The 115,343-nt window shown below is 59.8% G+C and carries 100 protein-coding genes, 1 tRNA gene and 3 pseudogenes (1 of these 104 running past the window's edge); 54 read left to right on the forward strand and 50 right to left on the reverse strand.

From position 1 onward, the window contains the following. Positions 1-183 precede the first annotated feature (183 nt). A complete protein-coding gene (gltX, locus tag ACA054_RS22760; RefSeq protein ID WP_497686264.1) occupies positions 184-1,665 on the reverse strand; it encodes a glutamate--tRNA ligase in 1,482 nt (493 codons plus the stop codon). 221 nt (positions 1,666-1,886) lie between these two features. On the opposite strand from gltX, the gene ACA054_RS22765 reads away from it, so the two are divergent. Together ACA054_RS22765 and ACA054_RS22770 are read left to right on the forward strand one after the other, a co-directional pair. Beyond that, the gene (locus tag ACA054_RS22765) at positions 1,887-2,975 is read left to right on the forward strand and encodes an HlyD family secretion protein (protein WP_497686265.1); all 1,089 of its coding nucleotides are present in this window, start codon (positions 1,887-1,889) and stop codon (positions 2,973-2,975) included. After that, on the forward strand, positions 2,965-4,515 hold the full coding sequence (locus ACA054_RS22770; RefSeq protein WP_497686266.1) for an MDR family MFS transporter: 1,551 nt from the start codon (positions 2,965-2,967) through the stop codon (positions 4,513-4,515). Before ACA054_RS22765 ends, ACA054_RS22770 begins: the two co-directional genes overlap by 11 nt. Positions 4,516-4,620: 105 nt before the next feature. Here the strand turns inward: ACA054_RS22770 and uvrB are convergent, their stop codons facing one another. Beyond that, positions 4,621-6,636 (reverse strand): excinuclease ABC subunit UvrB, encoded by a 2,016-nt coding sequence (uvrB, locus tag ACA054_RS22775; protein ID WP_497686267.1) that lies wholly within the window; start codon positions 6,634-6,636, stop codon positions 4,621-4,623. Between the two features lie 353 nt (positions 6,637-6,989). On the opposite strand from uvrB, the gene ACA054_RS22780 reads away from it, so the two are divergent. Beyond that, positions 6,990-8,186 carry an amino acid aminotransferase gene (locus tag ACA054_RS22780; protein ID WP_497686268.1) on the forward strand — a complete coding sequence of 399 codons (1,197 nt, stop codon included), beginning with the start codon at positions 6,990-6,992 and terminating at the stop codon, positions 8,184-8,186. Between the two features lie 253 nt (positions 8,187-8,439). Further along, positions 8,440-8,643 (forward strand): hypothetical protein, encoded by a 204-nt coding sequence (locus ACA054_RS22785; protein WP_111282164.1) that lies wholly within the window; start codon positions 8,440-8,442, stop codon positions 8,641-8,643. Here ACA054_RS22785 and ACA054_RS22790 read toward each other — a convergent pair. Next, positions 8,640-8,870: a hypothetical protein gene (locus ACA054_RS22790; RefSeq protein WP_497686269.1), complete on the reverse strand. Its 231-nt coding sequence runs from the start codon at positions 8,868-8,870 to the stop codon at positions 8,640-8,642. The genes ACA054_RS22785 and ACA054_RS22790 overlap by 4 nt on opposite strands. Before the next feature lie 230 nt (positions 8,871-9,100). Here ACA054_RS22790 and ACA054_RS22795 point away from each other — a divergent pair. The 4 genes and pseudogenes from ACA054_RS22795 to ACA054_RS22810 all read left to right on the forward strand — a co-directional run bounded on the left by ACA054_RS22795 (position 9,101) and on the right by ACA054_RS22810 (position 11,412). Next, a tRNA-Asn gene (locus ACA054_RS22795) sits at positions 9,101-9,176 on the forward strand. A gap of 131 nt (positions 9,177-9,307) precedes the next feature. Then, a pseudogene (locus ACA054_RS22800) lies at positions 9,308-9,567 on the forward strand (integrase arm-type DNA-binding domain-containing protein); the annotation flags it as partial. Between the two features lie 361 nt (positions 9,568-9,928). Further along, positions 9,929-10,261: a carboxymuconolactone decarboxylase family protein gene (locus ACA054_RS22805; RefSeq protein WP_497686270.1), complete on the forward strand. Its 333-nt coding sequence runs from the start codon at positions 9,929-9,931 to the stop codon at positions 10,259-10,261. A 44-nt stretch (positions 10,262-10,305) separates the two neighbouring features. Further along, complete coding sequence (locus ACA054_RS22810) at positions 10,306-11,412, forward strand: alkene reductase (RefSeq protein ID WP_497686271.1); 1,107 nt, start codon at positions 10,306-10,308, stop codon at positions 11,410-11,412. A gap of 46 nt (positions 11,413-11,458) precedes the next feature. Here ACA054_RS22810 and ACA054_RS22815 read toward each other — a convergent pair whose 3' ends face one another. The 8 genes from ACA054_RS22815 to ACA054_RS22850 all read right to left on the reverse strand — a co-directional run bounded on the left by ACA054_RS22815 (position 11,459) and on the right by ACA054_RS22850 (position 21,701). After that, positions 11,459-11,788: a thioredoxin family protein gene (locus tag ACA054_RS22815; protein ID WP_497686272.1), complete on the reverse strand. Its 330-nt coding sequence runs from the start codon at positions 11,786-11,788 to the stop codon at positions 11,459-11,461. 64 nt (positions 11,789-11,852) lie between these two features. Beyond that, positions 11,853-12,551 carry a DsbA family oxidoreductase gene (locus tag ACA054_RS22820; protein ID WP_497690359.1) on the reverse strand — a complete coding sequence of 233 codons (699 nt, stop codon included), beginning with the start codon at positions 12,549-12,551 and terminating at the stop codon, positions 11,853-11,855. A gap of 836 nt (positions 12,552-13,387) precedes the next feature. Next, the gene (locus ACA054_RS22825) at positions 13,388-13,942 is read right to left on the reverse strand and encodes an OsmC family protein (protein WP_104910643.1); all 555 of its coding nucleotides are present in this window, start codon (positions 13,940-13,942) and stop codon (positions 13,388-13,390) included. A gap of 232 nt (positions 13,943-14,174) precedes the next feature. Next, positions 14,175-14,750, reverse strand: coding sequence for a TetR/AcrR family transcriptional regulator (locus tag ACA054_RS22830; RefSeq protein WP_497686273.1), 576 nt, complete (start codon positions 14,748-14,750; stop codon positions 14,175-14,177). A gap of 92 nt (positions 14,751-14,842) precedes the next feature. After that, the gene (locus tag ACA054_RS22835; protein WP_497686274.1) at positions 14,843-17,929 is read right to left on the reverse strand and encodes an efflux RND transporter permease subunit; all 3,087 of its coding nucleotides are present in this window, start codon (positions 17,927-17,929) and stop codon (positions 14,843-14,845) included. After that, on the reverse strand, positions 17,926-19,047 hold the full coding sequence (locus ACA054_RS22840) for an efflux RND transporter periplasmic adaptor subunit (RefSeq protein WP_497686275.1): 1,122 nt from the start codon (positions 19,045-19,047) through the stop codon (positions 17,926-17,928). Before ACA054_RS22840 ends, ACA054_RS22835 begins: the two co-directional genes overlap by 4 nt. A 177-nt stretch (positions 19,048-19,224) precedes the next feature. Beyond that, on the reverse strand, positions 19,225-19,845 hold the full coding sequence (locus ACA054_RS22845; protein WP_497686276.1) for a TetR/AcrR family transcriptional regulator: 621 nt from the start codon (positions 19,843-19,845) through the stop codon (positions 19,225-19,227). Between the two features lie 338 nt (positions 19,846-20,183). Continuing rightward, on the reverse strand, positions 20,184-21,701 hold the full coding sequence (locus tag ACA054_RS22850) for a nucleobase:cation symporter-2 family protein (RefSeq protein WP_497686277.1): 1,518 nt from the start codon (positions 21,699-21,701) through the stop codon (positions 20,184-20,186). 255 nt (positions 21,702-21,956) lie between these two features. Here ACA054_RS22850 and ACA054_RS22855 point away from each other — a divergent pair, with 255 nt between their 5' ends. Both ACA054_RS22855 and ACA054_RS22860 read left to right on the forward strand, forming a co-directional pair. Continuing rightward, positions 21,957-22,238 (forward strand): BrnT family toxin, encoded by a 282-nt coding sequence (locus ACA054_RS22855; protein WP_497635793.1) that lies wholly within the window; start codon positions 21,957-21,959, stop codon positions 22,236-22,238. A 3-nt stretch (positions 22,239-22,241) separates the two neighbouring features. After that, positions 22,242-22,565: a BrnA antitoxin family protein gene (locus ACA054_RS22860; protein ID WP_497686278.1), complete on the forward strand. Its 324-nt coding sequence runs from the start codon at positions 22,242-22,244 to the stop codon at positions 22,563-22,565. A 63-nt stretch (positions 22,566-22,628) separates the two neighbouring features. Here ACA054_RS22860 and ACA054_RS22865 read toward each other — a convergent pair whose 3' ends face one another. Both ACA054_RS22865 and ACA054_RS22870 read right to left on the reverse strand, forming a co-directional pair. Further along, on the reverse strand, positions 22,629-23,456 hold the full coding sequence (locus tag ACA054_RS22865) for an arylamine N-acetyltransferase family protein (RefSeq protein ID WP_497686279.1): 828 nt from the start codon (positions 23,454-23,456) through the stop codon (positions 22,629-22,631). Between the two features lie 96 nt (positions 23,457-23,552). Further along, positions 23,553-24,347: an exodeoxyribonuclease III gene (locus ACA054_RS22870; protein ID WP_497686280.1), complete on the reverse strand. Its 795-nt coding sequence runs from the start codon at positions 24,345-24,347 to the stop codon at positions 23,553-23,555. Positions 24,348-24,502: 155 nt separating this feature from the next. On the opposite strand from ACA054_RS22870, the gene ACA054_RS22875 reads away from it, so the two are divergent. Beyond that, complete coding sequence (locus ACA054_RS22875; RefSeq protein ID WP_497686281.1) at positions 24,503-24,802, forward strand: hypothetical protein; 300 nt, start codon at positions 24,503-24,505, stop codon at positions 24,800-24,802. Between the two features lie 93 nt (positions 24,803-24,895). On the opposite strand, the gene ACA054_RS22880 is transcribed toward ACA054_RS22875, so the two are convergent. The 5 genes from ACA054_RS22880 to ACA054_RS22900 all read right to left on the reverse strand — a co-directional run bounded on the left by ACA054_RS22880 (position 24,896) and on the right by ACA054_RS22900 (position 30,065). Beyond that, complete coding sequence (locus ACA054_RS22880; protein WP_497686282.1) at positions 24,896-25,186, reverse strand: hypothetical protein; 291 nt, start codon at positions 25,184-25,186, stop codon at positions 24,896-24,898. A gap of 141 nt (positions 25,187-25,327) precedes the next feature. Further along, complete coding sequence (locus tag ACA054_RS22885) at positions 25,328-26,734, reverse strand: DUF1254 domain-containing protein (RefSeq protein ID WP_497686283.1); 1,407 nt, start codon at positions 26,732-26,734, stop codon at positions 25,328-25,330. A 120-nt stretch (positions 26,735-26,854) separates the two neighbouring features. Next, positions 26,855-28,426 carry a sensor domain-containing diguanylate cyclase gene (locus tag ACA054_RS22890; RefSeq protein ID WP_497686284.1) on the reverse strand — a complete coding sequence of 524 codons (1,572 nt, stop codon included), beginning with the start codon at positions 28,424-28,426 and terminating at the stop codon, positions 26,855-26,857. A 143-nt stretch (positions 28,427-28,569) separates the two neighbouring features. Continuing rightward, positions 28,570-29,343, reverse strand: coding sequence for an aldolase (locus ACA054_RS22895; RefSeq protein WP_497686285.1), 774 nt, complete (start codon positions 29,341-29,343; stop codon positions 28,570-28,572). A 17-nt stretch (positions 29,344-29,360) separates the two neighbouring features. Next, a complete protein-coding gene (locus tag ACA054_RS22900; protein WP_497686286.1) occupies positions 29,361-30,065 on the reverse strand; it encodes a haloacid dehalogenase type II in 705 nt (234 codons plus the stop codon). A gap of 109 nt (positions 30,066-30,174) precedes the next feature. Here ACA054_RS22900 and ACA054_RS22905 point away from each other — a divergent pair, with 109 nt between their 5' ends. Together ACA054_RS22905 and ACA054_RS22910 are read left to right on the forward strand one after the other, a co-directional pair. Continuing rightward, a complete protein-coding gene (locus tag ACA054_RS22905) occupies positions 30,175-31,023 on the forward strand; it encodes a LysR substrate-binding domain-containing protein (RefSeq protein WP_497686287.1) in 849 nt (282 codons plus the stop codon). A gap of 112 nt (positions 31,024-31,135) precedes the next feature. Beyond that, positions 31,136-31,606 carry a hypothetical protein gene (locus ACA054_RS22910; protein WP_497686288.1) on the forward strand — a complete coding sequence of 157 codons (471 nt, stop codon included), beginning with the start codon at positions 31,136-31,138 and terminating at the stop codon, positions 31,604-31,606. Between the two features lie 7 nt (positions 31,607-31,613). On the opposite strand, the gene ACA054_RS22915 is transcribed toward ACA054_RS22910, so the two are convergent. From ACA054_RS22915 to ACA054_RS22925, 3 genes and pseudogenes are all read right to left on the reverse strand, one after another. Beyond that, a complete protein-coding gene (locus ACA054_RS22915; protein WP_497686289.1) occupies positions 31,614-32,273 on the reverse strand; it encodes a ribonuclease T2 family protein in 660 nt (219 codons plus the stop codon). Positions 32,274-32,419: 146 nt separating this feature from the next. Further along, positions 32,420-33,207: pseudogene (locus ACA054_RS22920) on the reverse strand (WaaZ-like lipopolysaccharide core biosynthesis protein). A gap of 78 nt (positions 33,208-33,285) precedes the next feature. Then, the gene (locus ACA054_RS22925; RefSeq protein ID WP_497686290.1) at positions 33,286-35,040 is read right to left on the reverse strand and encodes a L,D-transpeptidase family protein; all 1,755 of its coding nucleotides are present in this window, start codon (positions 35,038-35,040) and stop codon (positions 33,286-33,288) included. Positions 35,041-35,122: 82 nt separating this feature from the next. Between ACA054_RS22925 and ACA054_RS22930 the strand changes: the two genes are divergently transcribed. From ACA054_RS22930 to codA, 5 genes are all read left to right on the forward strand, one after another. Then, entirely contained in the window at positions 35,123-35,824 is a 702-nt protein-coding gene (locus ACA054_RS22930) for a murein L,D-transpeptidase catalytic domain family protein (protein ID WP_497686291.1), read from the forward strand. Positions 35,825-35,928: 104 nt separating this feature from the next. Continuing rightward, positions 35,929-37,008: a patatin-like phospholipase family protein gene (locus ACA054_RS22935; protein ID WP_497686292.1), complete on the forward strand. Its 1,080-nt coding sequence runs from the start codon at positions 35,929-35,931 to the stop codon at positions 37,006-37,008. 75 nt (positions 37,009-37,083) lie between these two features. Beyond that, complete coding sequence (gene queD / locus ACA054_RS22940; protein WP_008056290.1) at positions 37,084-37,440, forward strand: 6-carboxytetrahydropterin synthase QueD; 357 nt, start codon at positions 37,084-37,086, stop codon at positions 37,438-37,440. Positions 37,441-37,524: 84 nt separating this feature from the next. Next, a complete protein-coding gene (locus ACA054_RS22945) occupies positions 37,525-38,355 on the forward strand; it encodes an alpha/beta fold hydrolase (protein WP_497686293.1) in 831 nt (276 codons plus the stop codon). A gap of 1,300 nt (positions 38,356-39,655) precedes the next feature. Next, positions 39,656-40,903, forward strand: a complete 1,248-nt coding sequence (gene codA, locus ACA054_RS22950; protein WP_497686294.1) for a cytosine deaminase — start codon at positions 39,656-39,658, stop codon at positions 40,901-40,903. Positions 40,904-41,014: 111 nt separating this feature from the next. Here codA and ACA054_RS22955 read toward each other — a convergent pair whose 3' ends face one another. Next, positions 41,015-42,007, reverse strand: coding sequence for a diaminopimelate epimerase (locus tag ACA054_RS22955; protein WP_497686295.1), 993 nt, complete (start codon positions 42,005-42,007; stop codon positions 41,015-41,017). A 167-nt stretch (positions 42,008-42,174) separates the two neighbouring features. Between ACA054_RS22955 and ACA054_RS22960 the strand changes: the two genes are divergently transcribed. Next, positions 42,175-43,332 carry an MFS transporter gene (locus ACA054_RS22960; protein WP_497686296.1) on the forward strand — a complete coding sequence of 386 codons (1,158 nt, stop codon included), beginning with the start codon at positions 42,175-42,177 and terminating at the stop codon, positions 43,330-43,332. Positions 43,333-43,382: 50 nt separating this feature from the next. Here the strand turns inward: ACA054_RS22960 and ACA054_RS22965 are convergent, their stop codons facing one another. The 5 genes from ACA054_RS22965 to ACA054_RS22985 all read right to left on the reverse strand — a co-directional run bounded on the left by ACA054_RS22965 (position 43,383) and on the right by ACA054_RS22985 (position 49,699). Then, entirely contained in the window at positions 43,383-45,806 is a 2,424-nt protein-coding gene (locus ACA054_RS22965; protein ID WP_497686297.1) for a TonB-dependent siderophore receptor, read from the reverse strand. A 98-nt stretch (positions 45,807-45,904) separates the two neighbouring features. Next, the gene (locus ACA054_RS22970) at positions 45,905-46,888 is read right to left on the reverse strand and encodes a FecR family protein (protein ID WP_497686298.1); all 984 of its coding nucleotides are present in this window, start codon (positions 46,886-46,888) and stop codon (positions 45,905-45,907) included. A 154-nt stretch (positions 46,889-47,042) separates the two neighbouring features. Further along, the gene (locus ACA054_RS22975) at positions 47,043-47,543 is read right to left on the reverse strand and encodes a sigma-70 family RNA polymerase sigma factor (RefSeq protein ID WP_497686299.1); all 501 of its coding nucleotides are present in this window, start codon (positions 47,541-47,543) and stop codon (positions 47,043-47,045) included. An 84-nt stretch (positions 47,544-47,627) separates the two neighbouring features. Further along, positions 47,628-48,983, reverse strand: coding sequence for an ATP-binding protein (locus ACA054_RS22980; RefSeq protein WP_497686300.1), 1,356 nt, complete (start codon positions 48,981-48,983; stop codon positions 47,628-47,630). Between the two features lie 8 nt (positions 48,984-48,991). Continuing rightward, positions 48,992-49,699, reverse strand: coding sequence for a response regulator (locus ACA054_RS22985; protein WP_497686301.1), 708 nt, complete (start codon positions 49,697-49,699; stop codon positions 48,992-48,994). Between the two features lie 163 nt (positions 49,700-49,862). Here ACA054_RS22985 and ACA054_RS22990 point away from each other — a divergent pair, with 163 nt between their 5' ends. From ACA054_RS22990 to tynA, 3 genes are all read left to right on the forward strand, one after another. Further along, complete coding sequence (locus ACA054_RS22990; RefSeq protein WP_497686302.1) at positions 49,863-50,183, forward strand: hypothetical protein; 321 nt, start codon at positions 49,863-49,865, stop codon at positions 50,181-50,183. Next, positions 50,183-50,854 carry a DUF3313 domain-containing protein gene (locus ACA054_RS22995; protein ID WP_497686303.1) on the forward strand — a complete coding sequence of 224 codons (672 nt, stop codon included), beginning with the start codon at positions 50,183-50,185 and terminating at the stop codon, positions 50,852-50,854. The genes ACA054_RS22990 and ACA054_RS22995 overlap by 1 nt, the downstream gene beginning before the upstream one ends. A 234-nt stretch (positions 50,855-51,088) precedes the next feature. Beyond that, the gene (tynA, locus tag ACA054_RS23000; RefSeq protein WP_497686304.1) at positions 51,089-53,377 is read left to right on the forward strand and encodes a primary-amine oxidase; all 2,289 of its coding nucleotides are present in this window, start codon (positions 51,089-51,091) and stop codon (positions 53,375-53,377) included. A 149-nt stretch (positions 53,378-53,526) separates the two neighbouring features. On the opposite strand, the gene feaR is transcribed toward tynA, so the two are convergent. The 3 genes from feaR to paaY all read right to left on the reverse strand — a co-directional run bounded on the left by feaR (position 53,527) and on the right by paaY (position 56,201). Beyond that, positions 53,527-54,441 (reverse strand): transcriptional regulator FeaR, encoded by a 915-nt coding sequence (gene feaR, locus ACA054_RS23005; protein WP_497686305.1) that lies wholly within the window; start codon positions 54,439-54,441, stop codon positions 53,527-53,529. Between the two features lie 85 nt (positions 54,442-54,526). After that, on the reverse strand, positions 54,527-55,450 hold the full coding sequence (gene paaX, locus ACA054_RS23010; protein ID WP_077186280.1) for a phenylacetic acid degradation operon negative regulatory protein PaaX: 924 nt from the start codon (positions 55,448-55,450) through the stop codon (positions 54,527-54,529). A 154-nt stretch (positions 55,451-55,604) separates the two neighbouring features. Further along, complete coding sequence (gene paaY, locus ACA054_RS23015; protein WP_497686306.1) at positions 55,605-56,201, reverse strand: phenylacetic acid degradation protein PaaY; 597 nt, start codon at positions 56,199-56,201, stop codon at positions 55,605-55,607. Positions 56,202-56,551: 350 nt separating this feature from the next. Between paaY and paaF the strand changes: the two genes are divergently transcribed. The 14 genes from paaF to paaZ all read left to right on the forward strand — a co-directional run bounded on the left by paaF (position 56,552) and on the right by paaZ (position 71,508). Next, positions 56,552-57,325, forward strand: a complete 774-nt coding sequence (gene paaF, locus ACA054_RS23020) for a 2,3-dehydroadipyl-CoA hydratase PaaF (protein ID WP_497686307.1) — start codon at positions 56,552-56,554, stop codon at positions 57,323-57,325. Positions 57,326-57,364: 39 nt separating this feature from the next. Then, positions 57,365-58,156, forward strand: a complete 792-nt coding sequence (gene paaG, locus ACA054_RS23025) for a 2-(1,2-epoxy-1,2-dihydrophenyl)acetyl-CoA isomerase PaaG (RefSeq protein ID WP_497686308.1) — start codon at positions 57,365-57,367, stop codon at positions 58,154-58,156. Positions 58,157-58,159: 3 nt separating this feature from the next. Next, positions 58,160-59,677, forward strand: coding sequence for a 3-hydroxyacyl-CoA dehydrogenase PaaH (gene paaH, locus ACA054_RS23030; protein WP_497686309.1), 1,518 nt, complete (start codon positions 58,160-58,162; stop codon positions 59,675-59,677). Further along, entirely contained in the window at positions 59,670-60,119 is a 450-nt protein-coding gene (gene paaI, locus ACA054_RS23035; protein WP_497686310.1) for a hydroxyphenylacetyl-CoA thioesterase PaaI, read from the forward strand. The genes paaH and paaI overlap by 8 nt, the downstream gene beginning before the upstream one ends. Continuing rightward, a complete protein-coding gene (gene pcaF, locus ACA054_RS23040; RefSeq protein ID WP_497686311.1) occupies positions 60,112-61,323 on the forward strand; it encodes a 3-oxoadipyl-CoA thiolase in 1,212 nt (403 codons plus the stop codon). The genes paaI and pcaF overlap by 8 nt, the downstream gene beginning before the upstream one ends. A gap of 99 nt (positions 61,324-61,422) precedes the next feature. Then, on the forward strand, positions 61,423-62,748 hold the full coding sequence (gene paaK, locus ACA054_RS23045) for a phenylacetate--CoA ligase PaaK (RefSeq protein ID WP_497686312.1): 1,326 nt from the start codon (positions 61,423-61,425) through the stop codon (positions 62,746-62,748). Between the two features lie 705 nt (positions 62,749-63,453). Beyond that, positions 63,454-64,443, forward strand: coding sequence for a 1,2-phenylacetyl-CoA epoxidase subunit PaaA (gene paaA, locus ACA054_RS23050; protein WP_497686313.1), 990 nt, complete (start codon positions 63,454-63,456; stop codon positions 64,441-64,443). A 129-nt stretch (positions 64,444-64,572) separates the two neighbouring features. After that, the gene (gene paaB / locus ACA054_RS23055) at positions 64,573-64,854 is read left to right on the forward strand and encodes a 1,2-phenylacetyl-CoA epoxidase subunit PaaB (protein ID WP_007943393.1); all 282 of its coding nucleotides are present in this window, start codon (positions 64,573-64,575) and stop codon (positions 64,852-64,854) included. Positions 64,855-64,862: 8 nt separating this feature from the next. Next, positions 64,863-65,624: a 1,2-phenylacetyl-CoA epoxidase subunit PaaC gene (gene paaC, locus ACA054_RS23060; RefSeq protein ID WP_497686314.1), complete on the forward strand. Its 762-nt coding sequence runs from the start codon at positions 64,863-64,865 to the stop codon at positions 65,622-65,624. Beyond that, entirely contained in the window at positions 65,611-66,144 is a 534-nt protein-coding gene (paaD, locus tag ACA054_RS23065) for a 1,2-phenylacetyl-CoA epoxidase subunit PaaD (protein WP_497686315.1), read from the forward strand. The genes paaC and paaD overlap by 14 nt, the downstream gene beginning before the upstream one ends. 33 nt (positions 66,145-66,177) lie before the next feature. Next, on the forward strand, positions 66,178-67,254 hold the full coding sequence (gene paaE, locus ACA054_RS23070; protein ID WP_497686316.1) for a 1,2-phenylacetyl-CoA epoxidase subunit PaaE: 1,077 nt from the start codon (positions 66,178-66,180) through the stop codon (positions 67,252-67,254). A gap of 185 nt (positions 67,255-67,439) precedes the next feature. Then, positions 67,440-67,748, forward strand: a complete 309-nt coding sequence (locus ACA054_RS23075; protein WP_497686317.1) for a DUF485 domain-containing protein — start codon at positions 67,440-67,442, stop codon at positions 67,746-67,748. Continuing rightward, positions 67,745-69,391 (forward strand): cation acetate symporter, encoded by a 1,647-nt coding sequence (locus ACA054_RS23080; protein WP_497686318.1) that lies wholly within the window; start codon positions 67,745-67,747, stop codon positions 69,389-69,391. Before ACA054_RS23075 ends, ACA054_RS23080 begins: the two co-directional genes overlap by 4 nt. Positions 69,392-69,453: 62 nt before the next feature. Beyond that, complete coding sequence (gene paaZ, locus ACA054_RS23085) at positions 69,454-71,508, forward strand: phenylacetic acid degradation bifunctional protein PaaZ (protein ID WP_497686319.1); 2,055 nt, start codon at positions 69,454-69,456, stop codon at positions 71,506-71,508. Positions 71,509-71,644: 136 nt separating this feature from the next. Here paaZ and ACA054_RS23090 read toward each other — a convergent pair whose 3' ends face one another. The 3 genes from ACA054_RS23090 to ACA054_RS23100 are packed head-to-tail and all read right to left on the reverse strand — an operon-like array spanning position 71,645 to position 75,114. After that, positions 71,645-72,553 (reverse strand): LuxR C-terminal-related transcriptional regulator, encoded by a 909-nt coding sequence (locus tag ACA054_RS23090; protein WP_497686320.1) that lies wholly within the window; start codon positions 72,551-72,553, stop codon positions 71,645-71,647. Next, positions 72,550-73,968 (reverse strand): aminotransferase, encoded by a 1,419-nt coding sequence (locus ACA054_RS23095; RefSeq protein ID WP_497686321.1) that lies wholly within the window; start codon positions 73,966-73,968, stop codon positions 72,550-72,552. The genes ACA054_RS23090 and ACA054_RS23095 overlap by 4 nt, the downstream gene beginning before the upstream one ends. Before the next feature lie 39 nt (positions 73,969-74,007). Further along, the gene (locus ACA054_RS23100) at positions 74,008-75,114 is read right to left on the reverse strand and encodes a polyamine ABC transporter substrate-binding protein (protein WP_497686322.1); all 1,107 of its coding nucleotides are present in this window, start codon (positions 75,112-75,114) and stop codon (positions 74,008-74,010) included. A gap of 218 nt (positions 75,115-75,332) precedes the next feature. Between ACA054_RS23100 and ACA054_RS23105 the strand changes: the two genes are divergently transcribed. Both ACA054_RS23105 and ACA054_RS23110 read left to right on the forward strand, forming a co-directional pair. Further along, on the forward strand, positions 75,333-76,115 hold the full coding sequence (locus tag ACA054_RS23105) for an enoyl-CoA hydratase-related protein (protein ID WP_497686323.1): 783 nt from the start codon (positions 75,333-75,335) through the stop codon (positions 76,113-76,115). Beyond that, complete coding sequence (locus ACA054_RS23110) at positions 76,112-77,293, forward strand: acetyl-CoA C-acyltransferase family protein (protein WP_497686324.1); 1,182 nt, start codon at positions 76,112-76,114, stop codon at positions 77,291-77,293. The genes ACA054_RS23105 and ACA054_RS23110 overlap by 4 nt, the downstream gene beginning before the upstream one ends. Positions 77,294-78,457: 1,164 nt before the next feature. Here the strand turns inward: ACA054_RS23110 and ACA054_RS23115 are convergent. Beyond that, entirely contained in the window at positions 78,458-79,333 is an 876-nt protein-coding gene (locus tag ACA054_RS23115; protein ID WP_497686325.1) for a LysR substrate-binding domain-containing protein, read from the reverse strand. Between the two features lie 110 nt (positions 79,334-79,443). Here ACA054_RS23115 and ACA054_RS23120 point away from each other — a divergent pair, with 110 nt between their 5' ends. Together ACA054_RS23120 and queC are read left to right on the forward strand one after the other, a co-directional pair. Next, complete coding sequence (locus tag ACA054_RS23120) at positions 79,444-79,857, forward strand: ester cyclase (protein WP_497686326.1); 414 nt, start codon at positions 79,444-79,446, stop codon at positions 79,855-79,857. 250 nt (positions 79,858-80,107) lie between these two features. Further along, positions 80,108-80,803 (forward strand): 7-cyano-7-deazaguanine synthase QueC, encoded by a 696-nt coding sequence (gene queC / locus ACA054_RS23125; protein WP_497686327.1) that lies wholly within the window; start codon positions 80,108-80,110, stop codon positions 80,801-80,803. A 47-nt stretch (positions 80,804-80,850) separates the two neighbouring features. On the opposite strand, the gene ACA054_RS23130 is transcribed toward queC, so the two are convergent. Next, the gene (locus tag ACA054_RS23130) at positions 80,851-81,723 is read right to left on the reverse strand and encodes a queuosine precursor transporter (RefSeq protein ID WP_497686328.1); all 873 of its coding nucleotides are present in this window, start codon (positions 81,721-81,723) and stop codon (positions 80,851-80,853) included. After that, positions 81,716-82,312, reverse strand: coding sequence for a helix-turn-helix transcriptional regulator (locus ACA054_RS23135; RefSeq protein ID WP_497686329.1), 597 nt, complete (start codon positions 82,310-82,312; stop codon positions 81,716-81,718). The genes ACA054_RS23130 and ACA054_RS23135 overlap by 8 nt, the downstream gene beginning before the upstream one ends. A 422-nt stretch (positions 82,313-82,734) precedes the next feature. On the opposite strand from ACA054_RS23135, the gene ACA054_RS23140 reads away from it, so the two are divergent. Both ACA054_RS23140 and ACA054_RS23145 read left to right on the forward strand, forming a co-directional pair. Next, positions 82,735-83,112 (forward strand): DUF6124 family protein, encoded by a 378-nt coding sequence (locus tag ACA054_RS23140; protein WP_497686330.1) that lies wholly within the window; start codon positions 82,735-82,737, stop codon positions 83,110-83,112. Positions 83,113-83,153: 41 nt separating this feature from the next. After that, a complete protein-coding gene (locus ACA054_RS23145; RefSeq protein WP_497686331.1) occupies positions 83,154-83,408 on the forward strand; it encodes a hypothetical protein in 255 nt (84 codons plus the stop codon). Positions 83,409-83,483: 75 nt separating this feature from the next. Here ACA054_RS23145 and ACA054_RS23150 read toward each other — a convergent pair whose 3' ends face one another. Further along, positions 83,484-84,662: an MFS transporter gene (locus tag ACA054_RS23150; RefSeq protein ID WP_497686332.1), complete on the reverse strand. Its 1,179-nt coding sequence runs from the start codon at positions 84,660-84,662 to the stop codon at positions 83,484-83,486. A gap of 99 nt (positions 84,663-84,761) precedes the next feature. Here ACA054_RS23150 and ACA054_RS23155 point away from each other — a divergent pair, with 99 nt between their 5' ends. From ACA054_RS23155 to ACA054_RS23170, 4 genes are all read left to right on the forward strand, one after another. Continuing rightward, entirely contained in the window at positions 84,762-85,526 is a 765-nt protein-coding gene (locus tag ACA054_RS23155; protein WP_497686333.1) for an AraC family transcriptional regulator, read from the forward strand. A gap of 96 nt (positions 85,527-85,622) precedes the next feature. Further along, on the forward strand, positions 85,623-86,741 hold the full coding sequence (locus ACA054_RS23160) for an HlyD family secretion protein (protein WP_497686334.1): 1,119 nt from the start codon (positions 85,623-85,625) through the stop codon (positions 86,739-86,741). Continuing rightward, positions 86,738-88,330, forward strand: coding sequence for a DHA2 family efflux MFS transporter permease subunit (locus ACA054_RS23165; RefSeq protein WP_497686335.1), 1,593 nt, complete (start codon positions 86,738-86,740; stop codon positions 88,328-88,330). Before ACA054_RS23160 ends, ACA054_RS23165 begins: the two co-directional genes overlap by 4 nt. Before the next feature lie 971 nt (positions 88,331-89,301). Then, positions 89,302-89,742: a hypothetical protein gene (locus ACA054_RS23170; protein WP_497686336.1), complete on the forward strand. Its 441-nt coding sequence runs from the start codon at positions 89,302-89,304 to the stop codon at positions 89,740-89,742. 181 nt (positions 89,743-89,923) lie between these two features. Here ACA054_RS23170 and ACA054_RS23175 read toward each other — a convergent pair whose 3' ends face one another. The 6 genes and pseudogenes from ACA054_RS23175 to ACA054_RS23200 form a co-directional block, all read right to left on the reverse strand. Beyond that, positions 89,924-90,364 carry a carboxymuconolactone decarboxylase family protein gene (locus ACA054_RS23175; RefSeq protein ID WP_497686337.1) on the reverse strand — a complete coding sequence of 147 codons (441 nt, stop codon included), beginning with the start codon at positions 90,362-90,364 and terminating at the stop codon, positions 89,924-89,926. A gap of 118 nt (positions 90,365-90,482) precedes the next feature. After that, positions 90,483-91,925 carry a mechanosensitive ion channel domain-containing protein gene (locus ACA054_RS23180; RefSeq protein WP_497686338.1) on the reverse strand — a complete coding sequence of 481 codons (1,443 nt, stop codon included), beginning with the start codon at positions 91,923-91,925 and terminating at the stop codon, positions 90,483-90,485. Between the two features lie 76 nt (positions 91,926-92,001). Next, positions 92,002-92,094, reverse strand: a pseudogene (locus tag ACA054_RS23185) (outer membrane lipoprotein carrier protein LolA); the annotation flags it as partial. 31 nt (positions 92,095-92,125) lie between these two features. Next, complete coding sequence (gene ycaC / locus ACA054_RS23190; protein ID WP_497686339.1) at positions 92,126-92,746, reverse strand: isochorismate family cysteine hydrolase YcaC; 621 nt, start codon at positions 92,744-92,746, stop codon at positions 92,126-92,128. Between the two features lie 55 nt (positions 92,747-92,801). Further along, positions 92,802-93,485 carry an isochorismatase family protein gene (locus ACA054_RS23195; RefSeq protein ID WP_180203652.1) on the reverse strand — a complete coding sequence of 228 codons (684 nt, stop codon included), beginning with the start codon at positions 93,483-93,485 and terminating at the stop codon, positions 92,802-92,804. A 93-nt stretch (positions 93,486-93,578) separates the two neighbouring features. After that, entirely contained in the window at positions 93,579-94,445 is an 867-nt protein-coding gene (locus tag ACA054_RS23200; protein ID WP_497686340.1) for a pirin family protein, read from the reverse strand. Positions 94,446-94,549: 104 nt separating this feature from the next. Here ACA054_RS23200 and ACA054_RS23205 point away from each other — a divergent pair, with 104 nt between their 5' ends. The 3 genes from ACA054_RS23205 (at position 94,550) to dkgB (ending at position 97,166) form a co-directional block, all read left to right on the forward strand. Beyond that, the gene (locus ACA054_RS23205) at positions 94,550-95,458 is read left to right on the forward strand and encodes a LysR substrate-binding domain-containing protein (protein ID WP_497686341.1); all 909 of its coding nucleotides are present in this window, start codon (positions 94,550-94,552) and stop codon (positions 95,456-95,458) included. 121 nt (positions 95,459-95,579) lie between these two features. Beyond that, a complete protein-coding gene (locus ACA054_RS23210) occupies positions 95,580-96,119 on the forward strand; it encodes a PaaI family thioesterase (RefSeq protein WP_497686342.1) in 540 nt (179 codons plus the stop codon). Positions 96,120-96,362: 243 nt separating this feature from the next. Then, positions 96,363-97,166 (forward strand): 2,5-didehydrogluconate reductase DkgB, encoded by an 804-nt coding sequence (gene dkgB / locus ACA054_RS23215; protein WP_497686343.1) that lies wholly within the window; start codon positions 96,363-96,365, stop codon positions 97,164-97,166. Here the strand turns inward: dkgB and ACA054_RS23220 are convergent, their stop codons facing one another. From ACA054_RS23220 to ACA054_RS23245, 6 genes are all read right to left on the reverse strand, one after another. Beyond that, positions 97,167-100,388 (reverse strand): transporter substrate-binding domain-containing protein, encoded by a 3,222-nt coding sequence (locus tag ACA054_RS23220; RefSeq protein WP_497686344.1) that lies wholly within the window; start codon positions 100,386-100,388, stop codon positions 97,167-97,169. After that, positions 100,389-101,015: a response regulator gene (locus ACA054_RS23225; RefSeq protein ID WP_497686345.1), complete on the reverse strand. Its 627-nt coding sequence runs from the start codon at positions 101,013-101,015 to the stop codon at positions 100,389-100,391. A gap of 111 nt (positions 101,016-101,126) precedes the next feature. Further along, positions 101,127-101,540 carry an ANTAR domain-containing protein gene (locus ACA054_RS23230; RefSeq protein ID WP_497686346.1) on the reverse strand — a complete coding sequence of 138 codons (414 nt, stop codon included), beginning with the start codon at positions 101,538-101,540 and terminating at the stop codon, positions 101,127-101,129. A gap of 141 nt (positions 101,541-101,681) precedes the next feature. Next, complete coding sequence (gene mgtA, locus ACA054_RS23235; protein ID WP_497686347.1) at positions 101,682-104,399, reverse strand: magnesium-translocating P-type ATPase; 2,718 nt, start codon at positions 104,397-104,399, stop codon at positions 101,682-101,684. Positions 104,400-104,651: 252 nt separating this feature from the next. Then, positions 104,652-105,986, reverse strand: a complete 1,335-nt coding sequence (locus tag ACA054_RS23240; RefSeq protein ID WP_497686348.1) for a lysine N(6)-hydroxylase/L-ornithine N(5)-oxygenase family protein — start codon at positions 105,984-105,986, stop codon at positions 104,652-104,654. A 145-nt stretch (positions 105,987-106,131) separates the two neighbouring features. Next, positions 106,132-106,656, reverse strand: a complete 525-nt coding sequence (locus ACA054_RS23245; RefSeq protein WP_497690360.1) for a sigma-70 family RNA polymerase sigma factor — start codon at positions 106,654-106,656, stop codon at positions 106,132-106,134. Positions 106,657-107,003: 347 nt separating this feature from the next. On the opposite strand from ACA054_RS23245, the gene ACA054_RS23250 reads away from it, so the two are divergent. Genes ACA054_RS23250 through ACA054_RS23260 form a run of 3 tightly spaced genes read left to right on the forward strand, consistent with a single transcriptional unit; the run spans position 107,004 to position 111,570 of the window. Then, positions 107,004-108,176: an efflux RND transporter periplasmic adaptor subunit gene (locus ACA054_RS23250; RefSeq protein ID WP_497686349.1), complete on the forward strand. Its 1,173-nt coding sequence runs from the start codon at positions 107,004-107,006 to the stop codon at positions 108,174-108,176. Next, on the forward strand, positions 108,177-110,150 hold the full coding sequence (locus ACA054_RS23255; protein ID WP_497686350.1) for a MacB family efflux pump subunit: 1,974 nt from the start codon (positions 108,177-108,179) through the stop codon (positions 110,148-110,150). Positions 110,151-110,157: 7 nt separating this feature from the next. Continuing rightward, positions 110,158-111,570, forward strand: coding sequence for an efflux transporter outer membrane subunit (locus tag ACA054_RS23260; protein ID WP_497686351.1), 1,413 nt, complete (start codon positions 110,158-110,160; stop codon positions 111,568-111,570). A 129-nt stretch (positions 111,571-111,699) separates the two neighbouring features. Here ACA054_RS23260 and pvdP read toward each other — a convergent pair whose 3' ends face one another. Continuing rightward, positions 111,700-113,319, reverse strand: coding sequence for a pyoverdine maturation tyrosinase PvdP (gene pvdP, locus ACA054_RS23265; protein WP_497686352.1), 1,620 nt, complete (start codon positions 113,317-113,319; stop codon positions 111,700-111,702). Positions 113,320-113,547: 228 nt separating this feature from the next. On the opposite strand from pvdP, the gene pvdM reads away from it, so the two are divergent. Then, positions 113,548-114,897 (forward strand): pyoverdine-tailoring dipeptidase-like protein PvdM, encoded by a 1,350-nt coding sequence (gene pvdM, locus ACA054_RS23270; RefSeq protein ID WP_497686353.1) that lies wholly within the window; start codon positions 113,548-113,550, stop codon positions 114,895-114,897. A 28-nt stretch (positions 114,898-114,925) separates the two neighbouring features. Continuing rightward, positions 114,926-115,343: the start of a pyoverdine-tailoring periplasmic protein PvdN gene (pvdN, locus tag ACA054_RS23275; protein ID WP_497686354.1), read on the forward strand. It continues 875 nt past the right edge of the window; 418 of the gene's 1,293 nt are visible here — the first part of the coding sequence; it begins with the start codon at positions 114,926-114,928; its stop codon lies beyond the right edge, outside the window.

Below are 115,343 nucleotides of genomic sequence, written 5' to 3' on the forward strand. Positions count from 1 at the left end.
GAGGACGGGGCGAATCTTAAGGGCGTATCGAAAGCCTGTCAAACTTATTTTCAAAAATTTTTAAAATTTTTTGCCGACATAACAATCACTTACCGCCCTCCCCCCGAAAAATCGGGGGTCTGAGGACCACCGCGCGCCCAACGACGGGCGTACACAATGGCCATCAGTCCTTCATCAAGCGTGTCAGGCGATAGCGCCCAACAGCTTTTCCCACTCCTTGTTTTCTTTCTTCGACACACCGCCCAGCAGGTCAAGCGCCTGGCGCAAACGGAATCGGGTCAGGTCCGGCCCGAGGATTTCCATCGCATCGAGCACCGACACCGAGCTGGCCTGGCCGGTGATCGCGGCGAACATCAGCGGCATGGCGTCACGCAGCTTCAGCTCCAGGGATTCGACCACCGCCTGGATGGTCGCGGTGATGCTGTCCTTCTCCCACTGGCGCAGGCTTTCGAGCTTCCACAGGATCAACTGCATCAACTGGCGAACCTGATCGCCCGACAGCTTCTTCGATTCGAACAACTTGGCGTCCGGATTCACGCCACCAGCAAAGAAAAACCCGGCCAGGGGTGCAACCTGACTGAAGGTTTCGACACGGCCCTGGACGTGCGGCGCGATCTTCATCATGTATTCGGAATTGAACGCCCATTTCTGCACGCGTGCGGCGAATTCTTCCACCGGCAAGTCGCGCAGCCACTGGCCGTTGAGCCACGACAGTTTCTCGATGTCGAAGATCGGCCCGCCGAGGGAGACACGCTTGAGGTCGAAGTTGTCGACCATCTCCTGCAGCGAGAACTTCTCGCGCTCGTCCGGCATCGACCAGCCCATGCGCCCCAGGTAGTTGAGCATGGCTTCGGGCATGAAGCCCATGCGCTCGTAGAAGGTCACCGACGTCGGGTTCTTGCGCTTGGACAGCTTGCTCTTGTCCGGGTTACGCAGCAGCGGCATGTAGCACAGCTCCGGTTGTTCCCAGCCGAAGTATTCGTACAAGAGGATCAGTTTCGGCGCCGACGGCAGCCACTCTTCGCCACGCAGCACGTGGGTGATGCCCATCAGGTGGTCATCGACCACGTTGGCCAGGAAGTACGTCGGCAGGCCGTCGGTCTTCATCAGGACTTGCATGTCCATGCGGTCCCACGGGATTTCCACGTCGCCACGCAGCATGTCCGGCACCACGCAGACGCCTTCGCTCGGCACCTTCATGCGGATCACGTGCGGTTCGCCAGCGGCAAGGCGGCGCGCCACTTCTTCCTTGGACAGCAACAGCGCACGGCCGTCGTAACGTGGGGTTTCGCCACGGGCCATTTGTTCGGCGCGCATCTGGTCCAGCTCTTCGGCGGTGCAGAAGCACGGGAAAGCGTGACCGAGCTCCACAAGCTGCTGGCAGTACTTCTGATAGATCTCGCCGCGCTCGCTTTGACGGTACGGACCGTGCGGGCCGCCAACGTCCGGGCCTTCGCTCCAGTCGATACCCAACCAGCGCAGGGCGTCGAAAATCTGTTGTTCGGACTCGCGGGTCGAACGCAACTGGTCGGTGTCTTCGATCCGCAGGATGAACTCACCGCCGTGCTGCTTGGCAAAGCAGTAGTTGAACAATGCGATGTAAGCGGTACCTACGTGGGGGTCCCCGGTAGGCGATGGCGCGATGCGCGTGCGGACGGTGGTCATGGCAAGTCTCGAAATGAAGATCAAACAAAGGGGCGAATGGTAACAGGCGACACCCGCCCCGCTCCAGCTAACAGGGCATTTAAGCCAAGATTGCGCCTACAACGCCCGTATGCCGCGGTGAATGGCCAAATATCAGCCGATGGCATTTACCGTTTATCGGCTGTATGCCAGATTCACCTGCTGATAACTTTCCTTACATATTCTCGACTACAGTTTGCCCCATGCCTGCCCAACTCAAGCGTCGCCTGTCCATCTTCCTGTTGATTGTCCTGCTGATTGCCGGGGGCTTTTTTGCCCATTGGTTTTTCAACGGGCGGTTTTATGAAAGCACGGACAACGCCTATGTCCAGGGCGAAATCACCCGGGTGTCGAGCCAGTTGGGGGCGCGTATCGATCAGGTGCTGGTGCAGGACAACCAGCACGTCGAGAAAGGCCAGTTGCTGATCAAGCTCGAAGGTGATGATTTCCGCCTTGCGGTCGACCGCGCCAACGCGACACTCGCCACCCGCCAGGCCGAACGCCTGCAAGCCCAGAGCAAACTGACCCAGCAGGCCAGCCTGATTGCCGCCAGCGACGCGCAAGTGGCATCCAGCCAGGCGAGCCTCGGCCGTTCACAGATCGACCTGACCCGCGCCGAGACCTTGCGCAAGCCCGGTTATGTCTCGGAAGAACGCGTGACCACGCTCTCCGCCGACAATCACATTGCCCGCTCCCAGTTGCTCAAGGCCCAGGCGGACGCTCAGGGCCAGCGCCAGCAAATCAACGCGCTGAACGCCGAAATCAAACGCCTCGATGCGCAGATCGCCAATGCCAAGGCCGACCTGGCCCAGGCCGAGCTGAACCTCACCCGCAGTGAAATCCATGCGCCGATCAGCGGCCTGATCGGCCAGCGCGCCGCGCGCAATGGCCAATACGTGCAGGCCGGCGCCTATCTGCTGTCGGTGGTGCCCGATGAAGACATCTGGATTCAGGCCAACTTCAAGGAAACCCAGATTGGCCACCTGCACCCCGGACAGAAAGCCGAGCTGACTTTCGACGCCTACGGCGACACGCCGATCCAGGCGCGGGTCGACAGCCTGTTCGCCGCCTCGGGTGCGCAGTTCAGCCTGTTGCCGCCAGACAATGCCACCGGCAACTTCACCAAAGTCGTGCAACGGATACCGGTGAAACTCACCTTCGCCGCAGACAACCCTTTGCGCGGCAAGATCCGGCCAGGCATGTCAGTCACCGCTAAAGTGAACATCAAGGACAAACCTGAAGATGTCACGGCCAAATTGAGCATCAAAGACAGCCCAGAAGATGGCCGGTGATCAACTGATCCGCCCGGTCGGGGAACCGACCCGGCGGGACTGGATCGCGGTGATGAGCGTGATGCTCGGCGCCTTCATGGCGGTGCTCGACATCCAGATCACCAACTCCTCGCTCAAGGACATTCAAGGCGCGTTGTCGGCAACGCTGGAAGAGGGCTCGTGGATTTCCACCTCGTACCTGGTGGCGGAAATCATCATGATCCCGTTGACCGCGTGGCTGGTGCAGCTGCTGTCGGCGCGACGACTGGCGGTGTGGGTGTCCCTCGGTTTTCTCTTCGCCTCGCTGCTGTGTTCCATGGCCTGGAGCCTGGAAAGCATGATTGTCTTTCGCGCCCTCCAGGGTTTTACCGGTGGCGCGCTGATTCCGCTGGCGTTCACCCTTACGCTGATCAAACTCCCCGAACATCACCGCGCTAAAGGCATGGCCATGTTTGCGATGACGGCAACCTTCGCCCCCTCCATCGGCCCGACGCTGGGGGGCTGGTTGACCGAAAACTGGGGCTGGGAATACATCTTCTACATCAACATTCCACCCGGCCTGATCATGATCGCCGGCCTGATGTACGGCCTGGAGAAGAAAGAAGCGCACTGGGAACTGCTCAAAAGCACCGACTACGCCGGCATTGTTACACTGGGCGTCGGCCTGGGCTGTCTGCAGGTGTTCCTGGAAGAAGGCCATCGCAAGGACTGGCTTGAGTCGGATCTGATCGTGACACTGGGCAGCATCGCCCTGATCAGCCTCATCACCTTCGTGATCGTGCAGTTTTCCAAACCCAATCCGCTGATCAACCTCGGCATTCTGGGCAATCGCAACTTCGGTCTATCGAGTATTTCCAGCATCGGGATGGGGGTTGGCCTGTACGGGTCGATCTACCTGTTGCCGTTATATCTGGCGCAGATTCAGAACTACAACGCCCTGCAGATCGGCGAAGTGATCATGTGGATGGGCGTGCCGCAGCTGTTCCTGATTCCGCTGGTACCCAAGTTGATGAAGATTGTCTCGCCGAAATGGCTGTGCACGATTGGCTTCGGCCTGTTCGGCCTGGCGAGTTTTTCTTCGGGCGTGCTGAACCCGGACTTTGCCGGACCACAGTTCAACCAGATCCAGATCGTTCGCGCATTGGGCCAGCCGCTGATCATGGTCACCATTTCGCTGATCGCCACGGCGTACATCCTGCCCCAGGATGCGGGGTCGGCGTCGAGCCTGTTCAACATCCTGCGCAACCTCGGTGGCGCCATCGGCATCGCCCTCCTCGCCACACTGCTGGATGCGCGGACCAAGACATACTTCGATTACTTGCGCGAAGCGATCGTGCCGACCAACCCGCAGGTGGCGGAGCGCCTGGCTTCGTTGACCAACACCCTGGGCAACGAAACGGCGGCCCTGGGCAAGCTCAGTGAGATTGCCCATCAGCAGGCGTCGATCATGGCGTACAACGATGCGTTTCATTTTGTCGGGATAGCGCTGGGGGTGAGCATGCTGGCGGTGTTGTTGACCAGGACATTGCCGGCGGGGTTGAAAGTTGGCGAAGCGCATTGAGACCGAGTCGCCCCCTTCGCGAGCAGGCTCGCTCCCACAGGAATTACGCTGAACCTTGTGGGAGCGAGCCTGCTCGCGAAGGGGCCCGCGCACTCAACGCAAATCTCAAACCGTGATCAACCGCTCCCGCAACTTGGCAATCTCGTCACGCATCTGCGCCGCCGCTTCGAATTCCAGGTCACGCGCCAGCTGGTACATCTTCTCTTCCAGCGCTTTGATGCGCTTGGCGATTTCGCCCGGTGACCGCAGTTCGGCTTCGTACCTGGCGTTTTCCTCGGCGGCCTTGGCCATGCCCTTGCGCTTCTTGCTGCGCGAACCCGGCACGGTGGCGCCTTCCATGATGTCGGCAACGTCCTTGAACACGCCCTTGGGCGTGATGCCGTTGGCCAGGTTGAAGGCGATCTGCTTGTCGCGGCGACGCTCGGTTTCGCCAATCGCCCGCTCCATGGAGCCGGTGATCCGGTCGGCATACAGAATCGCCCGACCATTGAGGTTACGCGCCGCCCGGCCGATGGTCTGGATCAGCGAACGCTCGGAACGCAGGAAGCCTTCCTTGTCGGCATCGAGAATCGCCACCAGCGACACTTCCGGCATGTCCAGGCCCTCGCGCAGCAGGTTGATCCCCACCAGTACATCGAAGGTGCCAAGGCGCAAATCGCGGATGATTTCCACCCGCTCCACGGTATCGATGTCCGAGTGCAGATAGCGCACGCGCACGCCGTGATCGGCCAGGTAGTCGGTCAAGTCCTCGGCCATGCGCTTGGTCAGCGTGGTGACCAGCACTCGCTCTTCCAGAGCGACGCGCTTGGTGATTTCCGACAGCAAGTCGTCGACCTGGGTCAGTGCCGGGCGGATCTCGATTTGCGGGTCCACCAGCCCGGTCGGACGCACCACCATGTCAATGACGCGCCCGGCGTGCTCGGCTTCATAGTTGCCCGGTGTCGCCGAGACAAAAATCGTCTGAGGGCTGATGCTTTCCCATTCGTCGAAACGCATCGGCCGGTTATCCAGTGCCGATGGCAGACGGAAGCCGTACTCCACCAGCGTCTCTTTACGCGAGCGGTCACCTTTGTACATGGCACCGACTTGCGGCACGCTGACGTGGGATTCGTCGATCACCAGCAAGGCGTCGGCCGGCAGGTAATCGTAAAGGGTCGGTGGCGGCGCGCCGGCTTCACGGCCGGACAGGTAGCGCGAGTAGTTTTCGATGCCGTTGCAGTAGCCTAGTTCGAGGATCATCTCCAGATCGAAACGGGTGCGCTGCTCCAGACGCTGTGCTTCCACCAGTTTGTTGTTGGAACGCAGGTATTCCAGGCGCTCCTGCAACTCGACCTTGATCCCTTCGACGGCGCCCATCAGGGTTTCCCGTGGCGTCACGTAGTGGCTTTTCGGGTAGAAGGTGAAACGCGGCAGCTTGCGAATGACTTCACCGGTCAGCGGATCGAATGCCGACAGGCTTTCCACTTCATCGTCGAAGAGTTCGATGCGGATCGCTTCGAAATCCGATTCCGCCGGGTGGATATCAATCACGTCGCCGCGCACCCGGAAGGTCGCACGGGCGAATTCCATGTCGTTGCGGGTGTATTGCAGGTCGGCCAGGCGCCGCAACAATTCACGCTGGTCGAGCTTGTCGCCGCGATCCACGTGCAAAACCATCTTCAGATAGGTTTCCGGGCTGCCCAGACCGTAGATGCACGACACCGTGGTGACGATGATCGCGTCCTTGCGCTCCAGCAAAGCCTTGGTCGCCGAAAGTCTCATCTGCTCGATATGATCGTTGATCGAGGCGTCTTTCTCGATGAAGGTGTCCGAAGACGGCACGTAGGCTTCAGGCTGGTAGTAGTCGTAGTAGGAAACGAAGTACTCGACGGCATTGTTCGGGAAAAACGCCTTGAACTCGCCGTACAACTGCGCGGCGAGGGTCTTATTGGGCGCCAGCACCAGGGTCGGGCGCTGTACCTGGGCGATCACGTTGGCGATGCTGAAGGTCTTGCCCGAACCGGTTACACCGAGCAACGTCTGGTGCGCCAGCCCGGCTTCGATGCCCTCGACCATCAGCCGGATGGCTTCCGGTTGATCGCCGGCGGGCTCGAAGCGGGTGACTAGCTGGAATTCAGACATGAAATACCTCTCGGTTCTCGGAGCAGGGATATCGCACCTGCACAGTCAAACCGGCAGGAACGAGATAGGCCGCAAACGACGCACGTCGCCCGAGGAAAATACTGGATTGTGCTCAATGTGGAGCCGATTGCCCGCGCTTTCAAGGCAAACGTCCTACATCCCTTGAAGTCTTTGACGCAGGCATTCGACTAACGGTCGAAAAATAATCGGAAAAACTTACTGTAAAAGCCGAATCGTCTGTCGCCATTGATCGCGGATGGCCTCTATACTAGCTCCCCGTTTGTGCACCGCTCTAGTGCATTCGGCTGGAGCGCGACACGTCCCTCCACTCTCCATTCAGAGCCGCCGCAAAAATGAGCCTGTTCTCCGCTGTCGAAATGGCACCACGCGATCCAATCCTGGGCCTCAACGAAGCATTCAACGCCGATACCCGTACCGACAAGGTCAACCTGGGAGTCGGTGTTTATTGCAACGAGGAGGGGAAAATTCCACTCCTGCGCGCCGTTGTCGAAGCCGAAACCATTCGCGCCGCTCAACACGTTTCCCGTGGCTACCTGCCAATCGACGGCATCGCCGCCTACGACCAGGCTGTGCAAAAACTGCTGTTCGGCAACGATTCGCCACTGATCGCCGCTGGCCGTGTCATCACCACCCAGGCCGTTGGCGGTACTGGCGCACTGAAAATCGGTGCCGACTTCCTCAAGCAACTGCTGCCGAACGCCGTTGTTGCGATCAGCGATCCAAGCTGGGAAAACCACCGCGCGCTGTTCGAAACCGCTGGTTTCCCGGTGCAGAACTATCGCTACTACGATGCCGCCACCCATGACGTGAACCGGGTTGGTCTGCTGGAAGACCTGAACGCCCTCCCGTCCGGCTCGATCATCGTGCTGCACGCCTGCTGCCACAACCCGACCGGAGTGGACCTGAGCCCGGCGGACTGGAACAACGTTCTGGAAGTGGTGAAAGCCAAAGGTCACGTGCCGTTCCTCGACATGGCCTACCAAGGCTTCGGCGATGGCATCGACGAAGACGCCGCTGCCGTGCGCCTGTTTGCCGAATCGGGCCTGACCTTCTTCGTTTCCAGCTCGTTCTCCAAATCGTTCTCGCTGTACGGCGAGCGCGTTGGCGCCCTGTCGATCGTCAGCGAATCAAAAGAAGAAAGCGCGCGCATACTGTCGCAAGTCAAACGCGTGATCCGCACCAACTACTCCAACCCGCCGACCCACGGTGCAAGCATCGTCGCCGCCGTACTCAACAGCCCGGAGCTGCGCGCCCAATGGGAAGCCGAGCTGGCCGAAATGCGCCTGCGCATTCGTGGCATGCGCACGCAGATGGTCGACACCCTGGCGAAAAACGCGCCCCAGCGCGATTTCAGCTTCGTCGGTCGTCAACGCGGCATGTTCTCCTACTCCGGCCTGACCGTTGAACAAGTGCATCGTCTGCGCAACGAGTTCGGGATCTACGCCCTGGACACCGGCCGTATCTGCGTGGCTGCGTTGAACCAGAGCAACATCAAGGCTGTGACGGATGCGATTGTTCAGGTGATCTGAACCGCGTCGTGATATGAAAAACGGGAAGCCTTCGGGCTTCCCGTTTTTTATTTGTCGCAGATAATTTTCGGCAACCAGAGCGAGCCCTCTAAACTGCACACATCTATCCACTGTGGGAGCGAGCTTGCTCCGGGCGGCGTTCCGACGATAGCGATTGTCCTGCCAACATCCATGTTGAATGTGATGCCCTCATCGCGAGCAAGCTCGCTCCCACAGGATAAGTGTGCACCCTGGATTTATTATGAGAGCCGATATGAAAAACGATGACCTACGCGCCGACCGCGACGACCTGGATGACTTCATCCCTCGCACCCCGGCCAAACAACGCGGCAACAACCTGGTGATGCAAGTCGCTGCCGGCGTGTTTCTCGGCGGCCTGGCCCTGTGGCTGGTGCAGCTGGGTGCCACGGCGCTCTACGCCAAACTGATGCTTGGCACCATTACCTTCGGCGGCTAGGCCAGTTCGGTCGCGCGCTGGCTGGCGGCATCGTCATAGGCGACATACAGCGCTTCAGCGACCTGGCTCTTGATCGCCTTGGTGCTTTCCAGGCCCAGGACAAAACCCTCGGCCTTGCCCCCCGCACGGTTCAACTCATCGGCGTTGCTGGCCTGGGTGATTGCATCGAACAGTTTTTCGGCGTGTGGGCCGACACCCTTGGGCAGGCTGATTTGCGCGATGCTCATGGGAACACCCCGGTGTGTCGAGGTTTTGTGGCGGTCAAGCAAGTCATGGCACGTACCTTATCGGCGAATGGCCGGCAGCGCGTGGAACCACTTCCGGGCAGCCATGTTAGCCCTCGCAAGCGATTCCGGTAACCGCCAATCACCGATAAACCACCGTCCGTCCCGATGAAACCCTCATTTAACTACGAGGCGCTTGACTTCTCTTTTTGAATCAGTAACATAGGCGCCATTCCGCGATAGCTCAGTTGGTAGAGCAAGTGACTGTTAATCACTGGGTCCCTGGTTCGAGTCCAGGTCGTGGAGCCATACAAGGTTCCAGAGAAGGCTTTCAAATTCTCTGAAACCCCCGAAAAACCCGCCTTCTGGCGGGTTTTTTCGTTTAGGCGTTCCTCGTAAAGTTTGGGATAAAAGTCAGTTCGATATAAGGGAGTACCCTTATGTCGCGCACCTCCGCCCCACTCTCCGACGCCGCTTGCCGTTCGGCCAAGCCCACAGACCGCGCCTACAAGCTTTTCGACGGCGACGGCCTTTACTTCTAGTCCAACCCAATGGCTGCAAAGGCTGGCGTCTCAGATACGTCAAACCTAATAGCCGGGAAGGACTGACCTCATTCGGCAACTACCCCCATCGCTGGCCTCGCCGATGCGCGCCGCAAACGCTTGGAGGTCAGCGAATGTTGGCGGATGGCGCTGACCCTCACAGCAATGTGATGGATGCCTACTTCTACCAGAGTGCCCACTGTGGAGCTCATATCCCTTCCTGGCTGCCCTGCAACAACCTATTCACTTGACCATTTCATGCGCCAACCAGCGCAGCCTCCTCCCGCCCACCGAAAACGGTGTTCAGGACACCAGATCTTGAGACGCCCAAAGCTCTCGGCCGCCTGATAACACTCAACATTCTTCTATTTTCCTATTATTCAGGACCAAATTATCAACACCTTCGATCGCGTTGATAGTGAAAATCAGCACGAGCACATTGTATGCCTACCAACTGGATGGTAGCTTATTAACAAGTACCTAGATAACTGTAATCACCACCATCCATGAGAGAATCCCATGCAAGATTGGAAGCAAACCCGCAAAGACATCAGTACTCGCTTGGTAGAACTAAACGGCCTGTCTCCGGAAACAATGAAAGGCATGGCGGCGCTCGGCGCTGCCGGCGGCAAGACCAATCACCTGGACACGAAGACACGCGAACTGATTTCCCTCGCCGTGGCCGTGACCACCCGCTGCGACGGTTGCATCGCCTTCCACGCCGCCGAAGCCAAGAAACTTGGCGTCACCAGTGAAGAAGTCGCCGAAGCACTGGGCGTGGCAATCAACATGAACGCCGGTGCCGCGTTGGTGTACAGCACACATGTGCTGGACGCATTCGATAAGTCGTAAATCAAGCGCTGACTTTCAACCTGTTAACGACTTCGAGACTAATCATGAATAAGCTGCTCACCCCTTACGATCTGTCCGGTACTGCACTAAAAAACCGGGTCGTTATGGCCCCCATGACCCGCACTCGGACCCTGGACAACATCCCTAACGAGTTCACCGCGCTGTATTACGCACAGCGTGCTTCTGCTGGTCTGCTGATCACCGAAGGCCTGCCGGTTTCCGACGAGGCCCGTGGTTACCTGTACACCCCAGGTATATATGCGGACGAACACTTGCCAGGCTGGCGTCAGGTCACCGACGCGGTGCATGCCAAGGGCGGGAAGATCTTCGCGCAGTTATGGCACGTTGGCCGTATGTCCCATATTTCAGTGCATGGCAGGGTTCCGGTTTCTTCGGGTACTCAGCCGGCGGTTGAAACCACGGTGTATGCCTGGATCGAGCCTGGCGAATCCGGCCCTGTGCAACCCAGCGCGCCGCGTGCGCTGGAAACGGATGAAGTGAAACGTGTCATCGCTGACTTTGTGAAGTCGGCGCGTATGGCGATGGAAGCCGGTTTCGATGGTATCGAAATCATGGCCGCCAACGGGTTCCTGTTCGATCAGTTCCTCAGCAGCGCCTTGAACAGCCGTACCGACCAGTACGGTGGCTCGATCGCCAATCGCCAGCGCTTTCTGCTGGAAACCATTGACGCGATTTCTGCCGAAATCGGCGGCTCTAAGATTGGCGTACGGTTGTCGCCGTTTGGCCGTCTGTATGACTTTGGCGTGTACGAAGGCGAAGCAGAAACCTGGATGAGCATGGCGGCAGCGCTTAATGAACGCGAACTGGCCTACGTCCACCTGAACTACCAACCGACCATCGTCGCCGCTGAAACGCCGCCGGGGTTCGGCGCCGCGTTCCGTGAAGCCTACAAAGGCACCTTGATGGCCGCCGGTGGGTTTAACCAAGCCCTCGCTGAGTCGGAACTGGTTAAAGGTGAACTCGACTTGATCGCCTTCGGTACCGCCTACATCGCCAACCCCGATTTGGTGGAGCGCATGCAGAACGGCTGGCCACTGGCAGAGGGTGATCGCGCGACTTACTACGGTGTCAGCGATCGCATTGCCAAGGGTTACACCGACTACCCGGAATACGTTGCAGCCAAAGCCTGATTATTCGCTGTTTCATCACTGTCCCCCGCTGATGGAGGAGGTTCGGTTAAATCGCCTCTTCCAACTCCGCAAGAATGGCTTTTTTCATTGTTCCAACTGAACGGGATCCGGGCATGACCCGAAGCAGCCGCCCCTCATGGAACACCGCCAAGGATGGCACCGCCCGGATACCGTACATTTGCGCGATCGTCGGAGACACCGCAATATCAATCTTTGCAAAAGCCGCCAGGGAGTGAAGCTTTTCTTCCAAGGCATGAAACACCGGCTTCATCTCCCGACAAGGCTTGCACCAGGACGCTGAAAACAGCACGACGCTGCTGCCTTTGGCCACAAAGCGGGCGAACTGCTGAGCACTCAACTCAACGATACGGCTCATTTGGCTCTCGCTCTCAATATGGATGAAGGGGCGGCACAACCCGGTGCCGCACCGCTTCTGCTGATCAAATTTTGCAGCCATCTATGCCGCAGACTTGACCGCTGAATGTGTCATCTTCGGCTTTCGACTTCTCCTGCATCTTGTTCAGCGCTTCAAGAAAAGCAGCCTCAGGCTGAGCACCGGACAATGAAAAGGCATTATCGAATACAAACAAAGGCACGCCCGAACCTAGTTGCGCGGCAATATGTTCGTCCTCCTCCATCTCTACGCGCAAATCAACGGATGACCACGCCCGTTGGATTGACAAGTCCGAAACGCCTGCGGCCTTGGCTATGGCCTCCAGGCTGCCGCGATCAAACAGCGACTGACCATGGGAGGTGCTTTGCTCATAAAGCGCCTCGACCAAGCGTTTCTTAACGGCTTCGTCCGCAACCGCCTTGACCAGTACATGGGCATCTGCGGTATCGCCAAACAGCATGCTGTCAAAGCGGTAATCAAGCCCATCGGCCCGGCCATATTTACTGACGGTGTTCATCATCGCGACAGCGGAATCCGGATTGCCGAGCTTGCGTTCAAGGGCAGCGATCATAGACTCTGGCGCGTGATTCGCCGCTAGGCGATAGGCCCTGACGTTAACTTGTACATTGTCTTTTTCAACAAATTTATCGAGCGCCTGCTCAAATCGACGCTTGGCTACCCAGCACCAAGGGCAAACAAAATCAGACCAGATATCCACTGCATATTTTTTCGAAGAAGTTTGCATGTCTCGTCCCGTATAACTGAACGCGGAATAGCCTTTGGAGCGCATTTGGGTTTCCGCGACTTTCAACAGCGCGGCCTTTGTCGCGATCGACATTGAAGACTCCTGCAGCCAACATTCAGCCTTCTTTCACTTGTACTCAGTGAAGGCGTTAAAGCTCCCAGGGAGGGTAATGCTGTTCACTTTAGGTTGGGGGCTGCAGGTGCAATTTTGGATTGGGTGTATATCTGTTGCTGCGGTAACGGCCACTTAGGGTTTCGCTTTTACAGCGAGTCACTTTTGAAAAAGCCTGTACGGACCGGACACATGGTTGACGGGGCGCCCAAATCTAAAGCCAAAGTGAGGCGGCCTGACAGCCGACCTGACTTCTACGGCTGTACCTGATCCCCTGTGGGAGCGAGCGAGCTTGCTCGCGATGGACGTCAACGATAACGCGCCCTGTCTGAAGGATCGCGTTGTCTGGACGTTCATCGCGAGCAAGCTCGCTCCCACAGGGGAATGCGGACAGGCCTGCAATCAGGTCGGCTTTAAGGCCGCCTCGCCTTGCTTTGGCTTTTGATTTTCTTGCCACATCGAGAGGCTTCGTTCCGGTTCTGCGCAGTGGGCAACCCGGCATGGATGCCGGGTTAGCCGCGCTGGGCCAAGGATGGCCCAGCGCGGCGGGCCCACGGAGCAGGACCGGAGCGAGGCACCGAACGCCAGGGGCAAGAGCCCTTGGTTACTTGGGGCCGGGCGGCGTTCCGTTTTTCCAAGTGACTCGCTGTAAAAGCGAAACCCTAAGTGGCCGTTACCGCAGCAATGGATATCCCCCCAATCCAGAGCATCCTGAAACAGGCGAATCAGCCCTCACGCACTTCGAGGGTCGGCACCATACGGATAGCTTTCGAAAAGTTGGCGTAGTTGACAGAGGTTTTGAGCACCACGTTGTGCAGCTCTTCAACACGCTCACGGGAGGCGTCGGTATGCAGGCGAATCACTACACTCACTTCGTCGTAGCCCGGGTTGACGCTTTCGTCGATACCCAGGAAGCCACGCAGGTCGAGGGTGCCGTCAGTCTCGATTTCCAGGCTGTGAATCTTGATACCCATCATCGCGGCGTTGGCGGCATAACCGACCGACATGCAGGCGTTGAGAGCGGCCATCAGCAGCTCTTGAGGGTTAGGCGCAGTGTTTTGGCCCAGCAATTCATTAGGCTCATCGGCGACGATTTCGAAATCCCGCGAATAGGTTTCCCCGGCCAGACTGTAGCGATTGACTTTGGCCACAGAGCGAGTCTGGCCTTTCCACTGAGTCTTGACGTTGAAGCTCGCGTGGCGCTTGGTTGCATCCTCAGCAACGCCTTGGGCAAACTGCTGGAGTGCGGCGACATCGATACCATTCAGGTTGTTGCTCATGTGTTCGTTCCTCTTCGGATGGACCGGGCGTTTGGCCCGGAAGAGAAACAAGCCTACCTACTAGTAGGTAGACAATCAAGAAAATAGATGTACGCACGTCAGATTGAGTGCGCGCAAAAAAGAAATCAGAGAGTGTGAGCTAAGCGGAAACCACTTACGAGGCGGAAAAACGGACCGAGCCAGCAGTGGCAGAATCGGTCGATTTATGACGCAGAAAAAAGCTGATCGAACCTCAGTGATGCGTTTCGGTAACCCGAAGTCCATCTAAAATCAAATCAAATCCAGAAGACTTTTCGTAATTGTCGTTCAGCGCCCAAGATACAAAGCTGCCACCTTCCAACGTATTCAAGATAAACCTGGCAATCTTCACGCCGTCCAGCTCAGCTTTGAGTTCCCCTGCCGCTTGGCCCAGTGCGATATTGGCCTGAAGCCAATTGAGATGGATTTCGAAAAAATCCCGCGTCAATTCTTTTAGGCTTTCAGGCAAAGCCAGCAATTCCGCCGCCAGAGCGCCGCAGAGCGGAAGCATCGCGTTTTTACTGCTTTGTGCAAACATCAAGGCGAAGGCATTGAGCCGATCGATAATGCCGGGATTTTCATCATTGATGCATTCAAGCTGATTCTTGAACCGGAACAGATAACTCTCAACGATGGCAATAGCCAGACTTTCTTTGGTGGGAAAGTGGTGGTGAATACTCGCCTTCCTGATACCGATGTCTTCCGCCAGATCGGCATAGCTGAAGGCTGCGTAGCCCTTGGTACGCAACAGAATCTCAGCGCTGGTCAGGAGGTCGGAACGTGTACTCATGATGCCGTTTCCAAATTTATCAATGGGGCATCATAAATTAGTACTTCTTCATAAGACAGCGCTCAGGTTGCGCACTATGAACCACGCAGGTATCAAGCAACATGAGTGTTCGCTGCAAGCTCAAGCGCGGGCTCAGGCTTGATCTTGAACCAGAGGGCGTACATCGCTGGCAGGAACACCAGGGTCAGCACTGTGCCGGCAAACGTACCGCCAATCAGGGTGTAGGCCAGCGTTCCCCAGAACACCGAATGGGTTAGCGGAATGAACGCCAGCATCGCCGCCAACGCCGTGAGAATCACGGGCCTCGCGCGCTGCACAGTGGCTTCGACCACGGCGTTGTAAGGCGACAGGCCGGCTTGCTCATTGGCGTGAATCTGTCCGATGAGAATCAGCGTGTTGCGCATCAGAATTCCTGACAATGCAATCAATCCTACCAAGGCGTTGATCCCGAACGGCTGCTGGAACAGCAGCAGAATTGGCACCACACCAATCAGGCCCAAAGGCGCGGTGGCGAACACCATCATCATTGCCGACATCGAGCGCACCTGAATAATGATGGTCAGCAACATCAGCGCGATCATGATCGGGAACAACGGCAGCAATGCCTTGTTCGCTTTACCCGACTCCTCGATCGAGCCGGCAAACTCAATCCGGTAGCCCGCCGGCAGTTTTTCGATGATGGGCTGCAACTGCGTTATCAAGGCGTTGGAGACATCGGGAGGCTGAAGACCTTCAGCCACGTCACCGCGCACAGTTATCGTCGGCGTCCGATCACGACGTCGCAGAATGGGCTCCTCCATGCGCACATCCACCGCCCCTACCTGTGATAGCGATACGCGCTGCCCTTGGGCGCCGGTCAGCGTGAAGGCGGCAATTTTCGACGGATCCAGACGCGTCTCTCCCGCCGAGCGAGCGACCACCTGAACCGAGCGAATGTCTTCACGCACCTCGGTGACAGGCACCCCCGTGAGAAGGAATTGCAGCTGTTGTGCGACATCGCTCGAGGTCAAGCCGAATGCTTGCAGGCGATCCTGATCCAGCGTGAGATGAAGTGCCGGTGTGCGCTCGCCCAAGTCGGTGTTGACGGTCCTCATCATGGGGCTGGCGGTCATGACCTCACGCACCTGCGCGGCGATATCTCGCAACACCGCGGGGTCGGTGCCCATCACCCGAAAGGCCACCGGATACGGTGAATAAGGACCAAATACCAACTGCGTCACCCGCACCCGGGCTTCAGGCGCCAAGCCATCGGCCGCTGCTTGCCTGAGGCGGGTCTTGAGCGCCTCACGCTCTTGCTGATTCGCCGTCAGGACGACGATTTTTGCGAAGGACGGATCGGGCAGCTCAGGCGCCATCGCCAAATAGAAGCGCGGCGCGCCCTGTCCAATGTAAGCGGTGACGATCCTGGCCTCCGGCTGCTGAGCCAGCCACGCCTCGACTTTGGCCGCTGCCACATTAGTCTGTTCGATAGACGTGCCGTAAGGCATCTGCACCTCAACCAGCACCTCAGGCCGGTCGGACGTTGGAAAGAACTGCTTCTTGACCACGCCCATGCCCAGAATCGCAACAACAAACAAGCCCATGACAGATGCAGCCACCAGGCCTTTGCGGCGGATTACCCCGCCCAGCAGGCGCCTGAAACGCTGGTAGTTCGGTGTACCGTAAATCGCCGCATGCCCGCCTTCAGGCACTTTGATCTGCGGAAGCAGCTTGACGCCCAGGTAAGGGGTGAACACCACGGCCACCACCCAGGAAGTGATCAGCGCAATACCAACGATCCAGAACATGTTCGCGGTGTACTCACCAGCGGTCGACTTGGCAAAACCGTTGGGCATAAAGCCGATCGCCGTCACCAACGTACCCGACAACATCGGCGCGGCCGTGTGGCTCCAGGCATAAGCGCAGGCCTTGATTCGGTCGTAGCCCTCCTCCATCTTCACCACCATCATTTCAATGGCAATGATTGCATCGTCCACCAGCAGCCCCAGCGCCAGAATCAACGAGCCCAGGGTAATTCGATCGAAGTCCTTGCCCGTGGCCGCCATGACAATGAACACGGCGGCCAGGGTCAGCGGTACCGCCGCGGCAACCACAACGCCGACACGCCAGCCCATGCTGAGAAAACACACCAGCAGCACCACGCCCAGGGCAGCAAAAAACTTCACCATGAACTCGTTGACGGAGGCGCCAATATTCACCGCCTGATCCGTGACCTTGGTCAGGCTCATGCCCAAAGGCATCTGCTCGTTGATCGCTGTCGCCTCGGCCTCCAGCGACTTCCCCAGATCCAGACCGTTCCAGCCATCGCGCATGACCACGCCGAGCAACAATGCGGGCTCGCCATTGTTGCGTACCAGGAACGTCGCAGGGTCCTCATAACCGCGCTTGACCTCAGCCACATCGGACAACTTGAGGGTTCTGCCCTGCACCGTCAGTGGGGTATTACGAATCTTCTGCAGGTCATCAAACGCGCCATCCAGGCGGATGAACACCTGTGGGCCCTTCGCTTCAACTGAGCCGGCGGGCGTTATCATGTTCTGCGTGTTCAACGCACTGAAGATGTCTCGTGCGGAAATGCCCAGTGTCGCCAGACGCTCGTAGGACAGCTCGACAAAAATGCGCTCGGCCTGTTCACCGATGATGTTGACCTTCTTCACACCCGCCACATGCAGCAGACGCTGGCGCAAGCTCTCGGCTTCGCGCACCAGCAGACGTTGCGGCTCGCCCTTGGCCTTGAGCGCATAGAGCGCGAAGGTGACATCGGAATACTCATCATTGACCATCGGGCCGATCACCCCGGACGGCAACCCCTTCTGCTCATCCAGGATTTTCTTGCGCGCCTGGTAAAACTCCTCCTGGACGGCTGAGGGCGGCGTGCTATCGAGCAGATAAACCGTGGTGAATGCCAAGCCGGGCCGGGTAAAGGTCTCGGTCCGGTCATACCAACGCAGTTCCTGCATGCGTTTTTCCAGCTTTTCTACCACTTGGTCCTGGATTTCCTGGGCCGTCGCCCCGGGCCAGGCGGTGACCACCGTCATTTGTTTAATGGTGAATGCGGGGTCTTCCGCACGCCCCAGTTTGAAGAAGGCGTACAACCCGCCCACAGAAATCAGCAGGATCAAAAACAGGGTGATTGAGCGCTCGCGTACTGCCAGCGCCGAAAGATTGAAGCCGCTCATCGACTCACCTCAACCACCGTTTTTTGCGTGGCACCGGCAAGTTCAGTCCTGACCTTCTCCCCCTCATTCAATAAGTGCGCACCCAATGCAACGACACGATCACCCACCTGGAGATCACCCGTCACGCGCACGCTGGCCTCGTTATTCAGACTGAGAACCTTGATCGGGCGCCACACCACTTGCTCCGGTTCTCCCTCAACCACCCAGACACCCGGGCCTTTACCCGCGTCGTAGAGGGCCCCCATGGGCACCTGTAATTCCTTGGCATCAGCAACATCCGTGTCAGCGATAACCACTGAGATCGTCGAACCCAGGGTGGCGTTGGAGAGCGCCCCCTCCAGCACATAACGCGCTTCAAACGTTCGGGTCTGTCGGTCCGCAGAGTCAGACAGCTGACGTAAACGGGCGCTGCCTGCACGCTGGTTCTGCCCGTAGAGCTCAACCGTCGCCGCCGAGCCCAGCGCAGGACGTAGCGTCTCGGGTAACTGGATCACGGCCTCGCGCTGCCCTGAGTGGGCAACACGCACCACCACCTGACCTGCGCCAATCACCTGCCCCGGCTCAGCCAAGGTGTCCACCACAACCCCATCAGCATCAGCCAATAACGTCGAGTAACCGGTCGCGTTTTTCGCCACATCAGCCTGGGCTTGGGCAGCGTTGAGTTGGGCCTTCGCCGCGTCGGCAGCCGCTTTGAACCCTGCGTAAGCTGAAGCAGATACCGCTCCGACGGACACCAGTTCACGGTAGCGAAGCTCGTCATCGGAGGCCTGCCGGGCGCGGGCCGTAGCGGCCAGCACCGCTTCCTGCTGCGCCCTCGCGGTCAGCGTCAGGTCGTTGGCATCGATGCGCATGAGTGGCTGCCCACGTTTGACACTCTGCCCAGAGTCCACCAGGCGCTCCAAGACTTTCCCTGGCACCCGAAAACCGAGATCGCTCTGAACTCGAGCCGCGACGATACCGGTGAATACCCGTGCCGCAGGCGCGGAGGGTTGAACCACGCCGATGCGCACCAAGGGCAGTTGAAGGCGAGGATCGGCAGGCGCGGCCTTGTTGCATGCCGCTAGGGCAAACGGCAACAAGACAATGAAAATGAGTGACATTCGGTGGCGCTGGATCATAAAGACGTCTCGGTAGCGGATGCACCATGCTTATTCAAGTGACCATTTCTGTCAATAGTCACTACCGAGACGAATGAACATCACCCACTTGATGAGAGCAAAGCAGAGAGGCTTGATATCTGGTTTTTTCAGGCGCACACGCTGATACGGATACGCAGCGCATCCGTCAGCAGAGGTTTAAGGCATCAGGCTGCGCAGAACAAGATTGGAAATGAGAGAAGGGGCTTCTTCAACAAAATCGAGGTTGTACTGCAATAGCAAAGGATTGATGAAGGGCCGCAGAGCGAGATGAATGGCCTCTACCGTCTCGTCCAGCGGTGTCTTGCGTTCAAACTCGCCGAGCTCTCGCCCCTCACGCACGATTTGCAACACGAAGCTCTTGATCCGAGCGTCATAGACTTGTGAGCTGGGCCAGCGCTCCGACGCGGCGAACGCCGCGATGTCATAGAGTTTACGGTCGTTAAAGAACAGGCTCACACCTGTAGCGATCAAGGTTTTGACCAGGCGCCGAAAACGTTCAGTCGGCGAGATGCCGTCTACATTGATGGCCTGCTCCACTGCCGCAACGATTTCAGTCAGGCAATGTGTACAGATTGCTTCACCAATCGCCTGCTTGGATTCAAAGAATTTGTAGATGTAAGCCTTGGAAAAGCCGATGGCCTTGGCTAGGTCAGAAACCGTTGTTTTGCCATAACCATACTGACTGAAATGCTCGTTGGCCGCCGCGACAATCTGGTCTCGAATGTCGTGATCGACTGGGCCTCGGGCGCTGGACGAAGAAACTGATGGTTGATTCATGCGAGCAGCTTACTCATCCCAAAGGTGGTTGACAACTTGTGACCAAATTGTAATATCGTCACAAAACGACCCTTTCGCAGATATCGCTTGCACCCTTCTCCTCGTTTCGCCGTCTTACTGTGAAAGTGCTTTTTCGGCGTTGATCGCCAGCAATGGAACGCTTATTTTTCCGTTCGAGTCCAGATCGTGGAGCCAGACAGCAATATCGAAAGCCCCTGAATCGAAAGATTCAGGGGCTTTTTTTGTGGCCGATGCAGAAGGCTGCGATCTTTCGATCTGCAAAGAAAAAGCCGATCTGTCTATTCAACAGATCGGCTTTTTTTCATCCACGATGCAGGTCAGACATGCTCGCTACTTTTAGCCAGCACCGGCCGCGGGTCGACCGCCCCGTGCGCCGACTCCACCACTGGAATCTCCTTGCCATCACAGTCGTGCAACTTGCCGTCGCTGAAGTAATCCCCTTCGCGCAACGCCGCCAGGTCCTGATAACGCAGCACCCGCTCCGTACCGGCCGCAAACACCGACTGCTGGTCGGAGTTACCGGCCGTGAGGTGGTTGAACGCCAGGTTGAGCACGATGGCCATGATTGCGGAGGAGCTGATGCCCGAATGGAAGATCGTGGCGAACCAACTTGGGAAGTGATCGTAGAAGTTCGGCGCGGCAATCGGGATCATGCCGAAACCGATGGAGGTCGCGACGATGATCAGGTTGACGTTGTTGCGGTAATCGACCTTGGACAGCGTCCGAATGCCGCTGGCCGCGACGGTGCCGAACAGCACGATACCGGCCCCGCCGAGGACCGAGGTCGGCACCGCAGCGATGACGCGCCCCATGAATGGCAGCAGGCCGAGGATCACCAGGAACAGGCCGCCGGTGGCCACCACATAACGGCTCTTGATGCCGGTCACCGCCACCAGCCCGACGTTCTGGGCGAAGGCGCTTTGGGTGAAGGAGCCGAAGATAGGCGCGATCATGCTCGACAGCATGTCCGCGCGCAGACCATTGCCCAGGCGCTTGGAATCGACCTTGGTCTCGATGATTTCACCAACGGCCAGGATATCGGCCGAAGTCTCCACCAGGGTCACCATGACCACGATGCACATCGACAGGATCGCCGCGAAGTGGAAGGTCGGCATACCGAAGTGGAAGGGTGTCGGGAAACCGAACATCGGCCCCTGGCTGACGGACGAGAAATCCGCCATGCCGAGGAACACCGCGATGATCGTACCGATGACCATCGCCAACAGGATCGACAACCGGGAGATGGTGGCGCTGCCGATCTTGCTCAACAACAGCACCAGCATCAGCGTCACCGCTGCCAGGCCGATGTTGGCCATGCTGCCAAAGTCAGGGGCGTGACTGTTGCCACCCATGGCCCAGCGTGCCGCCACCGGCATCAGCGTCAGGCCGATGGTGGTGATCACGATGCCCGTGACCAGCGGCGGGAAGAACTTGGTAATTCGCGAGAACACCGGTGTGATCAGCAACCCGATCAGGGAAGCGGCTATCACCGCCCCCAGGATCGACTGGAACCCGCCTTCACCACCACTGCTGACAATCGCCACCATGGTCGCGACGCCGGAAAACGACACGCCCTGTACCAGCGGCAACTGACAACCGAAAAACGGTAGACCCAGGGTTTGCAGCAACGTGGCCAGCCCCCCCGCAAACAATGAAGCAGCAATCAACAAACCGATGTCCGCCGGCGACAGCCCGGCCGCCTGACCAATGATCAAAGGCACCGCGACGATGCCACCGTACATGGTCAGAACATGTTGCAGGCCGTAAGCCATATTCGCGCCGATCCCGAGATTTTCATCTTCAGGCCGTTGGTGTGAAACATGGGGCGTTTTCATGTTAGGGGGTTCCCTGGTTTTTGTTATGCGCACACTGTATTCAAGATCCAGGACAAATGTCTATAGAGTTGTATACAACTTGTCAGTCAAATTATGAACGGCTGTTCATGCAGACTGTGTGCCACCGCGTTCCCCATCGCAAAAAACCTTGAAATACATCCGCCCGACCCATTCTCCCGCGCCCACTAGTCTTTTGAATTCCTGGCGACCATCGGCAGAGATCGCCCTCTTCCATATACATATAAAGTATGCATAATGAAGCCATTCGAAATTCAGTATCACAAGGCGAAGAACGCAGCCAACAAACTCAAGCACCTGGGCATCAGCCTCGCAGAGACGGAGCCTGTCTTCCATGATGAACATGCCCTGACCCTTCAGGACGATCACCATGACGAACAGCGCTGGATCATCATGGGGCTGGACGGCAAAGGTCGTTTGCTGGTCGTGGCGTACACCTACCGTGACCCGAATTTCGTTCGAATCATTTCTGCGCGCCTCGCCAGCAAAAACGAGCGCCGCCAGTATCTGGAGGCTTGACCAATGAAAGACGAGTACGACTTTAGCCATGCCAGGCGTGGGGCAGTTGCCCCCAGCAAAGGCAAGACCCGCATCACCATCATGCTCGATGACGTCGTCATCGACGCGGCACGCGCGCTCGCAGAGAGCGAAGGCTATGGCTACCAGACCGCGATCAACAACACGCTGCGCCGGGCATTGCTGACCGAGCATGACAAAGCAGAGACTAGTACTGCCAGGCACCTGAAAAAGGGGATCACCGCCTCTGAGCTGAAAAGCCTGGAAAAAAAGCTCGCGCAAGCCCTCAGCGAAATTCAGCGGGTGATGGAGCCCGAAGCCCGGCCATGATCAAGCACGAAAAAGGGGCAGGCTGATTCAATCCGCCCTTTTTTTGTGTGCACGATGATCCGCCTATTGCAGCGCTATCAATCGCTCAAGTGTGCGCATCAACGTCCCATGCGTGGGCACCCGAATCTCGAACTCGCTTTCGAGCACGCCGATCAACTCCTGTACATCGGCCACTTGCCGGCGTTCGCTGTCCTGCCCCGTGCGATGGATCGCAAAGCTGCCGTTATTGAGGGTACGTCGCCACCCTTCCCCGGTTCGGGCCACCATCAGTTGTTTGGCGAACGATGATTCGGGGTGGGTCGAGACGTACCAGTTGCCGACGGTGTAGTCGATGTCCTCCTGGCGCTGCAGGTCGAAGATGTACATTGGGCGCCATTCATTCGCGACCTTGGCGCGAAGGGTGTAGCCGTCGGCGTGCTGTTCGATGCGATACGGCTCGTGCGGAGTCAATTGCTCATCAAGGCTGTCGAGCAACAGCGGTGCGGTGGGCACCATGCCGCCAAAGCCGACGTCGGTGATGTAGCGCACGCCACCGAGCGTCACCAGGCTCAAGCGGTGCGTACGCGCGGTCCAGGCGCCCTCGGGCTGGCCCATGACCACGCGCCCGCTGATGCCCCGCGCATCGAAGCCGAGCGTTTGGAGCAAGGCCAGAAACAGATAGTTGAGTTCGTAGCAGTAACCACCGCGCCCATCCTGCAGGACCTTCTGCTCGATCGACGACAGGTCGATGCGCACCGGCTCGCCCGCCAGCGTGGTGAGATTTTCAAACGCAAAGGCACCGGTGTGACGCAATTGAAGCAGGCGCAGGGTTTCAAGCGTCGGCGCCGGGGGAGCTTCGAACCCCAGACGTTGCAGGTAGGAAGCAGGGTTTGTCAGACGTGGCTCGCTCATCGCTTGATCCTTATGCACGCAAGCTGTGGACGCTATGTATAAGGGATGAAGGGGTAAGGCCGACAATTGATTTAGCCAATCGGCCAGCAAGAAAAATCAACGGCGCTTGCGCGAGCCCAACTGAATCCAGGTGGGCGCATGGTCGCTGGCATGGGGTTCGTTGCGCACCCAGGCATCGACACCGGCCTCCTCCAAATAAGGACTCAAGGCCGGGTTGAGCAACAGGTGATCGATGCGTAACCCGGAGTTCTTCTGCCAGTGCTGGCGAAAATAGTCCCAGAAGGTGTAGACCCGCTCGTGCGGATACAGATGACGCACGGCATCGGTCCAGCCCTGATCCAGCAGACGCTGATAACACTCGCGGCTCTCGGGTTGCAGCAAGGCATCCTTGAGCCAGGAACGTGGGTTATAGATATCGAGGTCGGTGGGAACCACATTGTAGTCACCCGCCAGCACCACCGGATGCTCACTGGCCTGCAGCGCCTGCGCGTAACGTATCAGGCGCTCGAACCAGGCCAGTTTGTAATCGAACTTCGGCCCTGGTTGCGGGTTGCCGTTAGGCAAGTACAGGCAGCCCACCAGGACCCCGTGTACGGCAGCTTCCAGATAGCGGCTGTGAGTATCGTCGTCATCGCCCGGCAGACCTCGGCGGCTTTCCAGTGGCTGCGCATCCCGCGCCAGAATTGCCACCCCGTTCCACGACACTTGTCCCTGCCAGATCGCCCCGTAGCCGATGGCCTCAAGCTGCGCGGCAGGAAACGCACTGTCGACCGACTTGAGTTCCTGCAGACAGGCGATGTCCGGTTGCTCGCGCTCAAGCCAGGCCAACAGATTCGGCAGGCGGGCGCGCATGCCGTTGACGTTGAACGTCGCGATTCGCAGCTTTTTCATGGCCACCGTCCCGTTGGTTGGGTCTCTTGGGTGTGACCGCGCAGCCTGCAAGGTGTTCGGTCCACCGTAGCCAGTGCCACTCGTCATCCAGCTGGCACCAACCGCCCTGCCCTTCAGACCAACGTCAGTAATGACTCATCTTTTGGAGACGGACCATGATGAACACCAGAATCACTTCGCTGTTTCTCGCTGGGTTGCTGTGTGCGGCCTCCCAGGCCACCTTCGCAGTGTCAGGCGATGGTGCTGATGCGACGGGCACCAAATCCGGTTCAACCAGCGGCCCTGTCATGCCGCCCGACAACACCCCGAGCTCGCCCTCGGGCGGCAACGCCGGTGACGGTGGCGCAACCGGTTCTTCAAGTGGAAGTGCGGGCGGTAGCAGCGGTTCGGGTGCCGGAGGGGGTACTGGCGCGGGCGGCGGGACCGGTGGGGCTGGCGGTGGGACGGGTAGCTGAACGCGTAAAGGCAGCCGATGATGATCCATCGTCGGCTGTCTGCAATACCTGGGGGTTTATGAATGCCTGAAATATGACGTCAGTGCATAAAACTCATTCAACGCTTGTCGGTAGACTTTCCAGATTATCGCCCGGCGAGTTATTGGCGACTGTTTGTAAAAAAATCTCGTCATAGACTTCGACCCTGGCCCCCTTTACATAATCCTTCTCGCTTCTCCTCAGCAGTGTGTTGAACGGCACCCCCTGATTGATCAACTGCACCACAAACCCCACAGGAACCCAAAACCATTGGTTTTCATCTTTACCACAGGCAAAAACAGCGAGAATATTTCCGCTCGTGCGATCTGTCCTTGTTTTGCATATGTAGAACTGCATACGTCTCATACTACTTATTCCTTTAAATAAACCATCCCTGTCACGCGCATCAGCAATACACCCTCAACAACCGACCCGCTTAAACCGCAGATCATAAAATACCGCTCTTCAATACACTCGAATGCATTTGTTGGGAGAGATTACCCGCACCTACATCTGCCTGACCGCAGGCGGATTCCACTTGCCGTTCAACGCCTCGGCCTTCGGACCGTACAAGCGCATGGTCAGGTTGAACGGTCCCTTGGGCGCCGGTAGCCAATTGGCTTCCAGTTCCTTGCCGGGGCTTTCGTTCTGCAAGTAGATATCCAGCGAACCGTCGGCGTTGGTCTTGAACGGCATCCAGCTGCTGACCGCGAAGCGGTTGAGCCCGTTACCCACCTGAAAACCTTCGGGGTCGTACAGCGTAATCGACCAGAACGCGTTCACCGGTGGCGTTTCATCCTTGGCGAAATGCAGCACGTACTGGTGCGTGCCGTCGAGGGTCTTGCCGTTTGCATCGCCGATATTCAACGGATAAATCGCGTCTTCGGGCAAGTTGGCGCCGAGCCCCATCTGCGCCACGATCGCGCGCTTGAGGTAGTAGTTGCCGTAGACGCCCATGGTGTCGGTGTTCATCGACCAGCCGTTGACCACTCGCGCAAGGGTAGGCACCTTCCACGCCATCAGTGCTTGCGCGTCCTTGGGCGCAGTCTCCAGGGCAGCTTTTATTTCCGGGGCCAGCGCATCCATGTTGAACGACTTGCCCGGCTCGATGCCGATGCGCTTGATCTGCGCCAGTAGCGGCTGATCGGTGTTGTGCGCCGGATGCACCTTGAGCAGTTCGGCGGCATAGGCGAAGTAGTCTGCCGCCGACAGCGTGTCGACCTGGATTTTCGGCGGGGTCGTCATGTCCACGGCCGGGTCGATCTTGACACTGGCCGGCTCTGCGTCCTTGCCCAGCCGGGACAAAGGCGTCACGGTGTAGCCGGCCTGGATCTTGTGCACCGCCGCGTAGTCCGCCGCGCCATCGGTCTTGGTTCGCCCGATCACCCAGACAAAGGGTGTCGGCGCCGGCAGATGGTTCAGTCCCGCAGGCACGGTGCCGGCCCATCCCGGTGGCGTCACCAGGAACTGCGCCGCGTCGGTCCCCGTTGTGCGCCAGCCGGGCGAAGCGAATACGTCACTCCACATGTCGAGCATCGGCAGCAAGTAGAAGCGTCCGGCGGTGTCCGGCGCGGCGATGATCAATGGTTCCTTGGTCAGGTCGAGCCATGCGATGGAATACAAGGTGTCGAAGTTCGAGCGCACCACCCCTTTGAAACTCGCAGGCGGGTACTCCGGCACACTCACAAACATGTTCATCGGGCCCTTGCCGAACTCCTTGCCCGGTTCGATATTGGTGAATTGCTTGCGGGTGATGTCCATGGTCAACAGCGGATAAAAATAAACGTAGGCATCCACGCCGATGGCGTGAGCTTCTTCGGCGGTGATTTTCGATTGCGCCTGACTGACCAACGGCAAGATCGCGCTGGACACAACGATAAGGGCAATGGTGGTCAAAGCTTGGGTTATCGACATAGTGGCGATCGTCCGTGCGATGGGGAGATCTGCCGGGACCGGCAGAGCTAACGGAACTCTAGACGATCGATTGAACAAGTTCTGACAGGCTGACAATCGGCCACCGGGGATTCGCAGACCTCAACGATCCGAACGCATCAGCGCCTCGACCGCGCCCTCCATCGACAATACCGCCGAACGGTTCCTGCCCGAATGCTTGGCCTGATACAGCGCGGCATCTGCCCGCTGGATGAAGACTTCCATGCTGTCACGCCCCGTCGGCACAAACGAATAGCAACCAAGACTGACAGTCACGTATCCGCCAGGCGAGCCCGTATGGCTGATGTTCTTGCCCAGGACGCTGCGGCGAATCTGTTCGGCAAGGGTCATGGCACCATGGATATCGGTGTCAGGCAGCAACACCGCGAACTCTTCGCCACCGTAACGCACCGCCAGATCGGCCTTGCGATGGCAGCAGCTTTTCACCGCGCGCGCCACTTCAGCCAGACAGTGATCGCCCACCACGTGACCGTAGGTATCGTTGTAGCGCTTGAAGAAATCGATATCGAGCATGATCAGGCTCAGCGGGCTGTTTTGCCGGGCGCCGCGACCGAATTCGATATCGAGGGCCCGCTCGAACAACCGGCGATTGGCCAGGCCCGTCAGGCTGTCGTGGGTGGCAATCAGCTCCAATGCTTGCTGAGCCTGGCGCAAATCCGCCTCGACCTGTTCACCGACACGCACCTGACGAATGAACACCCAGCCGATCAGTCCGATACCCAGCATGACCAGCAAGACGATGGCGCTGGAGCGAAACGCCGTGTCGTACCAGCCCGCCAGAATCGAGTTTCGGGACGATGCCGCCGAGACCACAAGCGGGTATGCCTCCAGCTGCCGATAGCCATGCAGGCGGACAATCGCGTCCATCTCGGAGGCGAACATCGCGTTACCGGAAGTCGACCGGGGCAGCAGGTTCTGAAAGATTTCACCCTTGGCCAATGACGTACCGATCTGCGCTTGCACATAAGGCCTGCGGGCCAGCAACGTGCCATCGGTCAACGCCAGAAACATCGCGCCGTTGTCGTCGATACTGAAGCTTTTGAAGAACTGCTCGAAGTACGACATCTTGATCCCGGCCAACAGCACCCCCTGGAACTGGCCATTACGGTCATTGACCCGCCTGGAGATCGGAATGATCCATTCGCCATTTTCCCGACTGCGGATGGCCGGGCCGATGTGCGCAACGGTTGAAACGTTTTGCTGGTGAAATTTGAAGTATTCGCGATCCGCCACGCCTTTACCGCGAGGCAATGCTTCAAATGAGGTGACGACCCACTGGCCCTTTTGGTCGAACAGCAGGATGCCGTGCAATTGCTCCAGCGCCTGCACCCGCCGGGCGAAGGTTTTCTGCAAACGCGGACGTTGGGCCGGGCCGAATCCGTCGGCCTGAATCCAGTCCACCAGACTGGTCAGCACCAGATCGGCTTGCATGAAGGTGTCTTCGGCCTGCTGTGCCATGGCCCGCGTCAGGTTCGACGAAGCGACCTGGGCCTGAGTCAGGTCGTGGCGCCGGGATTGCTCCAGTTGCAAATAAAGCAAGGCGCACAGGCACAGGCACACCGTGCCGATAAACAACACCGCGGCCTTGCGCAGCGGTATGCGCTTCAAGGCGACGCCGGGGGCGTGGTACAGGTCATCAAGGCGTGTTGACAAAAAGCGCTCCCCTGAAAGGGCAAGGCACGAGCGACACCCCATGCCCCCTGGTTTTGGGCGCCAAGTCTACGGTGTTAGCAACGAGAAAAGGGCAGCAGATGCCAAATGGTTGCCCACTGCCTCACCAGGCTGTGGGCCGCGTATCAGCCAGAACGCTGCAACCGCCGCATTGCACTGTGCAAATGCGCCCGTGCACTTTCGGCATCGCCCAGACGCATTTGCTCACAGGTGCGCCGGGCGATATCAGCTGGCACCGGTTTTAGCTCGCGCCGGGTCGCCATCGCCAGCAACTGCACCTGGGCGGCTCGCTCCAGGTAATACAGATCGTCCCAGGCCTGGGCAATGGTTGGCCCGGCGACGATCACTCCGTGGTTCTTCAGGAAAAGGATGTCGGCGTTGCCCATGACGCTGGCAATCCGGTCGCCTTCGGACTCATCCAGGGCCAGGCCGTTATAGTCTTCATCCACCGCCGTGCGGTCATAAAACTTCAACGCTGTCTGCCCCAGCCATAACAACGGCGGACCTTGCAGCAGGCACAACGCCGTGGCGTGCGGCATATGCGTATGGAACGCCACTTTCACCTGTGGCAACTGCTTATGCAGTCGCGCATGGATGTAGAACGCGGTCGCCTCCGGCTGGCCTTCGCCGTCGACCACATGGCCGTGAAAGTCGCAAACCAGCAGCTTCTCGGCAGTGACCTCGGCGAATGCATAGCCATATGGGTTCACAAAAAACAGGTCATCGCGCCCCGGCACCATTGCCGAAAAATGGTTGCAGATGCCCTCCTCCAGCCCATGGCGCGCGGCCAGTTGAAAGCACGCAGCCAGTTCATTGCGAGCAGTGATGGCGGCTTCGCCATCCAGATCGAGACCGGCGTAAGTCGAGGGACGGGAACTGCCTGCAAGGGTATGCGCCATGGTGAGGACTCCGTGTGTTACCAGCCGAAGGAGGTGAACAGAGGTACGACCTGATCCAGGGTGCTCAAGATCGCATCGGGGCGATAGTCCGAGAGCATTTGCCGCCCGGTGCCGCGATCGATCCAGACGCAGCGAAAGTGCATGTCGCGGGCGGCAGCGTGGTCCAGATTCGGGCTGGCGCAGATGTGCACAACCTGGTCACGACGGACGCCGAGCTGTTGGTGAGCGTAATCGAACAGTCGGGGATCGGGTTTGTAGGCTCCGGCCTGCTGGGCGGTGATGACCCGGTCGATGTAACCACCCAATTGCGCGACATTACCGGCAATGATGTCGTCATCGGTGTTGGACACGATGCATAGCTTGAATCCCATTTCCTTGAGCTGCGCAAGGGTCGCAATCACCTCGGGGAACGGCGGCATGCCTGGAATGGCACCTGCCAGGCGCTGACTGTCTTCAGGTGCGCTCGCCAAGCCCAGTTCCTCCAGGGCCAGGTGCAAGCCCAAGGTGCTCAATTGGCGGAACGAGCGATGCGGCGGGATTTGCTCCAAGCGGTGTTCATGCCGGTCGTAGACTTCGATCAGGCGCTCGACGTCCACGGCGTGTTCGCCTTTGTCGCGCAAAACCTCGCAAGCCACGGCTTTCAGGCCTTCATCCCACTGAATCAGCGTGCCATAACAGTCGAACGTCAGCCATTCGGGGCGCGGGGTACTGTGCAGTGTCATGGAAGCATCCTCTGAAGTGTGGCCTTCAGATTAAGCGCAGGGCGTGATAGTGTGAAATTAAATTAATACCTATCTGTTAGTTGAAATATAAATATCAAAGGCGCCCGCCATGCTCGATCTCGAACTGCTTAAAACCTTTGTCTGCGTGGTCGACGAAGGCAGCTTCACCCGGGCTGCCGAGCGTGTGCACCGCACTCAATCAACAGTCAGCCAACAGGTGCGCAAGCTCGAAGAGTTGGTCGGACATTCGCTCCTGCTGCGTGATCGCACCGGGCAGAACATCAGCGTCACCGAGCACGGCGAAATGCTGATTCACTATGCCCGACGTCTGCTGGCACTGTCCTGCGAGGCTGTACAAGCCCTCGCCAGCGATGTCGACCTGGAGATCCTGCGCATCGGCGTGCCGGAGGATATCGACGCCCGGCGCATGGCACTGCTCCTCGCCGGATTCAGCCGGGAAAAACCCCAGGCCCGCCTGGAAACCGTCAGCGGCATGAGCACAGACCTCAAACAGAAGCTGGCAAGCGGAGAAATCGACATTGCCTTGGTCAAGCGCGAGCCGGCCAGTGGTCCCTGCTGGGCATCCTGGCCGGAAGAGCTGGTGTGGGTAAAAGCGGCGCAAATCGACTCGACCAACGACGTTGTGCCGTTGGCGCTGTTCCCCCAAGGGTGCATTTACCGACAACGGGCAATCCGCTTGCTGGACGTGGCGCAACGACCCTGGCGAGTCGCCTTTGGCAGTCATAGCCTGACGGGCATTCAAGCGGCAGTCGCCTGCGGCCTCGGCATTTCCGTGCTGCCGGTTTCGGCGGTGCTGCCCGAGCATCGTGTTTGCGCCGAACTGCCGCCGCTGCCGCCAACCGAACTGGCGCTGATCAGCCGCGAGGGCACATTGAGCGCATTGCAGCGGTCGCTGGTGGATTTTTTGCGAGAAGAGATGGCCGCTGCGATCGCGTGAACGCTGGCACAGAAATGATTTGTCACCCTTGTGCCGCAGGCATGACGCAGGACAACAGCCACATCGCCGCCAAGGAGCTACGATGACTCTTACACCACCAAAGGGATTTGAAATGAGCAAGGCAGACGAACTCGCCGAAAAACTGAAACAGACCCGACCGACCGGCAGCGATCAGGCGATCGACAGCTGGCCGGGGCAGGTCTACGAGCTGTATCAGCGGATCGAGGGCTGGTTGCAGCCCTTGATCGAGGCTGGCCTGGTCCTGCGGCGCAACGCCACTCATGTGTTCGAGAGCCACCCGCTGGGAGACACTTTCGACTATGCCATCGACCAATTGGTGATCACCGGCAATCACTGCAGCATCACGCTTGATCCTGTTGCGCGCTTCACGGTGGATGGCGAGGGGCGTGTCGAAATTCACTCCAAAGGCAACGAACATGCCCTGTTGCGCACCGTGGACGAACACGGTGCTACACATTGGTGGCTACAAGTGATCGAGCAAGCCGCAATGCGACCGGATGCGGTGGCGCTGACTGAAAACAATCTGCTTTCGGTGGTACAGGCAGGACTGGCGCTCAGTTGAAGCACGATCACCGCAAAGGCGGAACCCGGATCTCCCCGGCACGGCATTGTGTCTTCACGCCTTTGCCGCAAGACGCGAACGCCAGGTCCTTGTCCATGCAGACCCGAACCTCCGACAACTGCGGCCCGTTGCAGATCACCACAACGCCATCCGCCGGGATCTGCGGATTGCTCTGGCGGAACATCTGCGCAATGTCCCTGGCTGCAAAATAATGCGTCGTGCTCAACGGTTGCAGTTGCTCGGGAATCCTGACCGCGCCCAAGGCCTTGTCGGAGGCTTCCAGATAACCGTTGGCGCCGAGGCCGCTGCAAGTGCCGTGTTTGGCCCATTCGTGCTCAAGCAGCTTTTCGGACGGGAACAGCATCAAGCCCTTCGCCCGCTCCTCCGGCGAGAGTCTTACCCTCGGCGCGCAGGACTTCGGCCAACCGCCCTTGGTGTATTGCGGCCAGAGGCCGTGGAGCACGAAGCCATAGCCTTTGCCGGAACATTGCGCATCGTCACGATGGGTCAGGCAGTAAGTGGGTGACCAGGACAGCGCCAACAGGTAGTAGTCGAACACCCCTGCCACGGATTCCGGTCTGCCACTTCCCGTATCCCGAGCGCTGCTCGTGCCCACGCTGGCGAACGTCAACACGATCAGCGCGACCACAGCGTAAAGTCTGTTCATTGGCACCGCTCCTGCGGGGTGGCTTGACCGGCATATCGTTGACCGAAAATGGGCCGAGCAAAAGCCGGTACTTTGGCATAGCCACGAACGCTTTCGCACCACGAGAGTGATTCGAAATGATTAATGTCGTGCAAACGAACGATTCGTCAGATCAGCCTGTCGAGTTCTTCCAGGGTCATCCGGGGGATCAGTTGCGGTGGAACCTTCGAGATGTCGGACAGGTTGTAGACCTGAAAATCCTCGTTCACGACCTGCTTCGACAGGATCTCGAACGACGGCAGAATTCTGGTATGAAAATGCTCATCGAGTACGCAGGGAGAAACGAAGCGGCCTGGCGCTTCATAGAAGCGACCCACCGTCGGGTCCAGGTCTACGCCTACCAGGAACACCCGGGTAAATCCCAAGTGGTAGGCAAGCTGCAAAGCCAGGTAGGCGACGGTACGAGCGTCAAAAAAACCGCGCTTGAGGTTCTTGCTGAAACCCAGGGTTTACTCCGACTACTGCCTAGCTTGCGGACCCTGACAAGGTCTTTGTCAGTCCTGAAAAAATCACTCCACAACAGCCTGGGTACCCGGCTCAGCAAGTACAGTTTGCCCTGAGGCTTTAGCGACGTGTGCCAGACATGTTTTTCCCACAGCGCAACCCGCTCACTGAGGCGCATGGCCTCGGTAAACAGTTCCGGTTGCTGTTCGGAAAAGCCCTGATCGGTACAGACATAGAAGTACGGCGAGATACCTGTCCCCGTGAACTTCGAAATGGCGCCGTTCATGGTGATCATTGGAACGTCGGCATACTTGTGCAATGGGAAGTCTTTGGCCGATGCACCTGACGCTACGATGAACACTGGACCCGTTTGAGTGTTGCGGCACTCATCCAGGTCGTGCACCCGAAGTGAACCTGTGATGAGTGTCGTTTTTTTGTCGGCAACATCCATCGTCAATGTCCCTATCCCTGATAATTGATGAACTACGACCCATTTCCATGTCGATAGTTTTCAACGGGTGAACTCTCGCTACGACTTGTCTTGACCTGTCACAACCAGTGGCGGTTCTGCACGCTGCAACTCCAGGGCGGGCAACTTGGAAGGCTGGTTCAAGAGTCGCAGCACCGGCGAATCGTAACCGTAAACGTCGGGTTTAAACGTCACCCGTCCGTCGGTATTCAGGTCCACCGTCCAGTAGGCCAGCAGCACTGGCACCTTGACGGGAAGCTTGATGTTTTCGGTTTTGCCATTGGCCAGTTGTTTTTGAATACCCGCCGCGTTCCAGCGCACAGGGTCGTTGAACAGCAGCTCGACCAACTGCAACGGATTTTCCACCCGGATGCAGCCGGAGCTGGTAGCACGCATCGATTTGGCGAATAACTCGCGATGCGGGGTGTCGTGGAGGTAAATCGCATAGTCGTTAGGGAACCGGATGACCACCTGCCCGAGCGAGTTTTCCGGGCCGGCGTCCTGGCGCAGGGTGATGCCGCGCGCATTGGACCAATCCACGGTCGACGGATCGAGCGCATTGCCTTCGCGGTCCAGGGCGCGAATCCGGTTGGCCGCGAGGTAGCCCGGATTCTGCTGAATCTTGGGCAACATATCCTTGACGAGAATCGTCGGCGGAACGGTCCAGGTGGGGTTGAACGTGACGTAGGTGATTTCGGACTGGAACACCGGCGTGCTGCGAAACGGTTTGCCGACCTGCACCCGGGAACGCCAGATCGGCTGACCGTCGCGGTACAGGGCGACCTTGTAGCCGGCAATATCGACGATGACAAACGTGCCTTGCAGCTTGTAGAGCAACCAGCGCGCCCGCTCCATGTTCACCCGCACCTGGTCGATCCGCGCCTCGACCGGCACGTTCAGTGCCGCCAGCGTCCCCGCCCCCGCCACGCCATCGGCGCCGAGGTATTGTTCGAGCTGATACTTCTTCACCGCGGCAATGACACTGTCGTCGTAATCGGTACGCTTGGACTTGTGCGGGTCCAGGTACCCGGCCGCCACCAGGCGTGCGCGCAATTGCTTGACCGCTGCATTGTCCATACCGGGCTTGAGCGACTGCCCTTCAGCGACTTTCGGCCACCCGCCGGCATCGCGAACCTTGCGCAAGTGCGCGAGGCTCTCGCGCAGGTTGCGATAAACGGCCTCCTGGGGCGGCGCTTGCGCGAACGCGCGAGCCACGTCGTGATCATCCAGGGCGGTAAAGAAGGTGTTCATGTCCTCGCGGGGATCGATGCCTTCAGGTTCGAAGTTCCAATGAAAATCCAGGCGTGCCGGATCAACCTTGCCACGCCGCAACTGCAGTAGCGCCGTGATGTACGTACGGGTTGCCGCGATATCGAAAGCCGCCCATTGCGCCGGTGTCGGCGCCGTGGCCTGCAACGAAAGCTGCGCCTGGGCCAGTTCGCCAGCCCGGTAATCCTCAGGAACGAGGCCATCGGCCTGGGTGTCATCCAGGCCCTTGAGCAATTGGCTGACATCTCGCCCGTTGGTCCAGGCGGCGCGAAAATTGCGGTGCGAATAGAAATCCAGAACCACTCGAGCCACATCCAGGCGTTGATGTTTACGCGAGGTCAACAGAGGAGGGAATGAAGATTGCAGGGGTTCGAGCTCTGCCTGAATTGCCTGACCAACGACATCGTCGGGTGCAGCACCGAGCACACTCACTGGCGCCGGAGATACCGGCATGATCGGCGAAGTTTCACCCATCGCAGTGCCGCTGATCAGAAAGACCATAAAAAACACATGGCTTATGACGAATAACCTTGTTAATTGACTCATGGATAATCCTTAATCGCCTGTAATCAAAGGGCTAGCGTTCAACTCGCTGCTAGACTCGACATATTCCTGATGAGACATTTTTATGGCGCTACATCGCTTTGGCTGTTTGACAGCCCTCTTGCTGACGTCGGCTTTCCTCCCCTCAGCCTACGCCGATTCGCTTGAAGTCGCGCTGGCCAAAGCTGCTCCAAACGCCAATGCCAAGGTGATTGCCCTGGCGGTTCGCGCAACACAGTGTACCCGCGCCCAAGGTACAGTCCCGGCAAAGAGACTAGCAGTGATCGATTATTCCCTGCCTTCGACCGAACAGCGCCTGTGGGTGTTCGATCTGAAAAAACGCAAGCTGCTGTTCCACGAACTCGTCGCCCATGGCCGCAACAGCGGCGAAAACATGGCCACCCAGTTCTCCAACCAGAACGAAAGCTTCGCCACCAGCCTTGGCCTGTACCGTACCCAACAGAGTTACGTCGGCCAGAACGGCTATTCCTTGCGCATGGAAGGCCTGGAGCCTGGCTTCAACGATAACGCCTTCGACCGGGCAATCGTCATTCACGGCGCGCCCTATGTCAGCCCGGTACTGGCGCGCGCCAACGGCCGGATCGGCAGGAGCCTCGGCTGCCCGGCGGTCAGGCCGGCCATCGCGCACCGCCTGATTGACTCGATGAAGGATGGGCAGCTGTTGTTTTCCTATTATCCGGACCAGCGCTGGCTGAAATCGTCTTCGTACATCAATTGCGGCAGCGGCACGATGGCCTCGTCGGACAAGGTCACGTCACGGCAGTAAACAGCTCACTCAAACGGTTATCGTCAAAAGACAGGCACGAGATCAGGGAAATTGCGTCTCACACACGCTTATAATCCGCTCGTTCGCCCGCATTCGAGACCGGTATGACCGCTATCCATATCAAGTTCCCCTCCTTGATCCTCAAGGCCGGCGCCCGGGCGCTGGCACGCATTCGCGAGAACGGCTTGAGCGCCGCCGATGTCGGTACGCTACCCGGCGCCGCTGGCGGTCCCAAGGCCTTGGGGATTCAGGGGCTGGACCTGGCACTGTTCGGCGAATGGCTGCCAGCGGCGCCGCGCGAGCGCTCGTTGATCGGCGCGTCGGTGGGTTCCTGGCGTTTTGCCAGCGCCTGCCTGCCGGATGCCGCCGAAGGCCTGCGGCGCCTCGGCCACCTCTATACCGAACAGAACTTCGCCAAAGGCGTGACCATGGCGCAGATCAGCCAAAGCTCCCGGCGCATGCTCGATGATCTGCTCGACGGCCGTGATGCAGCCCTGCTCACCAACCCCCACTACCGCTTGAACATCATGGTGGTCAAAAGCCACGGCCTGCTCGCGGACGACCATCGTGGCCGCCTGGGCCTGGGCTTGTCGTCGGTGATCGCCGACAACCTGCGCAGTCGTGCGCGGCTGTCCCGGCACTTCGAGCGGCTGATCATCCACGACCCGCGCCTGGCGCCGCCGGTCAACGCGCTGAACGACTTCCCGTCGCGCTTCGTCACGCTGGACACCGCCAATCTACGCCAGGCTCTGCTGGCCTCGGGCTCGATCCCGATGGTGATGGAAGGCGTGCGCGACCTGCCCGGCGCCGGCGCCGGCACGTTCCGCGATGGCGGTCTGCTGGACTATCACTTGGACCTGCCCTACAGCGGCAACGACATCGTGCTCTATCCGCACTTCACCGACCGGGTGATTCCCGGTTGGTTCGACAAGGCCTTGCCGTGGCGCCGCGCCTGCCCTGCGCGCATGCAGGATGTGGTGCTGCTGGCGCCATCGAAGGAATACCTCGCGCGCCTGCCCTATGGCAAATTGCCAGACCGTAATGACTTCAAGCGCTTCATGGGCGACGCCCCGAGCCGCCAGAAATACTGGCGCACGACGATGGATGAAAGCCGCCGCCTGGGCGACGAGTTTCTCGAACTGACGGCCAACGGTCGTCTCGCCGAACGCTTGCTGACCCTTTAGTCAGGACAAGCTGTTAAACTCGCCACCTGCCCACATCGCTGCGGCGATCGCCACCTGAACAGAGCTGAAACCACTGTGGAAATCTTCAAAGAATTTACCTTCGAATCCGCCCACCGCCTGCCGCACGTCCCGGACGGCCACAAGTGCGGCCGCCTGCACGGTCACTCGTTCAAAGTGGCGATTCACCTCAGTGGCGACCTCGATCCGCACACCGGCTGGATTCGTGACTTCTCGGAAATCAAGGCGATCTTCAAGCCGCTGTATGAGCGTCTGGACCACAACTATCTGAACGATATTCCTGGGCTGGAGAATCCAACCAGCGAAGTGCTGGCCAAATTCATCTGGGCTGAACTCAAGCCGCTGCTGCCGGAATTGAGCGCAATCCGGATTCACGAGACATGCACCAGCGGGTGCATCTATCGCGGCGAGTGAGCCAATCGATCAAAAAAACCACCGAGACCGGTGGTTTTTTTATGCCTATGCTTTTTGGCTCGCATCCGCCAAGAGGACACGCAAATGACTGACTGGCCGCTGGCTCAAAGCAATCGCTTCAATGGGCATTCCGTTCGCTACGCCGTGCGTGGCGATGGCCCGCCGCTGGTATTCGTGCATGGCACGCCCTTCTCTTCCTATGTCTGGCACCGGATTGCGCCGCACTTCATCACCACACACCGCGTGCACTACTTCGACTTGCTGGGCTACGGGCAATCGGAAAAGGTCGATGGCGACGTCTCCCTGGGTGTGCAAAACCAGTTGCTGGCTCAGCTGCTGGAACACTGGGGCCTGGATCGCCCGGATGTGGTGGCCCACGACTTTGGCGGTGCCACCGCCCTGCGCAGCCATTTGCTCAACGGCAAGGATTACCGCAGCCTGACACTGATCGATCCGGTGGCACTGACGCCCTGGGGTTCGCCGTTCGTGCAGCATGTGCGTCAGCACGAAGCCGCTTTCCGCGATGTGCCTGACTACATTCAGCGGGCCATCGTGCCGGCTTACGTTCGCGGCGCGATCAAGCGGGACATCCCCGATGACGAACTCGCACCGTACGTGCAGCCCTGGCTGGGCGATTTTGGACAAGCGGCGTTCTATCGCCAAATCGCGCAAATGGACGAGCGCTACACCCGCGAGGCCGAGGGGCTGTACCCGACGATTCGCTGCCCGGTTCAAATTCTCTGGGGAGAGGACGACCAGTGGATTCCCATCGAACGCGGGCGCGCGTTGCAGCAGATGATTCCGGGGGCGCAGTTTTACCCGATTGCCAACGCCGGTCATCTGGTCCAGGAAGATGCACCCGAAGCCATTGTCGCTGCGCTGATGCGATTTTTGCCGCTGAACACGACCGCCTGACAGCAGCAGCTACAAAATGTGGACGACATACAAGCCTGATGCAACATCCAACGGCCCCATCGTCGGAACGCCGCCCGCAGCAAGCCGGCTCCTACAGGGGGAAATGCGTACGGTTTCTGATCAGGCCGGCCGGTCGGACGCCTCGCTTTTGCTGTTGCCGCTCGAGAGGCCGAGCGCAGGTTCTGCGCATGCGGCCTGAGAGGACCGCTTTTTTTTTGCTGGGTTTTTTGGCGTACATATCCATTGCTGCGGTAACGGCCACTTATGGTTTCGCCCTTACGGCGAGTCCCTTTTTCAAACGCCAAAAAGGAACCAAAAGGCTTTGCCCCACCACTCGGTGCCTCGCCTAGGCTCGGCATGCCCTCACTCCGGCATTGCTCCGTGGGTCGCCGCGATGGGCCATCCCTGGCCCAGCGCGGCTAAACCGGCGTCCTGCCGGTTTACCCACTGCGCAATGCCTGCGTTCGGCCATCGTGGTTTAACGGGGCGCCCAGATCAAAAACAAAAACGAGGCGGCCTGTCAGCCGACCTGGCTTTTGCGGCTGTACCTGATCCCTTGTGGGAGCGAGCCTGCTCACGATGGACGTCAACGATAACGCGCCCTATCTGGATGATCGCGTTGTCTGGGCGTTTTTCGTCGGAACGCCGCCCGGAGCAGGCTCGCTCCTACAATGGGATCGCGGACAGACCTGCAATCAGGTCGGCTGTCAGGCCGCCTCGCTTTGGCTTTTGTTCTGCTTTTGATTTTCTTGCCCCATCGAGAGGCCGAGTGGAGGTTCTGCGCAGTGGCTAACCCGGCATGGATGCCGGGTTAGCCGCCGCCGGCCATGGATGGACGATGGCGGCGGCCCCTGTAGGAGCGAGCTTGCTCGCGAAAAACCTGAGAGCACCGCGGGGTGTCAGGCTCCCCGCGTCATCGTTGACCTCCATCGCGAGCAAGCTCGCTCAGGCTTTTCCAAGTGACTCGCTGTAAAAGCGAAACCATAGGTGGCCGTTACCGCAGGAATGGATATGTACTCCGACAATAAACAATAGGTCGGCTGTCAGGCCGCCATCGCCGGCAGGCCAGCTCCCACGGTAGATCGGATACATCCGCAAGCGATTGGTCGGCTAATAAGGACGCCTTCGCCGGCAAGCCTGGCTCCTACGGGGGGCCAATGAACATGTACACCTGCCAGAAAATGGCCACAGTTGCGCAATCAGGCTCAAGACGATATCTACAAACACCGCTGGCGGCATTTGCATCTGCCGAGATAACGTAGAGACATTGTCCAAACGGTTTTCTGAAAGGATCTGCCCGATGCACATCATCAACGCCCGGCTGCGCAACCAGGAAGGCCTGCATGAGCTGCACCTGGAAAACGGCCTGATCAGCAACATCGCCCGGCAGACCGAAGCGCCGACCCTGGGTCCCGACGATCTGGACGCCGGTAGCAACCTGGTGGTGCCGCCCTTCGTCGAGCCGCACATCCACCTCGATGCCACCCTGACCGCTGGCGAGCCGCGCTGGAACATGAGCGGCACGCTGTTCGAAGGCATCGAATGCTGGGGTGAGCGCAAGGTCACCATCACCGAAGAAGACACCAAGGTCCGCGCCAGGAAAACCCTCCAGGCCCTCGCTGCCCATGGCATCCAGCACGTGCGCACCCACGTCGACGTCACCGACCCGCAGCTCACCGCGCTCAAGGCCATGCTCGAGGTGCGCGAAGAAAGCCGGCATCTGGTCGACATGCAGATCGTCGCATTCCCCCAGGAAGGCATCGAGTCGTACCGCAATGGCCGCGAGCTGATGGAAGAAGCCATCCGCATGGGTGCCGATGTAGTGGGCGGCATTCCGCATTTCGAGTACACCCGCGACCAGGGTGTCAGCTCAGTGAAATTTCTCATGGACCTGGCCGAGCGCACCGGTTGCCTGGTGGACGTGCATTGCGATGAAACAGACGACCCGCATTCACGCTTCCTGGAAGTGCTGGCCGAAGAAGCCCGCAGCCGCGACATGGGCTCGCGGGTCACCGCCAGCCACACCACGGCCATGGGCTCGTATGATAACGCCTACTGCGCCAAGCTATTTCGCCTGCTCGGGCACGCCGGGATCAGCTTTGTCTCCTGCCCCACCGAAAGCATTCACCTGCAAGGGCGTTTCGACAATTTTCCGAAACGCCGGGGCGTGACCCGGGTCAACGAACTGCTGGAAGCCGGCATGAACGTGTGTTTCGGCCAGGACTCGATCGTCGACCCCTGGTACCCGCTGGGCAACGGCAACATTCTGCGAGTACTCGAAGCCGGTCTGCATATCTGTCACATGCTCGGTTATCGCAACCTGCAAAACGCACTGGACCTGGTCACCGTCAACAGCGCCAAGGCCATGGCATTGGGTGAGCGCTACGGGCTTGAACCCGGACGGCCGGCGAACCTGTTGATCCTGTCGGCGGAAAGCGATTACGAGGTGATCCGCAGCCAGGGTTTGCCGCTGTATTCGGTGCGCGGCGGCAAGGTGTTGATGAAGCGGACGATGCCGGTGGTGGAGTTCTCTGGCGAACAGATCTGAAGGTTGGGGTGACCGGACTGGCCCCTTCGCGAGCGGGCTCGCTCCCACAGTTTTTGTGAACGACAAACAACCACTGTGGGAGCGAGCCTGCTCGCGAAGGCGATTTCAAATTCACCTGACCATTCGAGCCGTACCAAACAGGCTTACGCGGCTCAACTCCCCTTGTTCTTCTTCCAGCAAAATCGGCGCCGTGCCACCGGGCATCGTCACCTTCACCTCCCCGGCACTCACCCAACCTACCCGCCACGCCGCACAAGCCACCGCCGTCGCACTCGTCCCCGAGGACGCCGTCGGACCTTCGCCGCGCTCGAACACCCGCGCGGCGACATGCCCTTCGGACACGCGCATCGCCCATTGCAAATTGATGCCCGCCGCACAAGGCTGCCCGGCCCCCGTGGGCATGGCGAAAGCGATACGCATCAATCCTTCGCCCAATGCTGGCTTGCGCATCTGCTCATTGCTCGGCAAGGCCTCGGCGCTGTCCACCAGCGTCACGCAATGCGGATTGCCGACCCGGGCAAACTGACTGCGCGACCAAGCGCCATTGAGTGCCGACAATTGTCGCACGTGACTGAGCTCACGGCCGTTCAACTGCGCTGCTTCAACGCCAACGGCACTGACCGCTGCCGGCCCGAATCCAGGCCGGCCCAGATCGAGCCAGAAACCCTGCACACCCTCGACTTGCGCGGCTTTCACCGACGTCTGCCCCGGTGAAGGCGTGTCGGATTTGTCGTGATGGACGCTGAGTACGCAGGCTTCGTCGCTCGGAAATAGTCCCTGATCGCTCAACGCCTGGGAAAAAATCGTCAACCCGTTGCCGCTGCGCTCGGCCAGGGTGCCGTCGGTGTTGACGATCAACAGATCAAAGGGAGGCGATGACTGAAATGGTCCGACCAGCAAACCGTCACTGCGATGATCCTTGCTGCCCGGCGGTTGCGTGCCGGGCGCCCAGGAACAGCATGCGTCGATGGCCGCCAGTGCCCAGGCCTCGCGGGTCTGCGCGGCGCGGCCGGCCTGATCGGGCACGTCGATACCCTGATGGCGCAGCGCCTCTGGCGCCACCACCCCGTAGATATTGCCCCGTGCATCGTACATCCGCGCCATGGTGCCTCCCTGCTGGAAATGTCGGTCTGGCACAACATATCGCGAAACACCGTCTGGCTGTGCAAGGATGTCAGCCTGTCGGCGCGCATGACTCGCGGACACTGAACGAACCCTCGGGGCCAGATCACTGTCCCTTGGAGACGCGACGTTTTTTGCCAAGGATTGATATGACCAACCTCAACACCCAGACCTCATTCGTGCCAGGGCGCCTGGAACAAATGTCCACGCGTGTGGCCTTTTTCATCGCCGGGTTCGGCATCGCCGCGTGGGCGCCGCTGGTGCCGTACGCCAAGGCGCGGGCGGGTCTGGATGAAGGCACCCTGGGGTTGTTGCTGTTGTGCCTCGGGGTGGGCTCGATACTGGCAATGCCCGTGGCAGGTATCCTTGCCACGCGCTTCGGTTGCCGCAAGGTGGCGACCGGCGGCACCTTGCTGATCTGTGCGGCGCTGCCGCTACTGGCGACGGTATCGTCGATTCCGGCCTTGATGGGCGCATTGTTCATGTTCGGCGCTGGCCTCGGCACCGTGGATTCGACGGTGAACCTGCAGGCGGTGATCGTCGAACGCGCCAGTGGCAAAAACATGATGTCGGGGTTTCACGGGTTATTCAGCCTGGGCGGAATCGTCGGCGCGGCGGGCGTCAGTGCGCTGCTCGGCCTGGGGCTTGCACCGCTGGGCGCGATGCTGGTGGTCATTGTATTGCTGCTGGTTGCACTGCTGAAGGCTGCACCGCACATGCTGCCCTATGGCAGCGAAAGCTCGGGGCCGGCATTCGCTGTTCCCCACGGGATCGTGCTGTTTATCGGCGGGATGTGTTTCATCGTGTTCCTTGCCGAAGGTGCCGCCCTGGACTGGAGCGCGGTGTTCCTGGCCCAGGAACGAGGCATCGACAAGGCCTATGCAGGACTGGGTTACGCGGCATTTGCACTGACCATGACGGTGGGTCGATTGACCGGTGATTCAATCGTGCGTCGCCTGGGCGCGACGCGGGTGATTGTCTTCGGTGGGGTGACGGCGGCGGCCGGACTGTTCCTGGCCACGTTCGCCCCCAGCTGGGAAGCGTCGCTGGTGGGCTATGCACTGCTGGGAGCCGGATGCTCGAACATTGTGCCGGTGCTGTACACCGCGGTGGGCAAGCAGACCGTGATGCCGGAAAGCATCGCCGTGCCGGCCATTACCACCTTGGGTTACGCGGGGATACTCGCAGGGCCTGCGGTGATCGGATTTGTCGCCCATGCCGCCAGTTTGAGTTTTGCTTTCGGGCTGATGGCGCTGTTGCTGCTGGCGGTGGCGGTGGCGATTGGCGGGAGAGTGTTGAAGGTTTGAAGGCTTCGCGGGCAAGTCGGATTGCCCGCGAATGAACCCACCCCGGTTTGTCAGAACCCGACGCTGGCCTGCACGAAGAACGTGCGCGGTGTGCCGACATACATGCCCGCGTTGTTGTCGCTGGAGCGGGTGAAGTACTGCTTGTCGAAGATGTTTTTCACCCCGGCGCCGAGCTTCAGGTTCGACACCTGCGGACCGAAATCATAGCCGGCGCGCACGTTCCAGGTGACGTAGCCCGGAATGTCGCCGTACTGCCCATCCGCCGTGCCTTCGGTGATGTAGTTGTTGCTGAAGCTGCCGTCAGCGTTCACAGCCACGCCCGGGGAGCGTTGTTTGGACTGGGCAAAGGCATCCAGGTTGTAGGTCCAGCGATTGATGTCGTAGCGCAGGCCGGCGGTCGCCACCTGGCGCGAGTAGAACGGCAGGTCCCGGCCCTTGAAGTCCGGAATCTCACCTTCATAGACAGCACGGGTGTAGGTGAAGCCGGCGTTCGCGGTCAGGCCAGCGAGGCGCGGGTCCAGCGCCGCCATGTCGTAGTGCACCGAAGCCTCGATGCCCCGGTGCGTGGTGGCGCCGAGGTTGGTCCAGCCCGCATCGTTGCTGATGTATTGCAGCTCTTTATCGAAATCGATATAGAACAGCGTTACTTCACCGCCCCACACCTCATCGTTGTAGCGCGTACCGAGCTCGTAGGTCTTGGCTTTTTCCGGCTCCAGGCCGTTTGCCGTTTCGTCACCCACGCCACCCTGGCCGAGCTGGAAATACTGCAGGGAGCCGAACGAGGTTTCATAATTGGCGAACAGCTTCCAGGCATCAGACATGTGATACATCACGCTCAGCGCCGGCAGCGGCTCGTTACTCTCGATGCTGCGGCGTTTTTCCTGCACCGGCTTGCCCGCGGTGTCGAGCACCGGGCGGTCATGCCACTCGGTCTGGATATGTTCGAAACGCACACCCGGGGTGATGGTCCAGTTGCCGACATCGATTTTGTTGTCGACATACACCGCGTGGGCTTCAGTACCACCGGTACGGTCCTGGTACACATGACCGTCCGACCCCGGACGCACGACCGGCTCGTTGTTGACCAGCGCCAGGCGGCTGGCTTCTTCGTGCATGCCTTCTTTCAGGTAGCGATAACCGACGCTGACTTCCTGGGTCGTCTGGCCGACGTCGAACACGTGGGACACACGCGGTTCGATGCCATAGGTGTAGTAGGTGCGCGGAAACGAACCAAGGGTCTTCTGGTCGCGAGCGGCGATGTTGCTGCCACGAAAACTGTCGGTGTAGTAGGTCAACACTTCGGCCTGGGTGCGGTCGTCGAGTTGCCGAATCCACTTGAACGACACATCCTTGCGGCGCCCGCTGAAGTTGTCGTGGTCGCGGTCGGACTGGAACGGATCGGCGTCATACTGGGCCTGGGTCAGGCCGCCGGGCATGTCGGCGCTGGCGTCGTAATAGTGGAAGTTGAGGCTGAAATCATCCACATCGGTCGGCGCCCAGTGAGTCTTGAGGATCACGTCATCGATGTCATTGCCATTGTTGCTTTTGCGATAACCGTTGCCGTTCACCCCGGAATACAACAGCGCCACGCCCATGCCGTTGTCTGCGGTGCCGCCGGCGAACACCGTATCGATGTGCTTCCAGCCACCGTGCTGGGAGGTTTCCAGCGTGCTGCCGATTTCAGCCGAGGCTTGTTCCGGGATCGCACGGGTCACGAAGTTGATCACGCCACCGACGTTCTGTGGCCCATAACGCACGGATCCGGCACCGCGCACCACGTCGATGCTGTCGAGGTTGCCAGAGGAAATCGGCGCCATGGACAACTGCGGCTGGCCATAGGGGGCAAAGGCCGCCGGCACGCCATCGATCAACACGGTCGAGCGTGGCGACAGGCGCGAAGTCAGCCCGCGGACGCCGACGTTCAGCGAAATATCACTGCCCCCGGTGCCGTTGGCCTCTTGCACTTGCACACCAGGCACACGCTTCAATACGTCGCCGACGTTCATCGCGCCTTGCTCGATCATGGCCTCGCGGCGAATCACGGTACGGGCGCCGGGGTGATTCTGCACCACCGCGGCATCGGCATCACCGAGCCAGTCGCCCACCACCTTGATGTCCGTTACGCCAAGTTCCAGCGGGCCGTTTGCCGCAGAGGTCGTGGCCGGCAGCAGCGTCACCGAGCCTTCATTGATCTGGTATTGCAGGCCGCTGCCTTGCAGCAACTGGCGCAGCGCTTCTTCCGGGTCAATATTGCCCTCCACCGCCGGGGCCTGTTTGCCGGCCACCAGCTCAGGACTGAAAAAAACCTGTAGCGAGGTTTGCTGGCCCAATTGACTCAGGGCCTGCCCCAGGGGTTGCGCCGGGATGTGGATAGCGTCGGCAGCGAATGCCTGAGGCAGCGCCAGGTTGACCGCCAGTACGAGGGCCAGCGGCAACCAAGGAGATTTGTTGTTTTTAGCGGTGGTCTTTTTCACGTCGAACGTAGTCCTGAAGATCGCAAGAGTGTGCGCTTGTTAATGCAAACCAGTTGCAGTTGAACAGGAAGACGATGAACTCGACAAAAACCTGAATTTTATTGTGAAATTATTTCCTGACTGCCGTCATCGAGGGTGCGCACGGCCACCGGCAGGATGCTTGGCAAGGCCTTGAGCAACGCATCGGTGTTGTCGGACTTGAACACGCTCGTCAGGCGCAGATTGCCCACTGCGGCATTGCCGACCTTGAGCGGCTTGTCTCGATAACGCGAGACCTGCTCGGCAACATCGGCCAGGCTGGCGTTGTTGAACACCAGTTTGCCATTGCGCCAGGCCGTCAGTTCGGCGGGATTGACCGCGTAGGCCACAGCGACCTTGCCCCCGGCATCGACATGGGTGCCCAGGCCGGCTGTCAGGCTGATGAAATCGTTGTCGGCGGCATCGCGTCCCTGCACCTTGACCGTGCCCTGCTCCACCACGACCCGGGTCTCGGCGCTGCCCCGGCGTACATCGAAGCGGGTGCCGGTGACGGTGACCTTGCCGCTACCCGCCTCGACCACGAAGGGGCGGCTGGTGTCGTGTTCGACGCTGAACATCGCTTCGCCTTCGCTCAGTTCAATGGCGCGACGATCCTTTTCAAACCGCACCTGAATGCGGCTGCGGCTATCCAGGTCGACCACAGAGCCGTCGGGCAAGGCCACCTGGCGTCGCTCGCCCAGCGCTGTGGAAAACTCGGCCGTGTAAGGCGACGGTTGCTGCAAAACGTTGAACAGGCCCAAGCCGACTGCCACCGCCAACACACTGGCGGCCAGCGCATAGCGCACCATCGGGCGTCGCTTGCTGCGACTCGGCGCTTGCTCGCACAACGCCTGCAGACGGTCCGCCGGCAGCAGGTCGGCGGCTTTCCACAAGCCCTGGAGCAGTTCGAATTCGTTGCGGTGTTGAGGGTGTTCGTTCAGCCAGCTGTCGAATTGCCGATACGCATCGACATCGACGGCGGGTTCCTGCAAACGCACAAACCACCGCGCCGCTTCATCGCGAACCGTTGTTTGCCCGCACGCGCAATCACGAGTATCCATCATGGAAGTTCCTGTTTGGCTGGGGATGAAAAATCACACCGCATCATGGTGTAGGAGCTGCCGCAGGCTGCGATCTTTTGAATTTGGCTTTCAAAAGCAAGATCAAAAGATCGCAGCCTGCGGCAGCTCCTACAGGTGTCTCCAATAACACCGCGCATCATGATTGCAATCCTTCAAGGCGGTCGCGCAGATGACGCAGCGTGCGGATCATATACTTTTCCACCATGTTCTTGGACAGTCCCAGGCGTTCGGCGATTTCAGCCTGGGTCAGGCCTTCGATTTTCTGCCAGACAAACACCTTGCGGCAGTTGACCGGCAGCTCGGTGAGCGCCCGTTCGATGGAATCAGCCAGCTGGATCGCTTGCATGTAATGCTCCGGGTCGCCGGATGACGACACACTGAGATCGATCGCCTCCGACTCCATGGCGCCACGCCGATCCTCACGCCGATAACCGTCCACCGCGATGTTGCGCGCGGTCTGGTGCAGATACGCCCGAGGTTGCTGCACCGCCGCCGAATCCGACTCGAGCACCCGCACAAAGGTATCGTGGGCCAGGTCCTCGGCCTGCTGACGGTTTCTCAGGCGACGGGTCCAGGTGCCAACCAACTCTTCGTAGTGCTCGAAAAAGCCGTGTCTGCGGGGCAGCTTGGGGGTCATTGCGGTGTGCTGTGGATGCGAGGGCGTGAATAGTAATGCTTCCTATTAACCTAAGGCAACGGTTTGCGGCTGAGCGGCCGAAGGCTAACGCTCGTTAGCCTTTGCGCCGCGAGTACCGGGCAGTTCCACACGCGCCACCAGCCCTGAGCCGCTGCGATTGCGCAGGGTCAGTTCGCCACCCTGTTCGCGAACGATCGCCCGCGCAGCAGACAGTCCCAGCCCCACACCACCGGTATCACGGTTGCGTGAGGTCTCCAGACGGTAGAAGGGATCGAACACCCGCTCGAGAGCGGACTCGGGTATGCCGGGGCCCTCGTCACTGACCTCGATGCAGACCCTGTGCCCATCCCCCTTCAACTCGATACCAGGCTTGCGGCCATACTTCACGGCGTTTTCCAGCAGATTGACGATCACGCGCTTGATCCCCAGCGGGCGGCCGTCGTAAACCAGGTGGGCGGGACCTGCGAACTGGACGACGATGTCCTGGTCGCGAAAATCATCGACGATGGTTTGCAGCAATTCCGAAAGGTCGAATGCCGTGGCGTGCTCCCCGTGGCTTTCATCACGGAAAAAACCCAATGCCGCGTCGATCATCGTCTGCATTTCTTCGATGTCGCGCACCATTTTGCGCTGCTGTTCCAGGTCTTCCATGAATTCGCTGCGCAGACGCATCCGCGTCAGGGGCGCGCGCAGGTCGTGGGAGATGGCCGCGAGCATTTGCGTGCGCTCGCTGAGAAAGTGACGGATCTGTGCCTGCATGGTGTTGAAGGCAATGATCGCCTGGCGTATTTCATGCGGGCCTTCGATCTTGATCGGGGGCGCGCGCAAGTCATCACCAAAGCGCCGTGCAGCGCTGGCAAAACGTTGCAGCGGGTTGGCCAGTTGTCGCGTGGCGATCCAGGCGACCAACAGGGTTGCCACCAGCCCCAGGGCGATGATGATCGCGATCCGTACGCTTGAGTCGAGCCCCCAGCTGCGTTCCGGGGGCGTGAACGACAGCCAGCTGCCGTCGCGTAGCTGAACCAGTGCCACATAGTGCGCCTGGGGGCTTTCATCCGGCCAGTCGCTGGGGTTGAAGACTTGAATGTCTCGGGGAGCATCACCCAGCAATTGCCGCAGCGGCGAAGGTTCGGGCCCCACCTGCGTACCACCCGAAGGCAGATGGAAGTCGGACCGCCGCTCGTGCCAGACCACCTCAAGCATCGGATGGCTCGCGGCGGCGGCCAATGACGAGCGCAACGGGACAGGCGCCGCCTCGATCACCCGGACATTCGCAGCCATTTGCTCCAGCAGGCCGGTGCGGTCAATCGGTGGGCGGCCCCAGGTGCCCGCAAGTTGCACGAACAGACCATTAAGGGCCAGCGAAGCGAGCATTGCAGCGACGATTGTCAGCGCAATCCGCGACCTGAGGGTATCGCGAGGAACTATTTGAGCGACCATGCGCCGGATCACGAGCGGGTCACCTTGGCGCAGAACATATACCCGCCGTTACGTACCGTGCGAATGAGATCCGGGCGCTTGCTGTCTGGCTCGATCTTGCGTCGCAGTCGACTGACCTGCACATCGATGCTGCGGTCAAAGGCATCGTGGCCCTGGCCGCGAGCCAGGTCGATAAGCTGCTCCCGAGTGAGAATGCGCTGTGGATGCTCGAGAAAGACCAGCAGCAAATCGAACTCGCCGGCGGACAAAGGAATCATCACACCCTCGGGCGAACGCAATTCGCGACAGGTGATGTCCAGGTGCCAATCGGCAAACGTGATAATCGGTCGCGCCGGCTCGCGCCCCGGGCTTTTCTCGCCCGCGCGACGCTGCACGGCGCGCAGCCTGGCGAGCAACTCCCGAGGGTCGAAAGGTTTGGTCAGGTAATCGTCGGCGCCCAGTTCCAGACCGATAATGCGGTCGCTCAGCTCACCCATCGCGGTCAACATGACGATCGCAATATCCGTCTGCGCGCGTAATTTCTGGCACAGGCTCAGGCCACCTTCGCCGGGTAGCATCAGGTCAAGGATGATGATGTCCGGGCGGTTTTTTTCGATCATCGCCCACATGGCCTCACCATGGGTGGCCAGGTCCACCTCGTAGGCATGCTGAACAAAGAACTGCTTCAGCAGGGACAGGATTTCCACATCGTCGTCGACGATCAGCAGTCTGCTCACGTTCAGGGGATCCACGGCCAAAAAAGAGCGTATCTAAAACCATTCCGGTGTCAGGGTCATATATTTCAATCGAGCAACATTTCTACCCGCCTGACATCAATCGGACATACGGTCGCAATCCCCCTGCAGCACCCTGCGCGAATTCCAATTCACGAGGTCTTCCATGCAGGGTTCGAACAGCACCTACGCGACCGAGACAACCGATAGCGCTCATACGGTGATCCTCAACCAGCGCACCAGTGCGCCAGGGCAAGACGAGCCGATGCTATTCCAGCAATCGTGCCTGGGACTGACCGACGATCGGACCCATGTCGTGCTGCGCCGCTATTTCGAGCGCTACAGCCCGACCACCAGCACTTGGGTGGAATACATCCACCGCGTTCCGATTGCCGAGTTCACCCAGTGGCTCATGGCCAATGGCGAACTGCGTATCGAATGTTCGGAAGACCCGCCAGGCTCCCCCCTCCAATCAGGAACCCCTTGATGAGAAAGCGCTTCTCGCTGCCGCTATTGGCCGCCGTAACCATCGTCCTCTCGGCGTGCAGCAACAAAAAAGTCGCATCATCCGACACCTATTCAGGCTTCTTGAACGACTACAGCGCCTTGACGGAGCACCAGTCACCCTCCGGTCAACCGGTACTGAGCTGGGTAAACCCGACGCTTGAGCTCGACCGTTACACACAGGTTTATATAGAACCGAGCCAGTACTACCCAAAATCCCTACCGAGCGAACGCCTGCCACAGACCACGCTTGGCGATACCACCTGGTACTACGATGCGGTGCTCAAGCACGAGCTGGGCAAGGTCTTGACCGTGGTTACAACCCCGGGACCCAATACCCTGATCGTGCGACCTGCAATCACGCAAGTGACCGCCAGCACCCAGGGCCTGCGCTTTTATGAATGGCTACCGATCACCCTGGTTGTGGCAGGCGTCAGCACGGCCACCGGGATCCGTGACCAGGACAGTGAAATTGCCACCGAGGTCGCATTTCTCGATGGCGGGACCAGGGTCGTTGTCGCCAAAGTGGTGCGCAAGGGCATGGGAATACCGCTGGAAAACGACAAGCAGGTCATCACTACGGCGAACGTCAAGGGCGTGCTCGACGGCTGGGCCAGCGACCTGCGCAAGTCGTATCTGGCGATGCGCCAGTAGGAGCGAGGCTTGCCCGCGAACCAGGCGCCGCGGTGTATCTGTCAAACCGCGTTATCGTTCTTCGCCGGCAAGTCGGATCGCCGCACCGCTGGCTCCTACAATCCTGGATCCAATGGGAAAAGTTGATTCAGGCAGGCAGTCAAAGCAATCTGGCAGGAATCCCAATGCAGGCATCGACGGGCTGTAGCAAAGTGCAAGCATGCCAGTCACCGGCTTTTCCCCAGGAATGCACACATGTCCAGCGCCAAAGCATCGCCAAAAAGATCACCGCTTGCCCGGCTCGCCCTGGCCATCTCCCTGAGCGCCCTCGGCCTGCCTTTGTGCATGAGCAATGCCCAGGCCCACGGCGGTCACGCCGAAATGGTGCCTTTGCAAGCGGGCCTCGAGGAGTTTGGCGCCAGCGTCAAATGGGACGACTACTCGAACCTGTTCACCATTGCCAAGGACGGGGTCTACCTCAAGGTCAAGCCGGACAGCAAAGTGGCCATGCTCAATGGCAAGCGCATGGAGCTGACCGTGCCCGTGGTGTTCAAGGGCAAGACGGCGTTCATGTCCAAGGACTTCATCAACCAGGTCTTCCAGTCCGGCCTGGACACTACCTTTGTCGTCGAGACCCGCCCCAACCCGCTCAACCCCCTGAGCGCGGACGAAATCACCACGGCGGTGGACATCGTCAAGAAATCGGAACACTACAAGCCAGGTTTTCGCTTCACCGAAGTATCGGTCAAGGAACCCCCGAAGGATCAGGTGTGGAACTTCGTCTACACCGGGCAAAACGTGACCCAGCCGCGCCAGGCAAATATCGTGGTGCTGGATGGCAAGCATGTGGTCGAAGCGCTGGTGGATCTCGACAGCAAGGCGCTGCAATCCTGGAAGCCGATCGAAGGCGCCCACGGCATGGTGCTGCTGGATGATTTCGCCACGGTGCAAACCGCTGTCGAGACCAGCCCCGAATACGCACAAGCCTTGGCCAAGCGTGACATCAACGATGTGAAGAAGGTCGTCGCCACGCCGCTGACCGTCGGTTATTTCGACGGCAAGGACGGGCTGGCCCAGGACAAGCGCCTGCTGAAGATCGTCAGTTACCTCAATGTAGATGACGGCAACTATTGGGCGCACCCGATCGAGGGCTTGGTGGCGATTGTCGATCTGGAGCAGAAAAAGCTCATCAAGATCGAAGACGAAGCGCTCATTCCGGTGCCGATGAAACCGACGCCCTACGACGGCCGCGGGCGCAAGGGCGTGGCGGTCAAGCCGCTGGAAATCATCGAACCCGAAGGCAAGAACTACACCATCACCGGCAACAGCATTCACTGGCAGAACTGGGACTTCCACGTTCGCCTCGATTCGCGGGTTGGCCCGATCCTGTCCACGGTCACCTACGACGACAAGGGCAAGAAGCGCAAGATCATGTACGAAGGCTCCCTGGGCGGGATGATCGTGCCTTACGGCGACCCGGATGTCGGCTGGTACTTCAAGGCTTACCTCGACTCGGGCGACTACGGCATGGGTACCCTGACCTCGCCGATTGCCCGCGGCAAAGATGCCCCGGAAAACGCCGTGCTGCTGGACGCCACCATCGCCGACTATACGGGCGCACCGACCGTGATCCCACGGGCCATGGCGGTGTTCGAGCGCTACGCCGGCCCGGAATACAAACACCAGGAAATGGGCCAGCCCAACCTCAGCGCCGAGCGGCGTGAACTGGTGGTGCGCTGGATCAGCACCGTCGGCAACTATGACTACATCTTCGACTGGGTCTTCCAGCAGAACGGCACCATCGGCATCGACGCCGGCGCCACCGGCATCGAAGCGGTCAAGGGCGTGAAGTCCAGGACCATGCACGAAGAGACCGCCAAGGAAGACACGCGCTACGGCACCCTGCTGGACCACAACATCGTCGGCACCACGCACCAGCACATCTATAACTTCCGCCTGGACATGGACGTGGACGGGGAAAGCAATTCGCTGGTGGAAGTGAATCCAGTGGTGCTGCCCAACGACCGTGGCGGGCCGCGCACCAGCACCATGCAGACCGAAACCCGCGTGGTCAGCACCGAACAGCAGGCCGCGCAGAAATTCGATCCATCGACCGTGCGCCTGCTGACCAATTTCAGCAAGGAAAACAAGGTCGGCAACCCGGTGTCCTACCAATTGATTCCCTATGCCGGTGGCACGCACCCGGTGGCCAAGGGCGCCAACTTCGGCACGGACGAATGGCTGTACCATCGCCTGAGCTTCATGGACAAACAGCTATGGGTGACGCAATACAACCCGGAGGAAAAGTATCCGGAAGGCAAGTACCCGAACCGCTCGGACAAAGACTCGGGGCTGGGGCAATTCACCCAGGATAACCATTCCATCGAGAACACCGACGATGTGGTCTGGCTGACCACCGGCACCACCCACATCGCCCGGGCCGAAGAATGGCCGATCATGCCGACCGAGTGGGTGCATGTGCTGTTGAAGCCGTGGAACTTCTTCGATGAAACGCCGACGCTGAACCTCAATTCCCCGAAATAACCAGGCGATACACAAAACCTGTGGCAGGCTGTGGCGAGGGGATTCATCCCCGTTGGACTGCGTAGCAGTCCCATTTTCAGGGGCCGCTTCGCGCCCCAACGGGGATAAATCCCCTCGCCACAGCTCGCTCCTACAGGGTTATGCGAACATCAGGCATGCTGCTTGCGATACTCCCCCGGCGCAATGCCGAAGCGCGATTTGAACGCCGTGGAAAAATAGCTCGAATCAGAAAAACCCCAGGAATACCCCAGCACCGACAACTTCTGTTCCTTGCCCGATTGACGCAGGGATTCGGCGCACAGGTCCAGCCGGCGGTTCTTGATATAGCGCGCCACCACCAGGCCTTTCTTGGCGAACATCCGGTACAGGCCACGGGTCGACATGCCAACCTCCCGCGCCAGCCATTCCGGGCACAGCTCTTCGCTGCGGATGTGCTGGTCGATCACGCTCAGGGTCTTGCGGAAGGTGCGCTCGTGCAGATCTGTGCAATCGTCGCTCTGGCTGATTGCCGGGCGCAGCAGGCTGACAATCGCCTCCAGGGTCGCTTCGCTTTCCTGACGGCTGAGGTTCTGCTGGCGCGTGGCATCGAGAATCAAACGGTGCGAGAGCATGGCGATGGGCGATGTCGCGGCAATCCGGTGGCCGCACTTGACCTGGTTGAAGCGCAGAGTTTGCTCGACCAGTTGATAAGGCAGGATCAGCGACAACTGTCGGGAGTTTTCGCTGTAGGTGAAGTCGCTGGGCCGCGCAGCATCGATCAACGTGATGTCCCCAGCGGACAGCAGGACCCTGTCGTCGCCCTGGGCCATGCCCGCGGTGCCATCGAGCTGGAATACCGCGAAGTATTTACCGCCCTCGCCCGCCGCGACTTCCTGCGGCGTGCGATACAGCCGCGCCTGGCAGGCATCGACGAAGCTGAGCTTGAGGGCATCGCTATGGTATTCGCGAATCTGGCCAGCAAAGCCGGTGCCCAGGGGTTGTGCGTTGAAGGCGCCGCAGATCTGGTTGATCTGATGGATCCACTGATCGAACCCATCCTGGCGCTGTGCGGTTGTAGAAATCATGTCTGGCCTCACGCAGGCTTATTTTTATTGTCTACGTCAATTAACAGGTTCTCCTGAACAGCGCCTCTCCCTGGCCGTCGACGGGTTATTTCAACCCGCCAAACCGTCGATAAAAACTCTCGCCTACATCCGGCAACGGTCCGTCGGCGGTTTCCAGTGCACTGTTCAGCCATTCCTCGGCCTTGGCGTAGATCAAACGGTAAATGTTGCGGCACAACTGTCGGGCTGCTCGCCCTTCCCAGTCGCCGGGCAACAACTCGTCCGGCAGTTGCGGGTCGCGCAGCAGCAGTTTGCGGTACTCGTGAATAAGCAGGATCCGCGCCAGGAAGCAGTCGGACGGCTGCAGGTTTTCCTGCTCGCGCAGTGCTTGCCACAACGGTCGGAACAGCTGGATGAATTCGCTGTAGTGGGTCGCCAGTTCCTCGATGTTCCAGCTCTCGCGCACCTGCAGGCGCAGGGCCTTGGAGGCCAGCACGTCCTGGGCGGTGGTTTCGAAAACGATGGTTTCTTCCTGGGCACCGAGGTCGAGCAGGGTCGCGTTGACATCGGTGCGGTCGCTACGTGGGCAAGCCAGCACCACCGGCGAAATCGCACCAAAACCTTGCCATTCAAGCTCTTCGCGCACTTGTTTGCGCTTGTCCTGGGTCAGTTGCGACAGCATCACCAGGCACCATGAACCATCCCAGGCCGGCATGCTGGTGCTGTAGACCCGTTTGAACGCCTTGTCGAAACGCCGGCGACCGGTGCCGGTCAGGCTGTAGTAACTGCGACGACCGACCTTCTCGGCGGTCAGCCAGCCTTCCTTGGTCAGGCGGAAAATCGAGGTGCGGATCAGCCGCTCGTTGATGCCGATCGGTTCGAGCAACTGGATCAGGCTGCCCAACCAGACAGTCCCGCCGTGGGGTTCGATGGCATCACCGTACAGGGTGATGATCAAGGAACTGGCGCGGATCGGCGTCTGCTCTTGAAAGCGTGTAATCAGATGGTTCAAGGGTGTCAGGGACGACATGGGCGTACCGGGCTAAAAAAGAAAAGGAATATACCGAAAGCCACAATCCCTGTGGGAGCGAGCTTGCTCGCGATGGCGGCCTGACATTCAACATTGATGGTGACTGACGCTCCGCTATCGCGAGCAAGCTCGCTCCCACAGGGGAAAGGGGTGGTCACAAAGTACTGCCTTTCGGCCGCAACCCTCTGTCGCTGATGCGCGGGCGATCAGCTTCCGGTTCGCTCAACGGTTCGCAAACCTGCATCTGCGTGAGGCAACGCTTGGCCAACGCCTGGTACTCACGAGTGCCCGCCTGTTTCCACGCCACCTCCTGATCGCTGAGTGTACGCTTGACACTGGCCGGCGCGCCCATCACCAGCGACTGCTCCGGGCATTCAAACCCGGCCTTGACGAACGCCGCCGCCGACACGAAGGACCGCGGGCCGATGCGCGCGTTGTCCATCACCACTGCATTCATCCCCACCAGCGCGTCAGCGCCGATCCGGCAACCGTGCAGCACGGCCCCGTGGCCGATGTGGCCGTTGCGTTCGACCACGGTGTCGCTGTCGGGGAAACCGTGCATCACGCAGGTGTCCTGAATGTTGGCGCCCTCCTCCAGCACGATCCGCCCGAAATCACCGCGCAGGCTGGCCAGCGGCCCTACATAACAGTGGGGGCCGATGATCACGTCACCGATCAGTACCGCTGACGGGTGGATATAAGCGCTGGGGTCGACCACCGGGGTCAGGCCATCGAGGCTGTAGCAGGTCATTGGCAGGTTCCTTCACAAAGCGATGCCGATATGGATTCATTTTGTATCACATCGCTTTTATCAGCACAAAGACAAAAAAGCGTATCACTTAATAAGGGCTTTCCAGCGGAGGGTTTTTCACGCCTTTAAGCAGTCGTTAATACCAGTGAAATCAATGCTTACAGCCGATCAACCGACCTCTGACAGCCAACCGATACAAATTCATAATCCGACAATAGGACACATTAAATAGTTTTTTGTGTTGATTTTACGTATCACGTTATAGGTATACTCCGGCGAAACCGGCCTTCGTGGCCGATCCAATAACAAGCCGGCATCACCGCCGAGCGTTCACCGTGAGGGCATCCGCCATGCCTCAAACCCTTGCCGTCGAATTCATCGAGCCTGGCGTACGCCTGATTACCCTGCAGCGCCCACAAGCGCTGAACGCCCTGAACACCCAACTGCTGGGCGAATTGGCTGATGAGTTGAGCATCGCCCAAGCCGACCCCCAGACCCGTGCCGTGGTCATGACCGGCAGCCGCAAGGCTTTCGCCGCCGGTGCCGACATCAAGGAAATGGCCGAGCGCGACCTGGTCGGCATCCTCGACGACCCGCGCCAGGCCTCATGGCAGGCCATCACCCGTTTCAACAAACCGCTGATCGCCGCCGTCAACGGCTTCGCCCTCGGCGGTGGCTGCGAATTGGCAATGCACGCCGACATCATCATTGCCGGTGAAGACGCCCGATTCGGCCAACCGGAAATCAACCTCGGGATCATGCCCGGCGCCGGTGGCACCCAACGCCTGCTGCGCGCCGTCGGCAAATCCATGGCCATGCAGATGGTCCTGACCGGCGAGCCGATCGACGCCCGTCAGGCCCAGCGCGCCGGCCTGGTCAGCGAAGTCACCCAGCCGGAATTCACTGTCGATCGCGCCTTGCAGATCGCTCGCGCCATTGCCGGCAAAGCCCCGCTGGCGGTGCGACTGGCCAAGGAAGCGTTACTCAAGGCCATGGACACCGACCTGGCCAGCGGCCTGCGGTTCGAGCGTCACGCGTTCACCGTGCTGGCCGGCACCCGCGACCGCAATGAAGGCATCGCGGCGTTCCAGGAAAAACGCACGCCGACCTTTACCGGCCAGTAATCAATGAATTCGAACGACCTCCCAGAGAGCGCCAAGACCATGAACTTCGAACACATCCTGTTTTCCATCGAGGCCGGCGTCGCCCTGCTCAGCCTCAATCGCCCGGATCAGCTCAACAGCTTCAACACCCAGATGCATGGCGAAGTGAAGGAAGCACTCAAGCAGGTGCGGCAGAACCCCGACGTGCGCGTGTTGCTGCTGACCGGTGAAGGCCGTGGCTTCTGCGCCGGCCAGGACCTCAGCGACCGCAATGTCGCGCCGGGCAGTGCCGTGCCGGATCTAGGCGAGTCCATCGAGAAGTTCTACAACCCGTTGATCCGCCAACTGCGCGACCTGCCGATGCCGGTGATTTGCGCGGTCAACGGCGTGGCGGCCGGTGCCGGCGCGAACATTCCGCTGGCCTGCGACCTGGTGCTGGCAGCGCGTTCGGCCAGTTTCATCCAGGCGTTCTGCAAGATCGGCCTGATCCCTGACTCTGGCGGCACATGGACCCTGCCGCGCCTGGTCGGCATGGCCCGCGCCAAAGCACTGACCCTGCTCGGCAATCGCCTGAGCGCCGAACAGGCCGAGCAGTGGGGGCTGATCTATCGCTGCGTGGAAGACGCGGAACTGCGCGATGAAGCATTGAAACTGGCGCAACACCTGGCCACCCAGCCGACCTACGGCCTGGCGCTGATCAAACGCAGCCTGAACGCCAGCATGAACAACAGTTTCGATGAACAGCTGGAACTGGAGCGTGACCTGCAACGCCTGGCCGGGCGCAGCGAGGACTATCGCGAAGGCGTCGGCGCCTTCATGGAAAAACGCACCCCAAGCTTCAAGGGACGCTGAATCATGAGCGCATTGAACACTTCTGCACGTATTGCGGTGATCGGCGCCGGTGCCATGGGCGCCGGTATTGCCCAGGTCGCGGCGCAGGCCGGGCATCCGGTGTTGCTGCTGGACAATCGTCCCGGCGCTGCCGCCCAGGCCATTGAAGGCATCGACCGGCAGCTGGGCAAACGGGTCGAGAACGGCAAACTGTCAGCCGAGTCGCGCAGCGCAACCATTGCACGCCTGCAAGCCGTGGAAACTATCGAGGCCTTGGCCGATTGCGAGCTGATCATCGAAGCCATCGTCGAAAACCTCGAGGTCAAGCGCGCACTGTTCCGCCAGTTGGAAGAGATTTGCAGCAAGCAATGCATCCTGGCCAGCAACACCTCGTCGCTGTCGATCACCAGCATTGCTGCACAGCTGGAACACCCGCAACGCCTGCTCGGCCTGCACTTTTTCAACCCGGCGCCAGTCATGGCGCTGGTGGAAATCGTCTCGGGCCTTGCCAGCGATCCGGCTTTGGCCGAGTGCCTGTACGACACCGCCAAAGCCTGGGGCAAAAAACCGGTGCACACCCGCTCCACGCCCGGTTTCATCGTCAACCGCGTGGCCCGGCCCTTCTACGCCGAGAGCCTGCGCCTGTTGCAGGAAGGCGCTGCCGACTGCGCGACCCTGGATGCGCTGATGCGCGAGGCCGGCGGGTTTGCCATGGGAGCGTTCGAGCTGACCGACCTGATCGGCCATGACGTCAACTATGCCGTGACCTGTTCGGTGTTCGACGCTTATTACCAGGACACCCGTTTCCAGCCGTCGCTGATCCAGAAAGAGCTGGTGGACGGCGGACGTCTGGGGCGTAAAAGCGGCCAAGGTTTCTACAGCTACGCCCAAGGGGCCGAGCGCCCGCAACCGGCTGGGATCAACAGCGCCGCGACCGTTGAGGTTTGCATTGCCGAAGGCGACCTGGGCATCGCTCACGGATTGTTTGCACGCCTGCGCGAGCAAGGTGTCGAAGTGATCCAGCGCGATGGTCGTGGCTTGCTGCGGGTTGGTGACGCGGTGCTGGCCTTGAGCGATGGACGCATGGCCTGTCAGCGCGCCAAGGAAGATGGACTGCGTAACCTGATCCTGCTGGATTTGACCCTCGATTACACCAAGGCCCAACGCATCGCCATCAGCTACGCGACAGGCATTGATCCCCAGGCCCTCGAACAAGGCATCGCCCTGCTGCAACGGGCCGGCCTCAAGATCAGCCTGCTCAGCGACAGCCCGGCCCTCGCCGTCCTGCGCACCGTCGCCATGCTCGCCAACGAAGCCGCCGACGCTCTGCTGCAAGGCGTGGCCTCGGCGGCCGACATCGATCTGGCGATGCGCGCCGGGGTCAACTATCCCCAAGGCCCGCTGGCCTGGGCCGACGCCGTCGGTCTGCCGCACATCCTCAGCGTGCTGGACAACCTGCAAGCCGCTTACGGCGAAGAACGCTACCGACCATCGCTGCTGCTGCGCCGCCGCGTGGCCGAAGGGAGAAACTTCCATGACTAATCACGAAGCGATGAACCTGGCCAGTGACTGCGCGCAAGCCTTGTTCCAACGCGACACCGCCAGCCAGGCGATGGGCATGCGCCTGTTGTCCGCCGGCCCAGGCACCGCCCGCGTGGGCATGACCGTACGCGCCGACATGCTGCAGGGCCATGGCACCTGTCATGGCGGCTACCTGTTCGCCCTCGCCGACTCGGCGTTCGCCTTTGCCTGCAACAGCTACAACGAAGCCACCGTGGCCATCGGCTGCAGCATCGACTACATCGCCCCGGCGCGCCTGGGCGACACGCTGAATGCCGATTGCATCGAGCAAAGCCGCTCCGGCCGCACTGGCAACTACGACGTGCGCATTGAAAACCAGCAGGGCCAGTTGATCGCCCTGTTCCACGGCAAGTCCTACAAAGTGCGCGGCTCGGTGCTGGCGCAGGAGACCCCAAATGAATGACGCCCTGATCATCGACGCAGTACGCACCCCGATCGGCCGCTACGCCGGCGTCCTGAGCGGCGTACGCGCCGACGACCTCGGCGCGGTGCCGCTGTGCGAACTGCTGCGCCGTCACCCGCAAGTCGACTGGAACACGGTGGACGACGTGATCTACGGCTGCGCCAACCAGGCCGGCGAAGACAACCGCAACGTCGCGCGCATGTCGGCGCTGCTGGCCGGGCTCCCGGTCAGCGTGCCCGGTACCACCCTCAATCGCCTGTGCGGTTCCGGGCTGGACGCGGTCGGCACCGCAGCACGGGCGATCCGCAGTGGTGAAACCGGATTGATGCTGGTGGGTGGCGTCGAATCGATGTCCCGCGCACCACTGGTGATGGGCAAGGCTGAACAGGCGTTTTCCCGTGCAGCCGAGATTTTCGACACCACCATCGGCTGGCGTTTCGTCAATCCGCTGATGAAAAAGACCTTTGGCATCGACTCCATGCCGGAAACCGCGGAGAACGTCGCCGCGCAATTCAACATTTCCCGCGCCGATCAGGACGCTTTCGCCCTGCGCAGCCAGCAGCGCGCCGCGGCTGCCCAGGCCAACGGACGCCTGGCCAAGGAAATCGTCGCGGTTGAAATCCCGCAACGCAAGGGTCCGGCCAAAGTGGTCGAGCACGATGAGCACCCACGCGGCGACACCACCCTTGAGCAGCTGGCCAAACTGGGCACGCCGTTCCGTGAAGGCGGCAGTATCACCGCCGGCAACGCCTCCGGCGTCAACGACGGCGCCTGCGCGCTGCTGCTGGCAAGCCCGGAAGTCGCCAAACGCCACAGCCTGATCGCACGCGGTCGGGTGGTGGCGATGGCGACCGCTGGCGTCGAGCCGCAAATCATGGGCATCGGTCCCGTCCCGGCCACCCGCAAGGTACTGGAGCTGGCCAACCTGAGCCTGGCGGACATGGACGTGATCGAGCTCAACGAAGCCTTCGCCGCACAGGGCCTGGCGGTGCTGCGCGAACTGGGCCTTAGCGACACCGATCCGCGGGTCAACCCCAACGGCGGCGCCATCGCCCTGGGTCACCCGTTGGGCATGAGCGGCGCGCGCCTGGTGACCACCGCCCTGCATGAGCTTGAGGAACGCAATGGCCGCTATGCCCTGTGCACCATGTGCATCGGCGTCGGCCAAGGGATCGCGCTGATCATCGAGCGTCTATCCCTCTAAAGAATCGCGATTCCCGGGGACCCGAGAGGTATCCTTGGGGCATGCACTCAAAGCCCTTGCATGCAGGGGCTGGAACACAAAAACAATTCGAGTGAACACATGAACATGCCAATTGCCCAAGCCGTGCTAGATCCTGTGCTGGACCCGCTGGAAACCGCCAGCATCGACGAGCTGCGCCAGCATCAGCTGGAGCGCCTGCGCTGGAGCCTGAACCACGCCTACAACAATGTGCCGCTGTACCGTCAGCGTTTCGATGCGCTGGGCGTGCACCCGGACGACATCAAGTCCCTCGACGACCTGGCGAAATTCCCCTTCACCACCAAGTCCGACCTGCGCGACAACTATCCCTACGGTATGTTTGCCGTGCCAATGCACGACATCGTGCGCCTGCACGCGTCCAGCGGCACCACCGGCAAACCGACCGTTGTCGGCTACACCCAGAACGACATCGACACCTGGGCCAACGTCGTTGCGCGCTCTATCCGCGCGGCGGGTGGCCGGCGTGCCGACAAGGTGCACATCTCCTACGGCTACGGGCTGTTCACCGGCGGCCTCGGCGCGCACTACGGCGCCGAACGCCTGGGCTGCACGGTGATCCCGATGTCCGGCGGCCAGACCGAAAAACAAGTGCAGCTGATCAAGGATTTCCAGCCGGACATCATCATGGTCACGCCGTCCTACATGCTAAACATCGCCGACGAGATCGAGCGCCAGGGCATCGACCCGCACAAGCTGGCCCTGCGCCTGGGCATCTTCGGCGCCGAGCCGTGGACCGCCGAACTGCGCAGCGCCATCGAGCAACGCCTGGGCATCACCGCCCTGGACATCTACGGCCTCTCGGAAATCATGGGGCCCGGTGTCGCCATGGAATGCGCCGAAACCAAGGACGGCCCGACCATCTGGGAAGACCACTTCTACCCGGAAATCATCGACCCGGTCACCGGCGAAGTGCTGCCGGACGGACAGATGGGCGAACTGGTGTTCACCTCCCTGAGCAAAGAAGCCCTGCCGATGATCCGCTACCGCACCCGCGACCTGACGCGCCTGCTACCGGGCACTGCGCGGCCGATGCGGCGTATCGACAAGATCACCGGGCGCAGCGATGACATGCTGATCATCCGCGGGGTCAACGTGTTCCCGACGCAGATTGAAGAACAGGTCCTGAAAGTCAAACAACTTGCCGAATGTTATGAGATTCATCTGTATCGCAATGGCAACCTGGACAGCGTTGATGTGCACGTAGAGCTCAAGGCCGAGCATCAGCACCTGAGCGACGAACAGCAGAAGGCTGTTTGTGGCGAGCTGAGCAAGCACATCAAGACGTATATCGGGATCAGTTCGCGGATCGTTTTGCAGCCTTTCCATTCGATCAAGCGTTCCGAGGGCAAGGCCTGCCACGTGTTGGATAAACGTCCGAAAGCATGACTGCTGCACCCCTTTGAGCCCCGCTTTTGCGGGGCTTTTTTTTGCCCCCTGTGGGAGCGAGCCGGCTCCGGGCGGCGTTCCGACGATAAACGTCAACGATGACACGGGCTGCCTGACACCCCGCGGCGATCTCAGGCTCATCGCGAGCAGGCTCGCTCCCACAATTGGATTGGGTACATCCGCGCAAATAAGGTCGGCCTTTCAGGCCACCAAGATCAAAAGATCGCAGCCTCCGGCAGCTCCTACAGAGGACCGCGCCAACCATCAGGTCGAGTGTCAGCTCGCCTCGGCTGCTTTTGATCTGCCCGCCCCTTCGGGAGGCTGAGTGGAGGCGTTCATCCGGGGATTGGCGCGCAGCGCCGTTCGACGCAGTCGAACACATCGCATGTAGGTGCCAGCGAAGCCAACCGGAGGGCGATGCCCCCGGATGAATGCCGGAGCGAAGGAACGCCGAGCCTCAGCGAGGGGCCGGACGCCGGGGCGAGCCTTTTTGGGTACTTTTTTGGCGTTTGAAAAAAGTGCCTCGCCGTAAGGGCGAAACCATAGGCGGCCGTTACCGCAGGAATGGATATGTACACAAACCTGCCACTCATCCCAAAGCGATACAAAAACAAATACGACACGTCATTTTATGTTTGATATTAATTTCTGTATCGCTTATAAAGTTCTCCATGCCCTCGAACAGATTCACGGCGGGAGACCCCCATGTACGCACAGCTCGTAGAAACAGGCGTAAAGCGCATAAAAGACCTCTCGGAGATGTCCGATCAGGAACGCGCCTTCCAGGAAAAAATCGATTCAGAAATCAAGATCGAAGCCAAGAACTGGATGCCAGATGCCTACCGGCAAACCCTGATCCGGCAGATTTCCCAGCACGCCCACTCAGAAATCGTCGGCATGCTGCCAGAAGGCAACTGGGTCACCCGCGCGCCATCGCTCAAACGCAAACTGCAACTGATGGCCAAGATCCAGGACGAAGCCGGTCACGGCCTGTACCTGTACAGCGCCATGGAAACCCTGGGTGCCGACCGCGATGAAGAGATCGCCAAGCTGCACAGCGGCAAGGCCAAGTACTCGAGCATCTTCAATTACCCGACGCTGAACTGGGCCGACATGGGCGCGGTGGGCTGGCTGGTGGATGGCGCGGCGATCGTTAACCAGGTGGTGCTGCAGCGCACCTCCTACGGCCCCTACTCCCGGGCCATGGTGCGCATCTGCAAGGAAGAGAGCTTCCACCAGCGCCAGGGCTACGAAATCCTGCTGACCATGATGCGTCACGGTAACCAGGCGCAGAAAGACATGGTCCAGGACGCGATCAACCGTCTGTGGTGGCCGTCGCTGATGATGTTCGGCCCGAGCGACGAACACTCGCCGAACAGCGCGCAATCCATGGCCTGGAAAATCAAGCGCCAGAGCAACGACGAACTGCGCCAGCGCTTCATCGACCAGACCATCCCGCAGCTTGAGCTCCTGGGCTGCACCTGCCCCGACCCAGAGCTGAAGTGGAACGCCGAACGCGGTCACTACGACTTCGGTGAAATCCAGTGGAGCGAATTCTACGAAGTGCTAAAGGGCAACGGCCCGTGCAACACCGAACGCGTCGCCACCCGCCGCAAGGCGATCGAAGACGGCGCCTGGGTCCGTGAAGCCGCCGTCGCCCACGCCCGCAAAAAACAAAACAAGAACGCCGCCTGATTCGGCCCAAAAACCCTGTAGGAGCTGCCGCAGGCTGCGATCTCTTGATCTTGCTTTTATAAAGTCAAAAGATCGCAGCCTCGTTGCACTCGACAGCTCCTACAGAGCAACTGATGTGGAGTGAATGTCATGTCCGAGTGGACCCTCTTCGAAGTCTTCGTGCGCAGCAAGCACGGCCTCAACCACAAACACGTCGGCAGCGTGCATGCCGCCGACACCACCATGGCCATCGAGAACGCGCGCGAGCTCTACACCCGCCGCAGCGAAGGCGTCAGCCTGTGGGTCGTGCCTTCGGCGCTGATCACCGCTTCGTCGCCGGATGAAAAAGACCCGCTGTTCGATCCGTCGGACGACAAGGTTTACCGCCACGCCAGCTTCTACGAGCTGCCGGCCGAAGTCGGGCACATGTGAGGTCGACCATGAACAACAAGACTGATCTGATCGAATACCTGCTGCGCCTCGGTGACAGCGCCCTGATCCAAGGCCAGCGCCTGTGCCAATGGTGCGGCAAGGCGCCGGCGCTGGAAGAAGAGCTGGCGCTGATGAACGTCGGCCTCGACCTGGTGGGCCAGGCGCGCAACTGGCTGGACTACGCCGCCGAGCTGCTGGACGACGGCCGCGACGCCGATCACCTGGCGTTCCGCCGCGACGAGCGCGCCTACCGCAACCTGCTGCTGGTGGAGCAACCCAACGGCGACTACGCGGTGACCATCCTCAAGCAGTTCCTGTACGACGCCTGGCACCTGCAAGTGCTCAAAGGCCTGAGTCAGTCCAGCGATGAGCGCATCGCCGGGATCGCCGCCAAGGCCGTGAAGGAAGTCACCTATCACCTGCGCCGCTCCGGCGAGTGGGTCGAGCGTCTGGGCGACGGCACCGAGGAAAGCCACCAGCGCATGCTCGCGGCCATTCCCGAGGTCTGGCGTTTCACCGTCGAACTGTCCAGCGCCGACGACCGCGAACAGCGTCTGCACGCCGCCGGCATCGTCCCGGACACTGCCCAAGTCGCTGCGGCATGGCAAGCCAAGGTCAACCAGATTTTCGCCAGCGCCACCCTGCCCGTGCCGGCCGCGCAGAGCTATTTCTACCTGAATGCTCGCAAGGGTCTGCACACCGAGCACCTGGGCATCCTGTTGGCTGAAATGCAGTTCCTGCCCCGAGCGTACCCCGATGCAACCTGGTGAGCTGATCGCCAGCGACCTCGGCGCGCGGCCGGCTCAACCGTCCGACCTGGCCGCTGCGTGGGCGATCCTGTCCGAGGTCATGGACCCGGAAGTGCCAGTGGTCAGCGTGGTGGACCTGGGCATTGTCCGCGATCTCGATTGGCAGGCCGGGCACTTGCACGTGGTGGTCACACCGACCTACTCCGGTTGCCCGGCCACCGAAGTGATCGAGGGTGACATTTGCCAGGCGCTGGAACTGGCCGGATTCAAGGCGCCGCAACTTGAGCGCAAATTGACCCCGGCCTGGACCACCGACTGGATTACTGACAGCGGCCGCGAACGCCTGCGCGCCTACGGCATTGCGCCGCCCGAGGGCAGCACCAGCAAACGCAGCCTGCTCGGTGAAAACCCTGTGATCGTCTGCCCGCAATGCGGCAGCGCCCACACCGAAGTGCTCAGCGAGTTTGGCTCCACCGCGTGCAAGGCGCTGTACCGCTGCGTCGATTGCCGGGAACCGTTCGACTATTTCAAGTGCATCTGAGCGGCGATCGGCCGACCCAGCTGGAGAACAACAATGAGTAAATTTCACAGCCTGACCATCAAGGATGTGCGCACCGAGACCCGTGACGCGGTGTCCATTGCCTTCGAGATTCCGCAGCACCTGCAAGACAGCTTTCATTACACCCAGGGCCAGCACCTGGTGATGCGCACCCAACTGGACGGCGAAGAAGTGCGCCGCTCTTATTCGATCTGCACCGGGGTCAACGACGCTGAACTGCGCATCGCCATCAAGCGCGTGGCCGGCGGACGTTTTTCCGCATTTGCCAACGAACAGCTCAAGGCCGGGCACAGCCTCGAAGTCATGCCGCCCGCCGGGCATTTCAGCGTGGAGCTCGATCCCGCTCGCCACGGCAACTACCTGGCCGTCGCGGCCGGCAGCGGCGTCACGCCGATCCTGTCGATCATCAAGACCACCCTGGAAACCGAGCCCCACAGCCGCGTCACCCTGCTGTACGGCAACCGGTCCAGCTCCGGCGCACTGTTCCGCGAACAGCTTGAAGACTTGAAGAACCGCTACCTGCAACGCTTGAACCTGATCTTCGTGTTCAGCCGCGAGCAACAGGATGTCGACCTGTACAACGGCCGGATCAACGCCGAGAAATGCGAGCAGCTGTTCAGCCGCTGGCTCGACGTCAAGACCCTCGACGCCGCCTTCATCTGCGGTCCGCAGGAAATGATCGAGACCGTGCGCGACAGCCTCAAGGCCAAGGGCATGGCGCCCGAGCGCATTCATTTCGAGCTGTTCGCCGCCGCTGGCAGCCAGCAAAAACGCGAGGCCCGCGAGGCGGCGCGCCAGGTGGATGCGGCGGTCAGCCAGATCACCGTGATCAGCGATGGCCGTGCCCTGACCTTCGACCTGCCGCGCAACAGCCAGAGCATTCTCGATGCCGGCAACGCCCAGGGCGCCGAACTGCCCTACTCGTGCAAGGCCGGTGTGTGCTCGACGTGCAAGTGCAAGGTCATCGAAGGCGAAGTGGAAATGGACAGCAACCACGCCCTGGAAGACTACGAAGTGGCCGCCGGTTATGTGCTGTCGTGCCAGGCCTTCCCGATCAGCGACAAGGTGGTGCTGGATTTCGATCAGCTCTGAAACACCGCTTCAACAGGAACAACACTAAACCATTGTGGGAGCGAGCCTGCTCGCGAAGAGGCCATCACGGCCAACATAGATGTCGCCTGTTACTCCGCCTTCGCGAGCAGGCTCGCTCCCACATTTGTCCGGTGATCGACGCGAATCAATTGTTCAACCCATAACAAAAACAAAAGGACACCACCATGAGCCCCCAAGACATAGAACTCATCCGCCAGCACCCCGACTTCATCCAGCTGGTACGCCGCAAGCAGGCGCTGTACTGGTCGCTGTCGCTGATCATGCTGGTGATCTACTTCGGCTTCGTGCTGCTGGTGGCGTTCTCCCCCTCCACCCTCGGCCAGTCCCTGAGCGGCGGCGTGACCACCGTGGGCATGCTGGTGGGTGTGGTGATCGTGGTGCTGGCCTTTGCCTTGACCGGTTTCTATGTCTATCGCGCCAACAACGTGATCGACCCGCTGAATGAAAAGCTCAAGCAGGAGTGTGCCCGATGAGCCGCCTTCTCGCGTTGTTCCTGTTGCCGCTGGCGCTGGTCACCGATCTTGCGGCGGCCGCCGAGGGCGCGTCCCGTCCACTGAACTGGAACGCCATCGGCATGTTCATGCTGTTCGTCCTGTTCACCCTCGGCGTGACGCGCTGGGCCGCATTGCGCACCCGCTCGGCCAGTGATTTCTACACCGCCGGTGGCGGCATGACCGGGTTCCAGAACGGTCTGGCGATTGCCGGCGACATGATCTCGGCAGCGTCTTTCCTCGGCATTTCCGCGATGATGTTCCTCAATGGCTACGACGGCTTGCTCTACGCATTGGGCGTATTGGCCGGCTGGCCGATCATCCTGTTCCTGATTGCCGAGCGCCTGCGCAACCTGGGTAAATACACCTTCGCCGACGTGGTCTCCTATCGTCTGGAACAGACCCCGGTACGCCTGACCTCGGCCTTCGGCACCCTGACCGTGGCGTTGATGTACCTGGTGGCGCAGATGGTCGGCGCCGGCAAATTGATCGAATTGCTGTTCGGCATCGACTACCTCTTTGCTGTGATGCTGGTCGGCGTGTTGATGGTGTTCTACGTGACCTTCGGCGGCATGCTCGCCACCACCTGGGTACAGATCATCAAGGCGGTGATGCTGCTGTTCGGCACCACTTTCATGGCGTTCATGGTGCTCAAGCATTTCGGTTTCAGCACCGAAGCGATGTTTGCCGGCGCCACCGCCGTGCATGCCAAGGGTAACGCGATCATGGCCCCCGGCGGCTTGCTGTCCAACCCGGTCGATGCGATTTCCCTGGGGCTGGGGATGATGTTCGGCACCGCCGGTCTGCCGCACATCCTGATGCGCTTCTTCACCGTCAGCGATGCCAAGGAAGCGCGTAAAAGCGTGTTCTACGCCACCGGTTTCATCGGCTACTTCTACCTGCTGCTGATCATCGTCGGCTTCGGCGCCATCGTCATGGTAGGCACCGACCCGTCATTCCGCGATGCCACTGGCGCGATCATCGGCGGCGGCAACATGGTCGCGGTGCACTTGGCCCAAGCCGTCGGCGGCAACCTGTTCCTCGGCTTCATTTCGGCGGTCGCCTTCGCCACCATTCTCGCGGTGGTCGCCGGGCTGGCGTTGTCCGGCGCCTCGGCGGTGTCCCACGACCTGTATGCCTGCGTGATGCGCAAGGGCCAGGCCAGCGAGCAGCAGGAAATGCGCGTATCGCGAATCGCCACGCTGTGCATCGGTGTGCTGGCGATCATCCTTGGCCTGCTGTTCGAATCGCAGAACATTGCCTTCCTGTCCGGCCTGGTGCTGGCCATCGCGGCCTCGGTGAATTTCCCGGTGCTGTTCCTTTCGATGTACTGGAAAGGCCTGACCACCCGTGGCGCGGTGATCGGCAGCCTGATGGGGCTGGTCTCGGCGATCGTCTTGCTGGTGTTGAGTCCGGCGGTGTGGGTCAACGTGCTGCATCACGACAAGGCGCTCTTCCCGTACTCCAACCCGGCGCTGTTTTCCATGAGCCTGGCCTTTTTCAGCGCCTGGCTGTTTTCCGTCACTGACCGTTCGCCACGTGCCGCCATTGAGCGCGGCCGTTACCTGGCGCAGTTCATTCGTTCCATGACCGGCATCGGCGCTTCGGGCGCCAGCCAGCACTGATCCTTTTGACCGGCGCGGCTGACACCGCGCCAGACACACTGACCAAACCCGGAGCAATCCTGATGTCTCATACCCCTACCCTGCAAAGCTTCATCGCCGGCCGCTGGATCGGCCAACAAGGCGCGCAAATCCTGCGCAGCGCCATCGACGGCCATGAAATCGCGCGCACCCATGAAGAGCGTCCGGACTTCGCCGAAGCCATCGAACACGGTCGCCGCCAAGGCGTCAGCGGCCTGATGGCGCTGGACTTCCAGCAACGCGCCCAGCGCCTGAAAGCCCTGGCCCTGTACCTGGCCGAACGCAAGGAACAGCTCTACGCGATTTCCCACCACAGCGGCGCGACCCGTGCCGACAGCTGGATCGACATCGAAGGCGGCAACAGCACGCTGTTCACCTACGCCAGCCTCGGCTCGCGGGAACTGCCGTCGGGCAACGTCGTCCACGAAGGCCCGGCGCTGCAACTGAGCAAAATGGGCACCTTCGCCGGCACCCACATCCTCGTCCCGCGTGGCGGCGTGGCGGTGCACATCAATGCCTTCAACTTCCCGATCTGGGGCATGCTGGAAAAATTCGCCCCGAGCTTCCTCGCCGGCATGCCATGCATCGTCAAACCGGCCAGCGCCACCAGCTACCTGACCGAAGCCGTGGTACGCCTGATGGACGAATCCGGCCTGCTGCCAGCGGGCAGCCTGCAACTGATCATCGGCGGCACCGGCGACCTGCTCGACCGCCTGCAAGGCCAGGACGTGGTGACCTTCACCGGTTCCGCCGACACCGCGGCCAAGCTGCGGGTCAACCCGAACCTGATCCGCAACTCGGTGCCGTTCACCGCCGAAGCCGACTCGCTGAACTGTGCAATTCTCGCCCCGGACGTCACCCCGGACGACGAAGAGTTCGAGCTGTTCATCAAGGAAGTCGCCCGGGAAATGATTACCAAGGCCGGGCAGAAATGCACCGCCATTCGCCGCGCCATCGTCCCGGCCAAACACATCGATGCAGTGGCCACGCGCTTGCGTGATCGCCTGGCCAAAGTGGTGGTCGGCGACCCATCGGTGGAAGGTGTGCGCATGGGCGCATTGGCTTCCCACGATCAGCAGAAAGACGTCGCCGAGCGCCTGGAAAGCCTATTGCAGAGCAGCGATATGCTGTTCGGTGCCCGTGACGGTTTCGAACCGCGCGGCGCGAACGTCGACCAGGGCGCATTCTTCGCCCCGACCCTGCTGCAAGCCCGCGACCCGCACGCCGAAGGCGGTGCCCATGACATCGAAGCGTTCGGCCCGGTCAGTACCCTGATGGCATACGACGACCTGGACGAAGCACTGGCACTGGCCGCGCGCGGCAAGGGAAGCCTGGTGGCCAGCCTGGTGACCAAGGATCCGCAGATCGCCGCCAAGGCGATCCCGGTGGCCGCCGCCTTGCACGGCCGTCTGCTGGTGCTGGACCGCAACTGCGCCGGTGAATCCACTGGCCACGGCTCGCCCCTGCCACAACTCAAGCACGGTGGCCCGGGTCGTGCCGGCGGCGGTGAAGAACTTGGCGGCCTGCGCGCGGTGAAGCACTACCTGCAACGCGCGGCAGTACAAGGCTCGCCGACCATGCTGGCAGCGGTCACTGGCGAATACGTGCGTGGCGCCAAAGTCATCGAAACCGAGGTGCACCCGTTCCGCCGCTACTTCCAGGACCTGCAGATCGGCGAGTCGCTGTTGACTCACCGTCGCACGGTCACCGAAGCGGATCTGGTGAATTTCGGCTGCCTGTCGGGCGACCACTTCTACATGCACTTCGATGACATCGCGGCCAAGGAATCGCAGTTCGGCAAACGTATCGCCCATGGTTATTTCGTGCTGTCAGCGGCCGCCGGGCTGTTCGTATCCCCTGGCGTCGGCCCGGTACTGGCCAACTACGGCCTCGACACCCTGCGCTTCATCAATCCGGTAGGCATCGGCGACACCATCCAGGCGCGCCTGACCTGCAAACGCAAGATCGACCAGGGCAAGATGAGCCCGCAGGGCATCCCGCAAGGGGTGGTGGCGTGGGATGTGGAAGTGACCAACCAGTTGGGTGAGCTGGTGGCCAGCTATGACATTCTGACCCTCGTGGTCAAACGCGAGGATTGATGATCACCCGGCACTGATCGTTCCCACGCTCCGCGTGGGAATGCCTCAAGGGACGCTCCGCGTTCCAGCTCTGGAAGGGACGCGGAGCGTCCCGGGCTGCATTCCCACGCGGAGCGTGGGAACGATCATGAACGGCTCAATGCTTGCGCAACCACTCGATGAACAGCGCAAACAACTCCGACTGCGAACCCACCTCCAGCTTCAGATACAGATTCTTACGGTGCATGCGCACAGTTTCCGGTGAGATGTTCATCTGGCTGGCCGTGGACTTCACCGAGTGCCCCCGCAGCACCATGTGCGCCACCTCCCGCTCACGTTCGGTCAGCAAATCACTGCCGAAATGCTCGAAAGCCGATTGCACCCGATGCTTGAGATCATCACGCAGAACTTGATCGCTATTGCACTGGATCTCGCTATTGCGCAGCAGGCCACGGCGGCTGAATTCGCTGATGAATTCACGCACCAGCGGTTCGACAGCGCGCAACAGATTCAGTTGATCGACCCGCAGGCATTCACCACCGAAACCTTGATAGAGGCTGACGGAAATCTTGGTGTCATTGCCCGTATCGACGATGTAGTAGCTGTCTTCCGAACAGCCCGCCTTCAGGTAATAAGCCTTGTAATAGTCACTGTCGAAGAAGTTGTCCGGGGCAATTTCCTCGAGGTGATAGAACCCTTGCGCCAACCCTTGATCCACCGCCAGACAGAACGGGTCGAGCAAATAGCCCCCGGCAAAATAACGTTCAAGAATCGAGACCTGATACTCCTGGGCAATCCCACGCTGATGCAGCAACTGGGGCGCGCGGTCCTTACGCTCCAGGCTGATCATCATCGACTCGATGGACACCAGTTGGCCCAAGGCTGACGCCAGGTATTGCAGGGCGTCGGGCTCGTCGATATGGGCGAATGCCTCGCGCATTCCCCCATGCCATTTATGCAGTGCCCCGAAGGGCATTGCGATCAGCGTTTCGTCGTTTGGTTGGCTCATGCCCCGCAGTCTAGCGGGTGAACAGTCCCTTGGTAACGACCTGAGGGATGAAATCATTGGCCGAAATACTGGCCGCTCGCCTCAAGCTCAGCCGCCACTTCCAGGATGCACTCGCGCAGGATCTCGACGATCTCATCGACCTGTGCATAAGTCAGGATCAGCGGCGGCGACATGACGTTAAGGTGCATGATCGGCCGCACCAGCAACCCCCTCGCCTGTGCCCGCACATGGATTTTCTCGCCGATGCTGATCTCGTCGGCGAACAACGCCTTGGTGCGTTTGTCGGCGACGAACTCCACGCACGCCATCAATTTCAGGCACCGCACATCACCCACCAGGGGCAGATCGCGCAACGTGGCCAGGCGCTGTTCCAGGTAACCGCCGACGTCGTCGACATGGGCCAGCAGGTTTTCCCGCTCGATGATTTCGATGTTCTTCAGTGCCGCCGTGCAGCACACCGGATGGCCGCTGTAGGTGAAGCCGTGGGTAAAGCAACGACCCTTGCCCGGCTCGGCAATGACCTTCCAGATGCGGTCGGAAAAGATGCACGCGCCCAGCGGCAGATAGGCTGAGGTCAGGCCCTTGGCGGTGGTGATGATATCGGGCTGCACGTCGAACACATCCTTTGACGCAAAGAACTTGCCCAGGCGCCCGAACGACGTCACCACCTCGTCGGCGACGAACAGGATGTCGTAGCGCTGGCAGACTTCCCACATACGCTTGAGGTAACCCTTGGGTGGAATGATCACTCCGCCCGAGCCCATGACCGGTTCGGCGAAGAACCCGGCGACCTTATCCGCGCCAATCGACAGGATCTTGTCTTCGAACTCCTTGACCAGGAATTCGAGGAACTGCGCCTCGCCCATGCCATCCGGCGCGCGGTAGGGATTGGGGTTGGACACGTGGTGAATCAGCGGGTTGGCGTAATCGAACTCCGGCACCCGGTCGGCTGCCTTGTTGCCGATCGACATGGTCAGGGTGGTGGAGCCGTGGTACGCGTTGAAACGGGCAATGACATGCTTCTTTTCAGGCAGGCCGCGGCAGTTCTGGTAGTACTGGATCAGCCGGTACGCGGTGTCCACGGCGGTTGAGCCGCCAGTGGTGAGGAACACGTGGTCGAGGTCGCCGGGCGCCAGGCTGGCGAGTTTTTCGCACAACTCGATGGCCACGTTATTGGACATGTCGGAAAACGGGTTGGAATAGGCCAGTTGCCGCACTTGATCGGCAATCGCCTCGGCCATTTCCTCACGGCCCAGGCCGATATTGGTGCACCACATGCCGCCCACGGCATCGAGAAAGCGGTTGCCCTGGGTGTCGTAGATGTAGGCACCATCACCGGCGACGATGTTCAGGGAGCCTTGTTCGGCGTGCTCGTCGAACACGTGATAGCCGTGCATATGGTGGGCCTTGTCGGCCTTGACCAGCCGGGACTCGTCCGCTGGGGAAAAAACGGTGCGTGATGGCGTCGCCATAAATAAACCTCTAACCGGATTGACTAACGATCGAACAAATCAGATGCCGCTTTTGACCGTGCTCCAGACACGGGTCATGGCCCGCATGTCCTTGGCGTCCTGGGTTTTCTGCGGGAACAGGCGCTCGCGGGTTGCTTCATCGGGGTAAATCGCCGGGTTGTTGCGCACATCGGCGTTCAACAGCGGCGTGGCTGCCGCGTTGCTGTTGGCGTAGTGGATGTAGTCGGTGACGTCCGCCATCACCTGCGGCTGCATCAGGTATTCAAGAAACTTGTGCGCATTGGCGACATGGGGCGCGTCGGCCGGGATGTACATGTTGTCGAACCAGATCAACGAGCCTTCCTTGGGAATGAAGTACGACAGGTTGATGTTCAACTTGGCTTCTTCAGCGCGGGCCATGGCCGTCGCGTAGTCGCCGGACCAGGTCATGGCCATGCACACATCACCGTTGGGCAGGCTGGTCAGGTAGTTGACCGAGTCGAACTTGCGGATGTACGGCCGCACCGACAGCAGCAATTCCTGCGCCGCCTTCAGGTCCTCCGGCTTGGCGCTACGTGGATCGCGGCCGAGGTACTTGAGCGCCAGGGGGATCACTTCGGTGGGCGCATCGACCAGGGTCACCCCACAGTCGGCGAAGCGCGAGACGATCTTCGGATCGAAAATCATCGCCAGCGAACCGATCGGCGCATCTGGCATGCGCTCCTTGATCTTGTCGACGTTATAGGTGATGCCGTTGCTGCCCCAGGTATAAGGCGCCGAGTAGGTCGGGCCCGGATCGAACCCTTGCAGGTCGTGCAAGACTTTCGGGTCCAGGTTGCTCCAGCCCGGCAGCAGGTTCTTGTCCAGTGGCTGGAAAACTTTGGCCTGGATCAGCGGCGGCGCGAGGGACGCATTCAGCACGACCAAGTCGTAACCGGAGTGGCCGGTAAGCAACTTGGCCTGCACCGTTTCATAGGCATCGAAGGTGTCGTAGATCACCTTGATCCCGGTGGCCTTTTCAAAATCGGCCAGGGTTTTCTCACCGATGTAGTCCGCCCAGTTGTACAGCCGCAGCGTATTGCTGTCGTTCACCTCGCCAGCGTGGGCACTCAGGGTCAGCGGTACAACAAACAGACTGGAAATCACCTTAAGCAGTGTCTTGCCCATAGCAAATGCACCTTATCAAGCGAGTTCGGCTCTGGATGAGCGGATGACCCTACTATTGGTGGATTCGCCGGACCGCACCATACCCCGAATGGGTGTGTGGGTCGTTTTGACGGCGCGATATGGCAAAAAGCATCAGGTCGGTTGACCCGTTTTGTCATAGCTGCGGGGATTGCCTGACGCTTAAAGTGTCCGTTGAACCGACTCTGCCAGAGCCATCCATGACCGACCTGATCAAACAAGAACTGCGCGATGGCGTGCTGACACTGACCATCGACCGCCCCGACAAGCTCAATGCACTGACCAACGGCATGTACACGCGCTTGGCCGACCTGCTGTTTGCGGCTGACGAGAACGACGAAATCCGCGTGGTCATCGTGACCGGTGGCCCGAACTGTTTTACCAGTGGCAATGACCTGGTGGACTTTCTGCAAGAGCCGCCGTCGCATCTGGACAGCCCGGCATTTCGCCTGATGCGCGCCGTGACCCACCTGCAAAAGCCGTTGATTGCGGCGGTGTGCGGGGCCGCCATCGGCATCGGCACCACCCTGCTGCTGCATTGCGATCAGGTGCTGGTGACCCGTAATGCCAAGCTGCGCACGCCGTTCGTCAATCTGGGCCTGTGCCCCGAGTTCGGCGCCAGCCTGCTGTTGCCACGCCGGCTGGGTCAGGCACGCGCGGCGCGCCTGCTACTGTTGGGCGACAGCCTCGATGGCAGCGAGGCGGTGGCTTGGGGTCTGGCCAACGAAGCCTTCGATGACGGCGATCAATGCCTGGCCGCGGCAAACAAGATCGCCCAGCGCTTTCTGGCGATGCCTCAGCAAGCCTTGCGCCAATCCCGGCAACTGATGACGCAGGGCGGCATGGCCGAACTGCAAGCTACCCTGCGCGAAGAAAACCTGCTGTTCATCCAGCGCCTCAACAGCATCGAGGCGAAAACGGCCTTGAACGCCCTGCTCAATCGCAGTACAGATAAGAATCCAGCGAAAGGAACACAGCCATGAACACCCCGGAAATTTACGTCGTCAGCGCCGCCCGTACCGCCATTGGCACCTTCGGCGGTTCACTCAAGGACGTGCCACCGTCCGATCTCGCGACCACCGCCGTGAAAGCCGCCCTGCAAAAGGCCGCCGTAGACCCGGCGCTCGTCGGCCATCTGGTGATGGGCCACGTGATCCCGACCGATACCCGCGACGCCTACATCTCCCGGGTCGCCGCCATGAACGCCGGCATCCCTAAGGAAACCCCGGCCTACAACGTCAACCGCCTCTGCGGTTCGGGTCTGCAAGCGATCATCAGCGCGGCGCAGACCCTGCTGCTGGGCGACGCCGACATCGCCATCGGCGCCGGTGCCGAGTCCATGAGCCGTGGCCCGTACCTGCTGCCATCCGCCCGTTGGGGCGCGCGCATGGGCAATGTCCAGGCCGTCGACTACATGCTGGGCATCCTGCATGACCCGTTCCAGAACATCCACATGGGCATCACTGCGGAGAACGTCGCCCAGCGCAACGGCATCACTCGTGAAATGCAGGATGCCCTGGCCCTGGAAGACCAGAAACGCGCAGCCCATGCGATTGCCAACGGCTACTTCGTTGATCAGATCGCGACCATGGAAATCCAGGATCGCAAGGGCACCAAGCTGTTCAGCGTCGACGAGCATCCACGCGCCACGTCCCTGGAACAGTTGGCTGCGATGAAGCCAGCATTCAAGAAGGATGGCTCGGTCACCGCCGGCAACGCCTCCGGCCTCAACGACGGTGCTGCCGCACTGGTCATGGCTACCGGCGCTGCGGTCCAGGTCAACAACCTGCGCCCACTCGCCCGCCTGGTCAGCTATGCCCACGCCGGCGTCGAACCCGAACTGATGGGCCTGGGCCCAATCCCGGCCACGCGCCTGGCGCTCAAGCGCGCCGGCCTGACCGTCGCTGACATGGACGTGGTCGAAGCCAACATCGCTTTCGCCGCGCAAGCCTGTGCGGTCAGCCAGGAACTGGATCTGGATCCGGCCAAGGTCAACCCGAACGGCTCGGGCATCGCCCTGGGTCACCCGGTGGGCGCTACCGGCGCGATCATCGCCACCAAGGCCATCCACGAACTGCACCGCATCAACGGCCGTTACGCGCTGGTGACCATGTGCATCGGCGGTGGCCAGGGGATTGCAGCGATTTTCGAGCGCGCCTGACCCCTGCAATGTAGATATCGTCTGAGACTGGTCGCGCAACTGCGGCCAGTTTCTTGCCGGGGTACATATTCATTGCTGCGAGTGAAGTCCATAGGAGCTGGCTTGTCGGGTCGCCGCATCGCAGCGATGGCGGCCTGACAGCCGACCATTTTCTTTCAAGCGTACATATCCATTCCTGCGGTAACGGCCACTTAGGGTTTCGCTTTTACAGCGAGTCACTTGGAAGAGCCTGTAGGAGCGAGCATGCTCGCGATGGAGGCCAACGATGACGCGGGGAACCTGACACCCCGTGGAGCTCTCAGGTTTTTCGCGAGCATGCTCGCTCCTACAGAGCCCGCCGCGATGGGCCATCCTTGGCCCAGCGCGGCTAACCCGGCATCCATGCCGGGTTACCCACTGCGCAGAACCTCCACTCGGCCTCTCGATGGGGCAAGAAAATCAAAAGCCAAAGCAGAGCGAGGCGGCCTTAAAGCCGACCTATTGCAGGTTTGTCCGCGATCCAATTGTGGGAGCGAGCCTGCTCGCGATGGACGTCCAGATAACGCGACCATACAGACAGCACGCGTTATCGTTGAAGTCCATCGCGAGCAGGCTCGCTCCCACAGGGGATCCAGGTACAGCCGTAAAAGTCAGGTCGGCTGTCAGGCCGCCTCGCTTTGGCTTTAGATCTGGGCGCCCCGTTAACCACGATGGCCGAACGCAGGCATTGCGTAGTGGGTAAACCGGCAGGACGCCGGTTTAGCCGCGCTGGGCCAGGGATGGCCCATCGCGGCGACCCACGGAGCAATGCCTTCGTTACGGCATGCCGAGCCCAGGCGAGGCACCGAGTGGTGGGGCAGAGCCTTTGGGTTCCTTTTTGGCGTTTGAAAAAGGGACTCGCCGTAAGGGCGAAACCATAAGTGGCCGTTAACGCAGCAATGGATATGTACTCAGACAACAAATCTCCCACAGGTTTTGACGCGGCGTGGATCAACGTTGGTAGAGGAGGTAGCCACGGGTTGACGGAAAGGCTCAGGGCGTGAGGGGGCGGCCGACCGGCCGGCCTGATTTCGGGTGGACGTGGTCACCTGAGCTGTCGAGTGAAACGAGGCTGCGATCTTTTGATCCTGAAAAACAAGATCAAAAGATCGCAGCCTGCGGCAGCTCCTACAGGGCAATGTCTTTTCAAGTGAGGCTCGCACCCGACATCAGACCTTCGGTCAGCAACGCGACCAGAGGTTGCACCAGATGTTGGGTGCGGGGCTCATCGCCAATCACCGCGACTTCCGTGGATGGCAGTGTCGGCAGCTTGTCCGACGGATCGAGAATGCGCATCCCCTCCTGCAGGAACGAGGTGCCCAGGGCGGTAATCCCAAGCCCGGCAGACACCGCCGCCTGAACACCGCCGAGGTTGCTGGCCAGGCACGCCGACGACCATTCCCTTCGCACCGAGGCCAGAGCCTCGATCATGATCGCGCGGTAAGCGCACGGTGGTCGCATCATCACCAGCCGCACCGGTCGCGCCGCTTCCATCTCGTAGTCACTGGCGGCCATCCACACCAGCGGCTCACGCCAAATAACCCGTCCCCGTTGGGCCGCGCCCATCTTGCGCTTGGCGATCACCACATCCAGAAGCCCGGCTTCATGATCGGCCAGCAGGTCATTGCTCAGCCCGGTGGTCAACTCCAGTTCCAGGTCGGGATACAGCTTGCTGAAACGCGACAGCAGTCTGGGCAGTTGCGTGGGCACCAGGTTTTCGGAAATGCCCAGGCGCAGGGTATTGAGCGTCTCCGGCGCCTTGATCTCGCGCATGAACGCATCGAAGTGCAGCAGCATTTTTCGCGCTCCGACCAACAGCCGTTCGCCCTCGGCCGTCAGCGCCAAAGAGCGGCTGGTGCGCTCGAACACCCGCATGCCGAGAATCTCTTCCAGACGGATGATTTTCTGGCTCACCGCCGATTGTGAACGCGCCACCACTTCCGCTGCCGCGGTAAAACTGCCGGTCTCCGCCACCGCGATAAAAGCCCGAAGCAAATCGATTTCAAGGTCGCCGGACGGCATGATGTATTCGCCTTTCAACTGGATGCGATAAATATTATGCGCTGGAGTTCTAGATAGCAAAGCTCAAATATCGCTTCCACAGCTCCATCCAACTTGAGAGGAACACCACCATGTCAGTCAACCAAGCCGTGGAAATCGTCGAAAACTTTTGGCGCGAAGTCTGGCAGGCACGAAACCCGCAAGCAGCGGCCAGGTTCGTCGCCGAAGACTTCGTCATCACTTCCGGCGGCGTCGATATCATCGGTCGCGAGCAGTTCATCGAATGGATCGGTGTGTTCCTGGCGAAGATCGAAGACTTCCAGTTCGACTCTATCGAAACCTTCCAGAACGCCGAAGGCACTCGTGTGGCTTCGCGTTGGAAACTGTCCGGCAAGAACAACGGATTCGTGGGCGGACGCGCCTGCCGCTCGCCTTTCGAAATGCTCGGCACCGCCGTCTGGGAAGTGCGTCCGGATGGTCTGCTGCAGCACAACTGGGTTGAGCGCAACTCGCTGGAAGTCCACCGCGACTTGATCGGCCTGTGAAACCGTTGGCGGTCATCCTGGTGCTTCTGCACGTCCTGACGCCGGCCCACGGCGCCAGGCCACCGCAAATTATCATGGACACCCGAGACTGCCTGCATCCGTCGACATGGCGGTAAATGCCTGCCAACAAATGACACATTCGGAAAAAGGAGACAGCCATCTCGGAAACGTCCCACAGCCAGAATCCGATACTCCCGGTAGGGTCAATGCCCCCAACGCACGTTGGATTCCCTCCAAGGAAGAAAAAAGCATGACTAAAAAGGCAGTTATCGTTTTCAGTGGCGGACAAGACTCAACAACCTGCTTGATCCACGCGCTACCGCTCTTCGATGAAATTCACTGTATTACCTTCGACTATGGACAGCGCCATCGCGCGGAAATTGAAGTCGCGCAACAACTTTCCAAGAAGCTTGGCGTGAAAGTGCACAAGGTGTTAGATACTTCATTGCTTAATGAGCTGGCCATCAGTAGCCTGACGCGCGACAACATTCCGGTTCCAAGCACAAATAGTTCCGGGGACAACCCACCAAGTACTTTTGTACCCGGCCGAAATATCCTGTTTTTAACATTAGCCTCTATTTATGCATATCAAGTGCGTGCCGAAACCGTCATCACTGGCGTGTGCGAAACAGAGTGTTCCGGCTACCCTGATTGCCGCGACAAATTTGTAAAATATTTGAATGACGCCATAGAGTTTGGCATGGACTATAAACTACACATTGAAACTCCGCTTATGTGGCTGAGCAAGGCGGAAACCTGGGCACTGGCGGACCACTACCAACAGCTTGACCTAATTCGCTACGACACACTGACTTGCTATAACGGCATAAAGGGAAGAGGCTGCGCCACTTGCGACGCGTGCAATCTTCGCGAGAACGGTTTGAACGAATTTCTAGGAGACAGAACAAAATTCAAAAATAGTCTAAAAACAAAACTAAATTTATAAACAGCCAAAAGCTAGGGGGATGAGCATTCAATAGCCGCCCCCTAACCTCACGCTACCCTGGGACCAGTCATATATCGTTTAAATAATGATCTCGCACCATAGGCCGGAAAAACGTTAAACACGGCAAAACACATCTTTATAGCTATCTGAACATAGACCAAATTCAATATATCGCCATTTTGCATAGCACCATAGAACGCGATATAGCAAAAAAGAAAACTATCTATTATCACAGCAAAAAAAGTACTAAAAAACACTCTCAAAAACAAAAACCTGGAATTTGTCAGCTCTTTTATCTTACATAACAAATAAGAATTTACGTTCTCCGAGAAGAGAAATGACACTGACGACGCCACCAAAACAGATGATACATGCGCCACAACCTCCCCGTACGGGACATCCAGCTTCCAGCCAGGCAGCCCTGGGAGATAGTTGACCGCGTTCAGTAATACAACAATTAGCGCATTACCTCCAAACGCAAACCACAACGCTTTTCTGGCGAGCTTAAGCCCGTACGTTTCATTCAACAAATCAACAACTAAAAAAGTTAACGGGTATAGAAATACGGCCGGCGGGACAACAAGATCCAAGCTCTGCAAATAAACAAGTTTTGTTGCAGCAATGTTTGTAAAAATATACAACGCAAGCAAAAGCAAATTTAAAACAACGTAAATCATCCATGAGCGCTCATTGCGATCATTAATCTCGTAAGTCGTGACCGCAGTTCCACCAGAGTAATACTTCCTATAAATATCTTTTATCTCCGCCCTACTCAAATCGTCTGCTATCTCGCTCTTCAACACCTCGCCTATTTTTACTTTAACAACCTTCCCAGTAGAAATCACCATAATCACGACAAGACCTTTACTATTCTCAAACCCCAACAACTTATATTTTTTATTCTCAGAGTCACTACCCATTAAACCGTTCCTCCATTACATCCCCTACAACACAAACACTATCAGCATCAAAACCAGAAGCACTAGTTATAAATAATTTTTTTGATGTCTTATCATAAGCCAATTTTTCCTGGCCACTGCTATATACTCCTCTCTTTACTACCAATAGGTCTCCAGGCTCGTTAACACCACCAACTTCATTCTCCAGAAGCACAGCGATCAGATTGCAAGCACTGCCAAAATAATAAGTAAGAGGATGAGTGGCAGCCAGCTCGCCGATTCGCTTGTCAAGGCTCTGAAAAAGTAAGCTTTCTTTGATAATAGGTACTGCAGCTGGATTCATGTTCCCCTGCAGAGAAACACTACTTTCTATTGTTTCCTTCGCTTCAAAATCAACAGTCTCTATTTCCTTATAAGATACGCCAAAAAAGTCAGAAATCTTACGAATAGTGGATTGCTGAACATTGACGACTTTCCCTTCCAGAATGTTATAGATGGTTGTTCTGGTCAAACCACTTGAATTGCACAACGACAACCGTGTCTCTCCACGACTCTTGATTAGATACTTAATATTACTCTTCAACTTTTCTGTTTTTTCTTTCTTGTACATTAAATATCTACCACTTTAGTTATCTATCAAAATACCTACTCAGGTATTTTTGTTCGAGACCGGCTTCTGCACCCTACCCTCTGGGCAAAAAAAACAATACTGCAACCACACCTAACAGCCGTCAAATAATGTTTCACAGCATCATATTCAGCGTCAAATCCTACAACCCTATCCTACTTATATTAAGGACGCTTCTTACAAAAATAAGAAATCACTTAGCGAATCAACCTACAGAAAAACGGAAGCAACTAGCAATGCAACTAAACATGAATCATTTAATTACATAGATGTTCATTTTTTTGATTAATTAAATGGTATTTTCTGGTAATAACTTTAGCGGCCCGCCAACTCACGCAGTGCTGCTAATCAATCCTGATTGACGGCATGGGTATGGCATTTCAACTCTTGCAAGGAGCTCCGACATGAAAAAGACCGCCCCCAACTCCCCGCAATCGCCCGACCGGTCGGCCTTCGAGGCTATCGATATCTCCAAGCTCTCCGAAATCACCGAACCCCTGGTCAGCGCGCGCCTGCGCAATCCAAATCGTCCCGACCCTGTCAGCCATGTCTTCACCATCATGCCGAACATCGACACCGAGTCCTTGCTCTGCCACGCGTGTGAAACGCTCGCGTCCTTGAATGTCATGGCCACCGACCTCGCGTGTGAACTGGAAGGCTCGCGCCGCAATGTCATGCTGGCCATTCAGCAACTGGCCGTGCTGGGCGAGCTACTGGTCAATCGAGCGCTGGACAACCTTGACCCACCGGGCGGCTTTCCTGAGGCACCGCCAAACAACTAGCTGAGTGGTCACGTTCTATTACCCAAAGGAGGTTTTTTGTCATGGATCGATACATGCCTGTCACCGGCATCGACTGTGCTGTCCCATCGTTGCTGATCGATACCGAAGCACCACTGGACGTGCTGCACGAAATTGCGGCCTACCGCATCCGCACCGCAACTCAACTGCTGGAAAGCTTTGCCCTCAGCGAAGGCGTTCACAGCGATTTAGCGCGGGTACTGGTAACCTCGTTACGCGACGGCTGTGATTTGTTGGATGTCGTTGGACGACGATTGCAGATGCAGCGATCGGCTTAGGAACACCGGTGCAGCCAGAACGAACAAGGGCGCCGTTTGGGCGCCCTTTGATAAACAGGTACGAAAAACGGTATGTCAGGCAACATCCTTTTCAACTGAACCACCACCCTCGCGGCTCGTCGCGCGCGCACCCTGCTGTTTGATCACGGACAACATCAGCGCCAATACCGCGCACAGCAACAGTGTCTGTCCCAACGCCTGCCCCCAGGCAGCAAGCATCAGCCCGCCTCCGATCAACAGGTAATACAACAATCCAAACAACGCTCCCGCCGTGCCCAGTCGATCACCATAGCGGACCAGGGCCGAGCCGAGGATGTTAGGGATCGCCATGCCGAACGCCAGCACCACCAGCAGCATGGGCAGGACAAACAAAGCGCTTTGCTCCAGCAGCAACACGCCGCTTGCGCCCAGCAACATCACCGCTGCGGCCACCTGGATCAGTTGCGGGCCGCTCAGTCCTCGTCGCAACAGGCGCTTGTTGAGCCAGGCGCCAAGGCCGGAGCCCAAGGCCAGGATAACGCCGCTATAGCCGAACCATTGCGCACTCAAGTCCAGTCGCTGGAACACGAAGGGGCCGAGGCTGTAGTAGCTGAACAACGCAATATTGAACAGTGCCACCAACAGCGTCGAACGCCAGATGTCGCGATCGCGCAACATTTGCCCCAGCGTCTCGAGCAGAGCCGGTGCCGTTAACGACTGCGGCCGGGTTTCGGGCAGGGTCCGCTGGCACCACAACAACAGCCCCAGGGACAACAGCAACAGGCATCCCAACACGCCCCGATAACCGAAGACTTGCACCAGACTCGCTCCGGTGAACAAGCCAATCGCCGGGCTGGCCGCCAGCGCGATGCCCATCACCGAAAACACCTGTGCCAACTCTGCCCCCTTGAATCGGTCACGCAGTACGGTTTGCGTCACGACCGAGCCCACCGCCGCCCCAAATGCGGCCAGCGCCTGGGCCATCAACAGGGCATTGAAGGTGCTGACACTGAGCGCCAGCACCGAAGCCCCGGCGTACAACGCCAATCCGGCAAGCATCGATGGTCGACGACCGATCCGGTCGCACATCCGGCCCCACACCACCACACCGAACGCGAAGGCCAGGAAATACACCGACAAGGTTTGCGCCGCTTGCTGCGGTCCGACGGCAAACGTCCGGCCGATGTCCGCCAGCGCCGGGCTGTAGAGGGTTTGGGCGATCTGCGGAAACATCAACAAGGCGACCGCCAACACCAACAGGTTTCTGCAATTCATCACGACTTCACTCTTCAGGGAAAACCAGTGAGCAGCTTAAAAAGCCGTGATTGACGTATTATCGAAACCAGGACAACTAATCGATGGAATCGGACAAACATGGCCTGGCTCGATGCCCACGCACGATTCAATCCCGACAGCTACCCGGCACCGGTCATAGGCATCGCCGCGACCCTTGGCGATCACGATTCGGGCATTCATCGACATCAGCGCGGGCAACTGTTGTTCACGCGACAGGGCTGCACCCGAATTACCCTCGCGCAGCAGTTGTGCCTGCTGCCGCCCTCCCGCGCCGCATGGATTCCGTCGGGCATTGCCCACCGCGCCGTGATGCAACAGAGCGTCGACTACCGTTCGGTTTACCTGATACCCGCGTTATGTGCGGACCTGCCGCGACAGGTCTGTGTGATTGAGGTCAGCCCATTGTTGCGGGCGGTGCTGGAGTCGATAGCCGATGCCGACTTCGACACCGACTGGCGCCAGGGTAAATTCAAACATTTGCTGGGGTTGTGCCTGAGCGAAATTCGCGACGCCGCGCAGCACCCCATGTTGTTGCCGCTGCCTTGGGACAAACGCCTGGCGCCTCTGCTCGCCACTGTCGAGCAACTGCCGCCGCCACTGCAGACTCTGCAGGAACAGATCGGCGCCAGCGGCCGCACCATCGGGCGGATCTTCCAGCGTGAAACCGGCATGAGCTATCAGCAATGGCGCCAACAATGGCGGTTGATGCGCGCCATCGAACTGCTTTCGACCGGTCGCAACATCGGTTACAGCGCGTTCGAACTCGGCTTTGCCAGTGACAGTGCGTTTATCAAGTTCTTCAAGGACATGACCGGCATCACCCCTGGGGCGTGGTTGAAATGAACACCGGACAGCCGGCAGCAAAAATCATTTGCGACCAAATATGACATGCATCATATTACGTACGTAATTAAATGATTTTCCCACAGGTGATTCTCCATGACCAGCATGCCCACCGTTGAGCCCGACCTTGCTGTCCCGGTGAACACTTCCAAGCCTCTGCTCAAACGCCTGCTCCTGCCGACACTGGGCATCGCCGCGTTGGTACTGGCCGGCATGTACGCCACGCACTGGTGGACCAGCGGCCGATTCATCGAGGAAACCGACGACGCCTACATCGGTGGCGACGTGACGGTAATCGGGCCGAAGGTGGCGGGTTACATCGATGAAGTGCTGGTGACCGACAATCAGCAGGTCAAGGCCGGCGATGTGCTTATCCGCCTTGATTCGCGCGACTACCGCGCCAACCTGGCCAAGGCCGACGGTGCTGTGGCGGCTGAAGAAGCCTTGCTCGCCAACCTCGACGCCACCGAACAACTGCAACAAGCCGTCATTGGCCAGGCCCGCGCCGGCATCGATGCCGCCGGTGCCGAAACCGCCCGTTCGCGCGATGACGATGCACGCTACAAAAAACTGGTAAGCACCAACGCCGTCTCGGTGGAAAGCGCGCAACGGGCCAACGCCACCTTCAAGACCGCCCAGGCCCAAAGCAACCGCGCCCAGGCTGAGCTGTTGGCGGCGCAACGGCAGTTGAACGTGATCGCCACGCAGAAACAACAAGCTCGCGCTGCCCTGATTCAGGCCCGTGCCGAGCGCGATCTGGCGCAGTTGAACGTCGGCTACACCGAACTTCGCGCGCCGGTGGATGGGGTGATCGGTAATCGACGGGCACGGGTTGGCGCTTATGCCCAGGCCGGTTCGCAATTGCTGTCGGTCGTACCCTCCAGCGGCTTGTGGGTCGATGCCAATTTCAAAGAGGATCAACTCGCACGCATGGTGCCGGGGCAGCGGGTCATCATTCACGCCGACGTGCTCTCGGGGCAGGTGTTCCACGGTCATCTGGACAGCCTCGCACCCGCCAGCGGTTCACAGTTCAGCGTGCTGCCACCGGAAAACGCCACCGGCAACTTCACCAAGATCGTCCAGCGGGTACCGGTGCGCATCCATCTCGACCCGGCTGACAGCGTGCTCGGCCACCTGCGCCCCGGCCTGTCGGTCACCGCCGAAGTGGACACGCGCAAGGAGCCTGAAACACCAGCCGTGGCCAGCGCGCCATGAGCCGCGCCCTCGCCGCCCCGACACAACCGTTCAACGCCGCGAGCATGGCGACGGCGACCAAGGTTTTCGCCTTCGCCAGCATGTGCATCGGCATGTTCATTGCGCTGCTGGATATCCAGATTGTCTCGGCGTCGTTGCGTGACATCGGCGGCGGGCTCTCCGCCGGCACCGATGAAACCGCCTGGGTGCAAACCAGCTACCTGATCGCCGAAATCATCGTGATCCCCCTCTCCGGCTGGCTGTCCCGGGTGTTCTCCACACGCTGGCTGTTCTGCGCCTCAGCAGTGGGCTTTACCCTGACCAGCCTGCTCTGCGGTGCGGCCTGGAACATCCAGAGCATGATCGCCTTCCGCGCCCTGCAAGGGTTTCTCGGCGGTTCGATGATCCCGCTGGTGTTTACCACGGCGTTCGTTTTCTTCACCGGCAAGCAACGGGTGATCGCTGCTGCAACCATCGGCGCGGTGGCGTCCCTGGCCCCGACCCTGGGGCCGGTGATCGGTGGCTGGATCACCGATATATCGTCCTGGCACTGGCTGTTCTACATCAACCTGGTACCGGGGATTTTTGTGGCCGTGGCGGTGCCGATGCTGGTGAAGATCGACCAGCCTGAACTGTCGCTGCTCAAGGGCGCCGACTATCTAAGCATGGTGTTTCTGGCGCTGTTCCTCGGCTGCCTGGAATACACCCTCGAAGAAGGCCCACGCTGGAACTGGTTCAGCGACCGCACGATCCTGACCACAGCGTGGATAAGCGGCTTGGCCGGCCTGGCCTTTATCGGCCGCACCCTGCACGTGTCCAACCCGATCGTCGACTTGCGCGCCCTGAAAGACCGCAACTTCGCCCTCGGCTGTTTCTTCTCCTTCGTCACTGGCATCGGCCTGTTCGCGACCATCTACCTGACACCACTGTTCCTCGGCCGGGTACGTGGCTATGGCGCGCTGGACATTGGTCTGGCGGTTTTCTCCACCGGTGTGTTCCAGATCATGGCGATTCCGCTGTACGCCTTTCTGGCCAACCGCGTCGACCTGCGCTGGATCATGATGACCGGCCTTGGCTTGTTTGCCTTGTCGATGTGGGATTTCAGCCCGATCACCCATGACTGGGGGGCCAAGGAATTGATGCTGCCGCAAGCACTACGCGGGATTGCCCAGCAACTGGCGGTGCCGCCGGCAGTGACATTGACCCTCGGCGGCCTGGCGCACGCGCGGCTGAAACATGCTTCGGGGTTGTTCAACCTGATGCGCAACCTGGGCGGCGCCATCGGCATCGCCGCGTGCGCGACCATCCTCAATGACCGCACCAACCTGCATTTCACAAGGTTGGCGGAGAACCTCAACAGCACCAACGAAGCGCTCAACCAGTGGCTGTCCCAGGTCGGCCACAACTTCGCCGCCCTAGGCCAGAGCGGCGATGTGGGTGTCACCGCCAGCCTGCGTCAGCTCTGGCTGCTGACCTACCGCGAAGCGCAGACACAAACCTATGGCGATGCGTTCCTGATGATCATGGTCTGCTTCATCATCGCCACAGCGATGGTGCCCTTGATGCGCAAGGTGCAACCACCGGCTGCGCCGAGTGCCGATGCGCATTGATGTGTTTGATAGCAGTTTGAGTCAGTTGTCATTATTAGACACCTATGCAGAATCTATCGACATCCCCCACGCTAACTTTTGCGATCTCACTTCGCTCAGTACTCGATGACACTTCGTTTTAAGCAGACAACTAAGGCAGCGGTGAAATGAGGCCATCCTATTTATTGTCAATTATCAATCTGCAAAACAGGGATAAACATTAAAAACCAAGGCTTCGTCGCCGCCATAAATTCACAAATCCGAGAAAGTAAAAAATAGGCGGCAAGCGAACTCCTCTGCCCACTCTAAAACTCACAACCCTACAATAGCCTTTAGATACCCGACAGCTTTGGCAGATACGGCTATATTTACTGCAACAACGGGAATCAATAATACCACTTTAGCAGGTAGCGAGATCTCCAGACCGAACAGTGACGGAATGAAAAATACCGCCCACGTCAGCCATATGGCTGAGTTGAACCATAAAAATGTCGAGAAAAACTCTACCATCGTCCTCATCCTCACTTAATGCGCCGCCAGCCTCAAGCCCACAGATCTATGAACACACCGTATAAGTGAGATGTGTTCGCAATATACAGCGGCATTACATCATTTGCTGCGCCTGTTCAGCGCTCAATGCAGATTCAGAACACTCTTACAACGTCCTACAGAAACGTCCTCAGATGATTGTCGATGGCTTCATCCTCGCCACAGCGATGATGCCCTTGATACGCAAGGTACAACCGCCGGCTGCGCCGAGTGCGGAGGGTCATTGAGTTCGCGTGGAATTTTTTTGATGGGGCTCGCGGTGCGCCTTCAGGCTGGATGAGCAGAAAATTACTTTGCTCCCTAATCTGTTGAATGTAGAGCACTACGCCTCTAATCATGATGCAACCTGTCAACTCTGACAGTAGCCGATTAAATCATAGTAGGGCTTACTTGAATGGCAATGAGTGCTTGAACCAATCGACTTGATTATAAGGAGCAGGACGATGAACGAACGCACTGTGGATCTCATCGACAAGACCGATTTTGAAGATTTAAAATGGAATAATTGGAAAAAAGTCGCGCCAAACCAACCTGGCGAGATCATTAGCAGAGATGAAAATTACTGCGTGTCGTTCGCCATTTCAGAAATTTTGAACACGACCCTGACCAAATCCTGGGCGTTGAAACCCGACACCTATTACATGCTTTCATTCTCACTCCAAACGCCGAATGAAAATAACCGTTACTCAATCAAGTGGAACGATCGCGATTTAGAAGAGAAAACACTCATCCCCGTCGGCAACACTTGGAAAACCGAAAGCGTGGTCTTTAAAACAAGTCCTGTCGGATTTCCACCCGAAGACACCATTGAACTGACGATCGAGCGGGAAACGGCTGATAATTTAGTGCTGCTCGATGATCTGGCACTATACGACCTTAACTGATGCAACACCCATCAAGCCCTTCACGCTTGACTACGGTAGCACCAAACCTTCGGCGACGCGGGTCTGATGATCATGGTCTGCTTCATCATCGCCACGGCGATGGTCCCCTTGATGCGCAAGGTACAACCACCGACCGCGCCGAGTGCCGATGCGCATTGAGGCTCGGCACCCGTGCTCAAGATCAGGCCTGAGGCATTTTGCGAAAGCCCACCGCCAGCCGGTTCCAGCTGTTGATGGTGCTGATGGCTACGGTCAGGTCGACCATTTCCTTGGGCGTGAACTGGGCGCTGACCACTTCGTAGTCTTCGTCCGGGGCGTGGGTCAGGCTCAGCTGGGTCAGCGATTCGGTCCAGAGCAGCGCGGCGCGTTCACGGTCGGTGAAGAACGGAGCCTCGCGCCAGGCCGTTACGGCGAACAGGCGACGCGGGGTTTCGCCGCCCTTGATCGCGTCGGCGGTGTGCATGTCGATGCAGAAGGCGCAGCCGTTGATTTGCGAAGCGCGCAGCTTGACCAGTTCGATCAGGGTCTTTTCCAGCGGCAACTTGGAGACGGCGCTTTCCAGGGCGATCATGGCTTTGAGAGCGTCAGGGGAAGCGGTGTAGAAATCGATACGTGGTTGCATTGGCATGCTCCTGGGCAAGTGGGTGTGTCACTAAGTTAGCCCTACGACCGGCATGCACAAATAGCCAATCCTGCAGAAGTCGAGGAGGCCAATGACCCGCGTAACGGCCATCTCCCCATCAAACCCGACTGCGCAACCACTTCAAAAACCCTTTTTTCTGCACAACGACGGGTACATCCGCGATCAGTGACTGTGCCTTGTTCAGGCGGAAATCCAACAAGGTTTTCATCGCATCGTTGATGTCCTGGCGGGCATCCAGGCAGGGTTTGAGGTACTGCTTTTCGATGCGATAAAGCGTGCAAGGGGTTTTCGCGGCGAATTGAGCGGGCAGCGAGCTGTCGGTCAGGATACCGGCCTCGCCGATCACCTCCCCCGGCCCCATGCGTCCGGATTCGATGGGCGTACCGTGACGGTTCAGCGTGACCGAAACCACCCCGGACTCGATGATGAACAAGTGATCGCTGACCTCCCCTGCATCCAGTATCGTCTCGCCGGTGCGGAAGGTTTGCAGGGACATGTTCTGGCTGAACGTCTCTTTCTCTTCCTGGCGCAGGGTGGAGAAAATCGGCGAGCTGTCGAGCAGCGCCCGTGGTCGGGTGTGATCGCTCGACGGGGTGGGTTCCACGCTCGACAGCAAATGGATTCCGGACGCCTGCAAATGCCGGTACGCCAGGTCGAACAGTTGATTGCGTACCGTGCGCTTTTCGCTCATCGAGGCGACAAACCCGCTGATTTCGTATTCGGCGCCAGCGGCGTTGGAGCTTTTCAACGCCACCTTGGCGCCGGGTGTACTCAACAACGTTCGGCAGCCCTGCATCGCTCGCTCAAGGGCATCGATCACGGTCTGCGGACGGACATGGGGGCTGACCTGCAAGCTGATCGAAAGGCCGAACATATCGCTGGGTCGGCTGAAGTTGGTGATCTTGGCCTTGGCCGCCAGCGAGTTGGGAATCACGATCATGCTGCCCTGGGAGGTCTGCAGCCGCGTGGCCCGCCAATCGATATCGATGACCCGGCCTTCGGTGCCGTCGATGGCGATCCAGTCATCCAGTTGATAGGGTTTGGTGGTGTTCAGGACGATCCCGGAAAATACGTCGCTGAGGGTGCTTTGCAAGGCCAGGCCGACGATGATCGCCAAGGCGCCGGAGGTGGCCAGTACGCCTTTGACCGGCAGATTGAGCACGTAAGCCAGGGCTGCGATGACCGCGACCAGGAAAATCACCGCACCCAGCAGGTCCTGCAGCAGTCGCCCGGTGTGTCCTACCCGCTGCATCATTCCCGCACCGATCAGCACGGTCAGGGTGCGCGCAGCGAACAGCCACCAGCCGATCTGCAACCCGGTGGCCGCCAGATGCAACGGCACGTTGTCGACCCAGGGCGCAGGTTCCAGTGGATTCATGCCTTCGTTGAACAGCACCAGGCTGAACAGCGAGAAAATCACCACCCGCACCAGCAGTTTCACGTTGTGGCCACGGGTACCGATCAAGCGCCACAACACCAGATCGGTCAGGATCAGGACCAGGGCGCAAATCAGCGGATGTTCGGTTAGTAGGGACAGCATCAAGCAGCTCCGGCACGGGACAATGTGCAAAAGATCGCACACATTGGCCAGAGTGTAGGAGCAATTGATGCTTTCAGAACACCGTAGGAGCGAGCATGCTCGCGAAAAACCTGAGAGCACCACGGGGCGTCAGGCTCCCCGCGTCATCGTTGACCTCCATCGCGAGCATGCTCGCTCCTACAGGGGGAGATTCTTCCTGGTTACTTGGTCAACGTGCTGTAGCTGGTCATCAGGTTGCGGTAGTCCGGGATGTGGTTGGAGAACAAGGTCCCCAGGCCTTCCACATCGTTGCGCCAGTCGCGGTGCAGCTCACAGGCCAGGCCGAACCAGGTCATCAGCTGCGCGCCAGCGGAGGACATGCGATTCCACGCCGATTCACGGGTCAGCTCGTTGAAAGTACCGGAAGCATCGGTGACGACAAAGACATCGAAGCCTTCGGCCAGCGCCGAGAGTGCCGGAAACGCTACACACACTTCAGTCACCACACCGGCGATGATCAATTGCTTCTTGCCGGTGGCCTTGATCGCCTTGACGAAGTCTTCGTTGTCCCAGGCATTGATCTGACCGGGGCGTGCAATGTACGGGGCATCCGCAAACAACGCCTTGAGCTCGGGCACCAGCGGGCCGTTGGGGCCGGTTTCGAAACTGGTGGTGAGGATGGTCGGCAGCTTGAAGTACTTGGCCAGGTCGGCCAGGGCCAGCACGTTGTTCTTGAACCGGTCCGGGTCGATGTCGCGCACCAGCGACAGCAGGCCTGTCTGATGATCCACCAACAGAACGGCGGCGTTGTCCTTGTCGAGACGTTTGTAGGAAGTTGTCATGGCAGTAGTCCTCGCGTGTTATCGATGCCGAAAAAAGTCGGCGTGGGTGTCCCGGTTAGCGCTGCGAATCCAGCACTTCATGTTCGTTCGCCACTTGTTGAGCCTTGAGGTAGCTCTCGATCAACAATTGATAATGCGGCATGGCCTGGGCATAGACAGCGGCCCACTGCTCGGCGTCCGGACGGTTCCATGAGCCTTGCAGCTCAGAGAGCGTAGCCATGATGTCGATCGGCACCACCCCGGCCTGGGCCAGACGGGCAACTGTCAGATCAGTGGCCAATTTGGAGTGATTACCCGAGGCATCGACCACGGCAAACACTTTGTAGCCTTCATGCACCGCCGCAATGGACGGAAACGCCAGGCACACGCTGGTCAGGGTGCCGGCGATCACCAGGGTTTTCTTGCCGGTGGCCTTCACCGCCGCGTGAAACTGCGGGTTGTCCCAGGCATTGATTTCGCCCTTGCGCGCCACGTATTGGGCATGCGGTGCAGCCTCGTGGATTTCCGGAATCAGCGGCCCGTTCGGCCCTTGCGGCACGGAAGCGGTGGTGATCACCGGCATCTTCAGCAAGGTGGCCGCCTTGGCCAGGGCAATGGCGTTGGCGCGCAGTTGCGGTACATCCATGTCCTTGACGATCTGGAACAGCCCGCTCTGGTGATCGATCAACAGCATGGCGCTGTCATTGGGGTCGATCGTCGGTTTCTGGCCATTGAAGTTGGCCGCATTGACGGTGTTCATCAGTGTTTCCTCTTTTTGACAGGCAACAGCCATCCCTGGCCTGGGAACCGGCCTACTCATCCTGTGTAGAGCGGGTTGTTGACGCGAAACGGATTAACCGTGCATCCGGCCGAAGCGACCGGACTGGAAGTCGGCGAACGCCTGGTGAATTTCTTGCTCGGTGTTCATCACGAACGGACCGTGACCGACAATCGGCTCGTCGATCGGTTCGCCGCTGAGCAGCAGCACCACCGCGTCCTCGCTGGCTTGGAGGGTCATCTGATCGCCCTTGCGGTCGAACAAGGCCAACTGCCCTTGACGCACCGACTCCAGGCCGTTGACCTCAATCGTGCCGCGCAACACCACCAGTGCGGTGTTGCGTCCTTCATGCAGATCCAGCGTGAGCAACTTGCCGGCATTCAGGCGCAGGTCCCAGACGTCGATTGGGGTAAAGGTGCGCGACGGCCCTTTGTGGCCTTCAAATTCACCGGCGATCAAGCGCAAGCTGCCGGCGTTGTTTTTCAAGGCAATGCTCGGGATGTCGCCATCGAGAATGGTTTGGTAACCGGCGTCGGCCATTTTGTCCTTGGCCGGCAAGTTGACCCACAACTGCACCATTTCCAGGGTGCCACCACTCTTGGCGAAGCCTTCGGAATGAAACTCTTCATGGAGAATCCCCGAGGCCGCGGTCATCCATTGCACGTCGCCGGGGCCGATCTTGCCGCCACTGCCGGTGGAGTCGCGGTGTTCCAGTTCGCCCTTGTAAACGATAGTCACGGTTTCGAAACCCCGGTGCGGATGCTGACCAACGCCACGTCGCCCGGTGGTCGGGGTGAATTCAGCGGGGCCGGCGTGATCCAGCAGCAGGAACGGGCTGATGTGCTTGCCCAGGTTGTCGTAGGAAAACAGCGTGCGAACCGGAAAACCGTCGCCGACCCAATGGGCCCGTGGGCTGGTGTAGATACCGATGATGTTTTTCATGGTGTCTCCTGATGAGGTGGGTAAAGCCATGGACAGAGCTTAAAACCGTGACCTTTGCTGCGCTAGACTGCAAAAATCAGCTTTAGCGTTCTATCTGGAGAACGATGGTGGAAGACCTCAACACCCTCTACTACTTCACCCAAGTGGTGGAACATCAGGGTTTCGCAGCGGCCGGGCGGGCCCTGGACATGCCCAAGTCCAAGCTCAGCCGACGCATTGCCGAACTCGAAGAACGCCTCGGTGTACGGTTGCTGCATCGCAGCAGTCGCCATTGTTCACTGACTGAAATCGGCCAGGCTTATTACCAGCGCTGCCTGGCGATGCGGGTGGAGGCGGAAAGCGCCGCCGAACTGATCGAACGTAACCGCTCAGAGCCTCAGGGCGTGGTGCGCATCAGTTGTCCGACGGCGTTGCTCAACTCCTGGGTCGGGCCGATGCTGACCCGCTACTTGCTCAAGTATCCGCTGGTGGAGTTATTCATCGAGAGCACCAACCGCCGGGTCGATTTGATCCACGAGGGTTTCGACATCGCCCTGCGGGTGCGTTTTCCACCGCTGGAAAACACCGACATGGTGATGAAGGTGCTGGGCAACAGCACCCAGAGCGTGGTGGGCAGTCCGGCCTTTTTGTCACGCCTGTCGACGCCTGCCTCACCGGCCGACCTCAGTGGCTTGCCGAGCCTGCACTGGGGGACGGTACAACGCGAATATCAGTGGGAATTGTTCGGCTCCGATGGCAGCAGCGCGATGATCAGGCACGCGCCGCGGATGGTCACCGATGACCTGTTGGCCTTGCGTCACGCGGCGATAGCCGGCATCGGGATTGTCCACCTGCCCAGCGTGGTGGTGCGTGATGAGATCGCCGCCGGCCAGTTGGTCGAACTGGTGCCGGGCTGGGCACCCAAAAGTGGCGTCATCCATGCGATCTTCCCGTCGCGCCGTGGCCTGCTGCCATCGGTGCGTACCTTGATCGACTTTCTTGGCGAGGAGTTCAGCCGCAGCGATATTGCCTGAAAGCAGCGGCAAGCTTTCAGCTACAAGCGGCCAACTGATTGAGGGGTAGCGGAGATTTTATTTTTGGCATAATATTTTTGAAGATTACAATCATAATATTTTCTTGCCTGAGGATCTGTACATGCAAAGCCCAAACCGCGAGGCCACGCTCGCCCAATGGATCGCTCAGGAACAGGCCATGCGCGCGCGCCTGGCCGGGCCTGGCAGCTTGTCCCTGGCCGAAGTCAGCGCGCTGTCGCCCGCCGAGTTTTTCGACGGCATCGGCAACGGCGAACTGCCCTCGCCGCCCATTGGCACACTGATGGATTTCATCCCGATTGAATGGTCCGCCGGGCTGTTCGTCTTTCAGGGCACTCCGGATTCGCGGCATTACAATCCGCTGGGCACCGTGCACGGCGGCTATGCCGCGACCCTGCTGGATTCGTGCATGGGTTGCGCGATTCATACGCAACTGAAAAAAGGCCAGGGTTATACGACGCTGGATCTGCGCATCAGTTATGTCCGTGCGTTGAATAGCGCCAGCGGACCGGTGCGGGCCGAGGGCAAGATCGTGCATTTGGGGCGTTCGACAGCGTTGGCCGAGGGGCGGATTTATGATGTGGATGGGCGGTTGTATGCGACGGGATCGACGACTTGCATGATTCTTGAGGCGCGGGGGTAAGCTCCGAAACCGAGTCGCTCCCTTCGCGAGCAAGCCCGCTCCCACAGGGAATATGCGGTGTACGCAAATCCAATGTGGGAGCGGGCTTGCTCGCGAAGGCGTCAGACTAGACACCCTCAATTCTCCAGACTGCCCCCGATTCTTGACTGACGGTAAACATTGCTTTGCCCACCCAGCGGTTTTTCTCACGGATGCAGGCGCGGATACTCGCGGCCATTCCCACTGCAACCTCTGGAGTCATTCATGTCTATCCCCGCTTTCGGCCTGGGTACTTTCCGCTTGCAAGGCCAGGTAGTCATCGATTCGGTGTGCACCGCCCTGGAACTGGGTTACCGGGTCATCGACACTGCGCAAATCTACGAAAACGAAGCTGAAGTCGGCGCAGCCATCGCCGCCAGCGGTGTTGCCCGTGAAGACCTGTTCATCACCAGCAAGATCTGGGTCGCCAATTTCGCCAGGGATCGCCTGATCAACAGCCTCAAAGAGAGCCTGCGCAAATTGCAGACCGACTACCTGGACCTGACCCTGATCCATTGGCCGTCGCCGGAAGATCAGGTGCCAGTCGAAGAATTCATGGGCGCCTTGCTCGAAGCCAAACACCTGGGCCTGACCCGGCAGATCGGTGTCTCCAACTTCACCGTCGACCTGATGAAACAGGCGATTGCCGCCGTCGGCGTCGAGAACATCGCCACCAACCAGATCGAACTGCACCCCTACCTGCAAAACCGCCAGGTCGTCGAGTTCGCGCAAAGCCAGGGCATCCAGATCACCTCGTACATGACCCTGGCCTACGGTGAAGTGCTCAAGGATCCGGTGATTACGCAGATCGCCGAGCGTCTTCAAGCGACCCCGGCACAAGTCACCCTGGCCTGGGCCCTGCAACTGGGTCATGGGGTGATTCCTTCGTCGACCAAACGCACCAACCTCGCCGGCAACCTCAAGGCCAGCGCCATCACGTTGAGCAATGCCGACATGGCATCGATCGCCAGCCTGGATCGCGGCCATCGCCTGACCAGCCCCAAGGGCCTTGCGCCGGCCTGGGATTAATCAGCCGGGTTTCAAGCCCCAGCCCTGTTCAAGACTGTGGTCCAGGCGCGTCATGGCTTGGTGCAACTGATCGACGGCTGCGTCGATCAGTGAGGCATCGCCCTCGCCACAGGCACGCTCGAGTTGTTCGCAACACGCCACCAGAGCCTGCGCCCGGACCATTTGCGCCCCACCCCTGATGCGGTGCGCCAAATCCTTCAAGCCGTGGTAATTACTGCTGGCATGTTCTTGCAGCAGACGTTCGCGATCATCGCGGTTGGTCACGGCCAGATCTTGCAGCAGTTGAACGATCAGTTCACTGTCAGCCCCCGTGTAGTGTTGCAACCCGCTTATATCGATTTCCGAGCGGGAGGGCGCTTCGGTCTCGCAGGGAAATGTGCTGGCCAACCATGCGCTCAGGTCGACCAATCGAATGGGCTTGAACAGACAATCGTCCATGCCCGCTTCAATACAACGAATTTTCTCCTCGGGTTGCGCGCTGGCGGTGAAGCCCAGAATCACCGTCGGCGGCCCCACCTGGAAGCGCTCCTCATCGCGGATCGCACCCGCCAGTTCATAACCGCTGACCACCGGCATGTTGCAGTCAGTGACGACCAGATCGCAGAGGTGTTCCCGCCATTGCTCGAAACCTTGCTGGCCATCCTCTGCGAGCAGAACCTGGTGCCCGAGGTAACTCAGTTGCCGCGAAAGCAGCAACCGATTGGCCGAGTAATCGTCCACCACCAGAATCGTCAGCGCCCGGGTCCTTGCCGGCGATTCGCCCGGCGCCATTTCAGTGGCGGGCAACGCGTGCAATGCCAGCAGTTCTAGGCTGATGTCCAACCGGGTGCCGCGCCCCAGGACGCTGGCGAGTTGCAAGCGCCCGCCCATCATTTCGCACAGCGTGCGGCTGATCACCAGCCCCAGGCCGGAGCCCTGTCGGTTTGATGCCTGACGGTTTGCGGCCTGCACGAACGGACTGAACAGGCGTTGCTGGTCAAAGGCGCTGATACCGCTGCCGCTGTCAGTGATACACACACTGACCGCGACTCGGTCCGGCGACGCGGGCACGACCCGCAACCTCAGGCTGACCTCGCCTTTGTGGGTGAACTTGATGGCATTGCTCAGCAGATTGGACAGCACCTGCTTGAAACGCGTGGGGTCGATCAACACATCGCGGTCGCTGTGCTCGTCCAGGTCGATCCGCCACTGCAGGTTCTTCTGCCGGGCCAGGCCTTCAAAGACCCGGCACACCGACACCACCAGCGCCTGCAGATTGGCCCGCTCCGGGGTCAGCGACAAATGCCCGGACTCGATACGCGCAATGTCCAGAATGTCGCCGATCACGGCCAGCAACTGTTGCCCGGCATTTGACGCCACCTCGATGGCCGCGCGGTCGGTAACGCCCTCATCGGCGCTTTTCAGCGCCAGTTCAAGCATGCCGATCAGGGCATTCATCGGCGTGCGGATCTCATGGCTCATGGTCGCCAGGAACGTGGTCTTGGCCCGGTTGGCATCGTCGGCTGCGTCCTTGGCCTCCTGCAATCGGGCAAGCCATTGCTGGCGCTGACGGATTTGCCGGCGCTGCCAGGCGATCCAGGCCAGGGCGAGCAAGAGCAAGGCACCGGCGGCCGCGAACGCCTGGAAAATGCTCTGGCGATGACGCAGCCAATAGCTCTGCTCCACCATCAGGTCATTGCGCCAAGGCATGATCAGCTCGTCGATTTCTTCCGGGGGGATACTGAGCAAGGCCTTGTCCAGGATCGAATGCAACTCGGTGGCGTCGCGACCGGTCGCCAGGGTACTGCGCGCGGGATCGGTGCCCACCGTGCTGGTGACCTGGAGGCGATCTCGGTACTGCCGGGATATCAGGTAACGGGCGCTGATCAATGAGTTGATGCCACCCTGTGCCTTGCCTTGGGCGACCATTTCCATGGCATCGGCCGACAGTGGCGCATCCACACAACGGATCAACGGAAAGTGTTGGCGAATGAACTCGCCAGCGATATTGCCCTGGGTCAGCGCCAGGGTTTTTCCGGCCAGATCATCCAGGGTCCTGGGGCTGTCCGGCGCCAGGCGCGTCACCAGCACGGAAGGGCTGGTCAGAAACGCCCGGGTAAACAGCAAGTCTTCCTCACGCAGGGAACTCAGGCCGATGCCGGCCAGCACATCGACCTGGCCGCTCTTGATCGCCTGCAGCATCTCGGTCACTGACCGCATGGCCCGGATGTCGAATTGCAAGCCGGTGCGCAGACTGATTTTCGCCAACACATCGACACCGATGCCGCGAAACTTGCCTTCACTGTCCATGAACGTGATCGGCGGGATGTTCTCGTTGATCGCCACACTCACCCGCGGGTGCCGGTCCAGCCAACCCTGTTCGGCCACGCTCAATTGCAGTGATTGCGTGCCCGGCATGGACACCCCGCTCGCGCCCCAGCGTCGCAGGATGTTCATCTGTTCATTGGCTGTTATCGCCGTCAGGGCCTTGTTGACAATGCGCAGCAGCGCCGGGTTGTCGCGGGTCATGGCAAAGGCGAAGCGCCCCGATTCCATGGGCGAGAAGTCAGCCAGCTGAACGTTGTTCAGGTAGTTTTTGCTGATCAGGTAATGAGCGCTGATCGCATCGCCCAGGTAGACATCCGCCTGACCGAAGGCAACTGCGCCGACCGCTGCCAGTGTCGAGGGGAAAAGCTGAACCTGGGCTTTGGGATAGAACCGCTGCACGCTTTGTTCAGGCAAGTAGTGGTAGAGCGTTGCCAGACGCTTGCCGGCCAGTGTCGGGTCCAGAACCTGGGGTGAATCAATGCGGGTCACCAATACCGGCTGATCCACCGCATAGGCGCGGGACATTTGTAATTGCCGGTCCTGGGACTCGTAGCTGTTGGACGTTCCCAGCAGGTCTGCCGCGCCTTGCTTGACGGCTCGAACGGCATCTTCGCGGGATGCATAGCGCCGCACTTCGACCTCCACCTGCAGCATCTGCCGAAGCAGATCGGCGTAGTCGGCCGTCACCCCCTCCAGCGCGTGATCGGTGGTGATGTCGAAAGGTGGATAATCCGGGGCTGAAACGGCGAGCACCAAACGGGCTTTTTGCTGCAACCAGCGCGAATCGGCTGCCGACAACTGCAGCACCTGGCCTTCCACGCTGGAACGGCCCAGCAGCGTCAATGTTTGCGGCTGCGCAAAGACACTCGATACCCCCAGGCAAAGAGCCAACAGCAGGTATCGAATAGTCTTCATTCAGATCAAATGATGACGCATGGCAAGATCCCGCAGATGCACCGACGACTCCACGTTGAGTTTTTCGGTCAAGCGGGTTTTGTAGGTACTGACGGTCTTGTGGCTCAGGTGCATGATTTCGGCGATAGACTTGTTGCTCGTGCCCCGGGCCAGATGCTGGAAAATGGACAACTCGCGGTCCGAAAGCCTCTCGATCATCTGTTTTTCACTGCGTTGCACCTGGCTCACGGACACCGAGCTCGAGGGCAACCGGGTGAAATAGGTGTAGCCGGCCATCACGGCGTGCACGGCTTTGTGCAAATGCTGCAAATCGTTGGTCTTGGCGACGTAGGCCACGGCACCGGCGCGCATGCAACGATCCTGGAAAAACGCCGGTTCCTGGGCCGTGAACACCACCACCCGGCAGTGCGTCTCTTCCATCTGGATCCGTGCCAGTACATCCAGGCCGTCGAGCTTCGGGATGTTGAGGTCAAGCACCACCAGTTCAGGTTGATGCTCGCGGATCATCGACAAGACTTCGTTCCCGCAGGCCGCTTCGTGGATGCGTTTGTATCCCTCCAGCTTGAGTACGATTTTGACTGCACCGCGAATCACCGGATGATCGTCCACAACCAACGCTGACTTCATGGCAACTCCCTATGCATAAACACGACCTTCGGACACTGACGGTCCATGGGCAAGAACCCGCACTGGACACAGTCGCTGCGCATAGACTCTTGCACGTAAAACCCGATTGAACTACCTGACAGAAATGACAGTCCCGACGAACGGTCGGGGTCGATCGATGATCGCCATCAACCGCTGGATCGTCGCCAGGTCCGGCAGCAAGGCGTGGCTCACCTGCACCTTCTGCCGCTCACAGGCCGCAATGGCGGGGAGCTGCGCGCGCTGGCCATCGAAGATCAGCGCGTGGGCCAGCTGCCCGTTGTCGAGACAGAAATCCAACAGGTCCAGCTTGCCGTGCGCCAGGCCAGCATTGATGACCAGCAGATCGAATGGCTCGCAACCATACTCGACCAGGTTCAGAAGCTCCTCGAGGCTTTGCACCGGCGCCACCCGGAAGTAATCGAGCTGGTTGAGCAGCCGTTCGACTTTCATCCGGTTGAAGTGTTGTTCGTCGGCGATCAGGATGCGTAAGGACTTGCTGGGCAACGTGGCCCCCCGGGTCAGATTGATGAGGGGGTAAGGCTACGGAAGAGCCACGGCGCATTCTGTAGGAAAAATCCGAAATACCGCCCGCTAAGTCTGACGCGGATCATTTCCTACGCCTGCGTGGGAAATGATCACTACCTGCTATTGCCAGCCAAACCGACGAATGTAGAACCCTTTCACCGCCTGGGTCAGGCCCATGTACGCCAGCAGGATGAGCGGCAGGTACAGGAAATACAGCGACGGCAACGCCTGCAGCTTGAAGTAGTGCGCCAGCGGCCCCATCGGCAGGAATATCCCCACGGCCATGATGACCCCGGTCATCACCATCAGCGGCATCGCCGCGCGACTTTGCAGGAACGGGATCTTCGGCGTTCGGATCAAGTGCACGATCAGTGTCTGGGTCAGCAACCCGACCACGAACCAGCCGGACTGGAACAGGGTCTGGTAATCCGGGGTATTGGCGTCGAACACGTACCACATCAGCGCAAACGTGGTGATGTCGAAGATCGAGCTGATCGGCCCGAAAAACAGCATGAACCGACCGACATCCGCCGGCTGCCAGCGCTGCGGTTGCCTGAGCATTTGCTCGTCGACGTTATCGAACGCAATGGCGGTCTGCGAAATGTCATAGAGCAGGTTCTGCACCAGCAGGTGCATCGGCAGCATCGGCAGGAATGGAATGAACGCGCTGGCCACCAACACCGAGAAAACATTGCCGAAGTTGGAACTGGCGGTCATCTTGATGTACTTGAGCATGTTGGCGAAGGTCCGCCGCCCCTCCAGCACGCCCTCCTCCAGCACCATCAGGCTTTTTTCCAGAAGGATGATGTCGGCCGCTTCCTTGGCGATGTCCACGGCGCTGTCCACGGAAATCCCGATATCGGCGGTGCGCAGGGCCGCAGCGTCGTTGATGCCGTCGCCCATGAACCCGACCACATGGCCATTGCCCTTGAGCAGGCGGACGATGCGTTCCTTGTGCGACGGCGTCAGTCTGGCGAAGACGTTCGTGCGCTCTACAGCTACCGCCAGTTCAGCGTCACTCATGCGTTCGACGTCGTTGCCCTGCAGCAGGCTTTGTTGCTCCAATCCGACTTCGCGGCAGATCTTCGCCGTCACCAGTTCGTTATCGCCGGTGAGCACTTTCACCGCCACGCCATGGGCCGCCAGTGCCTGGAGCGCCGGCGCCGTGCTTTCTTTCGGCGGATCAAGGAAAGCCACGTAACCGATCAGCGTCAGCGCCTGTTCGTCAGCGAGGCTGTAGCTGTCGCGCCCCTCGGTCATCGGCCGAGCCGCCACCGCGACCACCCGCAGCCCTTCGCCATTTAACGCCGCGGTGACTTGACGAATCCGCGCCAGCAGCGCTTCACTCAGCCCTTCATCCACCACGCCGCGGCGCACCCGGGTGCAGACCGCCAGCACTTCCTCTACGGCGCCTTTGCAGATCAGCAGATGCGGTTGATCACCCACGCCGACCACCACAGACATGCGCCGTCGGGTGAAGTCGAACGGGATTTCGTCGACCTTGCGAAACGCCGTGCCGACCTTCAGTTGCCGGTGAATTTCCACGTGATCGAGCACCGCCACATCCAGCAGGTTTTTCAGGCCGGTCTGGTAGTAGCTGTTCAGATAAGCCATTTCCAGTACGTCATCGCAATCGTTGCCCCAGACGTCGATGCTACGTGCCAGGAAGATCTTGTCCTGGGTCAGGGTGCCGGTCTTGTCGGTGCACAGCACGTCCATGGCGCCGAAGTTCTGGATGGCATCCAGGCGTTTGACGATGACTTTTTTGCGCGCCAGAAATACCGCACCCTTGGCCAGGGTCGAGGTGACGATCATCGGCAGCATTTCCGGGGTCAGGCCGACGGCAATCGACAGTGCGAACAGCAGTGCTTGCGTCCAGTCGCCCTTGGTGAAGCCGTTGATGAACAACACCAGCGGCGCCATGACGAACATGAAGCGAATCAACAACCAACTGACTTTGTTGACCCCGGTCTGGAACGAGGTCGGTGCGCGGTCGGTGGCGCCAACCCGTTGCGCCAGGGCACCGAAATAGGTGCTGTTGCCGGTGGTGAGGATCAGCGCCGTGGCCGTACCGGACACCACGTTGGTGCCCATGAACAGAATGTTGTCGAGGTCCAATGGGCTGACCGTGTCGTTGTCCCGCTGATGCGGGAATTTTTCCACCGGCATCGATTCACCAGTCATGGCCGCCTGGCTGACGAACAGGTCCTTGGCACTGAATACCCGGCAATCGGCGGGAATCATGTCGCCGGCCGACAACAGGATCAGGTCCCCCGGCACCAGTTGCCTGATCGGCAATTCCAAGCGCTGCGCGCTGTTGTTTCCCGGGTCTCGACGCAGCACCGTCGCGGTGTTGCTGACCATTGCCTGGAGCGCATCGGCGGCCTGGTTGGCTTTGCTTTCCTGCCAGAAGCGCAACAGGGTCGAGAGCACCACCATGGAAAAAATCACGCTGGCGGCCTTCATGTCTTCGGTCAGCCAGGAGATGACCGCCAGCAATGTCAGCAGCAGGTTGAACGGGTTCCTGTAGCAGTGCCACAGGTGCGTCCACCACTGCAACGGCTGTTCATGCTCGACTTCATTGAGCCCCCATTGCCCGCGCAATGCCTGGGCTTCAAGTTCGCTCAAGCCGTCGGTGTGGCTGCCCAGGGCGTCCAGCAACGGGCCGCTGTCACTGGACGCGGCGCGGACCAGGGTTAACGCCAGGGTCGGCGGCACCTCACGGCTGACCGTGGTGTCGGTGAAGTTTTCCAGCAGCGCCAGGCGACGGAAATGTCGGGCGATGTGGCGGGTACGCAAGAATCCGGCGAAGAATTCCTTGAGCAGGGTCAGGTTCATGGCGGCGCCCCCAGAGTCAGCCTCGTTTCTGGAGAGTAAACGTAGCGTCGGGGACGGTTGGGGGAATCGCAGGGTTCTTCAGGGACGGTTCAGGATTCAAGCATTGTGGTGTTCTTCAGGGCCTCTTCGCGAGCAGGTCGAATCGTCGCACCGTCGCTCCCACATTAGCCCTGCGAACACAGTTCCATTGTGGGAGCGACGGTGCGACGATTCGACCTGCTCGCGAAGACGTCCTTACAACCGCCAAAAAACTCAGCTGGCTGCCGCCAGGAGCAAATCCACCACCGAACGATGCCCACGGTTTTTCCCATGGTCATACAGCGACCCGGCAATCTCGTCCGCGCGAATCGGCAGGATCGACAGCAACGTGTCGCTCAAGCCATGGCTGGCCTGGCAGAAGCCCTGCATGTAGATGCCGGCCTTGCAGCGCTCATCGGTGATCAATTTGTAGTTGCGATCCACCTCGAAATCACCCAGATACTGTTCCAGCGGGGCCAGCAGCTTGCGGTGCATCTGCCGCTCGTAACCGGTGGCCAGTACCACGGCGTCGTAGTGACGGACCGTGACTTCGCCGGTGGCGTTGTTGCGCACCGCCAGTTCGATGCCATGCTCGGTGGCGCTGGCTTTTTCTATAGTGGTCAGGGTGCGGAACGTATGGCGAGCGATGCCCGAGACTTTCTGCCGGTAGAAAATCCCGTAGATGCGTTCGATCAGGTCGATGTCCACCACCGAATAGTTGGTGTTGTGGTATTCGTTGACCAGGCGCTCACGCTCGCTGCTTTCCTGCTGGAACACCAGATCGGTGAACTCCGGCGAGAACACTTCATTGACGAACGGGCTGTCGTCCGCCGGTTTCAGGGCAGAACCGCGCAGGATCATGTCGACCTGCACCGACGGGAAGCTGTCGTTGAGGTCGATGAAGGCCTCCGCCGCGCTCTGCCCGCCACCGATGATCGCGATGCTCATCGGCTGGTTGTTCACGCACGGCTGCTTGGCCATCTGCGCCAGGTACTGCGAATGGTGGAACACGCGATTGTCGCCCTTGAGCGCCTTGAACGCCTCGGGGATTCGCGGCGTGCCGCCCGCGCTGACCACCACCGAACGGGTGGTTCGCACATGTTGATGTCCAGTGCTGTCGCGAGAAATCACCCGCAGCGCTTCGACTTGCTGGTTGTGCAGCACCGGTTCGATGGTCAGCACTTCTTCGCCATAACGGCTCTGTTTCTCGAATTGCGCGGCCACCCAGCGCAAGTAGTCGTTGTACTCCATGCGGCATGGATAGAACGTGCCCAGGTTGATGAAGTCCACCAGGCGACCGTGAGCTTTGAGGTAATTGACGAACGAATAAGGACTGGTCGGGTTGCGCAGGGTCACCAGGTCCTTGAGGAAGGAAATCTGCAGCTCGCTCTGGGTCGACAGGGTGTTGCCATGCCAGCTGTAGTTGGCTTGCTTGTCGAGAAACAATACATCCAGCTCGCCCTGGGTCGGCCCGCGCTCTTGCAGGGCGATGGCCAGCGCCAGGTTCGAAGGGCCGAAACCGACGCCGATCAGGTCGTGAACGATGGGCGATGCAATTGCCTGTGTCATTTCCAGTGTCCTCTGGATGTACCCCCGAGCGGCGGGGAGATAAGCCTAAGTGACCTGACCGGCCTTGAGCAGGACAGCAGGTCGTCTGTTGATTAGGAACGAGGACAGTGAAATAAAATTTAACAAGAACAGATTTACGCGAGGATCAATGGGCATCCCATTGGCGCATCCGCACCCGGCAATGCTTCATGGCGTTGACGATGTGCTTTTCTACCAACGCCTTGGAGATGCCCAGGTGTTCGGCGATCTGCGGGTGTGACAGGCCTTCGATCTTGCGCAGCAGGAAACTCTCGCGGCACAGTCGCGGCAATTCCGCCAGGGCGCGCTGGAGCATGTCCAGGCGCTGGCCGTGATCGAGGCTGCTGAGGGGCGATGGGCTGAAATAGCGCTCTTCGTTGTCGAGCACCTCCAGCGACTCGACTTGGCGCAACGCATTGCGCCGGTGATCGTCGATCACCAGGTTCAATGCCGTGCGATAAAGGAATGCCCGGGGCTGCTCGATCGGCGTGTCGCTGGAGCGTTCCAGGACTCGCAGATAAGCGTCATGCACCACATCTTCGGCGACCTGACGGTTGCCGAGCTTGGCGTTCAGGAAACACACCAGCTCTCGATAGTAGTTTTCCAACATGACTCCGGCACGGGTGCGGTTTCTGTCCTTGAGCCAAACTATCGACCACAAAAACAGGCAGTGGCACGATAGTGGCAGTTTGAGATGCGTAATTTATAGTAATTCTCATATAGATTTAAAGTGTTGCTTTGTCTTGCCCGACAAATAGTCATGGGCTACCGCAAACAAAGCTCTTGTGGCGAGGGGATTTATCCCCGTTGGGCTGCGGAGCGGCCCCGGCATTTGAACGCTTTTACGACTGCTTCGCAGCCGAACGGGGATAAATCCCCTCGCCACAGAAGCTCACCCAGTGGATTGCTGCCTAAATTCCACGTCTCTTTCCTCGTTCACATTACAGCTCCATGTCCCTGCCGGCTCCACGGCAGTGTTCAACTGCTTTGGAACCCTGCATGAAACGTCCCCGTCACACCCGACGCGCCCTGCTTGTAGCACTCAGCCTGATCCCCGTTATCGCCGTCGCGGCCTGGCAGTTCATCCCGCCAGGCCGCGACCAGTTCGCTACCGTGCAGGTCACCCGCGCCGACATCGAAAGCAGTGTCACGGCCTTGGGTACCCTGCAACCCAGGCGTTATGTCGACGTCGGCGCCCAGGCGTCCGGGCAGATTCAAAAGATCCATGTGGAAGTCGGTGACGTGGTCAAGGAAGGCCAGTTGCTGGTGGAAATCGATCCGTCCACGCAACAGGCCAAGCTCGACGCAGGGCGATTCTCCATCGAAAACCTCAAGGCGCAGCTCCAGGAGCAACGCGCGCAACACGACCTCGCCCAACAGAAATACCAGCGTCAGCAAAACCTCAAGGCCGGCAACGCCACCCGCGAAGAAGACGTGCAGACCGCCCGGGCCGAACTGCGTGCCACCCAGGCGCGCATCGACATGTTCCAGGCGCAGATTCGCCAGGCCCAGGCCAGCCTGCGCAGCGATCAGGCCGAGCTTGGCTACACCCGGATCTATGCGCCGATGTCCGGCACCGTGGTCGCACTGGATGCCCGGGAAGGCCAGACCCTCAACGCCCAGCAACAGACACCGCTGATTCTGCGCATCGCCAACCTGTCGCCGATGACCGTCTGGGCCGAAGTCTCTGAAGCCGACATCGGCCACGTCAAACCCGGCATGAACGCCTGGTTCACCACCCTAAGCGGCGGAAGCCGGCGCTGGAAGACCACCGTGCGGCAGATTCTGCCGGTGCCGCCCAAACCCCTGGACCAGACCAGCCAGGGCGGCGGCAGCCCGGCCAGTTCGAGCAAAAGCGGCAGCGCGCGGGTGGTGCTGTACACCGTGCTGCTGGACGTCGACAACGCCGACAACGCGCTGATGGCGGAAATGACCACCCAGGTATTTTTCGTCGCAGACCAAGCGCAGAACGTCCTGACCGCGCCGATTGCCGCCCTGCAGGCAGGCACCCAAGCCGATAGCCAGACCGCGCAAGTGGTGGCCAGGAACGGCAGCATCGAACAACGCAACGTGCGCACCGGCATCAGCGACCGCCTGCGGGTGCAGATCCTCGACGGCCTGCAGGAAGGCGATCACTTGTTGATCGGCCCGGCCGACGGGAGTGGCGGTTGAATGCAGACGCCCCTGATCGACCTTTCGGACATCCGCAAAGCCTACGGCGGTGGCGACGCCCCTGAAGTTCACGTGTTGCGCGGCATCGACCTGTCGATCCATGCCGGTGAGTTCGTGGCGATTGTCGGCGCCTCCGGTTCCGGCAAGTCGACATTGATGAACATCCTCGGCTGCCTCGACCGTCCGACCTCGGGCGAATACCGCTTCGCCGGAGAGAACGTCGCCGCCCTGGACAGTGACGAACTGGCCTGGCTGCGCCGCGAAGCCTTTGGTTTCGTGTTCCAGGGTTACCACCTGATTCCGTCCGGCTCGGCCCAGGAAAACGTCGAGATGCCGGCGATCTACGCCGGCACTCCGGCCGCCGAACGCCATGCACGCGCCGCTGCCCTGCTCAAGCGCCTCGGCCTGGCCACGCGCACAGGCAATCGTCCGCACCAACTCTCCGGTGGCCAGCAGCAACGGGTGTCCATTGCCCGTGCCTTGATGAACGGCGGCCATATCATCCTCGCCGACGAACCCACCGGCGCCCTCGACAGCCACAGCGGCAAGGAAGTCATGGCGCTGCTCGACGAGCTGGCAAGCCAGGGCCACGTGGTGATCCTCATCACCCACGACCGAGAAGTGGCGGCGCGGGCCAAGCGCATCATCGAGATCCGCGACGGTCTGATCATCAGCGACAGCGCCCGGGACAATCCCGCCGCGCAAACCTCTTCCAATCCCGGTGCGCTGCAAGCGGTAGATCTGCGCAAGCGTCTGACTGAAGGCGCGCAAGCCAACGGCGCCTGGAAAGGCGAACTGATCGACGCGGTGCAAGCCGCCTGGCGGGTGATGTGGATCAACAAGTTCCGCACCGCGCTGACCCTGCTGGGAATCATCATCGGCGTGGCTTCGGTGGTGGTGATGCTGGCCGTCGGCGAAGGCAGTAAGCGCCAGGTCATGGCACAGATGGGCGCGTTCGGCTCCAACATCATTTACCTCAGCGGCTCTTCCCCCAACCCGCGAACACCGCTGGGCATCGTCACCCTGGACGAAGTCAAGGCGGTGGCGAGCCTGCCGCAGGTGATGCGCATCATGCCGGTCAACGGCCAGGAAGCCGGGGTACGCTTTGGCAACCTCGACCACTTGAGCTACGTCGGCGGCAACGACACCAACTTCCCGGCGATCTTCAACTGGCCAGTGGTGGAAGGCAGCTACTTCACCGAGGCCGATGAACAAAACGCTGCGGCGGTCGCGGTGATCGGCCACAAGGTGCGGACCAAACTGCTCAAGGACGTGGCCAATCCCATCGGCCAGTACATCCTGATCGAAAACGTGCCGTTCCAGGTGGTCGGCGTGCTGGCGGAAAAAGGCGCCAGCTCCGGCGACTCCGACAGCGACGACCGCATCGCCATTCCGTACTCCGCGGCGAGTGTGCGGCTGTTTGGCACCTACAACCCCGAGTACATCGCGATTGCCGCCGCCGATGCGCGCAAGGTCAAGGAGACGGAACACGCCATCGAGCAATTGATGCTGCGCCTGCACAACGGCAAGAAGGATTTCGAGCTGACCAACAACGCGGCGATGATCCAGGCCGAAGCGCGCACGCAAAACACCCTGTCGCTGATGCTCGGTTCGATTGCCGCGATTTCGCTGCTGGTGGGTGGTATCGGTGTGATGAACATCATGCTCATGACCGTCCGCGAACGGACCCGCGAGATCGGCATACGCATGGCCACCGGTGCCCGGCAGCGGGACATCCTGCGTCAGTTCCTCACCGAAGCGGTGATGCTCTCGGTGGTTGGTGGTTTGGCCGGGATCGCCCTGGCGTTGATTGTCGGCGGCGTGCTGATCCTCAGCGAAGTCGCCGTCGCGTTCTCCTTGATAGCGGTGCTGGGCGCGTTCGGCTGCGCCCTGGTCACCGGTGTTGTCTTCGGCTTCATGCCGGCCCGCAAAGCTGCCCGACTCGACCCGGTCACGGCCCTTACCAGTGAATAATCTTTTAATGAAGCCGCCCCTCAATCTTTTGCTAAGCAGCAGTTTGCTGACCCTTTGCCTGTTGCTCGGTGCTTGTGGCACACCTGCCCAGCGCCCGGACAGCGGCAACCAGCCGCCTGCCGCCTGGCAATCGCCGCACACAGTGGGTGCCACCCGCGACAACCAGCAATGGTGGAACCGCTTCGGCAGCCCGCAGCTGGGTCGCCTGATCGAACAGGCCCGGGTCGGCAGCTATGACCTTGCCGCTGCCATTGCGCGGGTGCGCCAGGCACAGGCCGAAACGGTAGTCGCTGGCGGCTCGCAGTTACCCGAGGTCAAGGCCGGGTTGAACGCTAACCGGCAGAAGTTGCTGCGCGGCAATGGCTACAGTCAACTCGACGCCGACAGTGATAACAACGCGGTCGACTACTTCACCGCCAACCTCACGGCCAGCTACGAAATCGATTTTTGGGGCGGCCAGCGCGCCTCCCGCGGCAGTGCGCAATTCGCCTTGCAGGCCAGCGAGTTCGATCAGGCGACTGTGGAGCTGACGTTGCTCAGTGGCGTCGCCAATACCTACGCGCAAGCCCTGTCGTTGCAGGAGCAAAGCCGTATTGCCCAGCTCAATCTGGCCAACGCACAGAATGTTTTGAAACTGGTGCAGACCCGCTACGACTCAGGTTCAGCGACAGCCTTGGAACTGGCCCAGCAAAAAAGCCTGGTCGCGGCGCAGCAACGGCAATTGCCGCTGGTGCAGCAACAGGCTATAGACGCGCAGATCAGCCTCGCCACCCTCCTCGGCCGCCCGGTGCAGGAACTGGCGCTGGGCCAGGAACACTTCGATCAATTGTCCTGGCCCGCCATCGACGCTGGCGTGCCCAGTGAATTGCTCAGCCGGCGCCCGGACATTGCCCGGGCCGAAGCGCAACTGGCCGCCGCCCAGGCCGACGTCACCGTTGCTCGCGCCGCGATGTTGCCGACCGTGACCCTGAGCGCGGAAATCGGCTCCGGTGCCGACCGTGCGGGCGACATTCTGCGCAGTCCCTTCTACAACCTGACCGCCGGATTGCTCGCCCCGGTGTTCAACAACGGGCGCCTGGGCGCCGAGCGCGACAAGGCTTTGGGCCGCCAGGAAGAACTGCTGGAAACCTATCGCGGCGCGATCATCAATGGCTTCGCCGACGTGGAAAAAGCCTTGAACAGCATTCGCGGGCTGGACGAACAGCGCCAGTGGCAAAGCGAGGAACTGAGCCAGGCGCAGACCGCGTTCAACATCGCCCAAAGCCGCTATGAGGCCGGGGCCGAGGATTTGCTGACGGTGCTGGAGACGCAACGTACGCTGTATGCGGCGCAGGATTTGAATGTGCAACTGCGGCTGTCGCGGATGCAGGCGAGTATTACGTTGTACAAGGCGCTCGGGGGCGAGTGGCAGATTTTGTAAATGCGGCGCCTGTCAGGCCGCCATCGCGAGCAAGCTCGCTCCCACAGGGATTTGTGTATGCCGCAACATTTGGGTACGACGCATAACCTGTGGGAGCGAGCTTGCTCGCGATGAACGATAACGCGGTGATTAAACCGGAGTCTGTTTGGCCTTCAGATTCCGCGCATACCACGGCCGCTGCGGCACCTTCCTGAACAAATTCGCGAGTTTCTTCTCATCCTCACCAAAGGTAATCCGCAACGCCAGCTTCATGGTCTCCGGATCCATTTCCACCGACTTACCCGCCTGCAACCCCGGCGTGGTGCTGCAACCATGGGTCCCCGGCCCCAGCCACGGATCGTCGATCTCAACCCAGCGCCCCGGCGCGAACCACTGCACGCCATTGACCTCAAGCCGACTCACTTCCCCCGGATGAAAACGCTCATGCGCGCGAAACCAGTCTTCCAGGCGATCGTCGATCCAGCCGTGGAAGTGCCAGAACACCGGGTTCACATGGGACGAGAAAGGATCGCCGAGGAAGTCGTTTTCCGGCGCATACCAGCGCGCGGAAAAGTCCGCCGGATCGCGGGCGAACGGCACCGGCTGGCCGTTGGACGGATCGCGTGGCACCGAGGCCCAACGCATGTGCAGCCAGTCATGCAGGCCCAACTCGACCTCTGAACCAAACTGCCCCAGGGTCAACTTCGACAGGTAACGCGGGTCGCGGTACTGCGACTCCCAGACCTGGAAATTGCTGTGGTAGGTCTCGGCGGTCTTGATGTCGCTGACCCATTGCGAATACTCGTCATCGTCTTCGGCGAGCCAGGTGGGCGGCAGCGCCGTGCCATCGTGGTTGTCGAAATAATCGGCGAAACCGATGCGGTCCCTGGCCAGCTCCGGTTGCGGCAAGGGGAACTGCGTCCACGACGGCAAGTCCATCAACGAACGCGCCGTGCCGAGCATGTGCCGGTGCATGAAGAAAAAGTCCACGCCCGAGCCGTTGCGATCCTTGCGCTTGCCACGGGCGTCACGCTCCTGGTCCCGCGGCCCGGGCTGCCAGCCGATGCCGCGCAAGGCGTTGCGCTTGTCTTCGGGCAAGGTGTGCCATTTATCCCTGGACGCATGCCAGAGCTGGTGAAACAAGCGATGCTCCTGGGACGTCAGCCAAGCCAGCAGTGGCGGATTCAGACCGGTTCGTTCGCGGGCTTCGGGGAACACTTTCTTGACCGCGACGAAGCGATTGTCCTGGGCCGTCATCATCAGGGGACGATCCAGATCCAGCACGCGACCACTGAGGCTGCCGCTGCCGGCATTACCGAAACCGGCCCAGACTTCGTCCAGCGCCATGCTGAACTCGTAGTCACAGCTGCCACGGGCGCTGAGCAAGCGCCAACTCAACTGCGCCGGCTTGACCCCGGCCACATCACCGAGCACCCGATACCGCGGCGCTTCGCTGGAACGCAAACGCTCGGCGGTGTCGAGAAAGCCAACCAGGCCACGGCCCTTGTGGCCGATGTCGAGAAACAGCTCCAGGCCGTCCCGTGGCAAGCCTTCAAGCCCGGCATCACGACCTTCGAAACGGATCTGCCAGACACCACGCAGCGTATCCGCCAAGCGCTGGCCGGCGACATCCGCCACATCGAACGAAGCTTCGCCGGGGGTGATCGTCGGATCCGGCTTCGTCCATTCGCGATGCCCATAAAAAGCCGCGGGCACGGCAGCGCCGGTCAGCGCCAGGCCTGCCATGAACCATCGTCGAGAAATCTTCATTGCCCTACCTGTGTCAGCCATGAAGCAGGCTTTATCCAAGCTAGAACGTTTGTTGCCCCCATAAATTTAAAAGCTTCGCGAGCAGGCTCGCTCCCACATTGACCGAGTGAACACTGAAGATCCCCTGTGGGAGCGAGCCTGCTCGCGAAGAGGCCCGCACAAACACTAAATTCCTCCCCCGCTGACTCGTTCCACCCAGATAGCAAAGGCTCCCTGACTGAGACGGCAATGACAAAACCACGTTCGAAAAAGGCTCTTTTCATCGGCCTGCCGCTGGCCCTGGCGATCAGCGCGGGTGCAGGCTTTGCGGCCTGGGATTACTGGTTCAAGGACAATCCCGGCTACCCGGTCAAGGTGATGAAACAGGCCGATGAACTGCATGAGCGCCTTCTCTCGTTCGACAGCCACATCACCGTGCCCATGGACTTCGGCACCGCCGGCAATGAAGCCGACAAGGACGGCAGCGGCCAGTTCGACCTGGTCAAGACCGGGCGCGGACGCCTGTCCGGCGCGGCCCTGACGATTTTCGGCTGGCCAGAAATCTGGAACGGCGCCAACGCGCCGCATCGTCCCACCGCCGGGTTCATCGAAGAGGCACGCTTCGAACAGGAAACCCGCTACAAAATCATCAGCGCCCTGGTGCGTGACTTCCCCAATCAGGCCGCCATCGCCTACACCCCCGACGATTTCCGGCGTCTGCATGGCGAAGGCAAGTTCGCGATCTTCATGAGCATGCTCAACGCCTACCCGCTGGGCAACGACCTCAATGCCCTGGACAAATGGGCTGCGCGGGGCATGCGCATGTTCGGCTTCAGTTATGTGGGCAACAATGCCTGGGCCGATTCGTCCAGGCCATTGCCGTTCTTCAACGACTCCCGGGACGCCCTCGGCGGTCTCTCAGACATCGGCAAGCAGGCCGTGCATCGTCTCAACGACCTCGGCGTGATCATCGATGTGTCGCAGATGTCGACCAAGGCCCTGGAGCAAGTGGCCCGGTTAAGCCGCACGCCGATGGTTGCATCGCACTCCGCTCCGCGTGCCCTGGTGGACATCCCGCGCAACCTCAGCGACCACGAAATGCAGTTGATCAAGGACAGCGGCGGCGTGGTGCAGATCGTCGGTTTCCCGACCTACATCCGCCCGCTGAGCCAGGCCACCCAGGACAAACTCAACGCCCTGCGTGCGCGTTTCGACCTGCAACCGCTGCAAGGCCTGGAGATGGCGTTGATGCCGGGCGACCCGATCATCACCGTGTGGTCTGAACAACGTTTCGGCGAATACGCCAGCCAGCTCTACGCCATCGTCGACGAAGAACCCAAGGCCACTCTCAAGGACTATGGCGACGCGATTGACTACGCGGTGAAGAAAATCGGCATCGATCACGTCGGCATCAGTTCCGACTTCAACGATGGCGGCGGCTTGGATGGCTGGAAGGACGTCAGCGAGGCGCGCAACGTGACCGCCGAGCTGATCAGCCGCGGTTACAGCGAGGCCGATATCGCCAAACTCTGGGGCGGCAATTTCCTGCGGGTCTGGGACCAGGTCGAGAAATCCTCCAGACCCGTCGCCAAAAACTGATGCCACTTTGCCAAGCGAACCCGAAGCTATGACCAACCGTCGCTCATTCCTCAAGCAGGCCGGCATTCTCGCCGCCGGCCTGCCCCTGGCTGCTTCCGTGTACCCGCCAGCCCTGGCCGACGATCTACAACAGCAGCCGCAACCCCTGCCAAAGGGAAAATGGGCGCAATTGCGCCAACTGTTCAATCAGGACCCGGACTACCTGCATTTCGCCAATTTCCTCGTCACCTCGCACCCCACGCCGGTGCGCAATGCGATCGACATGCACCGTGCCAACATCGACCGCAACCCTGGCCGGGCCATGGACTGGGACTTGCAGGAAACCGAGAAGCGTGAGCACAACGTGCGGGTCTGGGCCGGGCGTTACCTCAATGCCAAACCCGAGCAGATCGCGCTGACCGGCAGCACCACCGAAGGCCTGGCGATGATCTATGGCGGGATTCATG

It is taken from the genome of Pseudomonas sp. LBUM1653 (genome assembly GCF_059716115.1).

Excerpts from the sequence above, each read along its gene's own strand:
- gltX (WP_497686264.1), bottom strand. The coding sequence starts at position 1,665 with ATGACCACCGTCCGCACGCGCATCGCGCCATCGCCTACCGGGGACCCC.
- ACA054_RS22765 (WP_497686265.1), top strand. The coding sequence starts at position 1,887 with ATGCCTGCCCAACTCAAGCGTCGCCTGTCCATCTTCCTGTTGATTGTC.
- ACA054_RS22770 (WP_497686266.1), top strand. The coding sequence starts at position 2,965 with ATGGCCGGTGATCAACTGATCCGCCCGGTCGGGGAACCGACCCGGCGG.
- uvrB (WP_497686267.1), bottom strand. The coding sequence starts at position 6,636 with ATGTCTGAATTCCAGCTAGTCACCCGCTTCGAGCCCGCCGGCGATCAA.
- ACA054_RS22780 (WP_497686268.1), top strand. The coding sequence starts at position 6,990 with ATGAGCCTGTTCTCCGCTGTCGAAATGGCACCACGCGATCCAATCCTG.
- ACA054_RS22785 (WP_111282164.1), top strand. The coding sequence starts at position 8,440 with ATGAAAAACGATGACCTACGCGCCGACCGCGACGACCTGGATGACTTC.
- ACA054_RS22790 (WP_497686269.1), bottom strand. The coding sequence starts at position 8,870 with ATGAGCATCGCGCAAATCAGCCTGCCCAAGGGTGTCGGCCCACACGCC.
- ACA054_RS22805 (WP_497686270.1), top strand. The coding sequence starts at position 9,929 with ATGCAAGATTGGAAGCAAACCCGCAAAGACATCAGTACTCGCTTGGTA.
- ACA054_RS22810 (WP_497686271.1), top strand. The coding sequence starts at position 10,306 with ATGAATAAGCTGCTCACCCCTTACGATCTGTCCGGTACTGCACTAAAA.
- ACA054_RS22815 (WP_497686272.1), bottom strand. The coding sequence starts at position 11,788 with ATGAGCCGTATCGTTGAGTTGAGTGCTCAGCAGTTCGCCCGCTTTGTG.
- ACA054_RS22820 (WP_497690359.1), bottom strand. The coding sequence starts at position 12,551 with ATGCAAACTTCTTCGAAAAAATATGCAGTGGATATCTGGTCTGATTTT.
- ACA054_RS22825 (WP_104910643.1), bottom strand. The coding sequence starts at position 13,942 with ATGAGCAACAACCTGAATGGTATCGATGTCGCCGCACTCCAGCAGTTT.
- ACA054_RS22830 (WP_497686273.1), bottom strand. The coding sequence starts at position 14,750 with ATGAGTACACGTTCCGACCTCCTGACCAGCGCTGAGATTCTGTTGCGT.
- ACA054_RS22835 (WP_497686274.1), bottom strand. The coding sequence starts at position 17,929 with ATGAGCGGCTTCAATCTTTCGGCGCTGGCAGTACGCGAGCGCTCAATC.
- ACA054_RS22840 (WP_497686275.1), bottom strand. The coding sequence starts at position 19,047 with ATGATCCAGCGCCACCGAATGTCACTCATTTTCATTGTCTTGTTGCCG.
- ACA054_RS22845 (WP_497686276.1), bottom strand. The coding sequence starts at position 19,845 with ATGAATCAACCATCAGTTTCTTCGTCCAGCGCCCGAGGCCCAGTCGAT.
- ACA054_RS22850 (WP_497686277.1), bottom strand. The coding sequence starts at position 21,701 with ATGAAAACGCCCCATGTTTCACACCAACGGCCTGAAGATGAAAATCTC.
- ACA054_RS22855 (WP_497635793.1), top strand. The coding sequence starts at position 21,957 with ATGAAGCCATTCGAAATTCAGTATCACAAGGCGAAGAACGCAGCCAAC.
- ACA054_RS22860 (WP_497686278.1), top strand. The coding sequence starts at position 22,242 with ATGAAAGACGAGTACGACTTTAGCCATGCCAGGCGTGGGGCAGTTGCC.
- ACA054_RS22865 (WP_497686279.1), bottom strand. The coding sequence starts at position 23,456 with ATGAGCGAGCCACGTCTGACAAACCCTGCTTCCTACCTGCAACGTCTG.
- ACA054_RS22870 (WP_497686280.1), bottom strand. The coding sequence starts at position 24,347 with ATGAAAAAGCTGCGAATCGCGACGTTCAACGTCAACGGCATGCGCGCC.
- ACA054_RS22875 (WP_497686281.1), top strand. The coding sequence starts at position 24,503 with ATGATGAACACCAGAATCACTTCGCTGTTTCTCGCTGGGTTGCTGTGT.
- ACA054_RS22880 (WP_497686282.1), bottom strand. The coding sequence starts at position 25,186 with ATGAGACGTATGCAGTTCTACATATGCAAAACAAGGACAGATCGCACG.
- ACA054_RS22885 (WP_497686283.1), bottom strand. The coding sequence starts at position 26,734 with ATGTCGATAACCCAAGCTTTGACCACCATTGCCCTTATCGTTGTGTCC.
- ACA054_RS22895 (WP_497686285.1), bottom strand. The coding sequence starts at position 29,343 with ATGGCGCATACCCTTGCAGGCAGTTCCCGTCCCTCGACTTACGCCGGT.
- ACA054_RS22900 (WP_497686286.1), bottom strand. The coding sequence starts at position 30,065 with ATGACACTGCACAGTACCCCGCGCCCCGAATGGCTGACGTTCGACTGT.
- ACA054_RS22905 (WP_497686287.1), top strand. The coding sequence starts at position 30,175 with ATGCTCGATCTCGAACTGCTTAAAACCTTTGTCTGCGTGGTCGACGAA.
- ACA054_RS22910 (WP_497686288.1), top strand. The coding sequence starts at position 31,136 with ATGAGCAAGGCAGACGAACTCGCCGAAAAACTGAAACAGACCCGACCG.
- ACA054_RS22915 (WP_497686289.1), bottom strand. The coding sequence starts at position 32,273 with ATGAACAGACTTTACGCTGTGGTCGCGCTGATCGTGTTGACGTTCGCC.
- ACA054_RS22925 (WP_497686290.1), bottom strand. The coding sequence starts at position 35,040 with ATGAGTCAATTAACAAGGTTATTCGTCATAAGCCATGTGTTTTTTATG.
- ACA054_RS22930 (WP_497686291.1), top strand. The coding sequence starts at position 35,123 with ATGGCGCTACATCGCTTTGGCTGTTTGACAGCCCTCTTGCTGACGTCG.
- ACA054_RS22935 (WP_497686292.1), top strand. The coding sequence starts at position 35,929 with ATGACCGCTATCCATATCAAGTTCCCCTCCTTGATCCTCAAGGCCGGC.
- ACA054_RS22945 (WP_497686293.1), top strand. The coding sequence starts at position 37,525 with ATGACTGACTGGCCGCTGGCTCAAAGCAATCGCTTCAATGGGCATTCC.
- codA (WP_497686294.1), top strand. The coding sequence starts at position 39,656 with ATGCACATCATCAACGCCCGGCTGCGCAACCAGGAAGGCCTGCATGAG.
- ACA054_RS22955 (WP_497686295.1), bottom strand. The coding sequence starts at position 42,007 with ATGGCGCGGATGTACGATGCACGGGGCAATATCTACGGGGTGGTGGCG.
- ACA054_RS22960 (WP_497686296.1), top strand. The coding sequence starts at position 42,175 with ATGACCAACCTCAACACCCAGACCTCATTCGTGCCAGGGCGCCTGGAA.
- ACA054_RS22970 (WP_497686298.1), bottom strand. The coding sequence starts at position 46,888 with ATGATGGATACTCGTGATTGCGCGTGCGGGCAAACAACGGTTCGCGAT.
- ACA054_RS22975 (WP_497686299.1), bottom strand. The coding sequence starts at position 47,543 with ATGACCCCCAAGCTGCCCCGCAGACACGGCTTTTTCGAGCACTACGAA.
- ACA054_RS22980 (WP_497686300.1), bottom strand. The coding sequence starts at position 48,983 with ATGGTCGCTCAAATAGTTCCTCGCGATACCCTCAGGTCGCGGATTGCG.
- ACA054_RS22990 (WP_497686302.1), top strand. The coding sequence starts at position 49,863 with ATGCAGGGTTCGAACAGCACCTACGCGACCGAGACAACCGATAGCGCT.
- ACA054_RS22995 (WP_497686303.1), top strand. The coding sequence starts at position 50,183 with ATGAGAAAGCGCTTCTCGCTGCCGCTATTGGCCGCCGTAACCATCGTC.
- tynA (WP_497686304.1), top strand. The coding sequence starts at position 51,089 with ATGTCCAGCGCCAAAGCATCGCCAAAAAGATCACCGCTTGCCCGGCTC.
- feaR (WP_497686305.1), bottom strand. The coding sequence starts at position 54,441 with ATGATTTCTACAACCGCACAGCGCCAGGATGGGTTCGATCAGTGGATC.
- paaX (WP_077186280.1), bottom strand. The coding sequence starts at position 55,450 with ATGTCGTCCCTGACACCCTTGAACCATCTGATTACACGCTTTCAAGAG.
- paaY (WP_497686306.1), bottom strand. The coding sequence starts at position 56,201 with ATGACCTGCTACAGCCTCGATGGCCTGACCCCGGTGGTCGACCCCAGC.
- paaF (WP_497686307.1), top strand. The coding sequence starts at position 56,552 with ATGCCTCAAACCCTTGCCGTCGAATTCATCGAGCCTGGCGTACGCCTG.
- paaG (WP_497686308.1), top strand. The coding sequence starts at position 57,365 with ATGAACTTCGAACACATCCTGTTTTCCATCGAGGCCGGCGTCGCCCTG.
- paaH (WP_497686309.1), top strand. The coding sequence starts at position 58,160 with ATGAGCGCATTGAACACTTCTGCACGTATTGCGGTGATCGGCGCCGGT.
- paaI (WP_497686310.1), top strand. The coding sequence starts at position 59,670 with ATGACTAATCACGAAGCGATGAACCTGGCCAGTGACTGCGCGCAAGCC.
- pcaF (WP_497686311.1), top strand. The coding sequence starts at position 60,112 with ATGAATGACGCCCTGATCATCGACGCAGTACGCACCCCGATCGGCCGC.
- paaK (WP_497686312.1), top strand. The coding sequence starts at position 61,423 with ATGAACATGCCAATTGCCCAAGCCGTGCTAGATCCTGTGCTGGACCCG.
- paaA (WP_497686313.1), top strand. The coding sequence starts at position 63,454 with ATGTACGCACAGCTCGTAGAAACAGGCGTAAAGCGCATAAAAGACCTC.
- paaB (WP_007943393.1), top strand. The coding sequence starts at position 64,573 with ATGTCCGAGTGGACCCTCTTCGAAGTCTTCGTGCGCAGCAAGCACGGC.
- paaC (WP_497686314.1), top strand. The coding sequence starts at position 64,863 with ATGAACAACAAGACTGATCTGATCGAATACCTGCTGCGCCTCGGTGAC.
- paaD (WP_497686315.1), top strand. The coding sequence starts at position 65,611 with ATGCAACCTGGTGAGCTGATCGCCAGCGACCTCGGCGCGCGGCCGGCT.
- paaE (WP_497686316.1), top strand. The coding sequence starts at position 66,178 with ATGAGTAAATTTCACAGCCTGACCATCAAGGATGTGCGCACCGAGACC.
- ACA054_RS23075 (WP_497686317.1), top strand. The coding sequence starts at position 67,440 with ATGAGCCCCCAAGACATAGAACTCATCCGCCAGCACCCCGACTTCATC.
- ACA054_RS23080 (WP_497686318.1), top strand. The coding sequence starts at position 67,745 with ATGAGCCGCCTTCTCGCGTTGTTCCTGTTGCCGCTGGCGCTGGTCACC.
- paaZ (WP_497686319.1), top strand. The coding sequence starts at position 69,454 with ATGTCTCATACCCCTACCCTGCAAAGCTTCATCGCCGGCCGCTGGATC.
- ACA054_RS23090 (WP_497686320.1), bottom strand. The coding sequence starts at position 72,553 with ATGATTTCATCCCTCAGGTCGTTACCAAGGGACTGTTCACCCGCTAGA.
- ACA054_RS23095 (WP_497686321.1), bottom strand. The coding sequence starts at position 73,968 with ATGGCGACGCCATCACGCACCGTTTTTTCCCCAGCGGACGAGTCCCGG.
- ACA054_RS23100 (WP_497686322.1), bottom strand. The coding sequence starts at position 75,114 with ATGGGCAAGACACTGCTTAAGGTGATTTCCAGTCTGTTTGTTGTACCG.
- ACA054_RS23105 (WP_497686323.1), top strand. The coding sequence starts at position 75,333 with ATGACCGACCTGATCAAACAAGAACTGCGCGATGGCGTGCTGACACTG.
- ACA054_RS23110 (WP_497686324.1), top strand. The coding sequence starts at position 76,112 with ATGAACACCCCGGAAATTTACGTCGTCAGCGCCGCCCGTACCGCCATT.
- ACA054_RS23115 (WP_497686325.1), bottom strand. The coding sequence starts at position 79,333 with ATGCCGTCCGGCGACCTTGAAATCGATTTGCTTCGGGCTTTTATCGCG.
- ACA054_RS23120 (WP_497686326.1), top strand. The coding sequence starts at position 79,444 with ATGTCAGTCAACCAAGCCGTGGAAATCGTCGAAAACTTTTGGCGCGAA.
- queC (WP_497686327.1), top strand. The coding sequence starts at position 80,108 with ATGACTAAAAAGGCAGTTATCGTTTTCAGTGGCGGACAAGACTCAACA.
- ACA054_RS23130 (WP_497686328.1), bottom strand. The coding sequence starts at position 81,723 with ATGGGTAGTGACTCTGAGAATAAAAAATATAAGTTGTTGGGGTTTGAG.
- ACA054_RS23135 (WP_497686329.1), bottom strand. The coding sequence starts at position 82,312 with ATGTACAAGAAAGAAAAAACAGAAAAGTTGAAGAGTAATATTAAGTAT.
- ACA054_RS23140 (WP_497686330.1), top strand. The coding sequence starts at position 82,735 with ATGAAAAAGACCGCCCCCAACTCCCCGCAATCGCCCGACCGGTCGGCC.
- ACA054_RS23145 (WP_497686331.1), top strand. The coding sequence starts at position 83,154 with ATGGATCGATACATGCCTGTCACCGGCATCGACTGTGCTGTCCCATCG.
- ACA054_RS23150 (WP_497686332.1), bottom strand. The coding sequence starts at position 84,662 with ATGAATTGCAGAAACCTGTTGGTGTTGGCGGTCGCCTTGTTGATGTTT.
- ACA054_RS23155 (WP_497686333.1), top strand. The coding sequence starts at position 84,762 with ATGGCCTGGCTCGATGCCCACGCACGATTCAATCCCGACAGCTACCCG.
- ACA054_RS23160 (WP_497686334.1), top strand. The coding sequence starts at position 85,623 with ATGACCAGCATGCCCACCGTTGAGCCCGACCTTGCTGTCCCGGTGAAC.
- ACA054_RS23165 (WP_497686335.1), top strand. The coding sequence starts at position 86,738 with ATGAGCCGCGCCCTCGCCGCCCCGACACAACCGTTCAACGCCGCGAGC.
- ACA054_RS23170 (WP_497686336.1), top strand. The coding sequence starts at position 89,302 with ATGAACGAACGCACTGTGGATCTCATCGACAAGACCGATTTTGAAGAT.
- ACA054_RS23175 (WP_497686337.1), bottom strand. The coding sequence starts at position 90,364 with ATGCAACCACGTATCGATTTCTACACCGCTTCCCCTGACGCTCTCAAA.
- ACA054_RS23180 (WP_497686338.1), bottom strand. The coding sequence starts at position 91,925 with ATGCTGTCCCTACTAACCGAACATCCGCTGATTTGCGCCCTGGTCCTG.
- ycaC (WP_497686339.1), bottom strand. The coding sequence starts at position 92,746 with ATGACAACTTCCTACAAACGTCTCGACAAGGACAACGCCGCCGTTCTG.
- ACA054_RS23195 (WP_180203652.1), bottom strand. The coding sequence starts at position 93,485 with ATGAACACCGTCAATGCGGCCAACTTCAATGGCCAGAAACCGACGATC.
- ACA054_RS23200 (WP_497686340.1), bottom strand. The coding sequence starts at position 94,445 with ATGAAAAACATCATCGGTATCTACACCAGCCCACGGGCCCATTGGGTC.
- ACA054_RS23205 (WP_497686341.1), top strand. The coding sequence starts at position 94,550 with ATGGTGGAAGACCTCAACACCCTCTACTACTTCACCCAAGTGGTGGAA.
- ACA054_RS23210 (WP_497686342.1), top strand. The coding sequence starts at position 95,580 with ATGCAAAGCCCAAACCGCGAGGCCACGCTCGCCCAATGGATCGCTCAG.
- dkgB (WP_497686343.1), top strand. The coding sequence starts at position 96,363 with ATGTCTATCCCCGCTTTCGGCCTGGGTACTTTCCGCTTGCAAGGCCAG.
- ACA054_RS23220 (WP_497686344.1), bottom strand. The coding sequence starts at position 100,388 with ATGAAGACTATTCGATACCTGCTGTTGGCTCTTTGCCTGGGGGTATCG.
- ACA054_RS23225 (WP_497686345.1), bottom strand. The coding sequence starts at position 101,015 with ATGAAGTCAGCGTTGGTTGTGGACGATCATCCGGTGATTCGCGGTGCA.
- mgtA (WP_497686347.1), bottom strand. The coding sequence starts at position 104,399 with ATGAACCTGACCCTGCTCAAGGAATTCTTCGCCGGATTCTTGCGTACC.
- ACA054_RS23240 (WP_497686348.1), bottom strand. The coding sequence starts at position 105,986 with ATGACACAGGCAATTGCATCGCCCATCGTTCACGACCTGATCGGCGTC.
- ACA054_RS23250 (WP_497686349.1), top strand. The coding sequence starts at position 107,004 with ATGAAACGTCCCCGTCACACCCGACGCGCCCTGCTTGTAGCACTCAGC.
- ACA054_RS23255 (WP_497686350.1), top strand. The coding sequence starts at position 108,177 with ATGCAGACGCCCCTGATCGACCTTTCGGACATCCGCAAAGCCTACGGC.
- ACA054_RS23260 (WP_497686351.1), top strand. The coding sequence starts at position 110,158 with ATGAAGCCGCCCCTCAATCTTTTGCTAAGCAGCAGTTTGCTGACCCTT.
- pvdP (WP_497686352.1), bottom strand. The coding sequence starts at position 113,319 with ATGAAGATTTCTCGACGATGGTTCATGGCAGGCCTGGCGCTGACCGGC.
- pvdM (WP_497686353.1), top strand. The coding sequence starts at position 113,548 with ATGACAAAACCACGTTCGAAAAAGGCTCTTTTCATCGGCCTGCCGCTG.